Origin of the sequence: Mesorhizobium sp. M0571 (genome assembly GCF_040320985.1) — a bacterium.
Classification (GTDB): Bacteria; Pseudomonadota; Alphaproteobacteria; order Rhizobiales; family Rhizobiaceae; genus Mesorhizobium.
The window spans coordinates 168,015-283,357 of record NZ_JAMYQT010000004.1 but is presented as its reverse complement, the minus strand read 5'-3'; the positions used below and the strand labels follow the sequence as shown (position 1 = coordinate 283,357).

The following is a 115,343-nucleotide window of genomic DNA, read 5'->3' as shown; positions in this document are numbered from 1 at the left end:
GTCGTAGCGCTCTCTCAGCAGATCGGCATAGGTGCCGAGCGAGGCTGTGCGGCAAGTGTAGTGCAATTCGAAATTGCCGCCCTCCGCCGCCAGCTGCGCGGTTTGCGCCATGAACGGGGTGATGCCGATGCCGCCGGCCAGCATCAGGTGCTTTCTGGCGCGCAGATCGAGCGAGAACAGATTGACCGGGTAGCTGACCACCATTTCCATGCCCGGCCTGACATGCCTGTGCATGAACAGCGAGCCGCCGCGGCCGGCGTCGTCGCGGCGCACCGAGATGGTGTATTCGCGGGTGTCGAGCGGCGAGCCCATCAGCGAATAGGGATTGAGCCTTGTCCGCTCGCCGTCGCGCATCTCGACAACGACATGGGCGCCGCCGGAAAAGGTCGGCAAAAGCTGGCCGTCGCGCCGGCGGAAATGGAAGCGCGTCACTAGCTCGTTGACCGGAACGACATCGCTGACCACGACGTCGAGCTTGGTGGTGCCGGTGCTCATCGAAAGACCTCCTCGATCGGAGGAATTTCGCTGCGGTCCTCGGCATTGATGCAGACGCCCTGGAAAGCGGCAAGGCGCCGCGAATAGTGATCGCGCACCAGAAGCAAGAGGCCGCAGTGCGAACAGGTCGCCGGCTGCGTCGTCACGTTCTCGGTGATGCCCTTGCAATGGACGCACTGCATGCGGCGCGCCAGCGAGCCGCGATGCTCGGTCTGGATCGAGGTGTGGTCGATGCCGGCTTCGAGCGCCGCCTGCATGGCCTGGCCGATCAGCCCCTCGGTGCCGGCGAGATAGAGCCTGAGGCCCATATGCGCGTTGGCCAGCGTCTGCTTCAGCCGCGGCAGGGCGCTGGCAAAGGAATGGCCGACGTAGAACTGCGCCGGCTTCAATGCTTCGAGCGCATCGGCATATTTGCCATCGCGGCCGGGAATGAAGATGATGTGGGCGCCGCCGAAAAAATCCGCTTGTGCCTTGGCGGCCAGGTCGGCAATCGCCAGCGCGCCCTCAGCATCCGCTACGAAAAGATGATGCTTGCCGGGCTGCGGAGACAGGGTTCCATAGACCGGCCGGCTGATGATGCTTTTCGCTGCCATACGCCCAGTATGCCTCAGCCTTTCGCCGTGCGCTTGGTCTTCTTCGGATCGTCGAACGGAAGCGGCTCGGCGGTTGCGCTGATGGCGCCGCTCTTGTTGCGGATCTCGAGCCTGGTGCCCTGGACCGCGCAGTCGACGTCGAGCCGGGCGATGCCCATCGATTTTTTGACCAGCGGCGAATACATGGCGCAGGTCACCACGCCGACTTGTCTGCCGTCGCGATAGACCGGCGCGCCCTCGTCGGCCGGCTCCTTGCCTTCGAGCAGCACGCCGAAGATCTTGAAGCGCTCCTTGCCCTTGAGGCGATAATGCTCCTCGGCGCCGCGAAATCCTGTCTTGCCCGGGCTGACAGTGAAGTCGAGGCCGAGCTCCCACAGCGTGTCGCCGGGGCCCTCGTTTTCGAACGGGTATTTCTGTGAATTGTCGTAGGGGTAGAACAGGAGGTAGCTCTCGACGCGCAGCATGTCGAGCGTGGTGAAGCGGCACGGGATGATGCCGGCGCTCTTGCCCTCGTCGAGGATCCTGTCCCAGATCGTGCCGGCGTCCTGGCCGCGGCAGAAAATCTCGTAGCCGCGCTCGCCGGTATAGCCGGTGCGCGAGATCATCACCGGAAAGCCGAACAGCTGCGTCTGCATGTGGTGGAAATAGTTGAGGTCGCGAATGCCGGGCACATGCTTTGCCAGATAATCGACGGCGGTCGGGCCTTGCAGCGAAAGGTCGTGCAGATTGTCGTCGAAACGCAGCGAGACATCGCGGCCCTTGGCGGCGCGCTGCAGCTCTTCATGGCCGGTGCCCGAACCATGCACCACCATCCAGGAATTCGGGCCGGTGCGGTATAGGATGCAGTCGTCGGTGAACTTGCCCGCCTCATTCAGCATGCAGGCATAGGCCGACTTGCCGGGATAGATCTTTTCGACGTCGCGCGTCGTCGCCAGGTCGATCAGGTGCGAGGCGTGCGGCCCGGTGATGTGCACCTTCTTCAGGCCGGATACGTCCATCAGCCCGGCCTTGGTGCGGATGGCGATATACTCCTCGTCGGCGTCCTTGTCGTAGGTCCAGGCGGTGCCCATGCCGCTCCAGTCTTCGAGCTTCGAGCCGAGCGCGCGATGGCGGTCCGCAAGGGCCGAAAATCTCCAGGATGCCGTCATCCGCTGGTTCTCCGTTCGAAAAAAGTTTTTGCTTTCCCCTGCTCCCTGCACAGTGGCGGGAGCGTTGCCTGAATATTGATCGCAAACGCCGGGAGCCTGCAATACCCGTAAGCAAATAATTTCATTGTCAGGCAAAATCCGGCGGTCAAACAAACGGTTAACGTTGCGTAAAATCGTCTTGACAATTGCGGAATTCGGACGGAACTTATGAAAAAAATTTCACTCTCTTGAAAGAGAGCGATCGAGGGGAAAACGATGTCCGACATGCAGCAGCGCATTGAAGCACTGTACCGTTCCGACCTTCGTGGATCGGTGCTCCTGATCGTCTGCCTGTGGGCGACGATCCTCTTCGTCCTCTTCATGACATGGCCATACATCCCCGACGCTGGCATCAAGTTCGTCGTCGCGGTCGCCGCTGCCGCCGTGCTGATCTTCAACACGGCCGCGATCCTGGCGATGGTCAACCACTACAAGGAAGACAAGGAGTTCATCTACGGCCTCGACATCAAGCATGCCGACGCCTACCGCAACCGCAAGTCCTGAGGGGGAGACGCATGGCCCGCTACACACCGCCGGAACAGAGCAAAGCCGGCCAGGTTTTCGATATCGCCGTCGTCGTTGTCGCGATTTTCGTCGCGCTGTGGCTGCCGCTCAAGCTGGGCCTCGCAGGGGCGGCAAAATCCATCGACGCGCTCGATGCCAAGACGTGGGAAGCGCTTGGACAGAACCCGACCATGGCCTCGATCTGGGAAAAGCTCGGCTACATGCCGGAAACCGCGCATGACATCATCCAGAACCGCTTCCACTACATCATCGACTGGCCGACGCTGATCATCATGGCCGCGGTGCTGATCGGCTATTTCATCTTTCTGTTCCGCGCATCGGACCGTGAATACCGCGACGTCATCAACGAAAAATTCGACGACAAATAAATCGGGGAAGCATCGTCATGTGGGTGGCACTCTCTTACGCATGCTGGGGCATCTCGATCGTGCTCGCGCTGTGGATGCTCTACGACTGGTTCAAGATCGACACGACCTATTCCGAAGAGATGCTGACCTCGTCCAGGGAAGGCGAACTTGAAGCTGTGTCCGAAAAACACCGGATCTGAGTGGGGGATTGAACGATGACGGTCACGCTTGAACCGGCAGTGCATGGCGACAGGGTGTCGCTGCTCAGGGTGCTCGGCCCGGCCCATGTCTGGGCGCTCGGCGTCGGCATCGTTCTGGTCGGCGAATTCACCGGCTGGAACTTCTCCGCCGACAAGGGCGGCGCGCTCGCCGCACTGGTGGTCTGCTGGATCGTCGGCCTGCTCTACACCTCCGTCGCCATGATCGATTCCGAGGTCACCTCAACGGTCGCCGCCGCCGGCGGCCAATATGCGCAGGCCAAGCACATCGTCGGGCCGCTGATGGCCTTCAACGTCGCGCTGTTCCTGGTCTTTGCCTATACCATGCTCGAAGTCTCCGACGCGATATTGCTCGGCCAAACAATCGTCGCCAAGGCCGGCGTCGAAGGGATGAGCTACAACTCCTTCATCGCCGCCACCATCGTCGTGCTGGCATGGCTCAACTATCGCGGCGTTCTGATGACGCTCAACGTCAATTTCGTCATCACCGCCATTGCCTATGTCTCCATCGTCATCCTGTTCTTTTCGGTGAGCCCGTGGACGCAAGGCGCCGTGCTGAAGCTCAACGACCTAGTCACCCCCGGCAATGCGCTGCCCTATGGCTGGATCGGCGTCATCGCCGCCTTCCAGTTCGGCATCTGGTACTATCTCGGCATCGAGGGCACCACGCAGGCCGCCGAGGAAGTGCGCTCGCCGGCGCGCTCGCTGCCCTATGGCACGATGGCCGGCATGATCACGCTTTTGATCGCCGCCGCCATGACCTGGTATGTCTGCGCCTCGCTGATGCCATGGGAATATCTCGGCGTCACCCCGTACCCGCTCTGGGACGCGGGAAAGCTGACCGGCAGCCCGTTGCTGGAGAACCTGCTGTTCGTCGCGACGCTGCTTGCGGCACTTGCTTCCGCCAATGGCTGCATCAACGACGCCGCGCGCGCCTGGTTCTCGCTCGGCCGCGACCGCTATTTGCCGACCTGGTTCTCGGCGGTGCATCCGAAATACCGCACGCCCTATCGCTCGATCCTGTTCCTGCTGCCGATCGCGCTTGCCTTCGCCTTCATCGCCGACCTCAACCAGGCGATCACCTTCTCCATCCTGTCGGGCGTGCTGCAATACACTTTCATGAGCATCAACATCATCATGTTCAGGAAGAAGTGGCCGCTCGGCTCGATCCGCCGCGGCTACACCCATCCCTTCCATCCGCTGCCGGCCATCGTTTTGTTCTGCCTGTGCGTGGTCACCTTCTTTGCGATCTTCCTCGGCTTCGGCTCGCAGCTGATCGCCATGGTCGCCTTCTACTTCCTGATCTCGCTGTGGTTCCACTTCTACCGCTACAGATTCGTGCGTCGTGGTGCCCAGTTCACCATGCCGTGGCCGAAACCGCAGGGTTACTGACAGGAGGAGTCGCCCTGTCTGGGCGGGCATTTGCGTGACGAGGTGCGTTAGGTGATCTCAGTATTGCTCGCCGGGGCGGCTGCCCTGGCTCTCGGCCTGAACCTCGCCCGGCTTGCGCGCGTCAACCGCACCAAGGCTTCGACCGCGCTTGCCGCAGACGAAGCCGGCCTCCGTGCCGTCATTCCCGACGTGGCCAACGTCTCGGACGGCACCGTCGGCGTCGTTACTTTTGCCGGCTCGTGGAACGGCCGGCGGGTGCAGGTTCGGACCATCGTCGACACGCTGGCGACAAGGAAGCTTCCGGCACGCTGGCTGAGCGTTTCGATCACCGAAAGAGTGGTGGTGCCAGGCACTTGCGACATGATGATGCGGCCCGGCTCGCCGACGACCTTTTCCAACTTCGATCATCTCGACCATACGCTGCCGAAGGCGGCTGGATTTCCGGCCGAGGCGGTGCTGCGGACCGACCGCATGGGCATGCGCTTCCCCCAAGCCATCATCGCCGAACACCTCGATATCTTCGCCGAGGGGCGCGCCAAGGAACTGCTGATCACGCCGAACGGCGTGCGCATCGTCTGGCTGCTGGCCGAGGCCGAGCGGGCGCGCTATGGCGTGTTCCGGCAAGCCGAATTTGGCGACGTCAAGCTCGATCCGGCGCTGATCGAGAGGCTGCTGTCATCGGCGTCGGCGCTGCGCGATGCCATCAATCAAAGGGAAGGGCAGGCGGCATGACCAGCCAGAGCACCACCTCCCCCGCACCACCGAGCCCCTATCTGGTTCTCGGCGCCGCGATCGTTTTGCCGGCAAGCGGACATGTCGTGCTCGGCGTACCGGTGCGCGGCCTGCAGTTCCTGTTCTTCATGGTGATCCTGGCCTGGGTCACCGCCAAGATCGCGCCGCCCGATGCCAGCTTCATCGGCCGCCATGCCGGCGGCGTCCTGATCTATGCCCTGTCGATCCTGGACGCCTACAAAATCGCCCGCATCCGCCACGCCAAATGGGTTCACAATGGCGGTGAGCGCAGCGATAGTGCGGCCAGCGGCGCCTCAACCGATATATAACGACAGGAAAATTTTTTTCATACCAATTGAATTCCCGGGACTCATTCGATACATCTCCAAGGGAACAAATCTCGGGAGCCTGACATGTGCGGAATCGTCGGACTTTTTTTGAAGGACAAGTCGCTCGAGCCCCAGCTTGGCGCGATGCTGTCGGAGATGCTGATCTCGCTCAGCGATCGCGGTCCCGACAGCGCCGGCATCGCCATCTATGGCGCGCCATCGGGCATTGAAGCCAAGATCACCATCCAATCGGCCAGACCGGAGCGCGATTTCCGCGGCCTCGACGCCGAACTCGCCAAGGCGATCGGCGCGCCGGTGAGCTTGGCTGCGAAGTCGACGCATGCGGTGGTCAGGACGACGCCTGCCAAGATCGACGAAGCGCGCGAGGCGATCAAGGCGCTGCGCCCCGACATCCGCATCATGGGTGCCGGCGACGTCGTCGAAATCTACAAGGAAGTCGGCTTGCCGGAAGCCGTCGTCGATCGTTTCGGCGTCCGCGAGATGACCGGCACGCACGGCATCGGCCATACCCGAATGGCGACCGAATCGGCGGTGACGACGATGGGCGCGCATCCGTTCTCGACCGGCGCCGACCAGTGCCTGGTGCACAATGGCTCACTGTCCAACCACAACAATGTCCGCCGCGGGCTGATCCGCGAAGGCATGACATTCGAGACCGAGAACGACACCGAAGTTGCGGCCGCCTATCTCTCCTCGCAGATGGCGCATGGCAAAAACCTCAGCGAGGCGCTGGAAGGCACGCTGAGCGACCTCGACGGCTTCTTCACCTTCGTCGTCGGCACCAAGAACGGCTTCGGCGTGGTGCGCGATCCGATCGCCTGCAAGCCCGCCGTGATGGCCGAAACCGACCAGTATGTCGCCTTCGGCTCGGAATATCGTGCGCTCACCAAACTGCCCGGCATAGACAATGCGAGGGTTTGGGAACCCGAGCCCGCAACCGTCTATTTCTGGGAGCATTGAGCTTATGCCGGCAATCAACGCCTTCAATGCGGGCAACGTCTCCAAGGCCGCGCGCGAGCCGGGCCACAATCAGGCATCGAAGGTCTTCGACTTGGCCGAAATGTCGCTGCGCGAACTCAACCAGGCGCTGCACAATCTGACCACCGGTTCGAACGAGACCGCCTGGGAGGTACTTCACCCGCGAGGCAGCCATTCGGTCGCCGTCGGCGTCGACCAGCCGGTCGCCATCGATGTCCGCGGCAGCGTCGGCTATTATTGCGGCGGCATGAACGACGGCAGCACCATCACGGTGCATGGCTCGGCCGGGCCCGGCGTCGGCGAAAACATGATGTCCGGCCAGATCGTCGTCAAAGGCGATGCCAGCCAGTATGCCGGCGCCACCGGCCGGGGCGGGTTGCTGGTCATCGAAGGCAATGCATCGTCGCGCTGCGGCATCTCGATGAAAGGCATCGACATCGTCGTCCATGGCAATATCGGCCACATGTCGGCCTTCATGGCGCAATCCGGCAATTTGGTGGTGCTGGGCGATGCCGGCGATGCGCTCGGCGATTCCATCTACGAGGCGCGGCTCTTCGTGCGCGGCAAGGTCGAAAGCCTCGGCGCCGACTGCATCGCCAAGGAGATGCGGCCCGAACACCTGGAATTGCTGCAGCGCCTGCTCGACCGCGCCGGCGTGACCGGCGTCAAGGCGGCGGAGTTCAAGCGTTATGGCGCGGCGCGCACGCTTTACAATTTCAATATCGACAACGCCGACGCGTATTGAGGCTCAATGACCTATCGCAACCCGCCGACGACGCCGCGCAAGTCCGCGACCTTCGACGACTACACGCTTTCCGAGATCCGCCGCGCCGCGGCGACCGGCATCTATGACATCCGCGGTGCGGGCGCCAAGCGCAAGCTGCCGCATTTCGACGACCTTTTGTTCCTCGGCGCCTCGATCTCGCGCTATCCGCTCGAAGGCTATCGCGAGCGCTGCGACACCAGCGTCGTGCTCGGTTCGCGTCATGCGAAAAAGCCGATCGAGCTGAAAATCCCGATCACCATTGCCGGCATGAGCTTTGGCTCGCTGTCCGGGCCGGCCAAGGAAGCGCTCGGCCGCGGCGCGACGCTGTCGGGCACCTCGACCACCACCGGCGACGGCGGCATGACCGAGGAAGAGCGCGGCCATTCGAAAACACTAGTCTATCAGTATCTGCCGTCGCGCTACGGCATGAACCCGCGCGATCTGCGCCGGGCCGACGCGATCGAAGTGGTCGTCGGCCAAGGTGCGAAACCAGGCGGCGGCGGCATGCTGCTCGGCCAGAAGATCTCCGACCGGGTCGCCGAAATGCGCACGCTGCCGAAAGGCATCGACCAACGCTCCGCATCGCGCCACCCGGACTGGACCGGGCCTGACGATCTCGAGATCAAGATCCTGGAGCTACGTGAAATCACCGACTGGGAAAAGCCGATTTACGTCAAGGTCGGCGGCGCGCGGCCCTATTACGACACCGCCCTTGCGGTGAAGGCGGGCGCCGACGTCGTCGTCGTCGACGGCATGCAGGGCGGAACCGCGGCAACCCAGGAAGTATTCATCGAAAATGTCGGCCAGCCGACGCTTGCCTGCATCAGGCCGGCGGTGCAGGCGCTGCAGGATCTCGGCATGCACCGCAAGGTGCAGCTGATCGTTTCCGGCGGCATCCGCAACGGCGCCGACGTCGCCAAGGCGCTGGCGCTTGGTGTCGACGCGGTGTCGATCGGCACGGCAGCGCTTGTCGCGCTCGGCGACAACGATCCGCGCTGGGAAGCGGAATACAACGAGCTCGGCACCACGGCCGGCGCCTATGACGACTGGCATGAGGGACGCGATCCGGCCGGCATCACCACGCAAGATCCCGAACTAATGAAACGGGTCGATCCGATTGCGGCCGGCCGACGGCTGGCGAATTATCTTAAGGTGATGACACTGGAGGCGCAAACGATTGCCCGGGCCTGCGGCAAGAACAGCCTGCACAATCTCGAGCCCGAGGATCTCGTGGCCTTGACGATCGAAGCCGCCGCCATGGCCGGCGTGCCGCTGGCCGGCACCAACTGGATACCGGGCAAGAACGGCTTCTGATAACCACCTGACAGCACAATTAAGCGAGGAACTATAATGGGGAACGATCTCGCCGCCTTCGCCAAGGAGAAGGGCGTCAAATATTTCATGATATCCTACACCGACCTGTTCGGTGGGCAACGCGCCAAGCTGGTGCCGGCCCAGGCGATCGCCGACATGCAGCGGGACGGTGCCGGCTTTGCCGGTTTTGCCACCTGGCTCGACCTGACGCCGGCGCATCCCGACATGCTGGCGGTGCCGGATCCGGCCTCGGTGATCCAGTTGCCGTGGAAGCCCGAAGTCGCCTGGGTCGCCGCCAACTGCATCATGGACGACAAATCGGTCGAGCAGGCGCCGCGCAACACGCTGAAGCGGCTGATCGCCGAGGCCGCCGGCGACGGCATGCACATCAAGACCGGCGTCGAGGCGGAATTCTTCCTGATCTCGCCGGACGGCAAGACGATTTCCGACGAATACGACACCGCTTCGAAGCCCTGCTACGACCAGCAGGCGGTGATGCGCCGCTACGACGTCATCGCCGAGATCTGCGACCACATGCTGGCGCTCGGCTGGGGCGCCTACCAGAACGACCATGAGGACGCCAACGGCCAGTTCGAGATGAACTGGGCTTTCGACGATGCGCTGGCGACCGCCGACAAGCATTCCTTCTTCAAATTCATGGTGAAGTCCGTTGCCGAAAAGCACGGCCTGCGCGCAACCTTCATGCCGAAGCCGTTCCAGGGCCTGACCGGCAATGGCTGCCATGCCCACATCTCGGTGTGGGACAGAGACGGCAAGACCAATGTCTTTGCCGACAATGCGATGGAACTCGGCCTGTCGGCTAAGGGCAGGAATTTCCTCGGCGGCATCATGAAGCATGCCTCGGCGCTTGCCGCGATCACCAACCCGACGGTGAATTCCTACAAGCGCATCAACGCACCGCGCACCATATCGGGCGCGACCTGGGCGCCCAACTCGGTGACCTGGACCGGCAACAACCGCACCCATATGGTTCGCGTGCCCGGCCCCGGCCGTTTCGAGCTGCGCCTGCCCGACGGCGCGGCAAACCCGTATCTGCTGCAGGCCGTGATCATTGCTGCCGGCCTCGACGGCATCCGCTCGAAGGCCGATCCCGGCAGGCGCTACGACATCGACATGTATCAGTTCGGGCACACGGTCGAAGGCGCGCCGAAGCTGCCGCTCAACCTGCTCGATGCGTTGCGCGAGTTCGACAACGACAAATCGCTCAAGACGGCGCTGGGTGAGGAATTCTCGTCGGCTTATCTAAAGCTCAAGCACCAGGAATGGAATTCCTATGCTTCCCACTTCACCCAGTGGGAGCGCGACCACACGCTCGACATCTGATCCGGAATTGTTGCACGCCCGGCGCGAAACAGGTTCATGAAATACTCGATCTTCTCCCTCGCCCGGGCGGCATTTTCCGGCCACAAGAACTGGCAGCGCACCTGGCGCGACGCCAGCCCGAAGAGCCACTACGACGTGGTGATCATCGGCGGCGGCGGCCATGGCCTGGCGACGGCATGGTTCCTCGCCAGCGAATACGGCATCAGGAATGTCGCCGTGCTGGAAAAGGGCTGGATCGGCTCCGGCAATGCCGGCCGCAACACCACCATCATCCGCTCCAATTACGGGCTGCCCGGCAATACCGGCTTCTACGAGCTGTCGATGAAGCTGTGGGAGCGGATGGAGCAGGACCTCAACTACAACACCATGGTCAGCCAGCGCGGCGTCATCAACCTCTACCATTCGGACGCGCAGCGCGACGCCTATGCGCGGCGCGGCAACACGATGCGCATCAACGGCATCGACGCCGAGCTGCTCGACCTCGCCGCCGTCAGGAAGATGATGCCGTTCCTGAACTTCGACAATGCACGTTTTCCCGTACAGGGTGGCCTGCTGCAGCGGCGCGGCGGCACGGCGCGGCACGATGCTGTGGTCTGGGGCTATGCGCATGCGGCGAGTGCGCTCGGCGTCGACATCATCCAGAACTGCGAGGTGACCGGCTTTGTCCGCGACGCCAACGGCAAGGTGACCGGGGTCGAGACATCGCGCGGCAAGATCGGTGCCGCCAAGGTCGGCATGGCCGTCGCCGGCAGTTCTTCGCGCGTCGCGGCGATGGCCGGCATGCGGCTGCCGATTGAAAGTCATGTGCTGCAGGCTTTCGTCTCGGAGGCGATCAAGCCGCTGATCCCCAATGTCATGACCTTCGGCGCCGGGCATTTCTACGTCAGCCAGTCCGACAAGGGCGGGCTGGTGTTCGGCGGCGATATAGACGGCTACAATTCCTATGCCCAACGCGGCAATCTGCCTGTGATGGAGGACGTTTGCGAGGGCGGCATGGCGCTGATGCCGATGATCGGCCGCGTGCGGCTGTTGCGCCAGTGGGGCGGCATCATGGACATGTCGATGGATGGCTCGCCGATCATCGACAAGACGCCGGTGGACGGGCTCTATCTCAACGCCGGCTGGTGCTATGGCGGCTTCAAGGCGACGCCCGGCTCCGGCCTGGTCTTTGCCCATCTCCTGGCGCGCGACGAGCAGCACAAGGAGGCGGCACGCTTCCGCCTCGACCGCTTCCGGGTGGGCGCGATGATCGACGAAAAGGGCCAGGGCGCCCAACCGAACCTGCATTGAAGGCTGGCTGAACAGCATGCGTATAGTCTGTCCCTTCTGCGGCGAACGCGAACTCGGCGAGTTCACCTATCTCGGCGACGCCAAGCCGGTGCGCCCGGCGGCGGACGCCTCGGAGGGCGAGGTCTTCGACTATGTCTATCTGCGCGACAATGTCCCCGGCCCGATGAGCGAATACTGGTATCATGGCGGCGGCTGCCGGGCCTGGCTGAAGGTCGACCGCAACACGCTGACGCATGAGATTTCCTCGGTCGAGCCGGCTGCCGGAGTTGGTGCTGCCAAGGTTGGCGCCTGATGGTTGGCTCCGCGCAGACACACCGGCTGGAGAGCGGCGGTATCATCGATCGCGCCGCGCCGCTGAGCTTCCGCTTCGACGGCAAGAGCTTTGCCGGCTTCCAGGGCGACACGCTGGCCTCGGCGCTGATCGCCAATGGCGTCAAGCTGGTCGGTCGCTCGTTCAAATACCATCGGCCGCGCGGCATCCTGACCGCTGGTTCGGAGGAACCCAATGCGCTGGTCGAACTGCGCACGGGGGCGCGGCGCGAGCCCAACACCAAGGCGACCACGGCCGAGCTTTATGACGGGCTCGAAGCCGCCAGCCAGAACCGCTGGCCGTCGCTGCGCCACGATTTGATGGCGGTCAACCAGCTGTTTGCGCCGATCTTCGTCGCCGGCTTCTACTACAAGACCTTCATGTGGCCGGCGAAATTCTGGGAAGCGGTCTACGAGCCGGCGATCCGCCGAGCCGCCGGTCTCGGCCGCGCCGCCGGCGTCGCCGATCCCGACCATTACGACAAGGCGTGGGCGCATTGCGACGTGCTGATCGCCGGCTCCGGCCCGGCCGGGCTTGCGGCGGCATTGGCGGCCGGGCGCAGCGGCGCCCGTGTCATCCTGTGCGAGGAGGATTTTGTGGCCGGCGGCCGGCTGCTGTCGGATGGCGGCACCATCGACGGCATGCCGTCAGCCGAATGGATTTCCCGCACGCTGACCGAACTCGCAGCACTCCCCGATGTCCGCATCATGAACCGCACGACATTGTTCGGCGTCTATGATGGCGGCACCTATGGCGCGATCGAGCGGGTCAACGACCACCTGCCCTCGCCGCCCGAGCACCAGGTGCGCCAACGCCTGTGGCGGATCGTGGCCAGGCGCTGCGTCGTTGCCGCCGGCGCCATCGAGCGGCCGATCGTGTTTGCCGGCAACGACACGCCCGGCGTGATGATGGCTTCGGCGATGCGGACCTATGTCACGCGCTACGCGGCAACGCCGGCAAAGAGGATCGCGCTGTTCACCAACAATGCGGATGGCTGGCGCATGGTCGAGACCGCGCTTGGCGCCGGATTGCGGATCGCGGCCGTGGTCGATGCGCGCCCGGACGTCTCCGCCGCGCATCGCGCGCTCGCCGCCAAGGCTGGCTTTCCGGTGCTCAGCGGCTCGGTCAACGGGGTCGAAGGCGGCAAGGACGGCGTCCGGAAAATCGCGATCTCGCTGACCGGCGGCGCACGGGCGGAAGTCGAAGCCGACGGGCTTGCCGTCTCCGGCGGCTGGAATCCGGCGGTCGGGCTGACCTCCTACCATCGCGGCCGGCCGAAATGGCAGGACGACATCGCAGCCTTCGTCCCGGACGATGCGCCTCCGGGCATGATGGCCGCAGGCGCCGCCAACGGCGCCTTCGGGCTGGGCGACTGCCTGCGCCAGGGCTTTGCCGCAGGAGCGGCGGCAGCACAGAGTGCCGGGCGCAGCGGCAATGCCGGCACGCCGCCGGTCGCCGACGATGAGGTTTTTTCGCTGACGCCGCTCTGGCATGTCGCCGGCAAGGGCAAGGCCTTTGTCGACTACCAGCACGATGTCACGGCGTCCGACATCGAACTGGCGCAGCGCGAGGGTTTCGAATCGGTCGAGCATCTCAAGCGCTACACGACGCTCGGCATGGCCACCGACCAGGGCAAGACCTCGAACGTCGCCGGCCTCGCCATCATGGCGGCTGTGTCAGGCAAATCCATTCCCGAGACCGGCACGACGATCTACCGGCCGCCCTATGTGCCGGTCGCCATCGGCGCCTTCGCCGGCCATCATCGTGACGAGAACTTCCACGCGACAAGGCTGACGCCGTCGCACCACTGGGCAGCCGAACAGGGCGCGGTGTTCGTCGACACCGGGCTGTGGAAGCGCGCGCAATGGTATCCGCGCGCCGGCGAAAAGGACTGGCTGGAATCGGTCACCCGCGAGGTCAGGGCGGTGCGCTCCGGCGTCGGCTTCTGCGACGTCTCAACGCTCGGCAAGATCGACGTGCATGGCCCGGATGCCGGCGCTTTCCTCGACCGCGTCTACATCAACACCTTTTCCAATCTTGCCGTCGGCAAAGCCCGCTACGGGCTGATGTTGCGCGAGGACGGCATCGTCTATGACGACGGCACCACATCGCGACTGGCCGAGGACCATTATTTCCTGACCACCACCACCGCCAAGGCCGGGCTGGTGATGCAGCATCTCGAATGCTGCCGGCAGGTGCTGTTTCCTGAACTCGACGTGCAGCTGACATCCGTCTCCGACCAGTGGGCGCAATTCTCGATCGCTGGGCCAAGGACCCGGGACCTGCTTCGGGAAATCGTCGATCCGGCCGAGGACCTGTCGAACGAAGGCTTCCCGTTCATGGGGGCGCGGGAAGTCGCGCTGCGCGGCGGCGTCAGGGCGCGGCTGTTCCGCATCTCGTTCTCCGGCGAGATGGCGTTCGAGATTTCGGTTCCCGCCCGCTATGGCGAGGCGCTGGTGCGCAATCTGATGCTGGCCGGCAAACAATTCGGCGTGACGCCCTACGGCACCGAGGCGCTCGGTGTCATGCGCATCGAAAAGGGCCATGTCGCCGGGCCGGAACTGAACGGCACGACGACCGCCGCCGACCTTGGCCTCGGCAAGATGATGTCGACCAAGAAACATTTCATCGGCCGCGTCATGGCCGGACGCGAGGCGCTGGTCGCCCCGGACCGGCAGGTCGTCGTCGGCATCAAGCCGGTCGACAAGACGCACCGCCTGCGTTCCGGCGCGCATATCATTCCTAAAGGCGAGACGCCCGGTCCCGACAACGACCAGGGCTATGTCACCTCGGTCTGTTTTTCGCCGGCGCTCGATCAGTGGATCGGGCTCGCGCTTGTCGAGCGCGGCCGCGAGCGCATCGGCGAAATCGTCCATGCGCATGATCCGCTGCGCGGCGAAGACTACGACGTCGAGCTGTGCAGCCCGGTCTTCTATGATCCGGATGGAGGGCGCCAGCGTGGCTGAGTTCTCCTGGATTGCCCGCAGCCCGCTGGAGAAAGCGCTTGTCGTCGGCGCCTATGGCGCGCGCGGCACCGAGGCCGGCGTTTCGCTGACAGAAATCCGCAATTTCGACCTGATCCAAATGATGGCACGGCGCGGCAAAGCGGCCGACCTGGCAAAGGCTGCCCAGGCCCGGTTCGGCGTTGCCGCTCCGGATGCGCCCAAGACGATCAGCGCTTCGGACGTGACGCTCATCTGGTCGGGACCGGATCAGTTCCTCGCTCTGTCGAAGGGCGGCAAGCACGCGATGGAGCCGTTGAGCCAGGCGTTGTCGCAATTCGCCTCGCTGTCGGACCAGTCGCATGCGCGCGTCCTGATCACCATCTCGGGAGAAAAGGCGCACGCCATGCTGGCAAAATTGTCGTCGATCGACCTGCACCCGGCGGCGTTTCCGGTGGGCGCCGCAGCGGCGACATCGATCGACCACACCAGCGTCAATCTCTGGCGCGGCAATGACCAGCCGGATGGACAGGCGGTGTTCAATCTTCTGGTGTTCGCGACCTTTGCCGAAAGCCTGTGGCACACGATGCTCGATGCGGCTGCCGAATACGGCGTGGAGATCGCGCATTCGGAGGAATTGGCGTAGCGTTTGTTCGCGCCAGGGAGAGCCGTTCTGCACCTTCACCTTGCCAAAACACGCCGTCCCAGCCTATTCTTGGCGCTAAAATAATTTCACGTACAGGCAAACTTGTTTCTCGAAACCAGGTTGAGATGAGCCAGTCGCCCTACCCTGCCGTTGCAGCCGGACCGCCCCGGCCGAGCCTAATCCTGCGGCCCGGCCAGATCGCGCTGCCGGCCGGGATGGAGCGCTATTCCGTCCAAGGCAATGGCGCGGTGCTCATCGAGATCGAGGCCGGCGATACGATCAGCGTGCGCAATGTCGAGGGCGGCCAGGCTTGCGAGCTGCTGGCGTGGGACGGCACCGGGATCACCGATCCCGCTATTTTCGGTGAAAAGTCGAACAGCAATGCCGCCGGCATCAAAGCCTTGCTGGCCGAAGGTGACGACGGCCTCGCAGCACTGCGCCGGGGGCTCGAGCGGCGTCAGGTACAGCTAGATCAGGCAAAGGCGGTCCGCGTCTTCGGCGGCTCCACCCCTGCCGGCACCGAACAAAGCTTTGCCGTCGCCCGCGACGGGTCGATGCTCATTGCCGCCCCGGGTGGGCCGATGCTGGTCGATGGCCACGATACGGCGACGCCGCTCAGCGTCGTCGTCCGCCGCGCGACGATCCGGCCGGCGGCGAAGTCGCGGCTTGCCGACCCGCTGGCCGATCCGGTACTCGACCTCCGCGTCCATTCGGCGACGGCCGAAGCCTATTTCGTCAAAGCCGGCGACTATCTGCAGATCATCGATGTCGACGGGCGCCAATGCACCGACTTCCAGTGTTTTTCGGCACGCAAGCTCGACAACGGGCGCGATCATCCGCTCGACGTGACGACGACGCGCACGCTGATGGGCTCGAGTTACCCGATGCCCGGCCTGCACTCGAAATATTACGACCAGGACATGGAGCCGCTTGTCGAGGTGGTGCAGGACACTTGCGGCCGCCACGATGCCTTCGCGCTCGCCTGCGCGGCCAAATATTACGACGACATCGGTTATCCCGGCCATCCCAACTGCTCGGAAAATTTCAACCGCGCGCTGGCCGACAAGGGTGTCACCCCTCGCGCCGGCTGGATGGCGATCAACTTCTTCTTCAATACGGCGATAGACGCGCATGGCGTGATGGTCTCCGACGAGCCATGGTCGCGGCCGGGCGATTATGTTTTGCTGCGTGCCTTGACCGACATCGTCTGCGTCTCGTCCGCCTGTCCCGACGACACGACGCCGGCCAATGGCTGGAATCCGACCGACATTCATGTGCGGACCTATTCCGGCCAGCACAAATTCTCGCGAGCGATCGCCAGACGCATGACGCCCGATTCGGAACCGAAAATGACCCGCGAGACCGCCTTTCATTCGAGCTTTGCCAAGCACACCCGCAACTTCGTCGAGTACAGGGGCTATTGGCTGGCCAACTCCTTCGCCAAGGAGGGCCCGATCGACGAATACTGGGCCTGCCGGCAGGACGCCGTGATCATGGATCTGTCGCCGCTGCGCAAATTCGAGGTCACCGGCCCGGATTCCGAAGCGCTGCTGCAATACACGCTGACCCGCGACGTCAAGAAGCTCGGCGTCGGCCAGGTGGTCTATTCCGCCATGTGCTACGAGCATGGCGGGATGATCGACGACGGCACGCTGCTTCGGCTCGGCAAGGACAATTTCCGCTGGGTCGGCGGCGACGATCTGTCTGGCGAATGGTTGCGCGAGACAGCGACAAAACTTGGCCTCAACGTGCTGGTGCGCTCGTCGACCGACCAGATGCACAATGTCGCCGTGCAGGGACCGAAAAGCCGCGACATCCTGAGGGAGATTATCTGGACCTCGCCGCTGCAGCCGTCGATCGACGAGCTCGAATGGTTCCGCTTCGCCGTGGCGCGCATCGGCGGCGGCAACGGCATTCCGGTCGTGGTCTCGCGCACCGGCTATACCGGCGAGCTCGGCTACGAGATCTGGTGCCATCCGCGCGACGCCGAAAAGGTCTTCGACGCGATCTGGCAGGCCGGCCAGCCGCATGGCTTGAAGCCGATGGGGCTGCAGGCGCTCGACATGGTGCGCATCGAGGCCGGGCTGATCTTTGCCGGCTACGAGTTCTCGGACCAGACCGATCCGTTCGAGGCCGGCATCGGCTTCACCGTGCCGCTGAAGACCAAGAGCGACGATTTCATCGGCCGCGAGGCGATGATCCGGCGCAAGGAGAGCCCGCAGAAGAAACTGGTCGGCCTCGACATCGACGCCAATGTCGCCGTCGGCCACGGCGATTGCGTGCATGTCGGCCGCACCCAGATCGGCGTGGTCACCTCGGGCATGCGCTCGCCGGTGCTGAACAAGAATATCGCGCTGGCCAGGCTCGACGTCGTGCATTCGGCGATCGGCACCGAGGTCGAAATCGGCAAGCTCGACGGCCACAGCAAGCGGCTGCCGGCGCGCGTCGTCGCCTTCGCCCATTACGACCCGCAAAAGACCAGGCCACGCTCCTGATCGACAGCCCTTCGAGAGGTTGCGTCCGGCCGCGCCGGCAATGCCAGCCGGCGGCTGTTCGTCATGCTCTTCACAGCAATGTGCACAGCGTCACAAAACGCTTGACGTGAAAGCGTGCCGGATCAATCTTCACTGCTAAGAAAAAAATGCGACTGAGTGGAAACACCAACGGTCGTCTGTTGCATGCGTCGGTGCCGAAGTCTCGCCAAGTCGCGGCCATCGCCGATGGGGAACATCAAAAAAGGGGAAAGCCAAACACATGAGCACGATAGTCACTGCCCTGGTGCCGCCTGCCGAAGGGCAACTGCACCGGAATATCGATTGGCGCGGCGCCTTCTGGGTGGCAAGCGGCGTTCCGGCCCTTGTCCTGTTTTCGATCGGCGGCATCGCCGGCACCACCGGAACGCTGGCGTTCCTGATCTGGACCACCTCCATGATCATGGGCTTCCTGCAGTCCTTTACCTATGCGGAAATCGCCGGGCTGTTCCCGAACAAATCCGGCGGCGCCTCGATCTACGGCGCCACCGCATGGCTGCGCTATTCGAAATTCATCGCGCCGCTTTCGGTGTGGTGCAACTGGTTCGCCTGGTCGCCGGTGCTGTCGCTCGGCTGCTCGATCGCCGCCGCCTATATCCTCAACGCGCTGGCGCCGGTACCGCTGTTCACCGACACTTCGCCGGAGGTCGCCGCCTATATCGCGGCCCATGCCGGAACGAGCGCCGCCGACGCCATCACCGCGGTCACCGCGGCGGCCACGCCGGCGATCCGCAACTGGACGCTCTACGGTCACACGCTTGGCCCGGTTTCCTTCACCTTCAACGCCACCTTCTTCATCGGCGCGGTGCTGATGCTGATCATCTTCTCGATCCAGCATCGTGGCATTCTGGGCACCGCCAATGTGCAGAAATATATCGGCCTGCTGGTCATCATCCCGATGCTGATCGTCGGCGTGGTGCCGATCGTCACCGGCCAGATCAACTGGGCAAACTTTTCGCCGCTGGTGCCGCTCGCGGCAGCCTATGCGCCGGAGCCCGGCTCGTGGAACATCGCCGGCTGGACGCTGGTGCTCGGCGGCATGTTCATCGCGGCTTGGTCGACCTACGGCTTCGAGACCGCCGTATGCTACACCTCCGAGTTCAAGAACCCGGGCACCGACACGTTCAAGGCGATCTTCTACTCCGGCCTCTTGTGCATGCTGCTGTTCATCCTGGTGCCGTTCACCTTCCAGGGCGTGCTCGGCTTGAACGGCATGCTGGCGACGCCGATCGTCGACGGCTCCGGTGTTGCCGATGCACTGGCCGGCATGGTCGGCGGCGGACAGCTGATCCACAGCCTGCTGGTGATGCTGATGATCCTGGCGCTGGTGCTCTGCATCATGACGGCGATGGCCGGCTCCTCGCGCACGCTCTATCAGGGTTCGGTCGACGGCTGGCTGCCGCGCTATCTCAGCCACGTCAACGAGCATGGCGCGCCGACGCGGGCGATGTGGACGGACCTGATCTTCAACCTGATCGTGCTGGCCATCGCCTCGGCCGATGCGACGAGCTTCTTCTTCATCCTCGCCGTGTCGAATTGCGGCTATATCATCTTCAACTTCCTCAACCTCAACGCCGGCTGGATCCACCGCATCGACAACGGCCATATCGCGCGGCCATGGAAGGCGCCGAGCTGGCTGCTCGGCCTCGGCGCGATCTTTGCCTATGTCAATGCGATCTTCATGGGCGCAGGCGCCAAGGTCTGGAACCCGATGGCATTGTGGGCCGGGCTGATCACGGCTGCCCTGATCATCCCGGTGTTCTGCTTCCGGCATTACATCCAGGACAAGGGCAAATTCCCCGACCACATGCTGGCCGATCTCGGCATGAACTCGTCGGACCTCGCGGTGCGAAAGGCGGGCATGCTGCCCTATCTGACGCTGGTCGCCGGCGTCGCGGTGATGCTGCTCGCCAACTGGCTGTTCGTCATCTGACGTCCGCCTCCAGGGATCGGGCGCGCGAGGCGCGCTCGGTCCCTGCGTATTTTGTTCTTGCTTTGTGCCGGCAGCTATGCTAGTAATTTAGGTATGGTGCTGATTCGCGCCAAGACCCGCCGCCGAGACGGGTTTTTTCGTTTCTGAGCCTATTCGGCGCGAGGCTCAGTCGATCTTGATGAACACGCCCTTGGTGTTGAGATACTCGTCGAGGTGCTCGGCGCCGCCCTCGCGGCCGTAACCGCTCATCTTATAGCCGCCGAACGGCACGGCGGGATCGATGGCGTGGTAGGTGTTGATCCAGACCGAGCCGGCACGGATCTTTCGCGACAGCTGGTGTGCCTTGGCCAGGTTTTGGGTGAAGACCCCAGCGGCAAGGCCATAGAGCGTGTTGTTGGCCCGCTCGACCGCCTCGTCGAGCGTATCGAACGGCAGCGCGGAGATCACCGGCCCGAAGATTTCCTCTCGTGCGATTTTCATGTCGTCCGAGACACCGGCAAAAACAGTCGGCGCGACGAAATTGCCGGCGGCAAGCGCGCCTTCTACAAGCCGCGTGCCTCCGGTGACGAGTTTTGCCCCTTCCGCAGTACCGGCCTCGAGGTAGCCGGTGACCCGTTGCAGCTGCTTTTCGGAGACGAGCGGGCCGATCTCGGTCGCCGGGTCGATGCCGTCGCCGATCCTGAGACCTTTGGCATATGTCGCGAGCCGCTCGACAAACTCGTCATGGATGGGGCGTTCGACGAACAGGCGCGACCCGGCGATGCAGATCTGGCCGGAATTGGCGAAGACCGACATTGCAGCCACCGGCACCGCCTTGTCGAGATCGGCGTCGGCGCAGACGATGACCGGCGACTTGCCGCCAAGCTCCAGCGAGACGCGCTTCAGATTGCCGGCCGAGGCGCGCACGATCGACTGGCCGGTCGCCGTCGAGCCGGTGAAGACGATCTTGTCGACGCCCAAATGCTCGGCCAGTGCCGCGCCCGCCTCGGCGCCGGTTCCGGTAACGACGTTGACGACGCCTTCCGGCACACCGGCCTCGTTCATGATGTCGGCGATCAGCAGCGGCGTCAGCGGCGCCTCTTCCGACGGTTTCAGCACGATGGTGCAGCCGGTCGCCAGCGCCGGCCCGATCTTCCAGATCGACGCCGCGGTCGGCGCATTCCACGGGATGATGGCGCCGACGACCCCGACCGGCTCCTTGCGGGTGAAGGAGACGATTTCGCCGGGCAGCGAGTTTTCGATGGTCTCGCCATGCAGCGACGTCGCCATGCCGGCATAATAGCGCAGCATGCCGATGACGCGGTTGCGGTTGGCGCGGGTGCGCACGATCGGCATGCCCATGTCGGTGGTGTCGGAGCGGCTGATCTCTTCCCAATGCTTTTCGAAGAGATCGGCTATCCTCAGCAGCAGCACCTGCCGCTCATAGGGCTTGAACCGGCCCCACGGTCCCTCGAACGCCTTGCGCGCAGCAATCACCGCCAAGTCGATGTCCTGGCGGTCGCCGCGCGGCACCGTGGCAATGACCGCACCGGTGGCCGGATTGCGGCTCTCCATAGTCCGGCCCAAGAGGGCATCGACCCAGGCGCCGCCGATGAACATCTGCCGATGGCGCCCGTCGATCGGCAGCCGCAGTGCCGCCGCTGTCTGAGCTATGGTCATGACCGTCCTCCAACCACGCGCGGTAGTCTCTCAGTCTAGATTAGCGGTATCGTTGTATCGAGTCCGTGGGTGATCCGTAACGAACTTATCGCTACCATCAGGAGGCGTGGTCAGCGTCGCACCACGGGCAATCACTTGAGATTAATTATCGATCTCGAGGCCGCCCCTCATCGCCCTGCCGGGCACTTCTCCCCATATAGTGACGGGGAGAAGGACGCCTTCGCAAAGGATTTCGCCAATATCCAGCGCTGCAAAAAAGCGCGCCGAGGTGCGGCTAGTCCCTTCTCCCCGTCACTATACGGGGAGAAGATGCCGGCAGGCAGATGAGGGGCGGCGCCAACCTGCGCGATTGCCTCGACCGCTATTCGGCCGCCAGGGCCAGTTGCGGCCTTTCGCTTTCTTCTGCCGTCGTGGCCGCCTCCTCCGTTGCCCCGACCTTCTTTGGCTCCCTGCCGAAGAACAGCGCGTAGGCTGCCGGCAGGACAAGAATGGTCAGCACCGTGGCGACGAGGATGCCACCCATCATGGCATAGGCGAGCGGCCCCCAGAAGACGCCGCGCGAGATCGGGATCAGCGCCAGCACCGCGGTCAGCGCCGTCAGCACGATCGGCCGGAACCGGCGAACGGCCGAGCCGATGATGGCCTCGGAGCGCTCCACGCCGGCGGCGATGTCCTGGTCGATCTGATCGACCAGGATGATCGAGTTTCGCATGATGATGCCGAGCAGAGCGATGACACCGAGGATGGCGACGAAGCCGAACGGCGCGCCGCTGATCAAAAGTGCTGCCGCCGCCCCGATGATGCCGAGCGGACCGGTCGCCAGCACCAGCATCGCCTTGCCGAAATGCTGCAGCTGGATCATCAGCAGCACGACGATGACCGCAAGCATGATTGGCGCTTTCGCCGCAATCGAGGCCTGGCTTTCGGCCGCATCCTCGGCGCCGCCCTGGATCTCAATCTTGTAGCCGGGTGCGAGGCCGTCGCGCAGGCCCTGCATCTCGCTGTACATTTTCATGGCGACATCGTTCGGCTGCACGCCGTCCGGCAGCGTGGCGCGTACGCTGATGGTCGGCAAGCGGTCGCGCCGCCATTCGACGCCTTGCTCCAGCACCGGGACGATCTTGGCCACCTGCGACAGTGGCACGAAGCCGCCGAATTCGGTCGGGATATAGACGGAATCCACCGCGGACAGCAGATGCCGGTTTGCCTCCGGTTCACGGGCAACGATCGAAACCGTCTCCTCGCCGTCGCGGAAGTCATCCAGCGGCGCGCCGGCCATGGTCGCCTGCAGCATCTGGCGGATGCGCTGCGAGGTGACGCCGAGCGCACGGGCGCGATCCTGGTCGATCACCAGCTTCATCGCCGGCACCGGCTCCAGCCAGTCGTCGTGGATGGCGCCGAGCAGCGGATTTGCCTGGAACTTCGCCTTTACCTCGTCGGCGATGCGGCGCACCTCCTGGCGATCCGGACCCATGACGCGCATCTGCACCGGCCAGCCGGTCGGCGGACCGAGGAACAGGCGATCGACCTTGGCGCGGATCGACGGGAAATCCTCGGCCAGGATGGTGCGCAGCTTGACGATCAGCCGCTCGCGGGCCGGTTCGTCATTGGCCATCACCAGAAGCTGGGCGAAGTTCGGGTTGCGAAGCTGCTGGTCGAGCGGCAGGAAGAAACGCGGTGCGCCTTCGCCGATATAGGTGGCGATGAAGCGCTTGTCCTTGTCGTCCATCATCCTGGCTTCGAGCGCCTTGGCCTGCGTCTCGACTTCCTTGATGCTGGTGCCTTCAGGCAGCCAGAGGTCAACAAGGATTTCCGGGCGCGACGATTGTGGGAAGAAATTCTGCGGGATGAACTGGAACGCCCACAGGCTGGTGGCAAAGGTCATCAGCGTCATCACCAGCACGATGATGCGATGGCGCACCGCCCATGCCACGGTCGAGCGAAGCCGGCGGTAGAAGCCGGTGTCGAAGACATCGTGATGGTTGCCGGCGTGCTTGCGCTGCTTCAGGATCATGTGGCCGAGCCATGGCGTGAAATAGACCGCCGCGAACCAGGACACGACCAGCGCGATGCCGACGACGTAGAACAGGGTGCGCACATATTCGCCGGCCGTCGAGGCGGCGAAGCCGACGGGGATGAAGCCGGCTGTGGTGATCAGCGTGCCGGTCAGCATCGGGAAGGCGGTCGAGGAGTAGGCGAAGCTCGCCGCCTCGACCTTGACCAAGCCTTCCTCGAGCTTTCGCTCCATCATTTCGACGACGATCATCGCGTCGTCGACCAAGAGGCCAAGGGCGATGATCAGCGCGCCGAGCGAGATGCGCTGCAGGTCGATGCCGAGCTCGTACATGATGGCGAAGGTGGCGGCCAGGACCAGCGGAATGACGATCGCGATCACCAGACCCGAACGCCAGCCGATCGACAGGAACGAGACGACAAGCACGATCAGCAGCGCTTCACCGAGCGCTTCCATGAACTCGGCCACCGCATCCTTGACGACTTCCGGCTGGTCGGAAACCTGGTCCACCGAAACGCCATAGGGCAGCGCCTCCTCGAAGCGCTTGTAGGTCGCTTCGACGTCCTTGCCGATATCGGTGACGTTGAAGCCCTTGGCCATGACGACGCCGAGCTGGACGCTGTCGTGGCCGTTGAAGCGGTATTTGCGCTGGTACGGGTCCTCGAGGCCGGAGGTCACGGTGGCGATGTCGCCGAGGCGCGTCACCTGGTTGCCGGCGCGCAGGCGAAGCTCGCGGATGTCGGCCGCCTTGGCCACGTCGCCTTCGACCGAGATGCGCACCGAACGCTGGCCGGTGTCGACCGAACCTGCCGGATCGACATTGTTCTGGCCCCTGATCGCATTCTGCAGGTCGGTCAGCGTCAGGCCGCGTTCGGCAAGTACCTTGGACGAAACGTCGATGTAGAGCTTTTCCGGCTGGTCGCCGATGATCACGGCTTTCTCGACGCCGGGCGTCGTCAGCAGCATGTCGCGCGCCTGGATGGCGAATTTCTTCAGCTCGGGATAGCTGTAGCCGTCGCCGCTGATCGAATGCAGCGTGATGAATGTGTCGCCAAATTCGTCGTTGAAGTAGGGCCCGAGCAGCCCCTGCGGCAGCTCGTTCGAGATATCGCCGACCTTCTTGCGCACCTGATAGAACGCATCCGCAACCTGCGCCGGGTTGGTGTCGCCCTTGACCTGCAAGGTGATGATGGCGCTGCCGGCGCGGGTATAGGAGCGGACGAAATCGAGATGCGGCGTTTCCTGCAGCTTGCGCTCGATCTTATTGACGACCTGGTCCTCCATCTCCTTAATCGAGGAGCCTGGCCAGATCGCCTGGACGACCATGACGCGGAAGGTGAAATCGGGGTCTTCCTTCTGGCCCATGCGCATCAGGCCGAGCGCACCGGCGACGATGATAAGCCCGAACAGGAAGCGGGCAATGCTCGGATGGCCGATTGCCCAGCGCGAAAGATTGAAAGACCGCTTTTCATTGGTGTTGGTGGTCATCGGCGTCAGTCCGTTTCAATTTGATCAACAGAGCACGCGCTTTCGCATGCCCAAGGAACTTCCGATGTGAGCTTCCGGGCGGCGAGGCTTTCCGAGTTGAAAGATCTACATCGCGGTGGGACGCGAGGATCGACGTGGGGGTTACATCGACCTGAGATCTCGAAAATCGGGGGCGCCTGCCGCCCGGAAACCGTGAATTGCCTGGCCGTCAGCGCAAGCGCCTTGCGGCGTCGTCATCGGCCGATGCCGACTGCTGCGCTGCATCGCCGGTCAGCTTGACTTTCAGATTCTCGGTCATGAACTGCGTGCCGGCGGCCACCACGACGTCGCCCGGCTTCAGCCCATCGGCGACACTGACGCCGTCGGGCGTGAAGGCGGCGACCTTGACCGGATGCGCATGGACCGTTCCGCCATTGCGGTCGACGGTCCAGACGATCGATTGGCTGTCCTTTTGCGCCAACGCGCTCAGCGGGATCGACACCAGCTGCTGCCGGTTGCCCGCCGCAGCTTCGATGGAGGCGGTCATGCCAAGCAGCACGCGCGGATCGTTGGGCAGGCTGACGCGAACGGCAAAGGTGCGCGACTGCGGATCGGCGCTGCCGGCGACTTCGCGGACCTTGCCTTCGAGCGTCAGCGCCTCGTCGGACCAGAAGCCGGCCTTGACGGTCTTGCCCGGCTTGAATTCGGCGATATCGGTTTCCGGAACAGCGATCAGGACTTCCTTCTCGCCGTCGATGGCAACGGTCACCACCGGCGTGCCGGAGCCGACCACCTGGCCGACATCGGCGGCAACGGCAGTGACGATCCCGTTCTTGTCCGCCTTGAGATCGGTATAGCGGACCTGGTTCTGTGCCTGCGCAAGCTGCGAGCGGGCGGAGTCTCGCGTGGCGACCGCCTGATTGTAGCTGAGCGTCGCCTGCTCGAGCTGCGACTTCGGCGCGAAATTCTTCGCGTAGAGCTGTTCGGCGCGCTTGCGCGTAAGCTCGACTGTCTCGACCTGACGGTCGGCAGCATCGAGGCTGGCCTGAGCGCTTCTCACCGAAAGCTCATAGTCGGTGGGATCGATGCGGGCGAGAACGTCGCCCGGCTTGACGCGGTCACCGATGTCGACAAGGCGCTCGGTGATCTTGCCGTTGATGCGAAAGCCGAGATTCATCTCGGTGCGGGCGCGCACCGATCCGGAATAGGAAAGCTGACGGGTATCGCTCGCCTTGGCGATCTCGACCACCTTGACCGGGCGGATGATCTCCTTGACCTCGGCTTTCTCCTGCGAGCAGCCGACGAGGCCGAGAGCGGCAACGACAATCAATGCCAGGCCGGGGGCCGTTCGCCTGTTGGTGATGGACTTGGACAAAGACACTTTTTCGTACTCCCGAACTGTGGAGATGAATTGCCGACATCGCCGCCCCACGGGCGGCAACGGTCATTTCTTCAAGGCTCTGATTGCAAACTCGGTCAGCTCGTCCGGCGTCGCCCGGTTCTTCTTGGCGAGGCACTGAGCCATCATCTGTGGATGACAGAGGCTGATAATAGCAGCACCGAAACACCGGGAAGCGACTACCGGATCCTGATCGACGAACTCGCCGGCGGCGATGCCCTCGCGGATCACTTCCGCGACCAATTCGTGGATGCTGTCGATGTGCTTTTCGATGACATGCCAGTCGCGCTCGATGGCGACGATGACCATCTCGTGCACCTTCTCCTGGTCGATCATGGTCTCGAGCGTCCACTGATAATGCGTGTGCACGTAGCGGCGGAGCTTCTCGCTGGCGGTGCCGGAACCATGGCAGGCCTCGTAGGTCAGCCGGTAGCAGGTGGCGAGCATGCGGCCGCAAACCGCCTGGTGGATTTCGACCTTGGAGGCGAAGAAGCGATAGATGTTGGCGGTCGACATGCCGAGTTCGCGCGCTATGTCGGCGACGTTGGTCTTGCCGTAGCCGTAGTGGCGGAACAATCGCTCCGCGCAATCCAGGATGCGGGTCACATTTTCCTGGCGGGCGGAGTCGGCGGTGGTGTCTAGGGTTTCAAGCATCTCATTGGCCAAAATTTACGACTGACGAATTTAGAATTTCGTCACTCGTAAATTGAAAACCGTCACCTGTCAAGGCGCGATGTTGGCCGGCTGGCTCAATTGATGACAGATGCTGACATCGTCTTAGGTGAGTCCGCCTGTGAAGCGGGCTCTCGAGAGGTCCTCCAAGCCATGTGGTAAACCCGCCCGCGCGCGTCTACAGCCCCGCGTCTTATTGACGCAAAGGACGCGGTAGCAGTTTGATTTTGCGTATGATTTTCCGAAATCGGTTCCGACTTGGGGTCATGCACTAAGGCTGTTTCGCCATTTCTCGCAGCCGGAACTTCTGGATCTTGCCCGTCGAAGTCTTCGGGATCTCGGCAAAGATCACCGCTTTCGGCACCTTGAAGCGGGCGAGCAGCGCGCGGCAGTGCTCGATGACCTCGGCCTCGGTCGCCGCCTTGCCCGGCTTCAGCTCGACATAGGCAACCGGCACCTCGCCCCATTTGTCGTCGGATCTGGCGACAACGCCACAGGAGGCGACGGCAGGATGTTTGTAGAGCGCCTCCTCGACTTCGATCGAGGAGATGTTCTCGCCGCCGGAGATGATGATGTCCTTGGAGCGATCCTTGAGCTGGATGTAGCCGTCCGGATGCATGACGCCGAGGTCGCCCGAATGGAACCAGCCACCGGCAAAGGCCTCGTCGCTCGCTTTGCGGTTCTTCAAATAGCCCTTCATGACGATGTTGCCGCGGAACATCACCTCGCCAATCGTCTCGCCGTCGGCCGGCGTCTCTTGCATGGTCTGCGGGTCCATCACGGTCAGGCCTTCGAGCGCGGCATAGCGCACGCCTTGCCTGGCCTTCTTCGCTGCCCTCGGCCCCTTCGCCAGCCGGTCCCACTCGCCGTGCCATTCGTTGACGACGGCCGGGCCATAGGTTTCGGTCAGGCCGTAGAGATGGGTGACGGCAAAGCCCGCATCGGCCATGCCCGACAGCACCGCCTCAGGCGGCGGCGCCGCGGCGGTGTTGAAGGTGACGGTCTGCGGGAACTGCCGCTTGTCCTCGTCCCTGGCGTTGATCAGCACCGACATGACGATGGGTGCACCGCAGAGATGGGTGACGCCGTGATCGGCGATGGCATCGTAGATCGGCTTTGGCCGCACCCAGCGCAGGCAGACATGGGTGCCGGCCTGCACGGCAAGCGTCCAGGGAAAGCACCAGCCGTTGCAGTGGAACATCGGCAGCGTCCACAGATAGACCGGGTGCTTGCCCATGCCGGCATGGATGGTGTTGGCATAGGCCATGAGTGCCGCGCCGCGATGGTGGCAGACGACGCCCTTCGGATTGCCTGTCGTGCCGGAGGTGTAGTTGAGCGAGATGGCATCCCATTCGTCGTCCGGCATCGACCAGGCGAAATCCTCATCGCCGTCGGCGAGAAACGCCTCGTAGTCGAGCGTGCCGATCCGCTCGCCCTTGGGATAGGGCGCGTCGGCGGCGTAATCGGGATCGTCATAGTCGATCACCAGCGGCTTGACCTTGGCCAGCGCCAGCGCTTGCCGAACCACGCCGGTGAATTCGCGATCGACGAACAGCACCTTGGCTTCGGCATGGTCGAGCTGGAAGGCGATGACCGCGGCATCGAGGCGGGTGTTGAGCGAGTGCAGCACGGCCTTGGTCATCGGTACGCCGAAATGCGCTTCCAGCATCGGCGGTGTGTTGGACAGCATGACGGTGACGGTATCGCCCTTGCCGATGCCGCGCTTCGCCAGCGCCGAGGCAAGCCTCAGCGAGCGTTTCCAGAAATCGTGATAGGTTGTGCGCTGGCGGCCATGGATGATGGCGGTCTGGTCGGGAAAGGTTTTTGCCGCCCGCTCAAAATAGGTCAGCGGCGTCAGCGGCTGGTGGTTGGCCGGATTCCTGTCGAGATCCTGTTCGTAGGGATTGCCCATCCCGTCCTCCGCCAGTGTTCGTCCAGAACTTCTAACCGCGGCCTTCCGGCCCGTCACCACCAACGATGCCATCATAGACCGCGTTTGGCGCAGGATGGTCTAGATTCGGCGGGCGAAAGAGCATCGTATGCCTTCGCTCAATTTGACTTTTGTCGAGAGCCGTGAATAATGTCAGCGAGGAGATGGCATGGCGATCCGACCGGCAGAACAGCTTATCCACAAGGCCGCCTGGCTTTACTATGCACACGGCCTGCGCCAGGACCAAGTGGCCAGCCAGCTGAAGATTTCCCGTGCCTCGGTGGCGATGTATCTGCGCAAGGCGCGCGAGACCGGCATCGTCAACATCTCGACCTCGACCCAGCTTTTCACCGACGACGTCCTGGCGCGCAAGCTGGAAGACGCGCTGCAGCTCGACGCCGTCTGGATCGCGCCGGAAAACGGCTATGTCGCCGACCCGTCGACCGACATTGCTGTGCTGGCGGCAAGCGTCTTTCTCGAGCTGGTCAAGAAGGGCGACCGTATCGGCGTCGCCTGGGGACGGACCGTCTATACGATCGCCGACATCATGTCCTATGCCGACCTGCAGGACGTCACGGTGGTGCAGCTCTGCGGCAATCTGGGAGCCCCCTATTCGTACCGGCCCGACCAATGCACCATGGAAATCGCGCGCCGGCTCAATGCCAAGGGGCTGAATTTATACGCGCCGCTGGTGCTGACGACGGAAGAACTGGCACGCGGCCTGCGCGCCGAGCCGGTGATCCGCGAGCAATTGTCGGGCATCGGTGACTGCGGCCTGGCGCTGTACTCGGTCGGCTCGGTGGATACCGACAGCCATTTGGTCAAATGCGGCGCGCTGACGCCAAGCGAAATGGCTGCATTGCGCAAGGCGGGTGCGGCCGGCGTCATCGCCGGACAGATCATCGATGCCGAAGGCAAGGCGCTCGACTGCAGCTACAACCGCCGGGTGATTTCGGCAGAGCTGTCATCGCTGCGCAGGATCGAAAAGCGCCTTGTGGTGGTGCAGGAGGACAGCAAGTTCGAACCGCTCATCGCGGCGATCGCCGGCGGGTTCTGCACCCATCTCGTTGTCGGCGCGCGCATGGCACGGCGGCTGCTCGACTACGCTGGAGCAACAGCAGAAAAGGTCGCCTGATACCCAGTTCCAGCCGCCGGCGCTTTGTCATCAAGGCGTCGCGGCATTCCTGTTCACAACAAACGAGAAATCGGACGAAGTTGATATGAAGAACCTGTGGAATGACGGCGACGCGGAGAAACTGGTCGCCGACTATGCAAAGAAGGGTGTGTCCCGAGACCTGGCGCTGCGCGTCTACACGACCAGGCTTCTGGGCGGCGAGCCGCGGCTCGTCCTGCATGGGGGCGGCAACACCTCGTGCAAGACCAAGGCCACCGATCTTGTCGGCGACGAATGGGACGTGCTCTGCGTCAAGGGCAGCGGCTGGGACATGGGCGTCATCGAGCCGCAAGGCCTGCCGGCGGTCAAGCTCGGCGCGCTGTTGAAGGCGCGGTCGCTGCAAAAACTCCCCGACGAGGACATGGTCGCGCTGCAACGGGCGAACCTCATCGATCCATCCTCGCCCAATCCGTCCGTCGAGACGCTGCTGCACGCCTTCCTGCCGCACAAATTCGTCGACCACACGCATTCGACCGCAATCCTGGCCATCGTCGACCAGGACGACAGCGAGCCGCTGAGCCGGAAGGTGTTCGGCGAAAAGATGGGGTTCGTGCCCTACATCATGCCGGGTTTCGATCTGGCCAAGGCGGCTGCCGACATCTTCGACGCCGATCCGACGGTCGAAGGCCTGATCCTCGACAAGCACGGCATTTTCACCTTCGGCGACGATGCCAAGCAAGCGTACGACCGCATGATCCACTATGTGACCGTCGCCGAGGACTACATTGCCAGGAACGGCAAGCCGCCTGTCGACAAGTCGGCCTTGCCTGCCAGGCTGGCCAAGCCGGCGGAGATTGCGCCCGTGCTGCGCGGCGCGGTGGCGGTGGCGCGCGGCGAAGGCCGCTTCGACCGCATGATCAGCGATTTCCGCACCTCGGACGCGATCGTCGATTTCATCAATTCGGCGAGGATTGCCGACTTGGCCGGACGCGGCGTCTCGACACCCGACCTGTCGATCCGCATCAAGACCGGACCGATGGCACTGCCGGCGCCCGACGCGGACAAGATCGGCGACTACAAATCCGTCATCCGCCAGCATGTCGAGAAATTCGCCAAGGACTATCGCGCCTATTTCGAAACCAACGACGCGCTCGACGATGTGAAGCGCACCATGCTCGACCAGATGCCGCGGCTGACGCTGGTGCCGGGCCTCGGCATGTTCGGCCACGGCCGCACGCTCAAGGACGCGAAGATCGCCTCCGACGTCGGTGAAATGTGGATCGAGGCGGTGCGCGGCGCCGAAGCCATCGGCGATTTCCGGCCATTGTCGAAAAAGGAGCTGTTCCCGCTCGAATACTGGTCGCTGGAACAGGCCAAGCTCGCCTCCAACAAGCCGAAGCCGCTAACCGGCCAGATTATGCTGGTCACCGGCGGCGCCGGCGCGATCGGCGCCGCCACCGCAAAGCTGTTCGCCGACAACGGTGCCCATGCGGTGGTCGTCGATCTCGACGCGTCAAGAGCTGCCGAGGCGGCAAAAAAAGCCGGCAACAATTCGATCGGCATTGGCGCCGACATCACCGATCCGGCGCAGATGCGCGCTGCGTTCGACAACGCGGTCGCCGTCTTCGGCGGCCTCGACATTCTCGTCTCCAATGCCGGTGCTGCCTGGGAGGGCCGGATCGGCGAGCTCGACGACGCCACTTTGCGCAAGAGCTTCGAACTCAATTTCTTCGCCCACCAGTCGGCGGCGCAGAATGCCGTGCGCATCATGCTTGAACAGGGCACCGGCGGCGTGCTTTTGTTCAACACCTCGAAGCAGGCGGTCAATCCGGGGCCGAAGTTCGGCGCTTACGGCATTCCCAAAGCGGCGACGCTGTTCCTGTCCAGGCAATATGCACTCGACTACGGCGCGCATGGCATCCGCTCCAATGCCGTCAACGCCGACCGCATCCGTTCGGGGTTGCTGACCGACGCCATGATCGCCAGCCGCTCGGGCGCGCGCGGCGTATCGGAGAAGGAGTACATGTCGGGCAACCTGCTTGGGCAGGAAGTGACGGCCGAAGACGTCGCCCAGGCCTTCCTGCATCAGGCGCTGGCCGAGCGGACGACCGCAGACGTGACGACGGTGGATGGCGGGAATATTGCCGCGGCGTTGAGGTAAGCCAAATCTCACCAACAAAAAAGAGCGGCCCGCGAGCCGCTCTTTTCTTTGCCGATAGTGGAAGACTACTTGGCGTTCGGGTTCGGCATCCAGGCCGGCATCGCGACATCGGCATGGGCGAATTGCGGCAGCTTGGCCGAGAGGTCTTCCATGTTCTTGATGTCCTTGTCGAGGAGGTCCTTTTGGGTGATTAGCGTCGGCGGCACGATGACGTTGTGGCCGGGGTCTTCGCCGGCCAAAAGCTGCGCCAGCGCACGCACCGAGACCTGGCCGACAACGGCCGGATTGGTGGCGGCGGTTGCGGCCCAGGCGCTGTCGGGCTCGCGCATCGCGGCGATGTCCGAGGTCGAAATGTCGGCCGAATAGATCTTGACGTCCTTGTTCAGTCCGGCCTCGTCGACGGCGATCTTCACGCCCTTGGCGAATTCGTCATAAGGCGCGAACATCACCTTGATGTCGGGATGAGCCGACAACACCGAGCGAGCCTGGTTGGCGACCGAATTGGCGATCGGATTGTCGAGCGTGCCGAACATGGCGGCTTCGTTAATGCCGGCATACTTCTTTTTGAATTCAACCCAGGTCTCGTTGCGGCGGTCGAGCGGGGCGATGCCGGCGACATAAACATAGCCGGCCTTCCAGCTCTCGCCATTGTCCTTGACCGCCTGTTCGAGCGCCAGGCGCGCAAGATCGCGGTCGGACTGTTCGATCTGCGGGATTTTGGGGTTTTCGACATTGACATCGAAGGCGACGACCTTGATGCCGGCGTCGACGGCGCGCTGGGCGGCGTCCTTCATCGATTCCGTCAGTCCGTGCTGGATGATGATGCCCTGGACGCCGAGCGCGATGGCTTGGTCGACCATGTCAGCCTGAAGGGCTGCGTCCTGACGGCTGTCGAGCACGCGCAGGTCGACGCCGAGTGCCTTGGCCTGCGCCTCGACGCCGGACAGATAAGCCTGGAAGAAGTCGCCGGTCGAGAGATAGCGGACCAGTGCTATCTTGACGGCACCCGGCTTGTCGAACGGGGCCGGCCTGTCCTGCGCCATCGCCGGCAACTGCATCAGCAATGTTGCGCCGGCAAACCCGAGCGCTGCCTTCCCCAAAAGTCTTCTTGTGATGTTCACGTCGTTTCCTCCACTTGTTGAACCCAAAATGTGACCCGGTCGAAACCTATCTCCTGCCCCTGCCGGAAAGGGCGAAGGTGAAGACAAGGGCGACCACGAGAACCACGCCCTTGACGAAATCCTGCGTGTAGTAAGGCGCGTTCATCATCGTCAGGCCCTGCAGCAGCACACCGACAAACACCGCGCCGACGGCCGTGCCGAAGGCGTTCGGCTTGGCGGCGCCGAGAACCGCGTAACCGATGAGTGCCGCAGCCACTGCGTCGAGCAGCAGATTATTACCCGAGGCGATGTCGCCGCGTCCAAGCCGGGCGGCGAGCAAAATGCCGCCGATCGAGGCAAAAACTCCTGATATAACGTAGGCCCAGATTTTGTATGCCTTGACAGGCGCGCCAGCGAGTTCGGCAGCGCGTTCGTTGCTGCCGACCGCATACATCATGCGCCCGAAACGCGTGTATTCGAGAAAGAACCAGATCAGCACCGCCAGCACGAGCAGGACGACGACCGACACCGGAATGAGGTTCGGGATGAAAAAATCGAAGCGATGGCGGCCAAGCGCCAGAAAGGCGGCGCCGAAACTGCCGTTGGCGACCGAGCCATCGGGCATCGTCATGCCGGTGGCGATCGAACGGCCTTCGGTAGGAATGCGTTGCAGGCCGACAAGCAGGAACATCATGCCGAGCGTCGCCAGAAGGTCCGGCACCCGCATATAGACGATCAGCCAACCGTTGATGAGGCCGACGACGGCGCCGATCACAAGACAGACGACGACCGCGACGACGGCATTCTGCTCCAGCACCACCATGACATAGGCAGCCGCCATCATGGCGCTGGTGGCGACCGAGCCGATCGACAGGTCGAAGCCGCCGACGACCAGTGTGGCGGTGACGCCGAGCGCCAGCACGCCGGTGATGGCGACCGACTGAAAGATGAAGACGGCGCTTTGCGGCGAGACGAAGCCATCGGCGGCGACGGCGAAATAGGCGATCAACCCGAACAAAAGGATGATGAAGCCGTAGCGGATGGCACGGTCGCGCAGGATCATTCAGCGCTCCCGCACGCTGGCACCGTCTTCACCCAACCTGAACTCATGCCCTCTCCATTCCATTTGTCTCGTCTGCCGGCCCTCAGGCCGCGCTGTGCAATGGCCCGCCAGCCACTTCGGCCAGCAGGCGCTCGAGATCGATATCGGTGTTGCGATGCTCGCCGACGATCGTCTGCTCTGACATCACCAGGATGCGATCGGCCGTCTCCAGGGCTTCGTCGAGTTCGGTGACGAATAGCAGCGTGGCGCGGCCGTTGGCGCTGGCCCGCAGCTTGGCGGCGATATCGCGCCTGGCCGAAATGTCGACGCCCTGAAACGGCTCGTCGAGGATGAAAAGCCTTGCCGCCTGCGACATCCAGCGGGCGACCATCACCTTCTGCTGATTGCCGCCCGAAAGCGACGCCATCTCGTCCTTCTCCGAGCGGCAGACGATGCCGAGTTCCTGGATCTGCTGGCGGGCAGTGGCGCGTTCGATGCGGCGCTTGAGAACCCCGAGACGCGACATGCGCCTGTGGAACGGCAGACTGATATTTTCCTGGATATTGAAGTCGCCGACGATGCCGTTTTCGCCCCGGTCCTTGGCTACGAGAAACACGCCAGCGGCAATCGCTTCGCCGGTCGACCCCGGAGCATAGGGTTTCCCGTTCAGCACCATGGTCCCGGACAGCGGCTTGCGCAAACCGAATAGCGTCTCGGCAAGCGCGGTCTTGCCGACGCCGACGAGGCCGGTGATGGCAACGACCTCGCCACCGCCGAGCGTCAGCGAGATCGGCCTGGCGCCTTCAGCAATCCGCAGACCGTCGGCGGCAAAAATTGCCTTTGCCGAATTCCTGGCGACGATCCGCTCGAGCTGGATCTTGCGGCCGAGCATGGCGTTGACCGCACCTTCATAATCCAGCGGCTTCTTGTCGAAGATGCCTGAGATGACCCCATCGCGCATCGAAATGATGCGATCGGCAAGCCGCCTGATGTCAGACATACGGTGCGAAATGTAGAGAATGGCCACGCCTTGCTGGCGAAGCCTGTCGAGCAACGCGAACAGCCGGTCGGCTTCGGCACTGGACAGCGAGGAGGTCGGCTCGTCGAGGATCAGCACTTTCGGCTGGTGCGCCATGGCGCGGGCGATCGCCACCATCTGGCGGTCGGCCAGCGAGAGATCGCTGACCCGGGCTTTGAGGTCGATGACCAGCCCCATGCGGTCGGCAACCGCCTTTGCCTCACGGCGCACCCGGCCCGGATTGAACAGCGTCGGCACGCCGCCGCCGCTCAGCCTGTCGAGGGTGAGATTGGTGGCGACGTCGAGGTCGGCGACGACACCGTCATTGATGTTCTGGTGGACGGTGACGACACCAGCGCGGATCGCCTCCGCCGGCGTCTTCGGGGCGAAGTCCCGGGGCGCAAGGTCGTGATCGGCGAGGCGCATCGAACCGCCGCCATGGTCGTAGACGCCGCTGATGATCTTGACGAGGGTGGATTTGCCGGCGCCGTTGGCGCCCATCAGCACGGTCACTTCGCCGGCATGCAATTCGAGCGAGACGCCGCCAAGCACCTCGATATGGCCGAAGGATTTCCTCAGGCCGTCGACACGGAACACGGCATCATTGCCCATTCGTTCCTCCCTGACGGTGACGCTATGGGCTGTATCGGCAATTGTCAACACGATTGACAATTGCCAAAGGGCTTCCTAGCTTGGCCCGGCCGCGATGACTCCGCTATCATCGGAGCACACAAGCGGGAGGTGAGGATGACTGGGAAATCGCCGTTCGAAGCACTGTCGGTCTCGACCCTGGCGGCCCGTCTCGGCGCCAACGAAGCCCTGTGTTCGCAGATCGGCAAGGATACGAGCCAATGGAAGGTTCGTGAAGTCGGCGACGGCAATCTGAACCTGGTGTTCACTGTCGAGGGTGCCACGGGTGCGGCGGTCGTCAAGCAGGCCCTGCCCTATGTCCGGCTGGTCGGCGACAGCTGGCCGCTGCCGTTGAAGCGCTCCTTCTTCGAATATCACGCGCTGACGCGGCAACAGGCGCGGGCGCCGGGTTCGGTGCCTGATATCTATCACTTCGACGAAGGCCAGGCGCTGATCATCATGGAGTATCTGTCGCCGCACATCATCCTGCGGCGGGCGCTGATCGAGGGTCGGCAACTGCCGAATATCGCGAAAGACATCGGCCTGTTCATGGCCCGCACGCTGTTTCGCGGCTCCGACCTCAGCATGGCGGCCAAGGACCGCAAGGCCGATCTGGCGCTGTTTTCCGACAATGTCGAGCTCTGCGACATTACCGAGAACCTGGTTTTCTCGGATCCGTATTTCGATGCCAAAATGAACCGGCATACCAGCCCGCAGCTCGATGGCATCGTCGCCGAATTGCGCGCCGACCGTGATCTCAAGGTCGAGGCGCAGCGCATGAAGCACATCTTCGCGGCCAATGCCGAGACGCTGCTGCATGGCGACCTGCATTCCGGCTCGATCATGGTCACCGACTCGGAAACGCGGATGATCGACCCCGAATTCGCCTTCTACGGCCCGATCGCCTTCGATGTCGGCATGCTGCTCGCCAATTTCTGGATGGCGTTCTTCTCGCAGCGCGGCCATGAACAGGACGGAAGCCGCGATGCCATGCGCGCCTATCTGCTCGACGTCACGACAGAGACATGGTCGGTGTTCCGCAGCGAGTTCTCGCATCTGTGGCGAACCGAGCGCACCGGCATGCTCTACCAGAAGAGCCTGTTCGAGGATCAGGGCGACAGGCTCGGCGCCGAGCAGGCGCTCGACCACATGCTGCATGCTATCTGGACCGATCTGCTGGGCTTCGCCGGCGTCGAGGTGCACCGGCGCATCCTCGGGCTTGCCCACAATGCCGATTTCGAGACCATTGCCGATCAGGATCTGCGCGCCAGATGTGAGGCAAAGGCGCTGAAATTCGGCCGTCACATCGCCGTCAACCGGCGCCAGATCCACAGCATCGACGAGGTCAACCGGTTGGCCGCGCTGATCGAACGGGAGAGCAGAATTTGAACGTCGGCGAGCGCCACTACCGCACCATCTGGCCGAGTGACGACGGGCGTTCGGTGGAGATCATCGACCAGCGCTGGCTGCCGCATGATTTCCGTATTGAAAAGATCGATACCGTTGCCGGGATCGCCACGGCAATCCGCGACATGTGGGTGCGTGGGGCGCCGCTGATCGGCGTCACCGCCGCCTATGGGGTCGCCATGCAGATGGCCGACGACCCCTCGGATGCGGCGCTCGACGCCGTCTGGGCAACCCTGCACGAAACGCGCCCGACCGCGATCAATTTGCGCTGGGCGCTGAACGAAATGCAGCGCTTCCTGCTGGCGCTTCCCCTGGCAGAACGTGCCGCGGCCGCATATCGGCGTGCCGGCGAGATCGCCGACGAGGATGTCGGCCTCAACCGCGCCATCGGCGCCAATGGGCTCGAAATCATCAAGGCGATCGCGGCGCGCAAGCAGCCGGGCGAGCCGGTCAATATCCTGACCCACTGCAACGCCGGCTGGCTGGCCACCGTCGACTACGGCACCGCCACCGCGCCGATCTATCTGGCGACGGAAGCCGGCATACCAGTCCACGTCTATGTCGACGAAACGCGACCCCGCAACCAGGGTGCCCAATTGACCGCATGGGAGATGGCCGGCCACGGCGTGCCGCATACGCTGATCGTCGACAATGCCGGCGGCCATCTGATGCAGCGCGGTCAGGTCGACATGGTCATCGTCGGCACCGACAGGACCACCGCCGACGGCGATGTCTGCAACAAGATCGGCACCTATCTCAAGGCGCTTGCCGCCGCCGACAACGACGTGCCGTTCTACGTCGCGCTGCCGTCGCCGACGATCGACTGGACGGTGGGCGACGGCCTAGCGGAAATCCCGATCGAACAGCGCTCGCCCGACGAGGTCTCGCTGGTCTGGGGCAAGACCGCTTCCGGCGAGATCGCCCAGGTCCGCGTGTCGCCGGAAGCGACGCCGGCGGCCAACCCGGCCTTCGACGTGACGCCGGCGCGGCTGGTCACCGGCTTGATCACCGAACGCGGCGTCGCCACGGCCTCGCGCGAAGGCCTGAAGGCGATGTTTCCCGAGCGCGGATAGGCCGCTTTCGACGTGTCAGGAGGCGCGCTGGGTTTACCTGATCTCACGACTTCTTGAACACGGCGCGGTTAAAAACGCACGTTGCCTGTCCCACATGGAGAGCCGTATGCGTAGGGCGGGGCAGCGCACAACGCTCAAGCCGGGGCTGGCCACGGCTCCGCGAGTGAACCGGCGGGATACCGCGATGTCATTCAGACCGTTGCTTGGTGACGGACGGGTTCGGAGCCAGGAGGAGAAGTCGGAGCCCCAGCAAACCGCGTCATGGGTCGGCTCCTCGATCGTTTTCGACAATCGGCGGTGGGCGTGCCGGGAGGCGGAACTCCGCTGGACAGCCCCTCATCATCTGATCGTGCTGACCGAAGAAGGCGGAACGTCCCATACATCGATCCGGCACGAGGCAAGATCCCTGTACGACGGAATGGACCGTCCCGGAGCCCTCACCTTCGTCCCCGCAGGCGCGGAGCGGCAGGGCTTCTATCGCGATGTAAACCTCTCCTACTCAGCCTTGTGGATCGATCCCGATATCGGGCTTCCTGAATGCGAACGCCTGAGAGACCTGCCGATCCTGGTAAACAAGAAAGACGCAGTCGTCGCCACCCTCTTGAGTTCGCTTCGCGACGAGATGGCACTCGGTCACAAGCCGGACACCGCCTATGTCGAGCATCTGGTCGCCCTCGTCAGCCTCCGCGTGGCCACCCTGAACCGGGAGCAACGCCCGTCTCTACGTCACGGCTGTCTCAGCCGTCGGGTGCTTGGTCGAGTCCGGGAGTACATCGATGCACATATGAATTCCGACATTTCGCTAAGCGAGCTGGCAGCCGTCGCGGACATGGCCGTCGACAGTTTTGCGCGCCGCTTCAAAGCGACGACCGGCCTTGCACCCTATGCCTATGTGATCGAGGAACGCGTGCGGCGAGCGGAGATGCTGCTGCGCGAAACGGGTTTGTCGATCGGTACCATTGCCTTTCGCCTCGGCTTTTCAAGCCAGAGCCACTTTACCACGACCTTCCGGCGTCTCAGGGGCATGACGCCTCGGGCCTATCGGGTGAATTCTTCTCCGGAATTCTGACATTGCCGCCGGTTTCTTGAAAGAAAGCCGCCGCACACACACCCACCTCCAGTGTCGATGAGTGACAGAACCCGAGGGTTCGCTATCGGGTCAAGTTGCCGTTTTGCGTTCTTGTCATTGCGACTGGGAGATCACGCATGGCCAAAACAGACAACAGGAGCGGGCCGACGCGTCGAACGGTGTTGGAGGGCGGCGTGGCGACCGGCGTGCTCCTGGCTACCGGTATACGGGTTGACGCCGAGCCGGCCGACACCGTCACGGCAGCCGCATCGCCCACGCCGGTACCGACGATGCCGATGTCCCTGCGGATCAACGCGAAGGATCTTGCCGTCGAACTCGACCCGCGGACGACGCTGCTCGACGCCCTGCGCAACCATCTCGGCCTCACCGGCTCGAAGAAAGGCTGCGACCACGGTCAGTGCGGCGCATGCACGGTGCTCGTCGATGGGCGCCGGATCAATTCTTGCCTGACGCTTGCCGCAATGCATGAAGGCGACGAGATCACCACGGTCGAGGGCCTTGCGGAGGGTGATCGGCTGCATCCGGTCCAGGCCGCCTTCGTCGCCCGCGATGGTTTCCAGTGCGGCTATTGCACGCCGGGCCAGATCTGCTCCGCGGTCGGTATGCTGGGTGAGGCCAGGGCTGGCTGGCCGAGCCATGCGAGTGCCAACGTGGCAGCGGCTTCCGTCGCTCTCACCGACGCCGAGATCCGCGAGCGGATGAGCGGCAACATCTGCCGTTGTGCCGCTTATCCGAACATTGTCGCTGCAATCCGCGACGCGGCGGAGGAGGCGTGAGCAATGCAATCCTTCACTTATGAACGTGCGGCAAGTGCCGAGCAGGCAGCCGCCGCGGTTGCGGCCCGGCCGGACGCCAAGTTCATCAGCGGCGGCACCAACCTACTCGACCTGATGAAGCTCGAGATCGAGCGCCCAGCGCATCTCGTCGATATCAGCCGGCTGCCGCTTGATCGGATCGAGGAGACAGTGGAAGGCGGGCTTCGGGTCGGCGCCCAGGTCCGCAACAGCGATCTCGCCGCCGATCCGCGGGTGAGGTCACGCTACCCGATGCTCACGCAAGCGCTGCTGGCGGGAGCGTCCGGCCAGATACGCAACAAGGCCTCGACCAGCGGCAATCTCTTGCAGCGCACGCGCTGCCCCTACTTTTACGACCGCAATATGCCTTGCAACAAGCGCCAGCCGGGTTCGGGCTGCGCGGCGCTTCATGGCTTCAATCGCATGCATGCCGTACTCGGCGCGAGCGAAACCTGCATCGCTGTGCATCCCTCCGATATGGCGGTCGCCATGTCCGGGCTCGACGCCAGGATCGAGACCATCTCGCCCGGCGGCGAGACCCGCACGATCCCGATCGGCGATTTCCATCGATTGCCCGAGGCGATGCCACATGTCGAGACCGTGCTCGGCCACGGCGAGATGATCACCGCGGTGTCCCTGCCGCCCCCGCCACCCGGCCGGCAGGTTTACCGAAAAGTGCGCGACCGTGCTTCCTACGCCTTCGCGCTGGTGTCGGTGGCAGCAATCGTCGAGAAAAGCGGCGATCGTATCCGAAGCGCTCGGATCGCCATGGGCGGCGTGGCAGCGAAGCCATGGCGCGCGACGGAGGCGGAGCGCGCGCTCGCAGGAGCGGCGGCGTCCGACGGCGCCTTTACCGACGCCGCCGAAGCCGCGCTCGCCGGAGCCGTCGGGCATGGCGGCAATGATTTCAAGATCCCGCTGGCGAAACGGACGATGCGGCACACGCTCGCTGCTGCCGTCGAGAGTGCGTGAGGTGACACCATGACAGAGACGAAGACCAGCGAGAACCATCCTTCCGAAACGCGCAATGGCTTAATCGGGCGCCCAATCGACCGCATCGATGGTCCGCTCAAGGTGACCGGCGATGCTACCTACGCTTACGAGAATGCGCTGGAGGGTACAGCCTATGGCTATATTCTCGGCGCCGCCGTCGCCAAAGGGCGCATCGCAGAGATCGATACGGCCGAAGCCGAACGGGCGCCGGCAGTGCTGCTCGTCATGACGCACCGGAATGCGCCGGCCCAGCCGGATTTCGGCCCAGCGGTCACGCCCACGGTGCCTGAGGTCTTCACACGCGCCCGCCCCGCGCTCAACAGCGAGCGGGTGCGGTATTACGACGAGCCCGTCGCGCTGGTCGTTGCGGAGACGTTCGAGGCGGCACGCGCTGCGGCGGGCCTCATTAGAATACGCTACGACGAGGAGCCGGGCCTCTACGATTTGCCGGCGCATGTGGCCGACGCCTACGCACCAAAGCGGACCAATGCCGGCTTCGAGACCGACAGCGTGGTCGGCGACTTCGAGAGCGTCTTTGCGGCGGCTCCGGTCAAGATCGATGCCACTTACCGGACCCCCTTCGAACATCACAATCCGATGGAGCCGCATGCGACGCTCGCCGCCTGGTCAGGCAACGAACTGACGATCCGTACATCGGCGCAGACTCTCGCGAACTTCCGGGCGGGGGTCGCCAGCACGCTTCGCATCTCGCCCGAGCGCGTGCGCATCGTGAGCCCCTTCATCGGCGGAGGCTTCGGCTCCAAGCTGATTGCCCATGCCGATACGATCCTGGCCGCGCTTGCAGCGCAGATCCTGCAGCGGCCCGTGAAGATCGCGCTGACGCGGCAACAGATGTTCGCCAATGCCGGTCATCGCGCAGAGATGATCCAACAGGTACGTCTCGGCGCGGACACCGGCGGGCGGCTCACCGGGATCGCGCACGATGTCTGGTCCGCAACGTCCAGCTTCGAGGAGTACTGCGAGCAAACGGCAGTTTTTGCCCGCTCGCTCTATGCGGCGCCGAACCGTGTCACCCGTCATCGCCTGGTTCCGCTGGATATCAACCGCGGCGAATGGATGCGCTCGCCCGGCGAAGCGCCCGGCATGCTGGCGTTCGAATGCGCCATGGATGAGCTCGCAGAGCGGCTCGGCCTGGACCCGATCGAACTCAGGATCCGCAACGAACCGGCACAGGATCCCGAGCGCGGAGTGCCGTTCTCCACCCGCAATCTTGTCGCCTGCATGGAGGAAGGCGCCCGCCGTTTCGGTTGGGAGCGGAGAAACCCGACACCGGCCCGAACCCGAGAGGGCCGGAAGCTCATCGGCTACGGCATGGCGGCGGCGATCCGTCCGAACTATATCGGCGCGGCGACGGCGCGGGTTGCGATCGACCGGGGCGGTCGGGTGACGGCGCGGCTCGACATGACCGATATTGGGACCGGCACTTATACGATCCTGACCCAGATCGCCGCGGAGAGCCTCGGCGTGCCGATCTCGTCCGTCAAGGTGGAACTCGGCGACAGCCGTTTCCCGCGTACCGCCGGCTCCGGCGGTTCCTGGGGCGCGGCGAGCGCGGGTTCGGCACTGCATAACGCCTGCAACGCCCTTAAGGAACGGATCCTGGAGACGGCGCGGTCGAGCGAAGCCTCGCCGTTACGTGGCGTGAACGCCACCGAGGCAAGCTTTGCCGACAGCGAGGTCAGGGCCGGCCAGCGGTCGGCAAGCCTGGCCGATCTCATCCGAAGGATCGCTCCCGACGGGTTCGAGGCCGAAGGTTCCGTGGCTGCGGGCGCCACCACCGAGTCATACAAGACTTATTCGCAGCATTCCTACGGAGCGCATTTCGTCGAGGTCGCTGTCGATTGCGATACCGGTGAGATCCGCATGCGCCGGATGCTGCTGTGATGGGCGCGGGCCGTATCCTCAACGCCAAGACCGCGCGCTCGCAAATCATCGGCGGCATGACGTGGGGGATCGGGGCGGCGCTGATGGAGCAGACGGTGCTCGACCCGCGCTACGGCCATTTCGTCAATCACGATCTTGCCGAGTATCATGTACCGGTCAATGGCGACGTCCCCGACATGGAGGTCGTCTTCCTCGAGGAGCATGACGACAAGGCCAATCCACTTGGCGCGAAGGGTCTCGGCGAGCTCGGCGTCTGCGGTGCGGGGGCTGCTGTCGCCAACGCCATTTACAACGCGACCGGCGTGCGAGTGCGTGAATTTCCAATCACCTTGGACAAGGTGCTGCCTGCCTTGCCCGTGATCGCCATTTGACGCTGGAGTTGCCCGCTCCTTCCTTGCCCTCAAGGGTGATCAGGTCGGAACGGATCGCTATTCCTGTGCCATCCGGAACGACGTCGGTGGTTGACAGCGCTATCCGGCCCTTCCATACAAACGCGGTCAATGTTCTCAGGGCGGGGTGAAAGTCCCCACCGGCGGTAAGGGTCTCGGCCTAAGCCCGCGAGCGCTTTCCGGTTAGCCGGAGGGGTCAGCAGATCCGGTGCGATTCCGGAGCCGACGGTCACAGTCCGGATGGAAGAGAACGAACGGAAAACGGTCCGCTTTCGCGGTTCGGATTCTCGTATCGTGCGTCCTGATTCTGGTTCGAAACGGAAGGATGGACCCATGAATCAGCATTCCCAGAAAGACTATGAGACGATCCGCGTTGCCGTCATTCGCGCGCGCTGGCACGCCGATATCGTTGACCAATGCGTTGAAGCGTTCGGGGCGGAGCTGGCGGTTCTCGGGGAGAAACGCTTTGCCGTCGATGTCTTCGATGTGCCGGGCGCCTATGAGATTCCCCTGCATGCAAAGACGCTTGCCGAGACCGGTCGGTATGCAGCGATCCTCGGCGCGGCATTTGTCGTCAACGGCGGCATCTACCGGCATGAATTCGTGGCGAGCGCGGTCATCGACGGCATGATGAACGTGCAACTGTCCACCGGCGTACCGGTGCTTTCGGCGGTGCTCACGCCGCACAACTACCATGACGGCGCGGACCATCACCGCTTCTTCTTCGAGCACTTCAAGATCAAGGGCAAAGAGGCAGCCAGAGCCTGCGTACAACTGTTGGCGGCACGCGAACACATAGCGGCGTGAAATCTCCACCGCCGGATGGAAATCCCGGTAAGGCGCTGTAGTATCTCACGAAAACCAGGGAGGATGCCGGTGCAAACCAAGAAGATCATCAATGACGGCAACCGCACTGTCGACGAGATGCTGGAGGGCATTCTGGCCGCGCATCCCCGCCACCTCAAAAGCGCGGACGGAAGCCCCCGGTCCATCATCGCCCGCGACGGACCGCGCCCCGGCAAGGTGGGTCTCGTCATCGGCGGCGGCTCGGGACACGAGCCGACCTTCCTCGGCTTCGTCGGCAGGGGGCTGGCCGACGCCGCCGCGATCGGCAATGTCTTCGCCTCGCCGCCGCCGGATCCGATCCTCGAATGCGCCAAGGCGGCCAGCGGCGGTGCTGGCGTGCTGTTCATGTACGGCAACTATGCCGGCGACGTGATGAATTTCGACATGGCCGCCGAAATGGCGGCAATGGACGACATCGACGTGCGCACCGTGCTGACCACCGACGACGTCGCCTCGGCGCCACGCGACCAGAGGCAGAAGCGACGCGGCGTCGCCGGCAATTTCTTCATCTTCAAGGCCGCCGGTGCGGCCTGTGACCGGATGTTCTCCTTCGACGAGTGCGAACGCATCGCCCGAAAGACCAACGACCACACCTTCACCATGGGCGTGGCGCTGTCGCCCTGCTCGCTACCGCAGACCCGGCGGCCGAATTTCGAGATCGGCCCGGACGAGATGGAGATCGGCATGGGCATCCACGGCGAGCCCGGCACCGCGCGTGGAAAGTTGAAAACGGCCGACGAGATCACCGACGAAATGCTGGACAAGGTCCTCGACGAGATGGCGCCGGCGCGCGGCGATAAGGTCGCCGTTCTGGTCAATTCGCTCGGCTCAACGCCGCTGATGGAGCTCTACATCATGAACCGACGCGTCAAGCAGAGGCTGGATGACGTCGGTATTTCCGTCCATGCGACCTGGGTCGGCAATTATTGCACCTCGCTCGAAATGGCCGGCGCCTCGGTGACGCTGATGCATCTCGACGGTGAATTGCAGGCGATGCTCGACCATCCCTGTGACTGCGCCATGTTCCGCGCCGGCTGAGAGAGCATCATGACGTCCACCGATACGGCCAAATTGAAAAGAATGTTCGATGCGATCGCCGCGGCGATCGACGCCGACAAGGACAGGCTCTGCCGGCTCGACGGCGTCATCGGCGACGCCGATCACGGCATCGCCATGGCGCTCGGCTTCGGTGCTGTGCGCGATGCGCTGGCCTCGCTCGACCTCGCGACGACCGAGCCTACAACGTTGCTCAACACCGCGGCGAAGTCCTTCCTCAACGCCGTCGGCGCCTCGTCAGGCCCGCTCTATGCGACGGCCTTCATACGCGGTGCCGCTGCCGTCAAAGGTAGGGCAATTCTGGAGGAGGCTGACGTCATCGTCATGCTCCGGGCGATGGCACAAGGCATCCAGGATCGCGGCAAGGCCGAGCTCGGCGAAAAGACCATGGTCGACGCCTGGCTGCCGGCAGCGCAGGCAGCGGTTGTCGCGCAGGAAGCCGGCAAGAGCCTGTCCGAGAGCCTGGAAGCGGCACTTGCCGCGGCCGAACGGGGCGCCGAGGCGACCAAGGACATGATAGCCACCAAGGGCCGCTCTTCGCGCCTCGGCGAGCGGTCGCTCGGGCATATGGATCCCGGCGCTGCATCGGCCGTGACTGTGATCGGCGCTATGCGGAAAAGTCTGGTTTAGCTCAGCTTCGCCGCGTCGAGCCTGTCGATGGCCTGGACATTACCGGCCGACGGTCCCTTCTCATCGAATTCCGATGCGAGCCATGCATCGACGATCGACTTGGCCAGTTCCGGGCCGATGACGCGGGCGCCCATGGTGATGATCTGGGCGTTGTTGGATTTTGCAGCGCGCTCCGCCGAATAAGTGTCGTGGGTCAGTGCGGCGCGAATGCCGGGGACCTTGTTGGCGGATATGGATACGCCGATGCCGGTGCCGCAAAACAGGATGCCGCGATCGTTCTCGCCGTCGATTATGGTCTGGGCGAGCTTCTGCGACAGGTCGGCATAGTAGCCCGCCTGGCTGAGATCGCTGACCGTGAGGCCGGGCTTGGTGGCGAGGTGAGCGGCAATGACGTCGAGCAGCGGCTTGCCGGCGCTATCGGCTCCAATGGCTATTTTCATGTTCGGTTTCCTTTTCCTGTTCGATGGTTCAGATCGCCGCTGAGGCGCGTTTGAGGATGTCGATATAGCCTTCCGCCTGCCAGGCGGAACGGCCGATGAACAAGCCGTCGATATGAGACTGTCCGATCAGTTCGGCGGCATTTTGGGGATTGACGCTGCCGCCATAGAGCACCGGCGGCACGGCCGGCAGCAGGTCGCGGGCGATTTTCTTGATCAGCGCCTGCTGTCTGCCGGCATAGTCCGAGCTTGCCGGAACGCCCTGGTCCCCGATCGCCCAGACCGGCTCATAGGCAAACAGGATCGTCGCCGCCTTCGCCGCGCCTTCGAGAAATTGCAGCGCGCCGTGCACCTGCAAGGCCAGCGCCGCATCGGCCTGGCCGCTGTCGCGTTGCGCCAGGGTCTCGCCGACGCAGATCAGCGGCACCATGCCGTGCTTCACCGCCGCCGCGGTCTTCAGCCCGACAGCCCTGTCGGTCTCGCCGAAATGCTCGCGCCGTTCGCTGTGGCCGAGCTCGACCATGTCGAGGCCACAGTCCTTCAGCATTACCGGCGAGATCTCGCCGGTCCAGGCGCCGGCGTCGGCCCAGTGCATGTTCTGGGCGCCGACCTTGATGCGTGTCTGCGACAGCGCCTTCTTGACCTCGCGGACCGCCGTGAATGGCGGGACGACGAAGGGCTGGATGCGCTCGTCGAAACCGGGGACGAACTCCGCCAATGCCTTGGTGAAAGCCATCGCCTCGGCGAGCGTCTTGTTCATTTTCCAGCTGGTGCCGACCCAGTAAACCATGCCTACTCTCCTACTCTGCGACCACTGTCAGCGATACGCCGGCGCCATCCAGCGCCGCGCGCATCTGCGGCTGCGGCTCGCGGCCAGTAAAGACGGTGTCGAAGGCCTTGAGATCGGTCAGGAAATGCAAGGCGGTGCGGCCGAACTTGCCGTGATCGACCAGCAGATATTTGCGCGCCGCAGCGGCCATCATCAGCCGTTTGGTCTGGACCACTTCCTGATCCTGATGAAATGCGGAAGCGCCGTGAATGGCCGATGACGACAGGAAAGCGACATCGGCGCGCAATGATTTCAGCGTGTCTTCAGCGAGCAGGCCGAAGAAGCCGTGAAACTTCTTGCTGTATTGGCCGCCGAGTGCAATCAGGTTGATGCCGGCAACGCCCGCCAGCTCCTGGATGACGGCCAGATTGTTCGAGATCACCGTCAGCGGACGCAGATCGGCAAGGTGCCGCGCAACGCCGCCCGCGGTCGAGCCGTCGTCGATGATCACCGTCTGGCCCGGTTCGATCATCGTCACGGCGGCGGCGGCGATGCGCTGTTTCTCGTCGCCAGCCAGTCTCTGGCGGTAGCGGAAATCGCTCTCGAAAAGGCTGCTCGGCTGGATCGAGGCGCCGCCGCGTACCTTGCGCAGGAAACCGCTTTCCTCGAGCTCGTCGAGGTCACGGTGGACGGTCATCTTCGACACGCCGAAGCGCGATGCAAGATCGTCGACACTGGCGGTGCCGGTGTCCATCAGAAAATCCATGATGCCTTGCCGGCGGCCGTCGCTCTTCGTTTCCGCGGCTTCTCGTGCAACCCGAACGCACGTTCCAAGATATAACAGGAAACGTCGCATAGCCACCAAATTTTTTGTGATAATGTTATGTCTCTATGGGATATCATGACGCTTCTGGTCGCGTGCTGTAACAAGAATTGCTGCCGGCCGAGCGTCCAGCGGTTGCGGTGCAGCGGAAATCCGGCCAGAAGCATTAGCGGGCTCGACAACAGCCGAACAGCCCGCAAACACTGGCTCCAAACCGGATACGGGAGACTACTGAGTGGCTCGCATCACACTGAGACAATTGCTCGATCATGCCGCCGAATACGGTTATGGCGTGCCTGCCTTCAACATGAACAATATGGAACAGGGGCTCGCCATCATGGAGGCGGCCGAGGAGACCAAATCGCCGGTCATCCTGCAGGCGAGCCGCGGCGCGCGGACCTACGCCAACGACGTCGTGCTGGCCAAGCTGATCGACGCGCTGGTCGAAATCCATCCCGACATCCCGGTCTGCATGCATCTCGACCATGGCAACAACGAAGCCACCTGCGTCACCGCGATCCAGTACGGGTTCACCTCGGTGATGATGGACGGATCGCTGAAGGAAGACGGCAAGACGCCGGCCGACTACGCCTACAATTCCGGCATCACCCGCCGCGTCGTCGACATGGCGCATTGGGGCGGCGTGTCGGTGGAAGGCGAGATCGGCGTTCTTGGGTCGTTGGAGATGGGCGGCGGCGAACAAGAGGACGGTCATGGCGTCGAGGGCGTCATCAGCCACGACCAGCTGCTGACCGACCCGGTGCAGGCCGAACAGTTCGTGCGCGACACCCATGTCGATGCTCTGGCCGTCGCCATGGGCACCAGCCACGGCGCCTACAAGTTCAGCCGCAAGCCGGACGGCGCGGTGCTCGCCATGAACGTCATCGAGGAAATCCACCGCCGCCTGCCGAACATGCATCTCGTCATGCACGGCTCGTCCTCGGTGCCAGAAGAGCTGCAGGAGATCATCAACAAATATGGCGGCCAGATGAAGCCAACATGGGGGGTGCCGGTCGAGGAGATCCAGCGTGGCATCAAGCATGGCGTGCGCAAGATCAATATCGACACCGACAACCGTATGGCGCTGACCGGCGCGATCCGCAAGGTGCTGACCGAGAACCCCTCGGAATTCGACCCGCGCAAATATCTGACGCCGGCGATGGCCGCCATGAGGAAGCTCTGTAAGGAGCGTTTCGAGCAGTTCGGCACCGCCGGCAACGCGCCGAAGATCAAACCGCTGCCGCTGTCGGAAATGGCCAAGCGCTACAAGTCCGGCAGCCTCGACCCGAAATTCGGCTGACGTACTCGGGTTCCAAGCAGGAGCCGCATCGGCTCCTGCTCATCCATCATGCTCGCGGCAAAAGATCGGCCCTGCCGGTCTCGATGAACGGCGCCCAGTAGTCGACCGACTCGCGGATCATGGCGATGACCTGGTGGTCGACGGGCTCGCGCTCGCGGAACGACAATTCGAGGCAGATCTCATTGTCGACGCCGCCGCCGCGACGCACCGTCTCCAGGAGCTTTTCCGGCGTGATGCGGCCGTCCTTGTTGTAGGCGGCGGTGAACGGCCAATGACCGCCCTTGTTCATCGACGACTGCTTGACATGGATGATCGGCGATTTCTTTGGAAAGGCTTCGGCCCAGGCATAAGGATCGATGTCCCCTGGATTGCTTGAGGTAACATCGCCATGGTCGATGTCGACCATCATCTTGAGCGGGATCGCCATGCCGGCCGCGTCGATTTCGCCCTGCAGCGTCCGGCAGCTTTCGATCGTATGGCCGAACTCGCGGCTAACCGACATCGGCTCCCAGAACAGGTAGGTCAAGCCGGCGGCCCTAGCGTGTTCGGCGACCTCGCGCCAGCATTCCAGCGCAATCTCGAAAAGCCGCGCGCGACGCTCCGGATCGTCATAGTCACGATGGGTGAAGATCGCGAATTGCGTGCCCATGCCGCCGGCGCCGAGCTCGGCCGAAATTTCGGCAAAGGTCTTGAACCAGTCGACATAATAGCGCCGCACGTCGGGGTCGGGATGGCCGAAATGATTGAGCCGGCCGTAAGGGCCGGTCATCGCGGAGGTCACGCGCACGCCGGTGCGGTTGAGCGCGGTGCGGAATAGGCGGAGGAATTTCGAGATCGTCGCCGCCGGCCAGCCGGGATTGACGAATTCATGCGTGAGCTGCACGTCCCTGATGCCGATGTCGTAAGCGATCGCATCGATCAGATCGTCCGGTTCGGCGAAACGGTTGACCAGCGGATTGGTGTTGAGGGACAGGGTGAAAGCCATCAGCCTGCCTTCGCCAGCCGGCTCGAACACCAGTCTTCGAAGGCGGTTCTTTCCGCGGCGGACAGATGCAGTCCGTGCTTGGTGCGCCGTTCGAGAATATCGGCCGCGGTCTCGGCCCATTCATGCTCGAACAGGTAATTGGCTTCGCGTTCGAAAAAATCCTTGCCGAAGCGCCGCCCCAGTTCGGCGAGCGAGCCGGCCGCGCCGACCAGATCGCGCGTCCTTGTGCCGTAGAGCCGGCCATAATGCTTGACCAGCGAGGCCGGCATCCAGGGGAATTCATGGCCGAGGTCGCCGAGAAACTGCTCGAAATCGGCATTGGCGATATCGCCGCCGGGCAGATGCCCTTTCGAGGTCCATGGCCTGCCCATCTTCGGAAAGAACGGGGCGATGCGGTCGAGCGCGTGCTCGGCCAATTTGCGGAAGGTGGTGATCTTGCCGCCGAAGACGGAAAGCAGCGGCGCCTGTCCCTCCGCCGCGTCGAGCTCGAAAATATAGTCGCGGGTCACTGCGCTCGGATTGTCGGCATTGTCGTCATAGAGCGGCCTGACTCCGGAAAACGAGTAGACGACGTCGCTGCGCACAAGCTGGCGCTTGAAATAGCGGTTGACCACCTTAATCAGGTAATCGACCTCGCTGGCATCGGCGGTCACGTCCTCCGGCCGCCCTTCATAAGGAATGTCGGTGGTGCCGATCAGCGCGAGGTCGTTCTGGTAGGGATTGATGAAGATCACGCGCTTGTCACTGTTCTGGACGAGATAGGCCTGCCGCCCTTCCCAGAATTTCGGCACGATGATGTGGCTGCCCTTGACCAGGCGGACGTTGCGCCTGGAATTCTCGCCGGCCACGCGGTTGATGACGTCGTTGACCCAAGGACCGGCGGCGTTGACCAGCGCCCGCGCCTGGACCGTGGTCCTAACGCCGGTTCGACCGTCGCGCATCTCCACCGACCACAGGCCGCTTTCGCGACGGGCGGCGGTGCAGGCGGTGCGGGTGAAGACCCTGGCTCCGCGTTCGGCTGCATCGAGCGCGTTGATGACGACGAGGCGGGCATCGTCGACCCAGCAATCGGAATATTCAAAGCCGCGCTTGAAGCTGTCCTTGATCGGCGCGCCTTCGGGTGCGGTGCGCAGGTCGAGCGTGCGGGTGGCCGGCAGCCGCTTGCGGCCGCCAAGATGGTCGTAGAGGAACAGGCCGAGCCGGACCAGCCAGGCCGGCCGATCATCCGGGCTGTGCGGCAGCACGAAGCGCATCGGCCAGATGATGTGCGGCGCAGATTCCAGCAGCACCTCGCGCTCGATAAGCGCCTCCCGCACTAGGCGGAACTCGTAGTATTCGAGATAGCGCAAACCGCCATGGACGAGCTTTCCCGATCGCGAACTGGTGCCTTCGGCGAGATCGTCTTTTTCGCAGAGGATGACCGACAGCCCCCGGCCTGCTGCATCGCGCGCAATGCCGGCGCCATTGACGCCGCCGCCAATGACGAAGAGATCGACGATTTCGCTGTCACCGCTCATCTCGCCTTATGCCCTGTCGTCAGCATGGATTGACCGGCGGCAGGCCGGCGATGAAGCGGCGCACTTCCTCGGCCGCCTGCTCGGCAGCATAAGTCACCGTGCGTACCGACGCGCCGGCGATATGCGGCGTCAGCGTCACATTCGGCAGCTGCAGCAGCGGCCAGTCGGCCGGCACCGGCTCGACGGCGAACGTCTCCAGCATGGCACTGCCGATCTGCCCCGAGACGAGCCCCTCGTAGAGCGCATCGTAGTCGACCAGCGGTCCGCGCGCGGTATTGACGAAGATCACGCCGGGCTTCATCCGGGCAATGGCGTCCTTGCCGATCAGGCCGCGCGTCTCCTCGGTGACCCGGGAATGCAGCGTGACCACATCGGAGCGCGACAGGAGATCGTCCAGCGCAACCAGCTCGACGCCGGCATTGCGGTCCTCGACGCTCAATTGCACATAGGGATCGGAGACCAGGATGCGGCAGCCGAATGCGCGCAGCAGCCGAACCAGCCTGGTGCCGATATTGCCATAGCCGATGACGCCAACGGTCATTTCGTTGAGCTCGCGGCCGGTGCGGTCGGCGCGGTAGAGATCGCCGCGCCACTCGCCCTTGCGCAAGGCTTCGTGGCCGACGCGGATCAGCCGCGTCTCGGCGAGAATGGCGCCGATGGTGAACTCGGCCACCGCGCTGGCGTTGCGGCCGGGCACATTGACCACCGTGATGCCATAAGCCTTTGCAGCAGCCATGTCGATGTTGATCGGCCCGCCGCGCGATACCGCAACCAGCCTGAGCGTCGGCAAGCGCTGCATCATGGTTTCGGAGAGCGGCGCAAGCTGGGTGACGAAGATTTCGGCGTCGCCGATAAAATCGACCACCTCGTCCGGATCACCGAAATATTCCTTGAGCCTGTCGAGGCCGAGCGCCGCATTGCCGAATTCCATCGGCTCGTCGGGCCATGCGGTCTCAATGGTGCGGATGTCGAGATTATCGCCGCAGGCCGCTTCGATTTTCTCGCGAAACACTTCCGGAAGCATGAAGCGGTCGCCGATGATCGCAATTTTGTTGGGCATGCTCTTCTCAATTCACGTCAGTTTGTTTGGATGCGGCCAGCGAACGCCAGACCGGCCGCAGCGCCTCATGCGCCAATGTGTAGGACGGAACAATCGCCTCGTAGGCAGCGGCAAGTTTTCGGTCGTTAGGTTCGGCCGCACGGAGCAAAGGCGTGACCCATTCACTGACGCAATCGTCCATCGATGCGTACTGGCCGACGCAGACCGCAGCAATCATCGCAGCGCCCGCAGCACCGGCCTCCTCGCGCTCGCTGGTGCGAATGTCGGCGCCGACCGCAGCACCCAGGATCTTGCGCAGAGCCGGGCTCCTGGCCGCTCCGCCGGTCAGGCGGATTTCCTTGGGCAGCGGCCCCATGGCGGCGTAGCAATCGCGTGCCGCGAAAGCCAGCCCCTCGAAGACCGCACGAACCATATCAGCATAGCCGTGCCTGGACGAAATGCCGACGAAGCCGGCCCTGGCATTGGCATCGACGAACGGCCCGCGCTCGCCCGCCTCCGAGACATAGGGCTGGTAGAGCAGCGAGCCTGGCTCGGACGACGATATCCACTGGTCGACCAGCGCGATCATCTCGCCATTGGTCCGCGTGATACCTTGCGAGGCGAGAATGCCGGAGGCGAGGCCGAGAACCCAGTCGATGTTGAGCGTTGCCGCCATGTTCGACTGCATCTGCGCAAAGACGCCTGGCGCCGGCATCGTCATCGTGTAGCCGGTTGCAGCCTCGTTGAGCAGCACCTCGTCCGGCGTCTCGGCAAGCCGCATATGCATGCCCGTTGAGCCGATGATCGAGCAGCCGGACTTGCGCTCGCGATCGAACAGGCCGGCGCCGAGCGCGGTACAGGCGACATCGACATAGGCCAGAACGACCGGCGTGCCGGAGAGCAGTCCGGTCGCCTCTGCCGCTGCCGCCGACAGCCCTGTGCTTTGCCTGGTGCCATCGATGATGGGCGGCAGTAAATGCCTGAGATCGGTGACGCCGAGCACCTCAAGCACATCATCGCAATAGCCGCGCGTGCGGAAATCGCCGAAGGTGAAGGTGCCTTCGGACGGGTCGGTGGCGCGTTGGCCGGTCAACTTGAAATAGAGCCAGTCCTTGCAGTGGAACGCCGTCGCTGCATTGGCAAGCATCGCGGGCATGTGGCGCTTCATGAAGACGAACTGCGATCCCTGCTGGCAGGCAGCGAGCCCGCTGCCGGTCTTTTCGAAGCGCAGCCGGTCCTCGGGCCGCGCGCGGATCTCCTCGACGACCGCGGCAGCGCGCGCGTCGAGCCACAGCCAGCCCTTGGCCACCGGCGCACCATCCTTGTCGATCAGCCAGGTGCCGTCGCCTTGGCCGGTCACGGCAATGGCAATGGTCCGGCTGGCTAGGTCCGGCACCTTGTCGGCGAGTTGGCGCAAGGTCGTCGCGGTATCGGCCCAGGTGCGTGTCAGGTCCTGCTCGGCGCCGCCGCCCGGTAGTGTCTCGTATTTGTTGGGCAGCGCGGCGACCGCGATCTGCCTGCCCGCCGTGTCGAAGGCGACGGATTTGATGACAGACGTGCCGGCGTCGATGCCGATCAGCACATCCCGCATCAGGCAAGCTCCGTGCCGTGCGAAATGGCGTTGCCGCTCGCCTGATCGAAGACGTGCAGGTTTTTCGGATCGATGCTGACCTTGATCGGCGCACCGAGATCCAGGCGGGTCCGGTCATGCTCGACCAGAACCAGCGAACCGCCGGCGAAATCGGCGGCGATATGGGTCTGATCGCCAAGCCATTGATTGGCCGAAACGGTGGCCGGCACTCCGTCCTTCGAACGGCGGACTGCATAGGGCCTGACACCAATGACGACGCGCTGCCGGTTGAGCAATTCGTCGCGAACCGGGCCGCTGAACGCGTCCTTGTCGTAATCGAGCGAAAGACCGTCGGGCAGCTTGAGATTGATCTTGCCGTCAGCCGTGCCGACATAGGCCTCGAAGACATTCATCGGCGGCTCGCCGACGAAGGTGCCGGTGAACAGGTTTGCCGGCCGCTCCTTGAGCCTGTCGGGCGTGTCGAACTGCTGCAGCACGCCGCCTTCCATGACAGCGATGCGGTCTGCCAGCGCGTTGGCCTCGGTCTGGTCGTGGGTGACCAGGATCGCGGTCAGGCCGCGCTCCTTGATGAAGTGCTTGATGCGGCCGCGCAGCACGGCGCGGAGCTGCGGCTCGAGCTGGCCCATCGGCTCGTCGAGCAGATGCAGGTCGGCTTTGCGGATCAGCGCCCGGCCAAGGCTGGCGCGCTGCTGCTGGCCGCCGGAGATCGAACTCGGATAGCGCTCGAGAATGTCCTCGATCTCGAGCAGCTTGGCGATGCTGGCAACTTTTGCATCGACCTCGCTCTTCGGCAGCCTGGCCGCCTTGAGGGCGAAGGCCATGTTCTCGCGCACGGTCAGCGGCGGATAGAGCGAATAGCCCTCGAACGCCATCGCCACGTTGCGCTTGACCGGCGGCAGTGTGTGCACCTTGCGGCCGGCAACCGAGATCGTGCCACGCGAGACCTCTTCGAAACCTGCGATCATGCGCAATGTCGAGGTCTTGCCGCAGCCGGACGAGCCGAGCAGCGCCACGATCTCGCCCTTGGCGATTTCCATCGTCAGGTTCTTGACGGCGTGCACGCCGCGGTCGATCGGACCGTAGAACTTGTCGACGCCTGAGAGGGTGATTGCGCTCGGGCTCATGCCGCTTCTCCGCTGCGCAAATTGACGACGTTTTTCGAGCCGATACGCTCGCCACGTGCCCGATCGAACAGCAGGGCGCTTTTGCTGTCGACGGCGATATGGGCCCTGCCCTCGGATTGGCCCGGTGTTCCGGACGGACGCGAGACCAGGATTTCACGGCCACGCACGGTGCGCACCAGCGTGACGATCTTCTCGTTGAGCGGCGTCTCGGCCTCGACCGTCACCGGAATGGCGCCCTGAGTACCTTCGTCGACGAAGGCCAGCGCCTCCGGCCGCAAGCCGATGACGCAGTCACGGCCGACCGCCGCCTCATGCGCGCCGGCCAGATGGACCTGGACATTGGAGAGGCCGACATAGATGCCCTTGGCGTCCCGTGACGGCTTGACGTCGAGCAGGTTGATGGTCGGGTCGCCGAACAGCCGGGCGATCTCGACGTTGGCCGGCTCGCGATAGATCTGTTCGGGCGTGCCGAGCTGTTTGACGACGCCTTGCGACATCACCGCGATGCGGTCGCCGAGCGCCATCGCCTCCTTGTAGTCCTGGGTGACGTAGACAACGGTTGCGCCACGATCGGCGAGCAGCCTTGGCAGTTCGAGCCGCATTTCGAAACGCAATTTGGCATCGACGTTGCGCAAGGGATCATCGAGCAGCAGAAGCGGCGGCGAGCCGACCAGGGCGCGGGCAAGCGCGGTGCGCTGCTTCTGGCCGTTGGACAGCGCCCGCGGCTTGTGGCTGAGCACATGGCCGATCTTCAACAGCTTGGCGACGCTCTCGACGCCGGCCCTGATCGCGCCCTGCGACGAATGCTTCGCCTGCAGAGGCGTAGCAATGTTGTCGAACGCGGTCATATGCGGGAACAGCGCGAAATTCTGGAAGGCCATGCCGACGCCGCGGAACTCGGCGTCGACGTCGGTCATGTCCTCGCCGCCGATGAGGATCTTTCCCTCGTCGGGGTCGATGACGCCGGCGACCAGCCGCAGCAGCACCGTCTTGCCGGCGCCGGACGGCCCGAACAGGACCAGCGTTTCGCCGTCGGCGACGGTCAGCGACAGATTGTCGAGAACGGTCTGGCTCTTGTAGCGCTTGACGATGTTTCGCAGTTCGAGGCTTGCCATCGGACTATCCTTTCACCGCGCCAAGCGACAGGCCTTCGACGAGATAGCGTTGCGCATAAAGCGCGAGCGCCAGCGTCGGCGTGATCGACAGCACGATCGCGGCCGAGATCTGGCCGTACTGGATGCCGGAGGAGGTGATGAAGGCCAGCGCGCCGACCGTCACCGGCTGCTTGTCGGCCGAAGCGAGCACCAGCGCAAAGACGAAATTGTTCCAGGCGAAGATGAAGGCGAGCAGGCCGGCAGCGGCAATGCCCGGGCCGGCGAGCGGCAGCGCGATCTTGCGGAACGTGGCAAACCAGGAATGGCCGGCAATGCGGTAGGCATATTCGATATCGGCCGGAATATCCTCGAAATAGCCGCGCACGATCCACAGGATCAGCGGCAGGCAGATCAGCTGGTAGACCCAGATCAGCCCGATATAGGTATTGGCCAGCCCGAGCTTCTGGAAATAGAGGGTGAGCGGCAAAAGCACCAGCAGCGCCGGCGCGAACCGGAACGACAGCAGCGTGAAGGCGATGTCCTCCGAGCCGCGGAACTTGTGCCGTGCGAACGCATAGGCTGCCGGCACGCCGAGCAGCAACGCGACGGCAACCGAGGTGACCGACAGGAAGACGGAATTCCAGAGATTGCGCATGAAGGCGATGTCGAGCGTGCCGGCCGCAGTCATCAGCTTGCCGGTGATCAGCGCAGTGTAGTTGGCGAGCGTCGGCTCGAAGACAAGCTGCGGCGGGATCCGCAGGATTGTCTCGTTGGTCTGGAACGACATCATCAGGATCCAGACGATCGGGAACATGAAGAAGATCACGACCAGCGCCAGGGCTATGCCGCGCAGGATGCGTTCGAGAAGGGAGGTGTGTTCCATGCCAGCCTCCTATGCCTGGCCGCGGGCGCGTTCGCGCAGCCGCAGCCAGTTCTTGATGAAAATGTTCGAGAGGAAATAGGTGATCGCCCACAGGATGATCATCAGTGCCGCCGAGCGGCCGACATTGGTCGACTGGAAGAAGTTGAGATAGGCCTCGACCTGGAAGACGGTCAGCGTATCGCCCGGACCACCCTGCGTCATAGCGTAGATGATGTCGAACTGCTGGATGGAATCAAGCAGGCGGAACAGCGTCGCCGTCAGGATGTAGGGAGTCAGCATCGGCAAGGTGATGCGGAAGAACACGAAACTGCGTGGCACGCCGTCGAGCGCTGCCGCCTCGAAGGGCTGCGTCGGCAGGCTGCGCAGGCCGGCAAGCAGCAGGATCATGATGAAGGGCGTGTAGACCCAGACGTCGACAAGCACGACGGTGAGCAGTGCCGTGGAGGGAGACGAGGCCCAGCGGAAATCCTGCAGCCCGATCAGGCTGGCGAGATAGCTGAGCACGCCAAAGCCGGGATTGGTCATCAGCTTCCACATCAGCGCGGCGAGCGCCGGCGCCGTCATCAGCGGCATCAACAGCATGATCGAGATGAAGTTGTTCAGCGTCGAGCGCTTCTGCAGCAGCATGGCGATGCCGAGACCGAGAAGCAGCTCGAGCACGACGGTGATGCCGGCGTAGAGCAGCGACACCTGCAGCGTGTTCCAGAACTTCGGGTCAGTGAAGAACGAGATGTAGTTGTCGCCCCAGTTGAACTGCCGCGCCCAGGGCTGGCTCAACCGGTAGCGCTGGAAAGAATAGACCACGGATGTGAAGAACGGGATCAGAATGCCGATGCAGACCAAGAGGGCCGGCAAGCTGAGGAGGTAGGGCAGCACCCGCTTGCTGATCCTGAAGCCCGACGGCCTGTTTCTTTGTATTGTCGCCGCAGTCATCTGCTGCTCCGTCATCCTGTTGCTTCGCCGTCCCGGCCGCCCAAGGGAGCAAGGCGGCCGGTCGGGCGAGCAGGCGGTACCGCTCGGTACCGCGTCGCAAACGTATAACATCTCAAAGGCTGGCCCGTGGGACGGGCCAGCCCTGGCCGCGGCTTAGCCGAGCCCGGCTTCCTTGAGCTGGCCGTTGATGCTCTCGGCCAGCTTGTCGAGGCCCTCGTCGACCGGCACTTCCTTGGCCACCATCTTCTGCAGCGTCGCCGCCCATTCGGTGGTGAGATCGAAGAACAGCGGCTGCGGGGTGAACTTGATGCTGGCGCCCGGCGCCGAGACGTCGAACATCTCGACATAGCCCGGATAGCTCTTGTTCAGCTTCTCGCGGAACATCTCATCGTTCCAGACCGACTGACGCACCGGATTGACGAAGTCCATCTTGGTCGCACCGAACAATGCATGCTCGGGTCCGGATGCCCATTGCATGAAGTACCAGGTGGCGTCCTTGTCCTTCGAGAAGTTGGACATCGACAGCGACCAGATCCAGATGTTGGGCGTCGGTGCCTTGGCGGCGGGATTGGCCTTAAACGCCGAAAAGGCGAGCTTGCCGGCCATCTTGTTGTCGCCGCCATTCATGAAGTAGCCGAGGATATCGGCGTCGAAAATCATCGCCGAAGCGCCTGCACCGAGATCGGTGCCGACCTGATACCAGGTGTAGGTCGACCAGTCCTTGGGGCCGCTCTCCTGGATCATCTGGACCCACTGCTTGTGGAAAGCCTTGGATTCGGCGGTGCTCATCGCGGCCGACAGCTTGCCGTCAGCCGAGACGTTCAGATCCTTCTGGTCGAAATTGGCGTAAGCCGACAGGAAGCCCGGGTGGATCGTCGCCCAGGAGCGCGAGCCGCGCACGCCGATGCCGTAGACGCCGCCACCGACGTCCTTGGTGAGCTTCGCCGCCGTAGCGACCATTTCATCCATATTGCCGGGAACGCTGACCCCGACCTTGTCGAACATGCCCTTGTTGTAGGTGATGTTGTTCTGCTCGAAGCCCCACGGAATGCACCATTGCTTGGCGTCTGCCGAACCGAGCGCGCCGCCCGGCTGGCCGTTCCAGGCGCAGGAGTTCTTGACGCCGGGCAGGAAGTCGTCCCAGGCATATTTCGGGTTGGTCTTGGCCGGATCCTTGATCCATTCATTGAGGTCGGTGATCCAGCCGGCCGGACCGTAGGTCCAGGTCATGTAGGCGCCGGTCATGAAGGCATCGTATTCGGGCGAGCTGGCCGACAGCGCGGCGGTAACCTTGTCGAAATAGACGTCTTCGGGGAACACGTCATAGACGACTTCCATGCCGGTCAGCTTCTTGAAATTGTCGAGGTTGGCAATCATCGCATCGGCGTAAGGATGCTTGTTGAGCAACAGCTTGATGGTCTTGCCCTTATGCGCCTGCCAGTCGAAATCAGCCGCCAGGGCGCGGGTCTGCCCGAAATTGAGCAGTGTACCGGCTGTGCTGGCGGCAAGGCCCATTGCACCGAGGCCCTTGATCAGCCCACGGCGGTCGACTTGTCCACGCAGGAACGCGTCGATGAGGTCTTTCTCTTTCTCATGCATTTCTCTTCTCCTCCACAGGGTAGTTTCAACGAAATGGCTGCCGGCTACCCGACCGGCGTCTGTTCCACGAGCGATCGCGCCGTCCGCTCGTCGGTTATCAGGCCTTTGAGATAGCGGCCCTCCAGCACTGACTTGATGGCGCGAACCTTCACCTTGCCGCCGGCGACGGCGACAATCCTGCGGTTGCTGATGTCTTCGCGCGCCAGTGCCAGCGCCCGGTTAGAAAGCGTCGTCGCAACAGCCTTTCCGGCATCGTCGAAGAAATGGCCGAGCAGTTCGCCGACGCCGCCGTTGCGGCGGATCTCCTCCATCTCGCCCTTCTCGATCATGCCGGTGGCGACAAGCGAGGCCTCACGCTCGGCGGTGCCGATGCCGGCAATGAGCAAGTCGGCGGTCTTGGCGAGGTCGAAGACATCGCTGACGCCCTTCTGCCCGAGCAGCACCGTTCGATCCTCGACGGTGTTGGCGAACATCGGCACCGGCATCACATAGGCCTCCGCACCGGTCCGTTCGGCGACGCGGTGGATGACGTCATGCGGATTGGCCGAGAACTTGCGCGTCAGGCCGCCAAGCAGGGAAACGAAACGTATCCTGCCGGCCGATATGCGCGGCAGATATTCGACGCAGGCGGCAAGTGTGCGGCCATGGCCGACGCCGATCAGCGTCTCCTCGCCACGTTCGATCTCGCGCTTGAGAAACTGCGCGCCGGCAATGCCAAGCGCCTTGAGCGGCAGGTCTTCGGCATCGAAATCCGGAACCACCTCGCAATAGTCGAGGCCGTAACGGCCGGATAACTCGTCCTCGAGCTCCACGCATTCGGAGACTTCGCCGTCGATATAGACTTTGACCAGGCCTTCCTGATTGGCCTTGGTGATGAGGCGATGCGCCTTGAGGCTGGTCAGGCCGAGCCGCTTGGCGACCTCCGACTGGGTCAGGCCGCCGGCATAGTGAAGCCAGGCGGCACGGGCTGCCATCCCGGTCTCATCGTCGCGCAGCAGGCCGTTGCCAAAACCAACCATTTCCGCCCTTTGATATTTTTATCAGTTGCTGCAAAATTTTTCACAAGGCGTCGCCCGAGTCAAGCAACCGCAGCGTTTAAATCTTCGTTTGGGCTTGCCGGCAGAGCGTCGGTCTTGGCCAAACAGGGGTCGCGCGAATAAGCGGGGACTGCTCGGGCATGTTTTAAAACGTTTGCAATTTAGCCCGAACCCATTACAAACGTTTCAAACTCCGTTCGGAGGAACGATGCCGGCCCGCGTTACCACCCTCAAAGAACTTGCTGCGCAGCTCGGCCTGTCGATCACCACCGTTTCGCGCGCCCTTGCCGGCCACGAGCAGATCGCCTTGAAAACGCGCCAACGTGTCACCGAGGCCGCGCGCCAGGCCGGCTACGTGCCGAACACGGCAGCCCGCACGCTGGTCTCCGGCCGCAGCGGCTTTGTCGGCATGGTGCTGCCGATCCGCGGTCCCAATCTGGTCGATTCCTTCCTCGGCGAATTCGTCACCGGGTTGGGCGAAGGGCTGGTTTCGCACGGCTCCGACCTGATTCTGGCCGCAGCGGCGCAGGGCCAGTCGGAGCTTTCCGTGCTCCGCCATGTGGTGGAATCGGGGCGCGCCGACGGCGTCGTCGTCACCCGTATCGCCGAGGTCGACGAGCGGCTTTCGTATCTGCGCCAACGCAATTTCCCGTTCGTCGCGCATGGCCGGCTGCTCGACGGCGACTTTGCCTATCATTGGCTCGATACCGATGGCGCGTATGCTTTCGGCGAAGCCTTCGACATGCTGTACGATCTCGGACACCGCCATTTCGGGCTGGTGACGATTTCCGAGCCAATGACGTTTCGCCATCTCCGACAGGATGGGCTCGCTGCCGCGATCGCCCGCCGGGGCGACCCGTCGGTCAGGCTCGATGTGGCGACAGCGCCGCGTTTCGATCGCGGTGCCCGCATCCAGGCGATCAACCGGCTGCTGCATGTCGCGGAGCGGCCGACGGCGATTGTCGCGCTGTTCGACGAGCTGGCGCTGACGGTGATGGAAGAGGCAGCCCGCGCTGGCCTTGCCGTTCCTCGCGACCTTTCGGTGATCGGCTTCGACAACATAGCCGCCTCCGCCTACGCGCCGCCGGGGCTGACCACTTTCGACGCCTCGATCCGCCAGTGCGCGCGCGAGATCGGCGAGATGCTGCTGACCGTCATCGGCGACAGGCCGGCCGCGCCGCTGACGCGGCTGGTCCGGCCGACACTTGTCTCGCGGGCAAGCCATGGTCCGGCACCAACAGGACAGAACTGACGCCTTAGCGGCGCATAACCAGGGAGGAAGATGACGATGAATGCGTTGAGGACATTGGCAGGTGCCGTGCTGGCGCTGTCGCTCGCTGCCGGCGCAGCACAAGCCCAGCAGGTGTTGTTCTGGTCGACACAGGCGCGACCCGTGGAAGAGACCCAGAAAATGCGCGGCGAGGTGCTGAAGGGGTTTGACGGCCAGGTCGATTACCAAGTCGCCGAGGACGGGCCCTGGCTCACCCGCCTGCAAGCCGAGCTGCAGGCCGGCTCCGGCAGCATCGGCGTGCTTGGCGGCCTGCACGGGGACTTCTCCACGGTCGGCGCTAACCTTGTCGATCTGTCTGGCATCGATGTCGGCGGCGTCAAGGTCAACGATGCCTACAAGAAGCTCGGCACGCTCGGCACAGGCGAACAGAAATACCTGCCATGGATGCAGGCCACCTTCCTGATGGCGGCAAACAAGCAGGCGCTGCAATATCTGCCGGCCGGCACCGATCTCAACACCATCACCTACGACCAGCTGATCGAATGGGCAAAAACCATCGCAGAGAAGACCGGCTCGCCCAAATTCGGCTTTCCGGCCGGTCCGAAAGGGCTGAAGCACCGCTTCTTCGAGGGCTTCCTCTATCCGTCCTACACCGGTTCGATGGTGACCAAGTTCCGCTCGGCGGAGGCCGAGACGGCGTGGAACAAGTTCAAGGAATTGTGGCAGTATACCAACCCGAATTCGACCAATTATGCGTTCATGCAGGAGCCGCTGCTGACCGGCGAAGTGTGGGTGGCGTTCGATCACGTGGCGCGGCTCGCCGACGCCTTCAATCAGAAACCCGACGAGTTCGTCGCCTTCCCGGCGCCGGCCGGGCCGGCAGGCCGCGGCTACATGCCGGTGATCGCTGGCGTCGCCATCCCAAAAACCTCGCCCGACATGGACAAGGCCAAAGCGCTGGTCGCCTATATGCTGAAGCCGGAAACCCAGATCGCGACACTGAAGGCGACGAACTTCTTCCCGATCGTCGACGTCAAGCTGCCCGACGACATGCCGGCCTCGGTCAAGGCCTTCGGCCCGGCGATCGCCACGATGACCGGAGCTCCCGATGCGCTGCCGGCGCTACTGCCGATGGGACTCGGCGATCTCGGCGGCAAGTTCAACCAGATCTACACCGACAGTTTCGAGCGCATCGTGCTCGGCGGCGAGGACGTGCACGGCGTGCTCGACGAACAGGCGACGGCGCTGAAAGCGATCATCGACCAGGCGAAGGCGCCATGCTGGGCGCCTGACAAACCATCGCAGGGCGCCTGCCCGGTCGATTAAGAATCCTCCCCGGGCGTCCGGACTCTAGCGCGCCGGGCGCCCACCCCTTTTCAAACGCCGAACAGAGATCGCTCCATGCACGGCAAGGCCCTGCCCTATCTGCTGCTGATGCCGGCGACGCTGTTCCTTTGCGTCTTCTTTCTCTACCCGTTCGCGCTGGTCGCCTTCGAAGCGTTCACCCGCGACGGCGGCTTTACGCTCGACAATTTCCGCACCATGGCCGGCAGCTGGAAATTCCCGGTCACGGTCCGCAACACGCTGCTGCTGAGCGCCGTCGTCGTGCCGATCCAGCTGATCATGGCACTGCTGATGGCAACGGTGGTGTCGCGGCTCGAAACGGGGCGCAGCGCCGCGCTTTATATCTTCGCCATTCCGCTCGGCATCTCCGATCTCGCCGCCGGGCTGATTTGGCTCGCCATCTTCGACCAGTCCGGCTTCCTCAACACCTTGCTCTCCAACCTCGGCGTCATCGACAGGCCGGTCATGTTCCTCGGCTACCAGAGCAAGCTGATGATCTTCATCGCCGTGGCGCTGGCAGAGATCTGGCGTGCGACCGCCATCATGATGGTTATCCTGGTCGCCGGCATGGGGCTGATCCCGAAGGAATATTACGAGGCAGCCGAGGTCTTCGGCGCGAGCCCGTGGAAGCGCTTCGTCAAGATCACACTGCCTCTGCTGCGCCCCAGCCTGCAGACGGCGATCATTCTGCGCGTCATCCTTGCCTTCGAGGTCTTTGCAGTGGTTGCAGCACTCGGCGGCACCAATCTGCCGGTGCTGATGGGCGAAACCTACAACTGGCAGTTCACGCTGCAGGACCGAAATGTCGCCGCAGCCATGGCGCTGTTCATCCTCGCCATCTCGATCGGCTTCACGCTGTTCTTCCTACGGGTGCTGCGTGTGCCGAAGGAGGCGCGGATATGAGCACCGTCGCGGAGCTGTCGATCGCCGCGCCTGCGGCCCGCAAAGCCGGCAACTGGCTGCTGGTCGCCACCGTCATCCTGCTTTGCATCTGGGTGCTGTTGCCGATCTATCTGCTGATCGTCAACGCGCTGTCGTCGCCGGAAGAGGTGACCGCATTCCCCAAGCGCTTCTTCCCGTCATTCGATTTCGGCAGCCTTTCCTTCTTCATCAATTTCGCCGGCGTCGCCAAGGCGCTGTGGAATTCGGTCCTCGTCGCTGCCCTGACGATGATCCTCTCGATCGGCTTCGGCGCACCGGCTGGCTACGCGCTGTCGCGCTTCGATTTCCCAGGCAAGGAAACGTTCCGTTTCCTCGTGCTGATGACCCGCGCCTTCCCGCTGCCGCTGCTGGCGCTGCCGCTGGCGGTAATGTTCATCCGTACCGGCCTCGACGATACCGCGATCGGGCTGGCGCTGGTCCATACCACGCTGGCGCTGCCGTTTGCCGTGCTGATTACCTTCTCGCTCTTCTCCGGCATTCCGGTCGAGCTGGAGGAAGCGGCCTGGACGCTTGGCTGCACAAGATTGCAGGCATTTCGCAAGGTCATTCTGCCGCTGGCGCTGCCGGGCATCGCGGCATCGGCGGTATTTGCCTTCACCATCTCGTGGAACGAGGTGTTTGCCGCAGCCGTGCTCACGATCGAGAACCGGACGCTGACCGCCTTCCTGCTGCAGAGCCTCGGCGAATCGCCGCTCTACCTCAAATTCGCCGGCGGCGCGGCCTTGGTTATCCCGGCGCTGATCTTCATCTTCGCCGTCCGCAAATATTTGTTCGCCATGTGGGGGATCGCCAACCGATGACGCGCACAAACGAGAACGCCGATGGCTGAGATCGCCATCAAACAAGTCGCAAAGCACTTCGGCGGCTTCACCGCTTTGCATTCGATCGATCTGACCATCGCCGATCAGGAGTTCATGGTGCTGCTTGGCGCCTCGGGCTGCGGCAAGACCACGCTGCTGAGGATCGTCGCCGGCCTGGAGACGCCAAGCCAGGGCGAAGTCTGGATCGGCGGCCGCCGCGTCGACCATCTGCCGCCGCGCGAACGCGGCATCGCCATGGTGTTCCAGAATTACGCCGTCTTTCCGCACCTGACGGTGTTCGAGAACATCGCCTTCGGCCTGCGCATGAAGAAGCTGCCGCAGCAGGAGGTCGAGGGGCGCGTCAACCGCACCGCAGAGCTCATGCACATCGAGCAGCTTTTGAAGCGCTATTCGGGCCAGCTTTCCGGCGGCCAGCGCCAGCGTGTGGCTGTCGCTCGGGCGCTCGCCATGGAGCCCGACGTCATCCTGATGGACGAGCCGCTGTCCAACCTCGACGCGCTGCTGCGGCTCGAAATGCGCGCCGAGCTCAAGGGCGTGCTTGCCGCATCTAGAACCACCACCATCTACGTCACCCACGACCAGGTCGAGGCGATGAGCCTGGCCGACCGCATCGCCGTCATGCATCAGGGCCATATCGTCCAGGCCGCCTCGCCGGTAGAGGTCTACCGCAATCCGGCGGCCCGCTTCGTCGGTTCCTTTATCGGCAACCCGCCGATGAATTTCATCCCGGCGACGAAGGCTGCGAACGGCGGCTGGACTGTCGCCGAGCTGACGCTGCCGGGCCCGAAGTCGGACAAGCAGACGATAGAATTCGCCATTCGCCCCGAGGATGTCGACGCCAGCAACGAGGGGCTGCGCGCCACCGTGCGCGTCGTCGAGCCGCTCGGACCGCACACGCTGGTCACCTGCGATGTCGAGGGCGGCCTGTTCCGCGCCATTCTCGAATCGAATGCCACGATTGCCGTCGGCGATCACTTGCGGCTTTCGCCCAAACCCGACCGCATCCGCTGGTTCGATCCTGAAACCACCAACGCACTTTGATCCCCACGCCCTTCGATCCTGAAAGTACGAACGCCTCGATGATATCTCTTGCCATTGACGAAACCATCGCCCGCGCCGTCGAGGTGCTCAGGGAAAACGACCAAGGCACCTACACCATACCGACCAAGGGCCTCTACCCGTTCCAGTGGAACTGGGATTCTTGCCTGACCGCGCTCGGTCTTGCCCACTATGACGAGGCCCGAGCCTGGACCGAGATCGACACGCTGTTCGCCCACCAGTGGCCGGACGGCATGGTGCCGCACATCGTCTTCCATGTCTGGAGCGACGGCTATTTCCCTGGACCGGAGGTCTGGCGAACGAACCGCCCGACCGCCACCTCCGGCATCACCCAGCCGGCGGTCGCCGGCTTTGCCGTGCGCCGCCTGTTCGACCGGGCCAAGGACAAAACGCTGGCGGTCGAGCGCGCCCGCGCGCTGTTGCCGAAAATCGACGCCTGGCACCGCTGGTTCTACGAAAATCGCGACCCGAACGGCGAAGGACTGGTCGCCATAATCCACCCATGGGAGTCCGGCCGCGACAACTCGATCGACTGGGACGACGCGTTCGAGCGCGTGCCGACCGAAGGCGTCGAACCTTACACCCGCCGCGACATCCTGCACGCCGATCCGGCGCATCGTCCAACCAAGGCGCAGTATGACCGCTACATCTGGCTGCTGCAGCATTTCCGCGGGCTTGGCTGGGACAACGCCCGGCTGCACGACGCCTCGCCGTTCCAGGTCGTCGATCCTGGCTTCAATGCCATCCTGATCCGTTCCGCCGCCGATCTCGCCGATCTCGCCGAGACGCTCGGCGAGAAGGACATCGCCAACGCCAACCGAGCCCGCGCCGAGAAGGGCGTAGCGGCTATGGAGCGGCTGTGGAGCGACGCGCATGGCCAATACATTTGTTTTGACCGAGTGGCTGGAAAGCTTGTTGACAGCGCTTCGGTCGGCGGCTTTCTGCCGGTGTTCGCGGCCATTCCGGAAAGGCGGGCCGCAGCCATCGCTGCCACGATCGAGCGCATCGCCGGCAAGGCGCACTATATCGTCCCCTCGCACGATCCTGGCGATGCGCGCTTCGATGCCAAGCGTTACTGGCGCGGCCCGGTCTGGCTGGTGGTCAACTACATGATCGCCGACGGCCTTGCCGCCGCCGGCCACAGCCAAATGGCACAACGGATCACGCAGTCCAGTCTCGACCTGATCGCCGAGAGCGGCTTTGCCGAATATTACGACCCGCTCAGCGGTGAGCCGCTCGGCGGCAGCCGCTTCACCTGGACCGCGGCAATGGTGATCGAGTTTTTGAAGGGCAGAGGCTGAGCGCCGGCCGCGATTGGCTGCCCCGGCCGGCCACTCCGGCTTTCAAAGCCTGCTTGCAGCGAAAGAGTGATTGCACAGCTGAGCTGCCGTGCCGATCTTCATCATGCCGGAGCTATAATAGTTCTTCACAAACCGCTATCTATACTGCTTCGAAGGCGGGAGAAGCGCGGCTTGGAATTCGATCTGAAAACCATTGAGGCGCTCGCTCCCGATCAGGCGTCGCTGAGCGCCGCCTCCAAGCTCACCAAACGATCGAACTGGCCGCGGCTCGAAAAACATGAGCAGCAGGCGCTCATCTGGGGCGAATGCCAGGGCTCCGGCTCCAATCCTTATCGCGTTGTGGTCGACACGGGCGATCACGGCTACAAATGCACCTGCCCCTCGCGAAAATTCCCGTGCAAGCACACGCTGGCCCTGATGTGGATTGCCGCCACGGCGCCAGCCAGTTTTGCCGCTGCCGATACGACGCCGGAATGGGTGAATGATTGGCTCGGCCGGCGCCGGAAGACAACGCCACAGCCGACGCAACTGGCACTGGGCGCGGAAGCCAAGAGCATTGGCGAAGCCGCAAGGCCGGACGAGAGCGCAGCCGTTGAAGACGTTGCGGCGGTAGAGCGGCGCGAGGCAGCGCAGCGCAAGCGGGCGGAAGACACACGCCACGCAGTGTCGGCGGCGCTCGATGAGCTCGACCAATGGATTGCCGACCAGTTGCGGCTCGGTCTTTCCGGATTTGTCGACGCCAGCAGCGACCGCTGCCGCCGGATTGCCGCGCGGCTGGTCGACATGAAGGCAACCGCGCTCGCCGGCCGTATCGACGAGATCCCGTCGCGGTTGATGGCGCTGCGCAGCGAAGAAAGGCCCGATGCAGCAATCCGCGAGCTTGGCAAGCTTGTGCTGCTGGCCAAAGCCTGGCGATCAGCGCCTGACGATCCCGAGTTGAAGCGTCTTGTATCGACCTCTGACACCCGCGAGCAGGTACTCGCCAATCCGGACGCAAAACAGGTTGAAAGCCTATGGGAGGTTCTCGGCGAGAAGATCGAGAGCCGCCGCGATGGCCTGGTCAGCCATTCGACCTGGCTACTCGATTTGAAGAGCGCTGCGCCGCAATTTGCCGTGCTGCTCGATTTTTTCCCGGCTTCGGCCGGGCGCCGGTCCAATGCTTTTGCACCAGGCGACCGTTTCAATGCCCGGCTGGTGTTTTATCCATCACGCATGCCGCTCCGCGCCCTGGTGGCGGAGCGCATGGGGGAAGTTGCGCCCGGCGCGTGGCCCGATTTCGCTTTTGGCGCCGCGAAAGATCCGCTCGCGACGCATGCTTCCCATCAGGACGCCGCGCCTTGGATTGGCGATTGTCCCCTCATGTTGCCGCCCGGCGCGATCCTGCTAGACGATCGGGGCACGGCATGGTGGCAGGCAGAGGATGACCCGCAGGGGATCGCCTTGCCGATCGCCGGCGCGGTAGATCAAACCTTGCTCGGCCTCGACCTTGCGGCCACGGCAGCGCTCTGGAATGGCGCCCGGCTTGACCTGCTGGCGGCGCAAAGCGAGTTCGGGAGGCTTGATCTGGCGTGAACGAAGGCGAGCAAACAGGCCTGGCGGCAATGCGCGATTGCTGGATCACCGGCGGCGCCACTTTCGATCTGGCTCCGGCCGACTGGAAGGCAATCGCCGGCGGTACAAGTCCCGACGAACAGGAGCGCCGGCTCCTGGCAATCGCCGCACAAGCGCTCGACGTCGCGCTACGGCCTGCGGCGCCGATGACACTGAAGCGTCGTCCGCCGCTGCCCAGACTTGCCCTGCCCATGCTGCCGGGACGGTTTCGGCCGTTGTTGAGAGCCGCTCTGAAGCACGCCGCCGACACGAGGCGCAAGACGCGCGTGGCGACGCTTGTCGCCAGCCGCGGCTTTGTGCTCCATCCCATGGACTGGATGCCTGGCGCGTCGGATCAAAACAGCCCGGACGTCTACGCACCATGGATCGACTGGCAAGCAAGTGTGGATGGGGAAAGACATGCCCCACAAGAGAAACTGACGGCGGAAAACTGGGATGAGTTCTATCCCGCCGCGCGACGCATCGCCCTGGCCGATATGCGTCGCGTCGACCCGGCCTCGGCTCGAATGCTAATCGAGGCCAAGGCGCCAGGCGAACCCGCGGAAGTCAGGCTTGCGCTGGTTGAGCTTATGCGCTTCGGCTTGCATCCAGAGGACGCGCCTTTCCTGAAAAGCCTTTCGGCCGACAAGTCCGGCAAGGTGCGCGAATTGGCTGGCCGGCTGTTGGCAAGGCTGGGAGAGCACGGCCACCCCAGAGGCGGTGGAGCGGATGATCCCGTAGCCGAGCTCGCCGCCTTTATCACTGAAAGCAAATCGGGCTTCATCCGCCGCCGCACGATCTATACTCCGGCAAAACTGAAGTCCCCGGCGCAGGAGCAACGCCGCGCCGAACTGTTCGAGACTTGCAACCTAGTCGATGTTGCCGCGCGGTTCGGCGCTACGGAACCTGAATTCATAGGAGCCTGGCAATTCGGCGTGGACAACAATGCCGACATCCTGATCGCACGAATGGTCGCCGCTTCAGGGAGCGATGCCGCGGTGACGCATATGGCGGACACGCTTGTTGCAGACGGCGGCAAGGCGGCGCTGTTCCTCCTGCATGTGATGCCCCGCCTCGACAGTCGCAGAAAACGAGTCCTCATCCGTCTTATCCTCGAGCAGGCAAACTACCTTGGCGCGGTCAATCTAGCGGAAGGCATTGAAGCTGGCTGGCTGGAATGGGACGACCTGACCAATGGGCAAGTTCTGCCGGCCCTGCGTTCCGTGGTCGCTGGAAATGACGATGCCATGCGGCGGGGGGCCGACGATATACTGGAGACGATCGGCTTTCTTGCCACCGCGGCCGCGGCGGCAAGATTGATCGACGAGGTCGTCGCTGCCGGCATGCCGGCAGCGGCCGCATCGCTCGGTCTCCTGCGTCTCAATGCAGCGCTGGCCGAACATCCGTCTAGGACCGACACATGATCAATCCGGAGAAGTACACATGAATGCTGCCATCCGTCTCCCGGTCGAGCAGGCTTATGCCTCTGAATTGCAGGCGCTGGCGCGCGGCGACGACCGGCAAAAGCCTGCGGGCTGGACCCTCTCGCCAAAAGCTGTGCTGACCTACCTGCTCGGCGGAAAGGCCGGTGACGGCACCTTGATAACGCCGAAATATGTCGGGCGCCGCCGGTTGATGGAAACCGCAGTGGCGACGCTCGCCACCGACCGCGCGCTGCTGCTGCTCGGCGTTCCCGGAACGGCCAAATCCTGGGTGTCGGAACATCTCGCCGCCGCCATCATGGGCGACTCGACGCTGATCGTGCAGTGCACGGCCGGCACCGACGAGAACCAGATCCGCTATGGCTGGAACTATGCGCAGCTTCTGGCAAAGGGTCCGAGCCAGGAAGGTTGGTGCCGACGCCGCTCTACCGAGCCATGCAGAATGGCAAGCTCTGCCGGCTCGAGGAACTGACGCGCATGGGTTCTGACGTCCAGGACACGCTGATCACCGTGCTTTCCGAAAAGATGATGCCGATCCCGGAATTGAACACTTCGATCTACGCGCAGCGCGGCTTCAACATTATCGCCACGGCGAACAATCGGGACAAAGGTGTCAACGAGCTCTCCGCGGCGCTCAAACGTCGCTTCAATGTCGTGGTGCTGCCATTGCCGGAAGACATGGCCGAAGAGGTAGCGATCGTCTCCAAACGGGTCGACGAGATGGCTGGCGGACTCGACCTGCCGGTGCCGAAAAATGTCGGCGAGGAGATCTCACGTGTGCTGACCATCTTCCGCGAATTGCGCTCCGGCGCGACTGCCGACGGCAAGGTGACGCTGAAGACGCCTTCCGGCTCGCTGTCGACCGCGGAAGCGATCGCCACGATGGTTGGCGGGCTCAGCCAGGCGGCGTGGTTCGACAGTGGTAAGCTCGGCGCCGAAGGTCTCGCCGCCAGCCTTGTCGGCGCGATCGTGAAGGATCCGGTGCAGGACAAGGTGGTGCTGGAGGAATACCTGGAAACGGTGCTCAAGAAGCGGCCCGACTACGCGGGCTACTACGCGGCCTTGAACGCAGCGATCTGATACCATGAGGCACGGGGACATCGCCTATTTCGGTATACGCCATCACGGGCCGGGTTCCGCCGACAGCCTAGTGCAGGCACTGCAGGATCTGAAGCCGGTCGCCGTGCTGATCGAAGGGCCGATCGACGCCTCCCCGCTGCTGCCCATGCTGGCCCGGCCGGAAATGCAGCCGCCGGTGGCCCTTCTTTGCTATCCGGAGGAGGATCCCGCTTCGACGAGCTTCTGGCCCTTTGCCGAGTTCTCGCCCGAATACCAAGCGGCCCTCTGGGCCGTGGGCAACCAGGCGGCGCTGCAGTTCATCGACCTGCCGTCGTCGGCACGTTTCACCACTGCGGCAGTTGATGGCGCGGAGGACGTCGATGCGGCCGAAGCAAACCAAGCCCCCGAGAATGACGATGCGGCTCCGCTTGTGCGTGATCCGATAGCCATGCTGGCGCACGCCGCCGGTTATGAGGATGGCGAGAGCTGGTGGTCCGACGTTATCGAACAGAATCCGGAACCCGGACCGATTTTCGCCGCGATCTCCGACGCAATGGCGATGCTGCGGGACGGCGAAGGACCGATCGTGCAGTTCGAAGCCAAGCGCGAAGCGCATATGCGGCTCGAAATCGCCAGGGCGCGAAAGGAATTCGACGGACCGATCGCCGTCGTCTGCGGCGCCTGGCATGTGCCGGCGCTGCGAGCGACACACCTGCAGATAGACGATCAGGCCCTGCTCAAGGGAGTTGCCCGCCGCAAGAGCACGATGACGTGGGCGCCATGGACGGGGCCGCGTCTGGCGCTGGGCTACGGCTATGGCGCCGGCGTCGTCGCACCCGGCTGGTGCAAGCATCTCTGGCGCACGCGCGGCCGACCAGATGCCGCGACCCGGTGGCTTGCAATGATCGCGGCCGTGCTGCGGGTGAAGGGCCACCTGGTCTCGACTGCCTCGCTGATTGAAGCGGAGCGGCTCGCCCGCACGCTTGCCGCCATTCGCGAGCGGCCGAAACCCGGATTTGAGGAATTGCGCGACGCGGCGATCGCCGCCCTCTTCAACGGCGAGGCGCTGCTGTGGGGACTTGTTGAGGCCGAGCTGCTTTTGGGCGCGGACGTCGGCGAAATTCCACCCGACACACCGCTGGCGCCATTGATCGAAGATCTCCAGCGCAACCAGAAGGTTGCGCGGCTAAAACCTGAGGCGCTGGAGCGGGAACTATCCGTCGACCTGCGAAGCGAAAGCGGGCTGTTTCGCTCGACATTGCTGCATCGGCTAAACGTGCTTGGTGTGCAATGGGGCAGATTGACGGATGCCGGTCGCAGCCGTGGTACCTTCCGCGAGCGATGGATCCTGGCCTGGGAGCCTGAATATGCCGTTCGCCTGGTCGAGAACCTGATCTACGGTCCGACCATCGAAAAAGCCGCCAATGGGCGCCTGATCCAGATGATCAATGCTGCGACGACCCTCGACACGCTTGCAACGTTAGTCCAGAGCGCGATCACGGCAAGCCTGTCGGAGGCGTCGACGGCCGGCCTCGCCGCACTTGAGGCGCGCGCGGCGCGCAGCAGCGAATGCCTGGAGATGCTGGCGTCGGTGCCGCCGCTCGCCGACATCATCCGCTATGGCGAGGCCCGCAAAACGGAGACGGACCGGCTGTCCGGCCTTATGGAGCGGCTGATCATCGAAGCCGCGATCGCGCTTCCCTATGCAGCACGCGATCTGGATGAGCAGGCCGCCACGACGCTGGTCGGCGCGATGCGCAAGGCCGATGAAGCAATCAGGCTGGTCGAGGCCGGCGATGACGTCATAAGCGAATGGCGCAACGGGCTTGTCGCCGTGCTGGAGGGGGTACGGTCGACGGCACTGCTGGCGGGATGCGCCGCACACCTTCTCTACGAAGCAGGCTGTCTGTCGGCCGAAGCAGCAGCGACACTGCTCGGCCGACGCCTGTCGCCGGGGACGCCCATCACCGAGGCGGCAGCTTTCTTCGAAGGCTTCTTCAGCACTGCCGGTCAACGGCTGATCTATGACGAGGGGCTGCGCGGCGCCGTCAATGGCTGGCTCAAATCCCTCGACGAAGACACCTTCATCGCGCATCTGCCGCTGTTGCGCCGCGTCTTTTCCAATCTGGACAGCATGGAGCGCCGTCGGTTGGTCGAGGCCGTTCTCGGCCGCGCCGCGCGCTTGCCGGCTGGCCTGACACCGACGCCGGATGGCGGCGAGGCCTGGCGCCGTCACCTAGGGCTGCTTGGACCCTTCCTCATGGGAGAAAACTGCAATGGATGACCAGGCCGAAATGAACGAGCCCGGCCCACTCACTGCCGATGCCGGAAGAGAGCGCCGATGGCGCCTGGCGATCGGCGCCGACGAGGCCTCGGCGGCGCTTTCCAGCGACGACAAACGACTTTCGGCGGCGCTCGACGCACTCTATGGCGACGGCACCAACGCCGCGGCCAGCGATCCGCGCAAGCGGCGCGGCGGACTTGGCCGGTCGGCGCCGCGCGTTGCGCAATGGATGGGCGACATTCGCTCCTTTTTTCCGGCGCAGGTCGTCCAGATTGTCCAGAAGGACGCCTTCGAACGGCTGGACTTGAAGCAGATGCTGATGGAGCCGGAATTCCTCAAGGCCATCGAAGCGGACGTCAATCTCGTCGCCGACCTGATTTCGCTGCGTTCGGTCATGCCGGCCAAGACCAAGGACATCGCCCGCACCATCATTGCCGACATCGTCGCCAAGCTGATGCAGCGACTCGAGCAGAAAACCGCCGAGGCGATACGCGGCGCACTCGACCGGTCGAGACGCACCAACCGCCCGCGTGCGCGGGACATCGACTGGCAGCGCACTATCTCGGCGAACCTTCGCCACTATCAACCCGAGCATAAGACCATCGTGCCGGAGAAGCTGGTCGGCTACATGCGCAAGCAGCGGCGGCTTGTCGATCTGGATGAAGTCATTCTCTGTGTCGACCAGTCCGGCTCGATGGCAAGCTCGGTGATCTACGCCTCGATCTTCGCGGCGGTGATGGCCTCGCTGCCGGTTGTGCGCACCAAGCTTGTCTGCTTCGATACGGCCATTGTCGACCTGACCGAAGAGCTCAGCGATCCGGTCGAGGTGCTGTTCGGCGTGCAACTTGGCGGCGGCACCGACATCAATCAGGCGGTCGCCTATTGCGCCGACCGTATCGAACGGCCAACCAAGTCGCATCTGGTGCTGATCACCGACCTCTACGAAGGCGGCAATGGCCAGGAGTTGCTGAGGCGCATGGCGGAGCTGGTTCGATCCGGCGTCAATACAATCGTGCTTCTTGCGCTGACCGATCAGGGCCGGCCCGGCTATGATCCGACGATGGCAGGTTCGGTTGCAGCACTTGGCATTCCGGTCTTCGCCTGCACGCCAGATCTGTTCCCGGATATGATGGCGGCGGCATTGCGCCGCGAAGATATCGGAGCATGGGCGGCGGGCGCCGACATCAAGCTGGTTCGTGCCGGCGCAGAGGCGCCGAGCCACCCGGCACCAAGTGCCATATAGGTTTGACAAACAGCAGCCCGTGCCTATCGTCGGCGTACTACAGGAGCGGCGCATGACAATAGCAACCGGCTGCGGTTTTGGCGGGTTTTCCGCACGCTTTCTTTGCAGCGAAAATCATCTCAGGACGCGCTCACAATCCTCGCCCGTCACCGTTCGCGCGGCATCGATGTCTGCGCGCCGATCGCATCCGTGAGCGCTTGGCCCCCACGGCTCGGCGAGTTCCTGTCGCGGCTGGAAAGGCGGCTGGATCGGTCGGCGATCGTCGCGGCCGATGAGGCCGGGCCGCGTTACAGGGAAGACCCCGACGGCAAAACCGGTGCGCGGCCGGAGGTCGTGCTGCGACCGCGCACCGCCGGCGAGGTGTCGGACATACTGCGCCTGTGCAATGAGGCCGGGCAGAGGCTTGTCATCCAGGGTGGCCGGACGGGGCTCGCCGGCGCGGCTCGCATCCAGCAGGGCGAAGCGGTGCTGTCGCTGGAGCGCATGACGGCGATCGAGGCTCCCGACCGCGGGGCGGTGACCATCATCGCCGAGGCCGGCGCGCCTCTGCAAATGGTGCAGGAAGCGGCCGATGCGGCCGGCTTGTTGTTCGGCGTCGACATCGGAGCGCGCGGCACGGCGACCGTCGGCGGCAATGTCGCCACCAATGCCGGTGGCATCCGCGTGCTGCGCTACGGCATGTACCGGGCGCAGGTGCTCGGCCTGGAAGCGGTGCTTGCTGACGGCAGCATCCTGACGTCGCTCAAGGGTTTGGCGAAGGACAATTCCGGCTATGATCTCAGCCAATTGTTCATCGGCAGCGAAGGCACGCTCGGCGTCGTCACGCGCGCTTGCCTGCGGCTGCACCCGAAGCCGGCCACCGAGATCAACGCCTTCTGCGCGCTTGCTTCGCTCGACGCGGCCATCACGCTGCTTGCGCTGCTGAGGCAGAAGCTCGGACCGTTGCTCTCGGCTTATGAGGTGAATTTCGCACCGCTTTATGGCGCCATGATTGCCGGCATGGAGGCGCCGGCGCCGCTGCCCGCCGGCTCGCCCGTCTATGTGCTCGCCGAGATACAGGGCAGCGAGCCCGACCGCGACGGCGAACGCTTTGCCGCGGTGCTGATGCAGGCGGTCGAGGACGGCGTGATCGACGACGTGGTGGTCTCCCAGTCGCCGCGCGAATTCCGGGCGCTCTGGGCGGTGCGGGAAGAGGCCAACCGTTTCCTGTTTTCGATAACAGGCCTGATCGGCGTCGATATCAGCATCCCGCTGGCGAGAATGGCGACTTTCCTGCGCGAAACAGAAGCCGCCACCAAGGCCGTCGACCCCAGCGCCGACATCTACGTCTTCGGCCATCTCGGTGATGGCAATCTGCATTACCAGGTCCGCACCGTGGATCCGGCGGCCGCATACGACATCGTCTATCGGCGCGTGGCCGCCGCTGGCGGCGGCGTCTCGGCCGAACATGGCATCGGCCTCGACAAGAAGGAATGGCTGCGTCTGGTGCGCAGCGATGCCGAGATCACGGCCATGCGGCGCTTGAAAACAGCCTTCGACCCGAACAACATCCTTAATGCCGGGCGCATCTTCGACCTCACGCCGGGCTGAAATCGAAGGCCGGTAGCGCTGGCCGGGTGCTGACCCTATCTGGCCGCGCGCTTCAATTCCGCATGCGCCACCGCGATGCGGGCGGCAAGCGCGGCGTTGTTGCGGACCAGCGCGATGTTGGCCTTCAGGCTGCGGCCTTGCGAAAGCTCGTTGATGCGGGCGAGCAGGAACGGTGTCAGTTCCTTGCGACCGATGCCGCGTTTCTCGGCCTCGGCCACCGCCACCGCGATCGTGCCGTCGATGAAGGCCGGATCGAGCGCATCTGCCTCGGGTATCGGATTGGCGACGAGGATGCCGGTGCCCGAATCGATCTGCTCGTGCAGCAGCATGGCCCGCGCGATCTCGTCCGGGGTATCGAGACGATGGTCGGACTTCAGCCCACTCGATCGCGTATAGAAGGCCGGGAAATCGTCGCTCCGATAGGCGATCACCGGTACGCGCTGGGTTTCCAGATATTCCAGCGTTTTCGCAATATCGAGGATCGACTTCACGCCGGCGCAAACGACGGTGGTGCCGGTCTGGCCGAGTTCGGTCAGGTCGGCGGAGATGTCGAAAGTGGCTTCGGCGCCGCGATGCACGCCGCCGACGCCGCCGGTCGCAAAAATGCCGACGCCGGCCAAAGCGGCGATCCGCATCGTCGCCGAGACGGTGGTTCCAGCCGAGCCGCCACGCACCATGATGGCGGCGAGATCGCGCCCGGAAGCCTTGACCACGTCCTTTGCCGCTGCCAACTGCTCCAGTTCACTGTCGTCAAGTCCGACCTTGATCTTGCCGGCGACCACCGCGATCGTGGCAGGCACGGCGCCGTTCTCGCGCACCACGGTTTCGACGCTGCGGGCGGTCTCCAGATTGGCCGGATAGGGCATGCCGTGGGTGATGATCGTGGATTCCAGCGCCACCACCGCGCGGCCTTCATCAAGCGCAGCAGCGACTTCATCGTTCAGGTGGACAAGGGAAGGTTTCATGGTCGTCTCGCTTTCGGGGTCGTCTCGCTTTCAGGCGGGGATACGGTGCATGCCGGCGGTGAGCAAGCGCGGCGACAGATCGGGGTGGACGCTGGATTCGCTCTCGGTGGTCAGCGTGGCGAGCAGCGCGCCGGTGCGCACGGCATGAGCTACGGGATCACCCGAAAGAACCTTGTACAGGGTGCCGGCGATCATCGCGTCACCGGCACCGGTGATGTCGACGGCCTGCGCCGGGACGGAGCGCATCGTCGTCACGCCGCTCTCGGTCGCGATGGCAAATCCATGTGCGCCCATGGTCACGATCACCTCGCCGGCGCCGGCGGCGCGCAGCGCCGCAGCGGCTTCCTTCGGCGTCAGCCGCTTGTCAGCATCGGCGATGCCGAGTATTGTATTGGCCTCGTCGTGGTTGGCGAACAAAAGGTCGATGCCGGTCAGGTCCTTCGGCAGGCGGGCCGATTTCGGCGACGATACCGTATCGACGGCGAGCTTGAAGCGCGCGCCCTGCTTGCGCGAGATCAGCGCTGCGATGGTTGCGGCCGGCAGGTTGCAGTCGATGAACACCCATGTCGCCGAAGCCAGATGCGGCCAAAAACGGTCGAGATAGGACGGCGAAAACAGATCGAAGATCTCCATGTCGGCGATGCCGAGCACGAGATCGTTGTTGCGGTCGAGGATGGCCGCGTATTCGGCCGTCGGCCGCTCCGTAGTGGTGATGACCTGGCTGACATCGGCGCCGAGGTCACGCAAATGCCGCACCAGCGAGCGGCCGGTTTCATCCTCGCCGACGATCGAGACGAAGCTTATGTCGACGCCGAGGCGGGCAAGGTTTTCGGTGACGTTGCGGGCAACCCCGCCGAAGCTGCGATAGCCGTCGACCGGGTTCGATGTCTCGAAGATCAGATCCTTCCTGGCGTGGTATTTGCGGTCGAGCACCGCGCCACCGATGCAGACCATACGTTTGGACGCCGGCAAGAGATAGCCGCGGCCGAGAATGTAGCCCTTGTTGATGAGTTGCACGATGTGGGCGGCGACCGTCGAGCGGGCAATGCCGAGCGCGGTTGCAATATCCTGCTGGCCGGCGAACGGATTCGCCGCAATGAGGTCGAGAACCGCTTGTTCCTGTGCTCCAAGGTCGTCCATCGTCTCACCTGGCCCGCCAAATTCGAGGCTGAACTCGATGTAGGAAACAACAGATGATCTTGTCAACATTGGTTTGTCACGGCGGCGTTTGACCAATCGGCGCTCCCGCGGCTCTCTGCCAGCCGGAGAGCGTGTGAGCGCATTGAAGAAAGCTACTTCGGAGGACGAAACTTGCTCTTGTCGGCGTGCAGCACCAGGGAGGCACAGAGGCCTTAACGCCAGGTCCGAAGACTGCTAAGCCTTCAGCACCGAGACGGCCAGTTCGCTGTTGTGGACGTATTCGTTGGCGTCAGGCTGCTTCTGCACGAGCAGGATGAACAGCAGATCGGTCAGCGTCAGTTGCGCATCGCGCGCGGTTATCGACGAGGAGCGCGCACGCTCTTCATCGGCGATCGTGTGGAGGCGAATGTCGGCAATCCGGCTCAGCGGATTGTCGCGAAGTCCAGTGACCGCGATCACGGTCGCGCCACGTTTGCGGGCAAGTTCGCCTATCCGCAGGGTTTCGATGCTGGCCCCGGAATAGGAGAGCGCGAACAGCACGTCACCTCGCCCAAGCGTCGAGACATTGGCCATTTGCACATGGCTGTCGCTGTCGTGCAGCACGTTGCGGCCGAGCTTCATCAGCTTGTATGAGAAATCGCGCGCCACCAGCGAGGATGCGCCGACGCCGGCCAAATGAATGCGACGCGCAGCGTTCAACGCTTCGAGGGCCTTGCCGATTTCCTGCTCGGTGTTGGCCGCGACGGTCTGCTGCATCGACAAAAGCTTGCTGCCGATCAGCTTGCGCAGGATGACCAGATAGCTGTCGCCGACCTCGATCGAACCATGGATCATGCCGGCCGGCACTTGCCATTCCTGCGATTTGGCCTCGCTCACGGCGAGCTTGAGCTCCTGATAGCTGGCATAGCCGAGCTTCTGGCTGAACTTGACGACGCTTGACTGGCTGCGGCCGATCTCGGCGGCGAGCGCCGCTGTCGAGAGGCGCAGCATCTGGTCGGGATTATCGACGATGTACCGCCCAATCTCGCGATCGCCGGGCGCCATGATCTCGAGCTTGGCCTCGATCTTCTTCAGGACGGACATGCGTTCCCCTGTTGCCAGTTACCGGCGATACCAAGCCAAGGAATAAATTATTCCGTCGCTGATTGACAGCCAAGAATGATCCATCAAATCTGGACCGGCGCGGTTTCGGACGGCTTTCGGGCAGGCCGACGATTCGGATGGGCCCAGGAATTCGGACATGAAAGACCGCCCGTAAGCGCGTAGACTCGCCGACACCTCGGATTAGGTCAGAGCCATGGATAAATTGCGGATCGTCGGCGGGCACAGGCTTGAGGGTGCGGTGACGATCTCCGGCGCCAAGAACGCCGCTCTGCCGCAAATAGCGGCGGCGTTGCTCAGTCCCTATCCGCTGCAACTGACCAACCTGCCTGCGGTGACCGATGTCGAAAACATGCTTGGCGTCGTCAGCCTCCACGGCGCCGAGGTCACCAGATCTGCCCATACCGTGACGATCGACACCGGTGCTGCGGTTTCCAAGGAGACAACTTACGATACCGTCAGGCGCATGCGCGCGACGGTGCTGGTTCTCGGCCCGCTGCTTGCCCGCTTCGGCCATGCCCGGGTCTCGCTGCCCGGCGGCTGTGCGATCGGCGCACGGCCGGTCGACATGCATGTCGCCGCACTTGCCGCACTTGGCGCCGACATTGCGATCGAAAACGGGCTGATCGTCGCGTCAGCGCCGGGCGGACTGAAAGGCGCGCGCATCGTTTTGAGCTCACCATCGGTCGGCGCGACCGAAACGGCGATGATGGCCGCGACCGCCGCGAAGGGCGAGACCGAGATCCTCAATGCGGCGCGCGAGCCCGAGGTGGCCGACCTTGCCGCCTGCCTGAACGCCATGGGCGCGCGGATCGAGGGCGCTGGCACGCACCGCATCCTGGTCGCGGGCAGCACAAGCTGGCGCGCCGCCACGCACGACATCATCCCGGACCGGATAGAGGCCGGCACCTATGCCGTCGCAGCGGCCATTACCGGCGGCCAGCTTGAGCTGACCCATGCGCGGCTGGAGCATATGGCCTCGGTCGTCCAATTGCTCGAAGCCACCGGTGTGAAAATCTGGCCGGGCGATCGCGGGCTGATCGTATCGAGAGACGGGCCACTCAAGGCGGTCGACGTGACGACGGAGCCGTACCCGGGCTTTCCGACCGATCTCCAAGCGCAGTTCATGGCGTTGATGTGCTGTGCCGAGGGCGCTTCGCTGTTGCGCGAGACGATCTTCGAGAACCGCTTCATGCATGTGCCCGAACTGATGCGGCTCGGCGCCAATATCAAGCTGCAAGGCACCATGGCGCTGGTGCGCGGAGGCGAGAAGCTGAAAGGCGCGCAAGTGATGGCCACCGACCTGCGCGCATCGGTGTCGCTCGTGCTGGCGGCGCTGGTGTCCGAAGGCGAGACGACGATCAACCGGGTCTACCACCTTGACCGCGGCTACGAGCAGTTGGACCGCAAGCTCCGGCTTTGCGGCGCCCAGATCGAGCGGATAATTGGATGAGTGCCGGCGCGGCGTCTCCGCATTATTTCCTGGGCGTCGATGGCGGCGGAACCGGCTGTCGGGCGCGCATCGAAGACGAGGCGGGAACCGTGCTCGGGCAAGGCCTGTCGGGTCCGGCGACAACGCGGCTCGGCATAGAGGCGGCCTGGGCCTCCGTTGCGAAAGCCTTTGGTGCTGCGATCGAAGAGGCAGGATTCGTGGCGGCGGAAATCGCTAGGATCCGCGCCGGCGTCGGTCTTGCCGGCATCGGCCGCAAGGGCGCGCTTAAGGCGTTTCGGGCAATCGCCCATCCCTTTGCGAGCCTCGACTTCGTCAGCGACGGCGTCGCGGCTTGCCTGGGCGCGCATTCCGGCCAGGACGGCGCCATCGTCATCGCCGGAACCGGCTCGATCGGGCTCGGCTTTGTTGAAGGGCGCGACCTGCGCGTCGGCGGCTACGGATTTCCGATTTCCGACGAGGGCAGCGGCGCCGATCTCGGATTGAAGGCAGTGCAGCTCGCCTTGCGTGCCCATGACGGCCGACATGAGCGGACGGCGCTGCTGGCCGAAGTGATGCTGCGCTTCAAGGACGACCCGTTCGAGGCGGTGGCCTGGATGGACCGCGCCAGCGCGACCGACTATGCCGCCCTGGCACCTATGGTGATCCGCCATGCCGACCAGGGGGATCCGGCCGGACGGCGCATCGTGCAAGGTGCTGCCGAGCAGATCGACACATTCGTGCGGGTGCTGTTCGAAAAGGGCGCGCCGCGGGTTACGCTGCTCGGAGGTCTGTCCAGCCCGCTGGAGCCATGGCTCGCTCCCGACGTCCGCCGACGCCTGAAGCCGACCGATGGCGATGCGGTTTCGGGAGCCATAATCCTGGCCAGAAAGTCCCTTTGCGGCGAGTAACGCCCTGCTCGACAAGGAATAGTTTATTCCTGCAATCCGTTGACAGCGGGAATATCGAATTCTAAAAAGTTAACCAAGCAGAAACAAGACAGCCGGTTGCTGGCCGCGGGTACTGGACGTCGCCTGGCACGGCATCACATTCCTACTCACGGCAGATTGAAAGTAAGCAAGTGGTCGAACACGGGTTGATGTCGGAGTTGGAGCGGCTGGTTTCCGAGGACCGCAACCCGAGAACCATCGACATCGACCTGTTGCCGACCGTCGAGGTGCTGCGCAAGATCAATGACGAGGACAAAGGCGTTGCGGCCGCCGTCGAGAAGGTCATCCCGGAGATTGCTGCTGCCGTAGACCGGATCGTGCCGGCTTTCCAAAAGGGTGCACGCCTTGTCTATATGGGCGCCGGCACGAGCGGCCGGCTCGGGGTCCTCGACGCCTCGGAATGTCCGCCGACCTTCGGCGTGCCCGAAGAGATGGTGGTGGGCCTGATCGCCGGCGGCGCCGACGCGCTGGTGCGCTCTGCGGAAGGCGCTGAGGACGATCCGAAACAGGGTGTAAAGGCACTGCAGGACATCAAGCTGACCGCCAACGATGTGGTGGTCGGCATCGCTGTCAGCGGGCGCACGCCCTATGTCGTCGGCGGCCTGACCTATGCAAAGCAGGTGGGAGCGACCACCGTGGCGCTGTCCTGCAATCCGCGATCGACCATTGCCGGCATTGCCGACATTGCCATCTCTCCGGTGGTCGGCCCGGAGGTTCTCACCGGCTCGACCCGCCTGAAATCGGGAACCGCGCAAAAGCTGGTGCTTAACATGCTGTCGACCGCCAGCATGATCCGCATCGGCAAGAGTTATCAGAACCTGATGGTCGACCTCAATCCAAGCAACAAGAAGCTTGTCGCCAGGGCGGTCAGGATCGTCATGCAGACGACCGGCTGCGCGGCGCAGCAGGCACGACAGGCACTCGACCAGACCGGCAACGATGTAAAACTGGCAATCCTGGTGACGATCACCGGCATGGGCGTCGACGAAGCGCGTAAGGCGCTTGGCAATGCGGGAGGCTTCCTGCGCAAGGCAATAGGCGAAAAGACGGTGTAAGGCCGCATGGACACTGGGCCGATGTCCCGGGGCGCGTGTCCCTTCAAAGCGGTCCGGCGAACTGCAAGGCATCAGGTTTAACAATAATGGGAGACGACAATGGTACGGCACATTGGCAAGAAACTGCTTTCCGGCATGACGCTCGCGGCGATGCTCGGCATTGCGGCGGCACCGGTGCAGGCGAGTAGAGCGACGCTGCATATGGCCTGGTCACAGGACGCCACCGGTCTTGATCCGCACAAACAGACGGCATTCTCCTCACTGCGGTTGCTGGAGCTGATCTATGAACCGCTGGTACGGCTCGACGCCAATCTGCAGATCGTTCCGGCGATTGCCGATTCATGGCAGTTCTCGCCGGACGGCAAGGAGTTGAGTTTCAAGCTCAATCCGAAAGCAAAATTCCAGAACGGCGCCGCCGTGACCTCGGCCGACGTCAAGGCATCCTTCGAGCGCATACTCGACGAGAAGACCGGTGCGGCCGCGCGCGCCAACTTTCTTTCGATCGCCAGCATCGACACACCCGATCCAGCCACCGTCGTGTTCCACCTCTCGCAGCCGGATGTGCCGATCCTGACGGCGATGAGCGACGTCAATGCGGCGATCGTCCCGGCAAGCGAAATCACGGCCGGCTCGATCGGCACGACATCGATCGGCTCGGGTCCCTTCAAGCTGGAAAAGTGGGATCCGAATTCCAAGGAAGTGCTTGTCGCCAACAAGGATTGGGCGGGCGGCGCGACCGGCGTCGACAGCATCGAAATCAGCGTGCTGCCGGACGAGACGGCGATCCTGGCGGCGATGCGCACCAAGCAGATCGACTTTGCTTTGCTCAACGATCCGCTTGTCGCCACACTGGTGCCCAAGGAAGCCAGCCTGCAACTGAACCGCGTGCCGGTCCTTGCCTACCACGTGCTGCAACTCAATCCCTCCCGCAAGCCGATGACCGAGCTCAAGGTGCGTCAGGCGATCTCCTGCGCCATCGACCGGCAGGAAGTGCTGGACACCGCCTCGCTCGGCGAAGGCAAGGTCACCGGTCCGCTGACCATCCCGGCGCTGGCGACCGATCCGAGCCAGTTGTTCTGCTATAAGCGCGATGTTGAGAAGGCCAAGCAGTTGATGGCCGAAGCCGGTTATGCCGACGGCTTTTCGGCGACCGTGATCGGCGCCACCGGCGAGCCGCCGACGGCAGCGGCGGAAGCCCAGGTCATCCAGTCGCAGCTCGCCGAAATCGGCGTCAAGCTTGACATCAAGATGATGGAACTCAACGTCTATGTCGACGCCTGGCTGCAGGGCGATTTCGACATGGCCGTCGCGCTGAACGGCGGCAGGGCGGATCCCTACACCATGTATAATCGCTACTGGACCAAGACCGGCAATTTGCAGAAGGTGGCGAACTATATCGACGATACGCTGGACAGCCTGATGCAGAAGGGCCGCACCGAGACTGACCCGGCGGCGCGCAAGACGATCTTTGCTGATTTCGAAAAGCACATTACCGAGATGTCGCCCTGGATCTGGCTCTATACCTCCTACAGCTACACGGCCCAGCAGAAGAATATCGGGGGATTCGAACCGGTTCCGACAGGCTCGCTGTTCAGCCTCGCCAAAGTGACGATCCAATAGCGGCTTCGATGCCAGACGAGAGGGTATTCTTCGCGTGAACTATCTGATGCGGCGACTGGCGACCTTCCCTCTCGTCCTACTTGGTGTGTCCATCGTCGTGTTCCTGGCGATCCGGATGGTTCCGGGCGACTCGATCACGGCGATGCTGGGAACCGAAGCCGGCCTGCTGACGCCTCAGCAGCGCGATGCGCTTGCGGCCTATTTTGGCATCGACCAGCCCTGGTTCATCCAGTACTGGCGCTGGCTGCTTGGTCTCTTCCAAGGCAATCTCGGCATTTCGTCTACCTATGGCAGGCCGGTGCTCGGCGTTATCCTCGAGCGCTTCCCGCTGACGCTGGAGCTCGCTCTGCTGTCGATGATCATCGCTCTTCTCGTCGGCATGCCCGCCGGGATCTTTGCCGCCACCCATAATGAGAAGCTTTCCGACCTCGGCGTGCGCGTGGTCGCGATGATCGGCCAGTCGACGCCGAACTTCGTCCTTGCCTTGCTGATCATCTACACACTGTCGGCGGGGTTTGGCGTTTTGCCGGCGATGGGGGAATTCTCGCCCATCTGGCAGGATCCGCTGCGCAATATCGGCCAGCTGTTGCTGCCCGCCGTCACGCTCGGTTTTGCTTTCGCGGCTTCGGTGACCCGCATATCGCGTTCGGCGATGCTCGACGTGCTGAGCGACGACTACGTCAGGACGGCGCGCAGCAAGGGCGTCTCGGCGCGCGGCGTCATCTGGCGGCATGCCTTGCCCAACGCGCTCATCCCGGTGGTGACGTTGAGCGGCATCGAATTCGGCTACCTCTTGGGTGGCGCCGTGATCGTCGAGCAGATCTATGCGCTGCCCGGTCTCGGCCGCATGGTGCTGGACGCCATCCTGCAGCGCGATTACGCGCTGGTGCAGGGAAGCGTGCTGTTCATCGCCTTCAACTTCATGATCGTCAATCTCATCGTCGACCTCGCCTATGTCGCGCTCGATCCCCGCATCCGGCTGAGTGAGCATTGATGGCTACCTTGCGGGCTATCTTCGCGCATCCTAGCGGTCGCATCGGCGGTGCGATCGTTGCGCTTTATCTGCTGCTTGCGGCCCTTGGGATGCTGGGGCTGACGCCGCACAATCCGCTGATGCAGCACCGGGTCGAGCGGCTGCATGCGCCTGACAGCACCTACTGGATGGGCACGGACCTGTTCGGCCGCGATGTCGCAAGCCGGCTGATGACCGGGATCAGTCAGTCCTTCACCGTGGCCTTCTTCTCGGTCGCCTTCGCGACCGTGGCCGGCACCGTGTTCGGGCTGGCGGCAGCCTGGTTCGGACGCCGCTGGGACGGGCTTGTGATGCGCATCATGGACGTGCTGCTGGCGTTCCCGGCGATCCTGCTCGCGCTGCTGATCGTCGCGGTTGCGGGACCGGGAACCTGGACCAGCATCGTTGCCATCGCCATCGTCTACACACCGATCTTCACGCGCGTGGTGCGAGGCCCTGCTCTGTCGCTCAAGACGCGCGAGTTCGTCGACGCCGCCCGCACCTTCGGCAGCAGCTCGAGCTACATCGTGACACGGCATCTGCTGCTCAATCTGGTGGCGCCACTGACGGTTCAGGTGACGCTGGCGCTGGCCTGGGCACTGCTGACCGAAGCCGGCTTAAGCTTCCTCGGGCTCGGCACGCAGCCGCCCGCCGCGTCGCTCGGCCTGATGCTGAGTGATAGCCGCAACCTCATGGAGACGGCTCCCTGGCTGATGATCTTCCCGGGAGTGGCGATCATGATCAGCATCCTCGGCTTCAACCTGCTCGGCGATGCCCTGCGCGACGTCCTCGATCCCAAGATGCGGAGATCGATCGCATGATCCCGCTGCTGTCCGTCAGCGGCCTGCGCGTCGGCTTCGGCCGAGAGCCGTCAGCCAATGAGGTCGTGCGCGGCGTCAATTTCGATCTCGCCGACGGCGAGACGTTGGCAATCGTCGGCGAAAGCGGCTCGGGCAAGTCGGTCACGGCGCTGTCGATCAATCGCCTCGTCGATTATGGCGGCGGCCGCATCACTGGCGGGTCGATCAAGCTGAGGCGGGCCGACGGCAGCACCTTCGACCTGACAGCCGCAGCCGAGCCGCAATTGACGAAGATCCGCGGCGGCGAAATCGGCATGATCTTCCAGGAGCCGATGACCTCGCTCAATCCGGTGCTGACCATCGGCTGGCAGATCGAGGAATCGTTTCGCCTGCATCGCGGCCTGACCGGACGGCAAGCAACGGGGGCGGCCAAGGACGCGCTCGACCGCGTCCGCATTCCGGACGCAGCGCGGCGGTTGAAATACACGCCCAACCAGCTGTCGGGCGGCATGCTGCAGCGGGTGATGATCGCCATGGCGCTCGCCTGCAATCCGCGCCTGCTCATCGCCGACGAGCCGACGACGGCACTGGATGTTACGGTGCAGGCGCAGATCATGGCGCTGCTCGCCGAATTGAGGCAGGAAACCGGGATGTCGATGATCTTCATCACCCACGACATCGGCCTGGTTGCAGGCATCGCCGACAAGGTCATGGTGATGCAAAGCGGAGAAGCTGTCGAGCAAGGCGGGCTGAACCAGCTACTGGACGATCCGCAGCATCCATATACGCGGCACCTGTTGCACGCGGTGCCGCATTTCGCCAGCGGCCGCGCGACACGCAAGGACGCGCGACGCAAACAGGAAAAGGGTACCGAGCCGGCGCTGAAGGTCGACGGCCTCGTGGTGCGGTTTCCCGTCAAGGGCGGTTTTCTCAGCCGTGCCACCGGTGCCGTGCATGCGGTGGACGGTGTCGATTTCGACCTGATGCCGGGCGAGACATTGGCCGTCGTCGGCGAAAGCGGTTCCGGAAAATCCACAGCCGCCCGTGCGATTCTGGGGCTGGTGCGCTCGACGCGTGGCACAATCTCGGCCAGCACGCGCAAGGCGACCGCCGCCGGGCAGAGCGCCCTTCCCGTGCAGATGGTGTTCCAGAATCCCTATGGCTCACTTAATCCCAGGCTCACCATCGAAAGCATCCTTGCAGAGCCGGTGATCGCCACAGGCGGACAGGTGATTGCCGAAACACGGGCGAAAATGGCCGCGCTGCTGAAACGCGTCGGCCTGCCGGAAAACAGCCTGCAGCGCTATCCGCACGAATTCTCCGGCGGTCAGCGCCAGCGCCTGTGCATTGCCCGCGCGCTGATGCTCAATCCTTCGGTCGTCGTTCTTGATGAAGCGGTTTCGGCGCTCGATGTGTCGGTGCAGGCCAGGGTGCTGGAGCTTTTGATCGAACTGCAGCGTGAATTCGGACTGGCCTATCTATTCATCTCGCATGACATGGCGGTCGTCGAGCGGATCGCCCATCGCATCGCGGTCATCTATGCCGGCCAGATCGTCGAGATCGGCGACGCCACATCCGTGTTGTCGGAGCCGAAGCATTCCTACACAAAGCAGCTTATCGCGGCCGTTCCTGCCATCGACCGGCGCCACCAACATTTCAGGCTGGACACGCGCCAGGTCCCCTCGCTCGTGCGTCCGCTGGGATTTGAGCCGGGGCCGGCGAAATGGCGGCAGTTCGGGCCGGATCATAGAGCGCGGGTGGAGGCGTGATGATCGTTGCCCAAAGGGATGCAAGGCTGGAGGGGGTACGAAGGATCACTGCCTTTCAGACGGAGTCCGAACTTGATCGACCATGATCTTTTCGACCGCGCGTTTGCCCCACTCGAAGCGGCGGTGGCTGCGTCGCGCATTCCCGGCGGCGTGCTCGGCATGGTCGACCGGGACGGCCAACGCATCGTCCGGGCAATCGGCTCGGCCCAAACCGTGCCCAAGGTGCATCCGATGCATGTCGAGACATGGTTCGATCTGGCGTCGCTGACCAAGGTCATTTTTACGACGCCGCGCATCCTGGCACTGGCGGAGGAAGGCGTCATCGATCTCGACGCGCCGCTGATCTCGGCCCTACCCGATCTTCGCCAGTATGATGAAAAGGCCTGGGAGCGGAACGTGACGTTTCGCCAGTGCCTCGGCCATCAGACACCGTTTCCCGCCGTCGCGCCGATCTACACTTACGGGCGGGACCCCGAGCTGCTGCGCGCTTTCGTCCTGCAGCGCGAATGGCAGGCCGGGGAGCCGGTCTATTCCGACATCAACTTCATCCTGCTTGGATTCGTCCTGGAGCGCCTGTCGGGGAAGACCATCCGTGATATGGATCCTGGCCCAGGCTTTGCGTTCTCCGCCGAGCCGGATCAAACGGCGGCCACCGAAGATTGCACCTGGCGCCATCGCGTGCTCTGCGGCGAAGTCCACGACGACAATTGCTCGGCGCTGCAAGGTGCCGGTCACGCCGGCCTGTTCGGAACGGCGGCATCGATCCTCGATTTTGCACAAGGGTTGCTGGACGGGACCGGGGCGTCTGCGCGCTCGATAACGCTGATGCGCCAACCCCTGTCCGCGACCCGCACCCATGGCTGGGAGCAGCCCTATGAAGGCTGGTCCGGCGGCCGGCTGTGCAGTCCCGGCACGATAGGCCATACCGGCTTCACCGGCACCGGCCTGTGGATAGACTTCGACAAAAGCAAGGCATGGACCTTGCTCACCAACCGGATCCATCCGACACGTCATTTCAACAGCGGGATCGCAGCGCTTCGCCAATCGGTCGGCGATCTCGTCAACGGGGTCTGACAAATCATGATTGCGAAAAATGGCGAACCAATCTGGGCCGTCGGCCTGATGACCGGCACCGTTCTCGACGGCAACATCGACGTCGCGCTGATCAAGACTGACGGCAAACGCATCGCAGATTTCGGCACCTACACGCTGGCCCCCTACCCGCAGTCGATCCGGACCTTGCTGGAAGAGACGCTTAACCAGGCAAGGAGCTGGAACTTCACCGGGCCGGAGCCGGCGATCTTCCGCGAGGCCGAAGAGGCGCTGACGCGCGCGCAGTCTCAGGCGGTCAAGCAGCTGGTCGAAGGCCACGGCCTGATGATGGCCGATATCGGAGTGGTCGGCTTCCATGGCCAGACCGTGCTGCATCGTGCCCCGCAAGCCGGCCGGCTTGGCCAGACCCGCCAACTCGGCGATGGCGAGCTGATGCATGCGATCCTGGACACTAAAGTCGCCTATGACTTCCGCTCGGCCGACATGCGCGCCGGCGGCCAAGGTGCGCCGCTGTCGGCGGCCTATCACGCCGCGCTGCTGCGCGAGGCCGATGCCAGCGGCGACACGGCAGTGCTCAATCTCGGCGGTGTCGCCAACATCACCTGGTGGGACGGCAAGGATAATGTCGTCGCCTTCGACACCGGACCGGCTAACGCGCCATTGAATGACTTCATCAAATCGAAGGGTCTTGGCGAAATGGACCGCGACGGTGCCCTGGCCCGCGCCGGGACGGTCGACGAGGCACGGCTGGCCAAGCTCCTGCAGCACCCGTACTTGACCAAACCCTACCCGAAATCGCTGGACCGTTTCGATTTCGGCGCCTCGATGGCGGACGGGATGAATGCCGAGGATGGCGCAGCACTGCTGACGGCCTTCACCGCGGCCGCGGTCGGCAAGGCGCTCGATCTTCTGCCACACCGGCCGAAGCGGCTGGTGGTCAGCGGCGGCGGTCGACACAATCCAACGATCATGGCCATGCTTGCCAGCCGCGCCGGCGTCGAAGCGGTTCCGGCCGAGGCGCTTGGCTGGAAGGGCGATGCGGTGGAGGCGGAGTGCTTTGCCTTCCTGGCAGTGCGCGTGCTCAGGGGCTTGCCGATCAGCTTCCCCAGTACGACCGGCGTGCCACAGCCGATGTGCGGCGGACGCCTTGCCGGCTAGTCAGGCTTCAGCTTCTTCTGCAGGAAGATACGGCTGCGGCCGACGGGAAAATCGGGAAGCACGCCGAAGGGCTGATAGCCCTGGCGCTCATAGGCCTTGGCCGCCCTTGGGTTGAACGTGTCGATCCAGGCGCCGTGACAGCCGCGCGCGATCGCCTCCTGCTCGGCCGCCTCGAGCATCCTGCCGGCCATGCGCTGGCCGCGCAGTCTTTCATCGACCCAGAGCCATTGCACATAGAGCCAGCCCCAGGCGGTGTATCCCGCAATGCCGGCGACAATAGCGCCGTGCTCATCGCGCACGAACACGGCCAATGTCTTCCTGCCGGAGGCGCCGACATCGCTGTCGTTGAAAGCCGTAAGCCGCTCTCCAAGAAAAGCGAGCTCCTGCGGCAACGGATTGGCGGTTGTCTCAAGCGTTGTAGTCATCGCATGCCCAGATGGCTCATCCACCGAGCATCTATCGACGGACAGGACCGGGACGCAAGGCTTGCTACGCTACGGGGTCGGCGAACGCCACGCCGCTGCCGCAGCAGCGATCAGCATGAGCAAGGCTGCAACCACCGCCGATGCCGCAAAACCGAACGTGGAATAAAGCGGTCCGAACGCCGTGGTTCCGACGAACACCGCGAGATAGGTCACCGCGCTGTTCAAACCCATGATCGTGCCGCGTCGCGAAGGATCGAGCGCCGACAGACGCATTACCAGGACGTTCAGCCCGAAATGATTGGCAAGGCCCCAGACGGCTATCATCGCTATGGTCAGGCTGAAGCTGTCGCTTGTCGCGGCAAGCGCGACATAGACGACCGCGACGAGCAGGTAGGCAAACGGCATGACGCGCCGCGCGCCCAGGCGATCGATGACGCCGTCAAGAAGTGCCGCCGTGCCGAAGCCGGCGCCATAAGCGAGCGCGGCCAGCCCGTTGGCACTGACCGGCCGTCCCAGACCATTGTGAAGGTGATCGCCAAGATAACCATAGACACCGTAGAACGCGGTCATGAATGCGGCGCAGGCAACCAGAAGCGGCACTATGCCGGGGACGCTCAAGGCGCCCAGCGGCGTCGGCGCCGGGCCGCTCTTCCTGACATCGCTCAGCGACGTCAGCGTCAGGCTGGCCAATGCGAGTGCTGCCAGCACCGCGACCGCCGCGAAAACGGCGCGCCAATGCACCAGGTCGGCAAGCACGGCCGACAGCGAAACGCCGGCGACCATGCTGAGCGTCCAGCCGGTCAACACGACTCCTATGGTGCCGCTTTCGCGGCCGGGCGGCGCAATCGCGGCGGAGCTGGCATAGATTGCCGGCATCGCGACACCTGCGGCGACGCCGGCGAGAAGCTGGGCCGCGACCAGCGCCGTCACCGTCGGCGCGGCGGCGCTGGCGACGAGCGCTATCGCCAGCAGCAGCAACGCCCCTTGCAGTATGCGGCGGGCGCCGAGCCGGTCGATGTAGCGCGCCAGGAACAAGGCGCTTGCCGACGTACCTAGCCCGAACGCGGCGGACGCGATCATGACCGCCGGCACGCTTGTGCCGAACGACGCGGCCACCGCCGGTGCGATTGGACCGAGCACCAGCGAGTTGGAGCCGATCACGGCGATGCACCCGGTCAGGAGGTAGGCGAGTGCCGGGATTGGCGGCTTGGGGGCCGCCGCGAATGTGGCGACTTGATCACTGTTCGACATATGGCAATAATGGCCGTATTTAATTCTGTATCAATCGGGACTTTTAATATGGATGAAGAAACAGATGGCATTCCGCAGAACAGGCCTGCGGCCCGCGATATCGATGCAACCGACCGAAAAATATTAGGCGTTCTGGTCGACGACGCCACGATTAGCTATGCCGAGCTCGGCGACCGCGTCGGCCTGTCGCCGCCGGCAGTCCATGAACGCGTCAAGCGGCTTCGGCGCAGCGGCGCCATCCGCAACACCGCGGCCATCATCGATCCCAAGGCGGTGCGCAAACCGCTGCTCGCCTTCGTCCACATCGACACCAAGGGCTGGGGAAAGACGCCGGAGCTGATGGCGATCGCCGAACACCCCGAAGTCGAGGAGATTCATTCGGTGGCCGGCGATACATGCATGCTGATCAAGGTCCGCACCGAGGACACTCGAGCACTCGAAGGCCTGCTGTCGCGTCTCTATGAAACCCCTGGCGTCACCTCGACCCGAAGCTACGTGGTCCTGTCGACCTATCTCGAACGGCCGGTACAGCCGGGGATAACGACGGAGTGGCCGACGCCCCGGCACATGGCCAAGCCGCTCTATTAACTCAAACGATCCTCACGCGTATCCAAAGTCGAACTGGAAACGTCTTAGGCACTGCATCCTGTGGTCATCCATCGGGCCGGTTCGTTTTCGCCGGTTCCTTGGGGCCCGACGGGATGCCTGTTGCGCAACCGGAGACACGCGATGAGAAAATTGATCGTGGGCAGCTTCATTTCGCTGGACGGCGTCATCGAAGCACCAATGGAATGGGCCTCGCCCTTCTTCGACGAGGAGATGAAGGAGCACTCCTATGAAAAGGCCGGCGAGGCGGATTTTTTCCTGCTCGGCCGCGTCACCTATGAAATGTTTTCGGCGCGCTGGCCGCAGGTCAAAGGCAGCAAGTACATGGACCGCATGAACGGGCTGAAGAAGCTCGTCGCGTCTCGCAGCCTCAAGGAGGTGACCTGGAACGCGTCGCTGATCGAAGGCGATGTCGCTGCCGAAATCGCTGGGATCAAGCGGCAAACCGGCGGCAACATATTGAAGTATGGAGTGAGCAATCTCGACCAGACGCTGCTCGCCAACAGGCTTGTCGACGAGTATCAGCTCTCGATCGTGCCGACCCGCGTCGGCCAAGGCAAACGCGCTTTCCAGGATGTCGATCCGTCCCTGGTCAAGCTGGAGCTTATAGATACGCACCGTTTCAAGAACGGCGTCATCACGCTGACCTACGTCCCGCTATGATCTTGTATCATGAAGATGCAGCTAAGACTTGACCCGACCGGGCTTTTCGACGTCCGCTACGCCGGCTTCCTGGAGACAGTCGCGCATTTGCGTGGACGGCTGCACCGCTACTGCGCGCGCATGATCGGTTCGACGCTCGACGCCGAAGACGTCATGCAGGAAGCGCTGTTCGAGGCCTATCGGAAGATCGAGAAGCTGGACAATGCGAGCGCTCTTCGCCCCTGGCTGTTTCGCATTGCGCATAATCGCTGCATCGATTTCCTGCGAAGCCGGCAGGTGCGTCAGCATGCGGAGGCCAATTTCGTCGAAGACGAGATCATCCTGCCGGTCGAGCCGGTGGGCAAGGGCGCGGATCGCGCGATCGAACGGCTGGTGATCCACCTGCCGCCCAAAGAACGCGCCTGCGTTCTGCTCAAGGACGTCTTCGACTGTTCGCTGGAAGAGATCGCCGACCTCGTCGGCTCGACCGTGGGCGGCGTCAAGGCTGCGTTGAGCCGTGGCCGCTCGAAATTGGCCGCCTTGTCCGGCGAGCCAATCGTCCGTTCGGAGCCCCAGCGCGATCCGGAACTCCTGGAATTGCTCAGCCGCTATGTCGAACTGTTCAACCGCCGCGACTGGGACGGCGTGCGGGCGCTGACCAGCGCCGACGCACAATTGCGGGTCGCGGATTGCTTCAAGGGCCGGCTGTCGGAATCACCTTACTTCATTGAGTACGAAAGAGCCTCGACGACATGGAAAATGGTGATTGGCGAGATCGATGGCGAGGCGGTGCTGCTCGTGCTCCACCATGGCGAAGATGGTTGGAAGCCTGCCCATCCGGTTCGGATCGAAGCCGCCGGCGGGATCATAAATCGCATCACTGATTACTATGCCTGCCCCTGGATCATGCCGGCGGCTGGTGCGGTAGTCGTTTCCAGGCCGGCCTAACCGGCAGCAGGACATGCAAGTGTCCGGCATCAACCTCAATGGAATGGTATCGACGCCGGACGGAGCATAGGCGATTACTGAAGCTTCGCCTGCAGGGCGTTGACGTCATTCGTGGTCATTTCGCCGTCGGTCGTCACCTTGCCGTCGACGATCTTCCAAAGGCGGAACGGGCCGGTGATGTCGCCATACTTGTCGAAGGCTACAGGGCCGATGACGCCTTCGTAGCGGATCGGCTTGCCATCCTTGATCAGGCCGAGCGCCTTGGCGAACTCGTCCTTGCCGGCATAGATCGGCGTGCCGGCCGGATCGACCGCCTTGTACATCGCGTCCTTGATCTTGGCCGGATCCTCGGAGCCGGCAATCGCGATAGCCAAGCCGACGATGGCGCCGGCATCATAGGACCGGTCGGCCGCCGGGTTCGACGGCTCAATGCCCGAAAATTCCTTGTAGTTCTTGGTGAAATATTCGGTCGATGCGGTCGGGCTGGTGCCCGAGGAAGTGCCATAGGCATCCTTCAAATAGTCGGCGCCGACGGATTCGATGAAATCCGGGCTGTTCATGCCGTCATTGAGCAGGAATTTCTGGACACCGCCCTGAGAAATCCAGGTACGGGCGATGGTTGCGCCATCGACAGGCGTGCTGACGAGGTAAAGCCCGTCCGGTTCGCCGGCCATGGCCGCGGTTACCTCCGAGGCATAGCTCGACTGCTTTTCATTGTAGGGCGTGTCGGAGACGATGGTGCCACCGAGCGCCTTATAGGCACGCGAGAATTCCGCCACCATGTTGACGCCGAAGTCGTTGTTGACGTGGATGACCGACAGCTTCTTGAAGCCCTTGTCGATGGCATATTTGGCGGCGGCCACGCCTTGCAGAGCGTCCGAGGTGATGGTGCGGAAGAAGATGCCGTTGGTCTTGCCGTCGCGCCCGAGCGCCGTCAGCGTCGGCGACGACGAAGCCGGCGACACCTGGACGATCTTGGCCGGCGCGGTGACCGAGGTCAGGATCGGGATCGACACCGAGGAGATGATGCCGCCGATGATGACAGGCACCTTCTTGACCTGCACGAGCTGGGTTGCGGCGTCGACCGCAATGTTGCCCTGGCTCTGGCTGTCGCGGGTGTCGGTCGCGAGATCGCAGCCGCGCACCCCGCCGGCATCGTTGATGTCGCGGAATGCCATTTCGACCGACTTGGCGCCGGCCTGGCCATATTCGCCGGCCGGGCCGGTCAGTTCCATGACGAGGCCGACGGTGATCTTGCAGTCGGCGGCTTGCGCTGCGCCGGCCGCTGTCAGCAAGGCGAGCGCGGTGGTGATCTGAAGTATCGTCTTTGTCATTGTTGTTCCCCTTTCGTTACACGACTCTCATTCACGTCTTGAGCCTGTTCAGCCTTCCGGCACCTGCAGCCAGGTTTCATGCAGATGTCGCCATTCGACGCCGTTCGGCGCCGATGAACTGGTGGTGAAAACGGCACTCGAGCGACGGCGGCTGTGCTTGCCGGCGCGTTGCTGTGCCTCGACGTAGCAGACGACGATCGTGTCGCCGGCCTGCCAGCCGGCCCGGATATCCTCGATCGAAATAGTGAAGTCGCCGTCACAGCTGGCGCGGCTTGCCCTGACATGGTCAACCACTGCGCCACGATCGAGAACCTGACCGTCCGGCGCAACCATACAGAAGCCTTCTCCCATGACGCGTTCGAAGCGGCTGAAATCTGCCCTGTCGGCGCTTGCCGCATCGAACCACTCGACGAAGAAGCGGTGGAGATCGACAATCTCTGCGCTGGCGCGGGAAAGCAGAGATAGCTTCTCGTCCATGACCGCGCTCATATCCGGCCCGCATTCAAATTGTAGTGCATGATGGAGCCGTGGCGGCCGTGACGGTCGCGTTCCAATGTGTAGACGTCGCCTAGCGGGCCGCGGCTTTGCGCGATCACCGCAGCGATCCGCGTCCGGTCATCGGCGTCGAGCGCGACGTCCATGATCCCGGCATTGGCAAGGGCGTGCGCCTGGTTGCGGGCACCGACGATGACAGCCGCCACTTGCGGCTGCTCCAGCACCCAGGCGCTGGCGATGGTGGCGATGTCGACGCCATGGCGGTCGGCGACGGCCTTCAGTACTTCAAGCAACTCCTGGAAGAGATCCCAGCCACCGAAATCATCGATGATCAGCTTGTATTTGACCAGTGACCGGTTTTCGAGCGGCGTCTGCGGCTCGGCAACGCCAAGCCATTTTTCGCTGAGGAAACCGCCAGCCACCGAACCGTAGCAGAGGAAACTGACGCCGTGCTGGCTGGCGAGCACCGCAAGGCTGTTGGCCGGCCGTTGGTCGAGCACGGAATATTGCAGTTGCTGGCTGACCAGCGGCACGCCGGCGGCCAGGATCTCGGCCAGCCGAGGCGTGTCGAAGTTGGTGGTGCCGACGTTGCGCACCTTGCCCTCCAGGCGGAGGTCGTTGAGCCAGCCGATCGCATCGACGTAACCGGGCACCGAATAATCCCACCAATGGAACTGCACGAGGTCGAGCCGCTCGGTTTTCAGCCGCCGCAGCGACTGGTCGACGATGCTGCTGATGTAGTCGCGGCGGATGTCGGAAAGCCTTTCTAGATCGGGCACCAGCTTGGTGTGTACCTTCATCTTGGCGGCGGCGTCGAGGCCGCGCTCGTTGGCAAGCCGCAGGCGCGCCGCACCGATCAGTTCCTCGACGCCGGTATAGATATCGGCGCAATCATAGGTCCTGATGCCGGCATCGAACGTGGCGATCAGGTCGGTCACTGCCTGTTGGCGGTCGATCGCGCCGTGCCCGCCGGCAAGCTGCCAGCCGCCGCGAATGACGCGCGAGATCGTGTAGCCGGGGCTGAGTTCGAACGCCTTGGCGGTCATCTCTGGTCACTCTCCTTCGGCAGCGGCACCGCCGTGGTCTCGGCATGGCTGAACCGCCGCTTGCCCGTCCTGACGATCCTCAGCCGGCTGGCGCAATTGGGATCGGGACAGGCGATCTCGGCGTCCGATGTCATCCAGTCGTTCCTGTGGGTCGGACGCTGTTTGGCTGCGAGCAGCGGCAACACGGCCGATATCGAATAGATCGAAAAACCCTGCCCCGCCGGCATCGACAGCATCTCGCCCTTCAACTCGAAATAGTCGCCAGCCTTGGCACCGCAATAGATTGGCTTGCCCTCAGGGATGACCGCTTCGACACGAAGGTCGAAGAGTTCGAAACTGTCGTCTTGCTCGGCCATTCAGATCTCCACACGCGTGAAGGTAATGTCGCAGGCGCCGTTGCGGCGGATCACGCCACAGGCGGCGGCGAATTGATCGCGCTCCTCGGGATGCACCTGCGCCACGACGCTTCCGGCAAGCCAGCCGATCGGGAACAAGAGACGCGCACCCTGTCCATAGAACAAGCCTATATCGAAAATCGCATTCGGGTTGCCGCCCCACATGCGCGGCGGCACATAGGACAACACGATGTCGCCCGGCTGCGGCGTCAGCGTTGCATTTTCCGCCGGCAACGGCTTGGCGAAGGTTTGGCCCGCCAGGTCGGCGGCGGGAACCGGGCAGGAGATTTCCGGCCCCGTCCACATCGCATGGATGCTGGCAACGACGCGCGGCTGCCCGAGATAGGCCAGCAGGAAGCCAGCGTTTTCGGGCGCCTTTTCAGGCAACAGCAGCGCCGTCACGGAAAGTTCTGAGCGTGGCTCGGTGATCCTGATGGCAGGCGTCGTCATGCCCTCAAATCCTTCTTGGCCGCGGATTGGAGCTTGTCGCGCAGGAAGGCAAACGGCCGGCTGATGTCGGCCACCAACGCCTCGCGCGCAGCCTGCGCATCCTGCTTGGCAAGCGCTGCGACGATGCTGCGGTGATAGTGGGCGGTATCGACTTCGCCGGCATCGGAAAAGGCGTAGATGGCGACGCGGATGCACGGTCCTGATTGCAGCCAGAGGCTCTCGATCATCGGGATCAGCACGGCGGAGCCGCAGCAACGGTAGATCTCGAAATGGAAGCTCTGGTTGAGCGTGGCCTCGCGGTCGATATCCTTCTTGTGCTTCAGCGCCCGCATCTCGTCCCACTCGCCGAGCATGGCTTCGACCGCGGCTATCTGGCGCGAATTCATGCGCGTGGCGGCAAGTGCTATCGCTTCGCCCTCTATAAGGAAGCGGGCGCGCAAGAGATCGTCGATACGCTCCAGCGTGATAGGCGGCACGCGCACGGAGCGATTTGGGAGCGCCTCCAGCGCCTTCTCGGTGATCAGCCGTCCGAGCGCCTCGCGCACCGGCATGGTGCTGGTGACCAGCGCGTCAGCGAGGCCGCGGATGGTCAGCACCTGGCTCGGCTCGAAAAGGCCGCCGATCAAGGCGCGGCGCAGCTCCGAATAGACGCGATCCTGAACGGTCTCGCGGCCGACCGGCGTAAGCTGGGCTGCGATCGTTTCGTTATTCCGTTCGATGGCGGCCTTCTGCATGGGCAGTCCTGGTCTCTGGCCCGTTTTCGGCTTGCGGAAGAAATTAAAGCCGAATAGCGTGATCAAAGCAAGTGTGATCACAAATCAAATCATAGGCGGCGAAGATCGCTTTCGGCCAGGGATTGATGAGCGACACGACAGAACGGCAGGAGGAGATCCGCACGCCGGTTCTGACGGCCAGGAACGTCGTCAGACGCTTCGGCGGCCTTGTCGCGGTTAACAATGTCTCGTTCGACGTCCAGCAGGGTGAAATACTCGGCCTCATCGGCCCGAACGGCGCCGGCAAGACGACGATGTTCGACCTGTTGGCCGGCAGCATCCTGCCGACCAGCGGCGAAATCCTCCTCAACGGTGTACTCGTTTCGGGGGAAGCAGCCCATCGCCGCATCGGCCGCGGCCTTGGCCGCACATTCCAGATCCCCCGGCCCTTGCCCAATCTGACACTGATCGAAAACGTCATGCTAGCCGCGCAGGGGCAGGCCGGAGAAAAGCTGCTCGCCAACTTCCTGACGCCCTGGCGGGTGGCCGCCGAAGAGCGGGCGGCCGAGACGAGAGCCAGCGAATTGCTTGAGCTCGTGACGCTTTCCCGCCTTGCGCACGAACCGGCACGCGTGCTTTCCGGCGGCCAGCGCAAGCTGCTCGAACTGGCCCGCGTCATGATGGCAGACCCGGCGATCATCCTGCTCGATGAACCGGCGGCCGGCGTCAACGCGACATTGCTCGAAGTCATCATCGACCGCATTCGCGACATCAACAGAAGCGGCATTACCTTCCTGCTGATCGAGCACAATATCGACATGGTGACGCGGCTTTGCCACCGCGTGCTGGTCATGGCGAGCGGTCAGCTTCTGTGCGAAGGCACCCCGGACGAGGTCGCACGCGATCCCCGCGTCATCGAGGCCTATCTCGGGGGCGCGGCATGAGCCAAACGGTCCTCGATGTCTGCGATCTCGAAGCCGGTTACGAGCCCGGTGTGCCGATCGTGCGCGGCGCCTCGATCACCGTCGACAAGGGCGAGATTGTCGTCGTTCTCGGTCCCAACGGCGCCGGCAAGTCGAGCCTTATCAAGGCGATCGCCGGCCTTGTCCCGATCACCGGCGGCACCGTCCTGCTGGACGGCAAGGATATCACGGCGGCGCCCGCCCACACCATGGTCCGCCTTGGCCTAGCCTTCGTGCCGCAGACCGAAAACATTTTTCCGCTGATGTCGGTCGAGGACAATCTGAAAGTCGCCTGCGGCATCCTGCAGCCGCGCGAGACCCCTGCCCACATCGAGGAAATGTATGCGACCTTTCCCGATCTCGCCCGTCAGCGCAAGACGGCCGCCGGCAATCTTTCGGGCGGACAGCGGCAGATGCTGGCCGTTGCCCGGGCATTGATCGTCCATCCCAAGGTGCTGGTGCTCGACGAGCCGTCGGCCGGCCTGTCGCCGAAATTCGTGGCCATGGTGTTCGAGATGCTGGCCGGCATCCGCAGATCCGGCGTTACCATTCTGCTGGTCGAACAGAACGCCAAGGCAGCGCTTGCCATCGGCGATCGCGCCTATGTGCTGGTCGAGGGCAAGGACCGGCACCAGGGCATCGCCTCCGAGCTCTGGAACGATCCGGTCGTCGCCGAACTCTATCTTGGCCAGCGCCGCCTCGATCCTGAAAGAGACCGGCACTCCGGCAAAGGAAGTGCAGCATGAACCTGCAATTTGTCGTCGACGGACTGCTGGCAGGTTCGATGATCGGCCTCGGCGCCATCGGCGTGACGCTCACCTATTCGATCCTGCGCTTCTCGAACTTCGCCCATGGCGATTTCATGGCCTGGGGCGCTTATGCGACGCTCGCCGTCGTCGGCGCCATTGGCGCGATATTCGGCAAGATCGCGCCGATCGCTCCCCTCTCGTTCGGCTGGCCGCTGATCGCCGCGCTCATCATCGGCATGGTGGTCACCGGCCTGCTGGCGCTGCTGCTCGACCTGGTGCTGTTCGCGCGACTGCGGGCCAAAGGCCAGGCGATCATCGTGGTGATGGCGAGTTTCGGCGCCTCGATGGCGCTGAGAAGCCTGCTCGAATTCATCTTCACCTCGCGTCCGACCTATTTCAGCCGGGCGATCCAGATCGCCATGCCGGTCGGCTTCGGCATTCGCATCACCCCCGATCAGATCGCGTTGCTGCTGCTTACCGTCGTGCTCGTGCTCGGCGTGCATCTCCTGATGACGCGTACCCAGACCGGCCGCTCGATGCAGGCACTGAGCCAGAACGCAGCACTGGCCCGCATCGTCGGCATCGACGTCGCCAGGGTGGTGCGCGTTACCTGGATCATCGGCGGAGCGCTGGCCTGCGTCGCCGGCGTGATGATCGGCATCCTCATCCAGATCCGCCCATTCATGGGTTTCGACATGCTGCTGCCGATGTTCGCGGCCGCCATCCTCGGCGGCATCGGCAGCGTGCCCGGCGCCGTTCTCGGCGGCCTGATCATCGGTCTGACCGAAGCCGGCGCGGTGCAGTTGATCGGCGCCGAATGGCGGGCGGCCGTCTCCTTCATCATCCTGATGGCGGTGCTGTTCGTGCGGCCCATCGGCCTTTTCGGAGTGAGGGAACGCTGATGGATCTGCTCGGCTATGGCGCCTTCTTCCTGACCACCGCGCTGATCTTTTCGCTGGTCACGCTCGGGCTCAACCTGCAATGGGGGCTGACCGGGCTTTTCAATGTCGGGGTCGCCGGCTTCGTCGCCATCGGCGCCTACACCTCGGCGTTGCTGACCACGCCCGACGATGCCGCGCGCCTGGGCGGCTTCGACCTGCCCATCCTTGTCGGCTGGCTCGGCGCCATGCTGGTGGGCGGCGTCGCCGCCGCGATCACCGGCATTGCCACGCTGCGCCTGAGATCGGACTATCTGGCGATCACCACCTTCGGTGTCGCCGTCGTCGTGCAACTGGTCGCGCTCAACGCCCAGAAGCTGACCGGTGGCCCGTTCGGCATCGGCTTCATTCCGCGTCCTTTCGGCGGCCTCGCCGAAACGCCGTTGCTCTTCAACCTTTCGAACCTTGCCGTCGTCTCGGTGGTGACGCTAATCGCCTATCTCGCGCTGGAACATCTGTCGCGCAGCCCTTGGGGGCGCGTGTTGAAGGCGCTTCGTGAGGATGAGCGGGCCGCGATATCGCTGGGAAAAAGCGCGCGTTTCTACCGCGTCCAGGCCTTTGCCGTGGGCGGCGCCATCATGGCGCTTGCCGGTGCGCTGCAGGCGCATTTCACCGGCTTCATCGCGCCGGACAATTATTTGCCGGCGCTGACCTTCCAGGTCTGGGTGATGCTGATCGTCGGCGGCTCGGGCAGCAATACGGGAGCCGTCGTCGGCAGCATCCTGGTCTGGGCGATATGGGCCGGATCGGGAGCCTTGACCAGTATGTTATTCTCGCCGGAACAGCAGGCCCGCGCCGCCTCGCTGCAGATCGTCGCCATCGGCGTGATGCTGTGCGTTATCCTGCTGGTCAGGCCGAACGGCCTCTTCGGCGACCGGCCGAGGCGTGCAAGATTGGGCAAGGGCGCGAAAGTGGCACCGGACGAGAGCGCGGCAAGGTCATGAGCAACGTTGCCGTGCCACGCGGCCTTTCGCTATGGCACGCCGTCGGCCGCAACCGCCGTGAACGACCCGCCCTCGAAGGTGCACTCGATGTCGATCTGGCGATTGTCGGCGGCGGGTTCTCAGGCCTTTCTACCGCGCTGCACACCGCCGAAAAAGACATCTCGGTCGCCGTCCTCGAGGCGGAAATCATCGCCTGGGGCGCAACCGGCAGGAACGCCGGCTTCGTGGTGCCGAATTTCGCCAAACGGGACCCGGACGATATCATTGCCCAACTCGGGCCTGAACGCGGCGAACGCCTTGTCGATTTCGCCACCGGCAGCGCCGATCTCGTCTTCGACCTGATCAAGCGCCACGGCATCGAATGCGATGCGCTCCAGAGCGGATGGATACAACCAGCCCATTCGCAGGCCGCTTTGCAAAAGACCAGATCGCGTGCCGAGCAATGGGCAAGACGCGGAAAGCCGACTGTTGCGCTGGACAGGCAGGCGATTGAGGATCTGACCGGCGTTCGCGGTTATGTCGGCGGCTGGATGGACAGGTCGGGCGGTGTCCTCAATCCAGTCGAATATGCGCGCGGGCTGGCCGACGCAGCGGAAAAGGCCGGCGCGCGCATCTTCGAGCATACACGTGTCGCGTCGATCGATCGCTTAGGGGATGGCTGGGCTCTGAAGACGGCCTCGGGTTCGGTGCGTGCCGGAAAGGTGCTGGTCGCCACCAACGCCTATGGCGGGTCGCTGAACCGCACGCTTGAGCGAACCTATTTCCCGCTGAAGATCTTCCAGATCGCGACGGCGCCGCTGCCGCGCGAAATACGCACCCGTCTGCTTCCCGGCGGGCAAGGCGTCGGCGACACCAGGCGCAATCTTTTCACCTTCCGCTTCGACAACGAAAACAGGCTGATCACCGGCGGCATGCATGTTTTTGGCCCCGTTGCCGACACGCGGGTGCCCCGGGCGATCTGGCGGCGGCTTGCCAGATATCTCGATCTCCCGGAAATCCCGCCGCTTGAATACAGCTGGTCGGGGATGGCTGCCGTCGAGCCCGACTTCCTGCCGCACCTCGTCGATCTCGGCCCCGGCCTGATCGCGGGCTTTGCCTGCAACGGGCGCGGCATCGCCATGACCATGAGCATGGGCAAGGTGCTTGCGGATTGGGCGGGCGGAACAAAGCCTCGGGATTTGCCGCTGCCGTTCGCGCCGCCGTCGCCGATCCCGCTCCACGGCCTGATGCGGCATGCGCCGAACATGCTGCTTCCCCTAAGCATCCTGCGCGATCGGCTGGATGAGGCAGGCTAGCTGGCTGTCGCGCATGATCGAATGTCGGGGCGCCGCTTGCGCTCCCCATCCCGCTGCGCTGCGCAGAGTAGTAGTTTGGGCACCGACAGTGCTAGAAGAATGCACGCACGGGCCGCCGCCTCGTCCATCAGCCGTCCCGATATCGAACTGCTAGACTCGCCCACATCATGTTGTTAACGACAGCGGATGAAGCAGAACTATCTTTATCTCGTCATCGGCGCCTTGGTCGTCGCCGTCATTGCCTTGGGCATTTACGTTTATCGCGAGGAGACCAAGCCGAAAGGCGTGGAACTTCGTATCGACGATTCCGGCATTTCAGTTCAGGAAAAGTAGACCACGCATTCCTGCTGCCCGACTTTGCGCGCTAGAAGCCGACTTGCACCGTCTCAACCAAGCTCCAAGGTCGTTATCGCATAGACACCGGACTGCGTGAGCTGCGGCGCCCTTCCCTTGTACATTCGAGCCGTTTCGAAGCCCGGTTGCAGACCCGCGGATGACAGCAAATCTGCAAATTGCCCACTGGTCTCGGGCACGTCGAGATGGACGTTTCCAGGGCCGGAAATGTGCACGAGCGCGGCGAAGAGACGGCTTGCCGCGTCCAGATTGTCGGCAAAGAGCGGGCCGACCTTGCAGCCGTCGCGGCATCGGCGCGCGACGCCGTATCCCGCAATGGCACCGTCATTGACGACCGCAAGCGCCGTATGGGGCGGGCGCAGCCAGTGTTCCAGGAAAGACCGTCTCGGACCGGGAAAGAAGCGGCGGTCATAGTCCAGTATGTCCGGCACGAGTTCCGGCCCTATGGCGCGAATGTCGCTGCCGGCGGCTGCCGGGACATTCGGCGACCCCATGAACCGGATCGTCCGGTAGGCCGGTGCAAAACCCATGCTGCGGTAGTTGGCCTGCTGTTCGACAACGCCGTCGAGGCCGATCGTGCGGTTGCCGAGCCGCGCCATGCCGGCATCCCAGACCGCCTTGCCATGGCCTTGGCCACGCCTGTCCGGCCGGCAGATGTAGAGGCCGATGAAGCCGAAATCGTCGCCATAGGCCACAGCCGAAATGCCGGCCACCATCTCGCCATCGACAAAGGCACCGATGAAGCCCTGCGGGTCCGCTGCCTGGAACAGCGCGGCATCGTCGAGCCCGGGGTTCCAGCCTTCCGCCGCCGCCCAACCGACAAGGGTTTGCACGTCTTCAAGTGCGAGCGTTCGGATCGTTCTGGGCATTGCGATCACTCGGCGGCACCAGGCGCGAAGGATTTTAGGGCGCCATGATAGGGCTTCGCTAAAGGGCTTGCATAGGCGCCGCGCTTGGATGTCGTCAGGCCAAGCGCGATCAAGGCCTCGGCCTGCTTGACCGCGGCACCGACGCCGTCGATGACCGGAAGGCCGAATTCCCGCTGCAGCGCGGCTGCGAGATCGGCCATGCCGGCACAGCCGAGCACGATGGCCTCGGCGCGATCCTCCTCGATGGCGCGCGCAATCTCGTTGCGCAGCTTGAGGAGTGCATCGGATGCCGGATCTTCGAGGGCAAGAACCGGGATGTCGGCAGCGCGCACGCGTGCCCGCCCCGCCATACCGTAGCGTTGCACCAGCCCTTCGACCGGCACGCGCGAGCGCCCGGTCGTGGTGACGACGGTGAAGCGCTGGGCGATGAAGGAGGCGACGGCAAGCGAGGCCTCGCAAATGCCGATGACCGGAATTCTCGCCATGGCGCGTGCCGCATCGAGGCCGGTGTCGTCGAAACAGGCGACGACCGCGGCCTGCGCGCCCAAGCGCTCACCGGTGGCGATCTCGACCAGCAGGCCGGGAACGGCAAGCGCCTCATCATAATAGCCTTCGATCGAAACCGGGCCCATCGTCGAGGTGACGGGAACGATCTTCGTCGATGCGCCGGCGACCGATCGGGCGGCGACCGCGATAGTCTCGGTCATGCTGGCGGTGGTGTTTGGATTGACGACGAGGATCTGCACGGTCACGCACGCTCCCTGCGGCGGCCGACATAGACGATTGCGCCGAGCGTCAGCAGGATGACCAGGAAGGAAAACACGGTCGTCACGGTGCCCAGCGCATAGAGCACCGGTGTCGTCACATTGGTCGTCATGCCGTAGATTTCGAGCGGCAGCGTGTTGAAGGTGCCCGAGGTCATCAGCGTACGGGCGAACTCGTCATAGGACAGAGTGAAGCCAAACAGGCCGACGCCGATCAGGCTGGGTGCAATCATCGGCAGCACGACATGGGCGAAGGTTTGCCAGGACGATGCTCCGAGATCACGGGCGGCTTCCTCATAGGCCGGGGAAAACCGGTTGAAGACGGCGAACATGATCAGCACGCCGAAAGGCAAGGTCCATGTCAGATGTGCACCGAAAGCAGAGGTGTACCAGGCAGGCCGGAAGCCGACCTGCTGGAAGACAACGCCGATGCCGAGGCTGATGATGATCGACGGGACGACCAGGCTGGCGACGGCCAGATAAAACAGTGCGGTGGCGCCGCGAAATTTTTGGCGGAAGGCAAGGCCGGCAAGCAGCGACACGATGACCGTGACGAGCATCACCATCAAGCCAAGGACGAGCGAGCGTTTGAAGCTGCCGCCGAAATCGCCGACCGCCTGGCGCTCGAACAGATTGGCGAACCAGTGCAGCGAGACGCCGTTCAGCGGGAATGTCAGCCCGCCATTCTCGCCCTGGAAGGAGAGGATCAGGATCGCCGAAAGCGGGCCGTAGAGGAACAGCACGAAAATAGCGAAGAACACCGCCAGCACGTAGAATTCGAGGGTGCGCTTGTCGTGGCTCATCGCTTCACAGCTCCTTGCGAATGTCGACGATGCGCAGGATGCCGGCGACCATCAACAGCACCAGCACCAGCAGCACGACCGCGTTGGCGGCGGCCGCCGGATATTGCAGCAGCGACATCTGGTTCTTCATCATCAGCGCGACGGAGGCGCTCTGGCCTCCGGACATCACCTGCACCGTCGAAAAGTCGGCCATCACCAGCGTGACGACGAAAATGGTGCCGATCGCCATGCCGGGCTTGGCAAGCGGGATGACGACGTTCCACAGAACCTGCCAGCCGGAAGCGCCGGCGTCACGCGCGGCTTCGATCAACGACTTGTCGATGCGCATCAGCGTATTAAAGATCGGCGTCACCATGAACAGCGTGTAGAGATGCACCATGGCCAGCACGACGGCGAATTCGGAATAGAGCAGCCATTCGATGGGCTTCGGGATCAGTCCCAGTTGCACCAGCGTCGAGTTGACCAGGCCGTTGCGGCCAAGCACCGGAATCCACGAGATCATGCGGATGATGTTGGAGGTCAGGAACGGCACGGTGCAGACAAGGAACAGCACCATCTGCATGGCCGTGGTCCTGATATGGAAGGCGAGGAAATAGGCGACCCAGAAACCGATGAACAGCGTCAGCGCCCAAACGATGGCGGCGTATTTCAGCGTGTTCAGATAGGTTTTCCAGGTGACCCACGAGCCGAGCGTGTCGGCGTAGTTGGTGGTCAGGAAATCCGGGTACATCGCCGCAAAATCGTAATCCCAGAAGGAGACCACGGCGATCATCAGGATCGGCAGCAAAAGGAACGCGCCGAGGATCAGCGCCAGCGGTGTCGCCTGGAGATAGGGTGCGAGACCGGCCAGAGAGACGCGGCGTCGTCTGGCGGGCATTGCGGCGGCGGTGGCGGGGCGTTCGAGCGCGACAGTCATGAACATCTCGGTATAAGTCAGCGATGCGGCGAAGCCGCCTTTCCTTCTCCCCCTGTGGGAGAAGGTGGCCGAGCGAAGCTCGGTCGGATGAGGGGTGTTCCAGCTTGGCACCAACAGCGCTCCGGCCAGCACCCCTCAACCGTCTCGGCGCTGCGCGCCAATCCACCTTCTCCCACAAGGGGAGAAGGGGAAGACGTTGTACCTACGCAGCGATGAACTCGTTCCAGCGCTTCACCATGTAGCGGTCCTCGTCCATGACCGAGTTCCAGCAGGCGACCTTGCCCATGCGCTCTTCGAACGAGCCGCCGTCACGCACGGCGCCTGCCTTTTCCATGACTTTGCCGTCCGGCGACAGGATGTCACCCTTAGCCGGCTTGCCTTCGATCCAGTAGCCCCACTCGTCTTCGGACATGAACTTCTTAGCCGACACCATGTTGGCCGAGTAATACCCTTGGCGGTTGAGATAGCCGCCCACCCAACCGGACGTGTACCAGTTGATGTATTCATAGGCGGCATCGAGTTCGGCGCCGGAGAGATGGGCTGCCAGGCCAAGCCCGCCACCCCAGGACCGGTAGCCTTCCTTGAGCGGCTGGAAGCGGCACGCGATGCCCTTGGAGCGGACTGCGGCCACGGCCGGCGACCACATCGACTGGATCACCACTTCGCCTGAAGCCATCAGGTTGACGCTTTCGTCGAAGGATTTCCAGAAGGCGCGGAACTGGCCGGCTTGCTTGGCCTTGATCAGGAAGTCGATCGTCTTGTCGATCTCCTCCTTGGTCATGTTGCCCTTGTCTGCGTATTTGATGTTGCCCGTTGCCTCCATGATCATCGCCGCATCCATGATGCCGATCGACGGGATGTTGAGGATGGCGGTCTTGCCCTTGAAGGCCGGATCCATGATGTCGGCCCAGGTGGTGATGTCGCGGCCGACAAGGTCGGGGCGGATGCCGAGCGTATCGGCGTTGTAGATCGTCGGCACCATGGTGAACCAATTGGTCGGCGACTTGGCGAACACCTTGCTGTCCTGGGCCTCGACGTAACCGACGGTATGCGGCGCGGTGCCCTGGGCAATGACGCTGTCCGGCGTCAGCTTGCCGGTTTTGAACAGCGGCACCAGCTCGTCGTAATATTTCAGCTTGCTGACATCCATCGGCTGCAGGACGCCTGTCGGGAACACCTTCTTGCAGATCCAGTATTCGATGTCGGCGATATCGTAGCCGTCGGGCTGCGTTACCGCGCGCTGGGCGGCGGCATCGGAATCGGTTGCCGTCATCTCCAGCGTGATGCCGAGGTCCGCCTTGCACTTGTCGGCGATGGCATTGAGGTTGGACACGCCGGTGCCAAACTGGCGCAGCGTGATGTTCGATTGCGCCCAGATGGTCGGAAAGCCGGTGATGGCGCCGGAACCGGCGGCAAAACCGACGGCGGCGGCACCTGTCTTGAGCAGCGAACGGCGCGATATTCCTGTCTTCTTGTCGGTGGTGTTGGTCATGCTCAGTTCCCCTGTTTTGGTTGGTTATGCTGGGTTTCAGGAATCGAGACGGCCAAGGACGATCGCGTCCTCGGCGTCCCAGGCGATCGGCACCGCGCCGCCGACGGCAACCGGTTTGGCGAAGAAGCTGGTGTCGTTGACGATCACCGTGAAATCCTCGATGCCGGCGCCGTTGACCGAGAGTTTCACGGTCGAACCGCGGTATTCGACATTTGCGATGATGCCGGTGAACCCGAGCCCGGCGGCCGGCGGGTCGCCGATCCGCACATGGTCGGTGCGAATGGCGATATCGATCGGCTGGCCGATCTCCCTGCCCTGCCCGCTGGCCGCGAGCGTGACGCCGCCAGGCACGTCGAAAACGACCATGCCGTCGCGACGGCCGGTGACGCGGCCGGAGATGACATTGTGGTCGCCCATGAAACGGGCGACGAAGGCGGTGGCCGGCCGCTCGAACACCGTGCGCGGATGCGCCGCCTGCTCGATACGGCCGTCGTTCATCACCACGATCAGGTCGGCCAGCGCCATGGCTTCTTCCTGGCTGTGGGTGACGTGGACGAAAGTGATGCCGAGGGACGTCTGCAGCTTCTTCAGTTCGGCCCGCATGCGGATCTTCAGGAACGGATCGAGCGCCGAAAGCGGTTCATCGAGCAACAGCGCCTCGGGATCGGTGATGAGTGCGCGTGCAAGGGCGACGCGCTGCTGCTGCCCGCCCGAAAGCTGCGCCGGGCGGCGGCTGGCATAGGCCTCCATCTGCATTAGTTTCAGCATCTCGAGCGCCTTGGCGCGGCGCTCCTCCTTGCCGACGCCCTTCATCTTGAGGCTGAACGCAACGTTGTCGATCAGGTCGAGATGCGGAAACAGCGCGTAGGACTGGAACATCATGGCGGTGCCGCGCCTGGCTGGCGGCAAGTCGGTAACCACAATGTTGCCGAGACGCACGTCGCCGCTCGAAATGCTCTCGTGCCCGGCGATCATGCGTAGTGTCGAAGTCTTGCCGCAGCCGGATGGGCCGAGCAGGCAGCAATAGGTTCCGGCTGGGATTTTCAGGCTGATGTCTTCGACGGCAGTCGTTGCGCCATAGACTTTCGAAACGGACACTATGTCGATTTCGGTGGCTTTGGACATCCGGCTTCCCCTTTGATCGGATTAGCCAAAGCATCATGCGTGCCAGTTGCGCGCCGCCGCACCAACCGACTGAATCCGCGAAGATATCAGGGCCGCGTCTATATGACTGCCGATACGGCACCCTCGTGCAATGCATAAATTATAGGCGATTGCCACCGATCCTCGCAAAAATCGTATGCAATCTTTTCCATCTCTGTATTCACTTTGCCTCTCGTCCAAGCGATGTGATTCAGGGTAGAAGAACGCAGGACCACCGCCATGAACATTGCCGACCAGACTTTCCCTGCTATCGACAGTGCCAACGAGGATCGTGCGCAAGCGATCCGCGACCAGCTGCGCGACGCGATCGTCGATCGCCGGCTGGCGCCTGGAACCAAGCTTTCCGAAGGCGAGGTCGGGACGCTGTTCGATGTCAGCCGCACCGTGGCGCGCGCGGCACTGCAGATGCTCTCCTTCGAAGGATTGGTGCGCATCGAGCGCAATCGCGGCGCATTCGTCGCCAATCCGTCGCCGGAGGAAGCGCGGCAGGTCTTTGCTTCGCGCCGGCTCATCGAACCCGGCATCGCGATCGCCGCCGCCGGGCGGATGACGCCGGCGCATGTCGCTGCGTTCAAGGCCCAGCTCGACGAAGAAGGCCGTTTCATCGCCGAACGCGGACCGAACGCGAGGCGATCGGAGATCAAGGCGTCGGGAGATTTTCACCTGCTTTTGGCGTCGGTCGCGGGAAACGTCATCCTGCAGCGCTTCATGGAGGAATTGGTCGCACGTTCATCGCTGGTGATCGCGCTTTACGGCCGCTCGGGTATCTCAAGCTGCGGCCACAGCGAACATACGCAGATCCTCGAGGCGCTGGAAAACGGCAATGCCGAGCGCGCCAGCGCGCTGATGCTGCACCATATCGACCATATCGAGGCCGACCTCGATCTGCGGGTCAGGAGCGGCCCGGCACTCAGGCAGGCGCTCGAGTTCTGAGAGCGCTCAACGCACGATCCTGACGCACATCGGTGTGCCGATCTCGATGGATCGGCCGGTGTCGGTCAACCGGCCGGTTGCGGCATCACGGGCGAAAATCGAGATGCGGTCGGCGTTCTGGTTGGCCGAGAACAGATGGCCACCCGAAGGCGTCAATGCCAGATTGCGCGGCGTGGCGCCGCCGCAAGGCGTATAGTCGACAAGGGCAAGCTTGCCGGTTTGCTGGTCGACCGAAAACACCACGACACTGTCATGGCCGCGGTTGGAGCCGTAGAGAAAGCGGCCGTCGGGCGAGATCTGGATGTCGGCGCAGTGATTGCCGTCGCGCGCCTCGGCCGGCACGGCCGGCTTGCTGTCGATCATCGTAAGCTTGCCCAATGCTTCGTCCAGCGCAAGCGAGACGATCGTCGAATCCAGCTCGTTCATGACGAACACGAAGCGGCCGCCTGGATGCAGCGCCAAATGGCGCGGACCCGCACCCGGGGCAAGCGCCGACTCGGCCAGCTTCGTCAGGCTGCCGTCTGACCCGATGCGATAGGACACCAGCCGGTCGATGCCGAGATCGGCGACGATTGCCATGCCACCGGCAAGCGTCTCGGTTACGCTATGGGCATGGGGCCGCTCCTGGCGGGCCGGATCCGGTCCGGTCCCGCTATGGGCAACGCTCGACAACGGCGCTGTCAGGCCGCCGTCCTCGCGCAATCCGTAGACCACGACCGAGCGATCGGGGCCGCCCTCGCCCATGCCGTAATTGGCGACCAATAACTTCGTCCCGTCGCGCGTGATGGTGTTGTGCGCCGTGATGCTGCCTAGGGTCGGCTGCTTGTTGATGTAGGAAAGCGTGGCGGTCTGCCTGTCGAAGCGGTAGGCCGAGACCACGCCTTCGCGCCAGGTGAACACTTCGGAGTTGGCATAGATGTGGGAGCCGTCCGGCGTCGCCGACAGGAAGGTCGGATTGTCGACGTCATCCGTCTCAGTCAGTTTCCTCGTCTCCAGCGTCTCTTCGTCGAAACTGTAGACGCCCAGCCCGACACCGCGCGCGCCCTGAAAATACGGGGCCTCGCGATTGAGGCTGCCGACGAAAACCAGACAGGCATTCTGCATCATTTCCTCCTGTTCCGCCGGCATTGGCCGCCGCGAATCGCGGCAAAATTTCGCCGAGACTCGCTTGCAACACAACCCCATATGTGAAAATACTATTCACAAAAGAAGATTGACGGGAGGATCGATCATGCATTTCGCTGGTCTGCGGCGCGCCCTGATGGACGATTCCCGCTCCCAGAGGAAGTCGTCATGAGAGGTTTCGCCCCGACCGTGGGCGTGACGTCGACACACCCCACCAACATGCCGAAGGAACACGCCGACCTTCCCGTCTGGAACGCGGAGAACTGGTTCTATGAAGATTGGCCGGTCGGCCAGAAGATCCGTTCGCTGCGCCGGACCATTGCCGAGGGCGACAGCCATCTCTTCAACACGCTGGTGCTCGACATCCATCCTTACGTGCAGGACCAGATGTTTGCCGAAACGGAAGGCATCTTCGGCAAGCGGCTGGTCGCCGGCGCCTTCGTGTTTTCGGCCGGGCTCGGCTTGGTCGCCACCAACTGCATCAACGCCTTTTCGTATGGCTACGACAAATTGCGCTTCATCAAGCCGGTATTCGTCGGCGACACGATCTATTCGATCCGCTCCAACCTCGACAAGAAACCAAAATACGAGGAGATGGGGCTGATCCGCGCCAGCTATGAGGTCTTCAAGGGTGAAGGCGAGCTCGTGCTTTATTGCGAGCACCTGCAGACGGTGAAGTACCGCAATCCGGCCGATTTCGTCGGCAGGACGGAGAAATAGGCAATGGCCGCCATTTCCGAATTGCCGCTGACCGGGCTCGTCGTCGTCGACATGAGCCAGTTCCTGTCCGGGCCCTACTGCTCGCTGCGACTGCTCGACCTCGGCGCCCGCGTCATCAAGATCGAGCGGCCGGATGGCGGCGACCTGTCGCGACGGCTCTATCTCAGCGACACGGAGATCGGCGGCGATTCCACCATTTTCCATGCCATCAATCGCGCCAAGGAAAGCTTTGCCATCGATCTGAAGGACGAGGCCGACCTTGCGGCGCTACGCGGCCTGCTGGCCAAGGCCGACGTGCTGATCCAGAATTTCAGGCCCGGCGTCATTGAGCGCCTGGGCCTCGACTACCAGGCGGTACGCAAGATCAATCCGCGCCTGGTCTATGCCTCGATCAGCGGCTATGGCGAGGAAGGCCCCTGGGTCAAGCGGCCCGGGCAGGATCTGCTGGCCCAGGCCCGCTCCGGCGTGATGTGGCTGAACGGCGACGAGGACCAGGGGCCGGTGCCTTTCGGGCTGGCGATCGCCGACATGCTGGCGGGCTCCGCCGCCGCGCAAGGTATCCTTGCCGCGCTGGTGCGACGCGGCGTGACCGGCAGGGGCAGCCATGTCGAGACGAGCCTGCTCGAAGCGCTGGTCGACTTCCAGTTCGAGGTGTTGACCACGCATCTCAATGATGGACGCCGGCTGCCGCGGCGATCAGCCTTCCGCAGCGCCCACGCCTACCTATCGGCGCCCTACGGCGTCTATCCGGCCAAGGACGGCTATCTGGCGATCGCAATGACGCCGATCTCCAAGCTGGCCGACCTCCTGGGGCTTGAGGAGCTTGCGCCCTATCGCGATGAGCCGTCGACCTGGTTCACCGCCCGCGACGAGATCAAGGCGATCATCGCGCAAAAAATCGCGACGAAAACGGTCGACGAATGGCTTGCGATCCTCGAGCCCGCCGACATCTGGTGCGCCAAGGTTTTGACCTGGCCGGAGATGATGGCCAGCGAGGGCTTTCAGGTCCTCGACATGCTGCAGACGGTGACGCGCGAGGATGACGTTTCGATCCTCACCACGCGCTCGCCGCTCAGGGTCGACGGCATCCGCGCGAAGGTCGAGCGGGCTGCGCCACGTATCGGCGAGCACAGCGCGAAGATCCGCAAGGAGTTCGGGCTGTGAGCGAGGTGACGCTCAAAGGCATGACCTGGAGCCATCCGCGCGGCTACGACCCGATGGTCGCCTGTTCGGCACTGTGGAGGGAACGCACCGGCGTCGCCATCGAATGGGACAAGCGCTCGCTGCAGGATTTCGAATCCTTCCCGGTCGAGGAACTGGCCCGTGCCTATGATCTGATCGTCATCGATCATCCGCATGTCGGCCGGATCACCGCCGAGAATTGCCTGGCGCCGCTCGATGTCGCCGGCCGGGAAGCCGAACGTGCAGCACTTGCGGCGGGCAGCGTCGGCCAGTCCTATCCAAGCTACAACTGGCAAGGCAGGCAATGGGCGTTTCCGATAGACACAGCGAGCCAGGTGCAGGCGTGGCGGCCGGACATGCTTTCGGCTGCGCCGGCGAACTGGGCTGATGCGCTCGATCTCGCCCGGCAGGGCCGCGTGCTGTTGCCGCTCCGGCCGCCGCATTCGCTGATGGTGCT

Annotated in this window: 102 protein-coding genes, 2 pseudogenes and 1 riboswitch (2 of these 105 cut by a window edge); of the genes and pseudogenes, 62 read left to right on the top strand and 42 right to left on the bottom strand. The window is 63.6% G+C overall.

The annotated features are described in order from the left end of the window. The 3 genes in view from NKI85_RS07775 to NKI85_RS07765 are tightly spaced (at most 14 nt apart) and all read right to left on the bottom strand, a layout consistent with a single transcriptional unit that may run on beyond the window. Positions 1–495, bottom strand: partial view of a PDR/VanB family oxidoreductase gene (locus tag NKI85_RS07775; protein ID WP_352527762.1) — the 5' portion only. 471 nt of this gene lie to the left of the window's left edge; only the first 495 of its 966 coding nucleotides appear in the window; the start codon lies at positions 493–495; the stop codon falls past the left edge of the window. Continuing rightward, the gene (locus tag NKI85_RS07770) at positions 492–1,088 is read right to left on the bottom strand and encodes a dimethylamine monooxygenase subunit DmmA family protein (RefSeq protein WP_352527764.1); all 597 of its coding nucleotides are present in this window, start codon (positions 1,086–1,088) and stop codon (positions 492–494) included. The genes NKI85_RS07775 and NKI85_RS07770 overlap by 4 nt, the downstream gene beginning before the upstream one ends. 14 nt (positions 1,089–1,102) lie before the next feature. Further along, positions 1,103–2,236, bottom strand: coding sequence for an aminomethyl transferase family protein (locus NKI85_RS07765; RefSeq protein WP_352527766.1), 1,134 nt, complete (start codon positions 2,234–2,236; stop codon positions 1,103–1,105). A gap of 255 nt (positions 2,237–2,491) precedes the next feature. Between NKI85_RS07765 and NKI85_RS07760 the strand changes: the two genes are divergently transcribed. The 16 genes from NKI85_RS07760 to NKI85_RS07685 all read left to right on the top strand — a co-directional run bounded on the left by NKI85_RS07760 (position 2,492) and on the right by NKI85_RS07685 (position 19,893). Next, positions 2,492–2,779: a hypothetical protein gene (locus tag NKI85_RS07760; protein ID WP_352527768.1), complete on the top strand. Its 288-nt coding sequence runs from the start codon at positions 2,492–2,494 to the stop codon at positions 2,777–2,779. An 11-nt stretch (positions 2,780–2,790) separates the two neighbouring features. Continuing rightward, complete coding sequence (locus NKI85_RS07755) at positions 2,791–3,168, top strand: hypothetical protein (protein WP_352527770.1); 378 nt, start codon at positions 2,791–2,793, stop codon at positions 3,166–3,168. Positions 3,169–3,185: 17 nt separating this feature from the next. Further along, positions 3,186–3,347, top strand: a complete 162-nt coding sequence (locus tag NKI85_RS07750) for a hypothetical protein (protein WP_023673991.1) — start codon at positions 3,186–3,188, stop codon at positions 3,345–3,347. 15 nt (positions 3,348–3,362) lie between these two features. Then, positions 3,363–4,757 (top strand): APC family permease, encoded by a 1,395-nt coding sequence (locus NKI85_RS07745; RefSeq protein ID WP_352527772.1) that lies wholly within the window; start codon positions 3,363–3,365, stop codon positions 4,755–4,757. 51 nt (positions 4,758–4,808) lie between these two features. Beyond that, complete coding sequence (locus NKI85_RS07740) at positions 4,809–5,489, top strand: hypothetical protein (RefSeq protein ID WP_352527774.1); 681 nt, start codon at positions 4,809–4,811, stop codon at positions 5,487–5,489. Continuing rightward, complete coding sequence (locus NKI85_RS07735) at positions 5,486–5,818, top strand: hypothetical protein (RefSeq protein WP_352527776.1); 333 nt, start codon at positions 5,486–5,488, stop codon at positions 5,816–5,818. Before NKI85_RS07740 ends, NKI85_RS07735 begins: the two co-directional genes overlap by 4 nt. A gap of 84 nt (positions 5,819–5,902) precedes the next feature. Then, positions 5,903–6,799 (top strand): class II glutamine amidotransferase, encoded by an 897-nt coding sequence (locus NKI85_RS07730; RefSeq protein WP_352527778.1) that lies wholly within the window; start codon positions 5,903–5,905, stop codon positions 6,797–6,799. Between the two features lie 100 nt (positions 6,800–6,899). Next, entirely contained in the window at positions 6,900–7,562 is a 663-nt protein-coding gene (locus NKI85_RS07725; RefSeq protein ID WP_352527799.1) for a GltB/FmdC/FwdC-like GXGXG domain-containing protein, read from the top strand. A 6-nt stretch (positions 7,563–7,568) separates the two neighbouring features. Then, positions 7,569–8,897 carry an FMN-binding glutamate synthase family protein gene (locus NKI85_RS07720; protein ID WP_258603849.1) on the top strand — a complete coding sequence of 443 codons (1,329 nt, stop codon included), beginning with the start codon at positions 7,569–7,571 and terminating at the stop codon, positions 8,895–8,897. Positions 8,898–8,933: 36 nt separating this feature from the next. Further along, a complete protein-coding gene (gene glnT, locus NKI85_RS07715; RefSeq protein ID WP_352527780.1) occupies positions 8,934–10,241 on the top strand; it encodes a type III glutamate--ammonia ligase in 1,308 nt (435 codons plus the stop codon). Positions 10,242–10,277: 36 nt separating this feature from the next. Beyond that, positions 10,278–11,531: a sarcosine oxidase subunit beta family protein gene (locus NKI85_RS07710; protein WP_352527782.1), complete on the top strand. Its 1,254-nt coding sequence runs from the start codon at positions 10,278–10,280 to the stop codon at positions 11,529–11,531. A gap of 16 nt (positions 11,532–11,547) precedes the next feature. Next, entirely contained in the window at positions 11,548–11,823 is a 276-nt protein-coding gene (locus NKI85_RS07705) for a sarcosine oxidase subunit delta (protein WP_352527784.1), read from the top strand. Next, the gene (locus NKI85_RS07700; protein WP_352776491.1) at positions 11,823–14,807 is read left to right on the top strand and encodes a sarcosine oxidase subunit alpha; all 2,985 of its coding nucleotides are present in this window, start codon (positions 11,823–11,825) and stop codon (positions 14,805–14,807) included. The genes NKI85_RS07705 and NKI85_RS07700 overlap by 1 nt, the downstream gene beginning before the upstream one ends. Beyond that, positions 14,800–15,429: a sarcosine oxidase subunit gamma gene (locus tag NKI85_RS07695; protein ID WP_352776490.1), complete on the top strand. Its 630-nt coding sequence runs from the start codon at positions 14,800–14,802 to the stop codon at positions 15,427–15,429. The genes NKI85_RS07700 and NKI85_RS07695 overlap by 8 nt, the downstream gene beginning before the upstream one ends. Before the next feature lie 125 nt (positions 15,430–15,554). Next, entirely contained in the window at positions 15,555–17,924 is a 2,370-nt protein-coding gene (locus tag NKI85_RS07690; protein WP_352776489.1) for a trimethylamine N-oxide demethylase, read from the top strand. 259 nt (positions 17,925–18,183) lie between these two features. After that, positions 18,184–19,893: a trimethylamine N-oxide permease gene (locus tag NKI85_RS07685; RefSeq protein WP_352527792.1), complete on the top strand. Its 1,710-nt coding sequence runs from the start codon at positions 18,184–18,186 to the stop codon at positions 19,891–19,893. A gap of 165 nt (positions 19,894–20,058) precedes the next feature. Here the strand turns inward: NKI85_RS07685 and NKI85_RS07680 are convergent, their stop codons facing one another. The 5 genes from NKI85_RS07680 to NKI85_RS07660 all read right to left on the bottom strand — a co-directional run bounded on the left by NKI85_RS07680 (position 20,059) and on the right by NKI85_RS07660 (position 29,016). Beyond that, positions 20,059–21,552 (bottom strand): aldehyde dehydrogenase family protein, encoded by a 1,494-nt coding sequence (locus tag NKI85_RS07680; protein ID WP_352776488.1) that lies wholly within the window; start codon positions 21,550–21,552, stop codon positions 20,059–20,061. 361 nt (positions 21,553–21,913) lie between these two features. Beyond that, entirely contained in the window at positions 21,914–25,054 is a 3,141-nt protein-coding gene (locus NKI85_RS07675; protein WP_352776487.1) for an efflux RND transporter permease subunit, read from the bottom strand. Between the two features lie 208 nt (positions 25,055–25,262). Then, positions 25,263–26,414: an efflux RND transporter periplasmic adaptor subunit gene (locus NKI85_RS07670; protein ID WP_352529489.1), complete on the bottom strand. Its 1,152-nt coding sequence runs from the start codon at positions 26,412–26,414 to the stop codon at positions 25,263–25,265. A gap of 63 nt (positions 26,415–26,477) precedes the next feature. Continuing rightward, positions 26,478–27,086, bottom strand: coding sequence for a TetR/AcrR family transcriptional regulator (locus NKI85_RS07665; RefSeq protein ID WP_352529487.1), 609 nt, complete (start codon positions 27,084–27,086; stop codon positions 26,478–26,480). 289 nt (positions 27,087–27,375) lie between these two features. Continuing rightward, positions 27,376–29,016: an acyl-CoA synthetase gene (locus NKI85_RS07660; RefSeq protein WP_352776486.1), complete on the bottom strand. Its 1,641-nt coding sequence runs from the start codon at positions 29,014–29,016 to the stop codon at positions 27,376–27,378. A 187-nt stretch (positions 29,017–29,203) separates the two neighbouring features. Between NKI85_RS07660 and NKI85_RS07655 the strand changes: the two genes are divergently transcribed. Continuing rightward, positions 29,204–30,169 carry a sugar-binding transcriptional regulator gene (locus NKI85_RS07655; protein ID WP_352529483.1) on the top strand — a complete coding sequence of 322 codons (966 nt, stop codon included), beginning with the start codon at positions 29,204–29,206 and terminating at the stop codon, positions 30,167–30,169. A gap of 85 nt (positions 30,170–30,254) precedes the next feature. Then, entirely contained in the window at positions 30,255–32,309 is a 2,055-nt protein-coding gene (locus tag NKI85_RS07650; RefSeq protein WP_352529481.1) for a bifunctional aldolase/short-chain dehydrogenase, read from the top strand. Positions 32,310–32,374: 65 nt separating this feature from the next. Here the strand turns inward: NKI85_RS07650 and NKI85_RS07645 are convergent, their stop codons facing one another. The 3 genes from NKI85_RS07645 to NKI85_RS07635 form a co-directional block, all read right to left on the bottom strand. After that, complete coding sequence (locus NKI85_RS07645; RefSeq protein ID WP_352529479.1) at positions 32,375–33,430, bottom strand: substrate-binding domain-containing protein; 1,056 nt, start codon at positions 33,428–33,430, stop codon at positions 32,375–32,377. 46 nt (positions 33,431–33,476) lie between these two features. Further along, entirely contained in the window at positions 33,477–34,472 is a 996-nt protein-coding gene (locus NKI85_RS07640; protein WP_352529477.1) for an ABC transporter permease, read from the bottom strand. 82 nt (positions 34,473–34,554) lie between these two features. After that, positions 34,555–36,081, bottom strand: a complete 1,527-nt coding sequence (locus NKI85_RS07635; protein ID WP_352529475.1) for a sugar ABC transporter ATP-binding protein — start codon at positions 36,079–36,081, stop codon at positions 34,555–34,557. Between the two features lie 135 nt (positions 36,082–36,216). Between NKI85_RS07635 and mtnK the strand changes: the two genes are divergently transcribed. From mtnK to dhaL, 9 genes and pseudogenes are all read left to right on the top strand, one after another. Continuing rightward, positions 36,217–37,488, top strand: coding sequence for an S-methyl-5-thioribose kinase (gene mtnK / locus NKI85_RS07630; RefSeq protein ID WP_352529473.1), 1,272 nt, complete (start codon positions 36,217–36,219; stop codon positions 37,486–37,488). Next, entirely contained in the window at positions 37,485–38,579 is a 1,095-nt protein-coding gene (gene mtnA / locus NKI85_RS07625) for an S-methyl-5-thioribose-1-phosphate isomerase (RefSeq protein ID WP_352529471.1), read from the top strand. Before mtnK ends, mtnA begins: the two co-directional genes overlap by 4 nt. A 184-nt stretch (positions 38,580–38,763) precedes the next feature. After that, positions 38,764–39,648 (top strand): helix-turn-helix domain-containing protein, encoded by an 885-nt coding sequence (locus NKI85_RS07620; protein WP_352529497.1) that lies wholly within the window; start codon positions 38,764–38,766, stop codon positions 39,646–39,648. A 137-nt stretch (positions 39,649–39,785) separates the two neighbouring features. Continuing rightward, on the top strand, positions 39,786–40,445 hold the full coding sequence (locus NKI85_RS07615) for a 2Fe-2S iron-sulfur cluster-binding protein (protein ID WP_352529469.1): 660 nt from the start codon (positions 39,786–39,788) through the stop codon (positions 40,443–40,445). Positions 40,446–40,448: 3 nt separating this feature from the next. Next, on the top strand, positions 40,449–41,435 hold the full coding sequence (locus tag NKI85_RS07610) for an FAD binding domain-containing protein (RefSeq protein ID WP_352529467.1): 987 nt from the start codon (positions 40,449–40,451) through the stop codon (positions 41,433–41,435). A 9-nt stretch (positions 41,436–41,444) separates the two neighbouring features. Beyond that, positions 41,445–43,732 (top strand): annotated as a pseudogene (locus NKI85_RS07605) (molybdopterin cofactor-binding domain-containing protein). Positions 43,733–43,859: 127 nt separating this feature from the next. Further along, positions 43,860–44,006: riboswitch (FMN riboswitch) on the top strand. Positions 44,007–44,083: 77 nt separating this feature from the next. Beyond that, complete coding sequence (locus NKI85_RS07600) at positions 44,084–44,557, top strand: 6,7-dimethyl-8-ribityllumazine synthase (RefSeq protein WP_352529495.1); 474 nt, start codon at positions 44,084–44,086, stop codon at positions 44,555–44,557. Positions 44,558–44,626: 69 nt separating this feature from the next. Then, positions 44,627–45,634, top strand: a complete 1,008-nt coding sequence (locus tag NKI85_RS07595) for a dihydroxyacetone kinase subunit DhaK (protein WP_352776485.1) — start codon at positions 44,627–44,629, stop codon at positions 45,632–45,634. A gap of 9 nt (positions 45,635–45,643) precedes the next feature. After that, the gene (gene dhaL / locus NKI85_RS07590) at positions 45,644–46,282 is read left to right on the top strand and encodes a dihydroxyacetone kinase subunit DhaL (RefSeq protein ID WP_352529463.1); all 639 of its coding nucleotides are present in this window, start codon (positions 45,644–45,646) and stop codon (positions 46,280–46,282) included. On the opposite strand, the gene derI is transcribed toward dhaL, so the two are convergent. The 3 genes from derI to NKI85_RS07575 are packed head-to-tail and all read right to left on the bottom strand — an operon-like array spanning position 46,279 to position 48,344. Further along, positions 46,279–46,722, bottom strand: coding sequence for a D-erythrulose-4-phosphate isomerase (gene derI, locus NKI85_RS07585; protein ID WP_352529461.1), 444 nt, complete (start codon positions 46,720–46,722; stop codon positions 46,279–46,281). The two genes, dhaL and derI, sit on opposite strands and share 4 nt — an antisense overlap. 28 nt (positions 46,723–46,750) lie before the next feature. Continuing rightward, positions 46,751–47,509 (bottom strand): triose-phosphate isomerase, encoded by a 759-nt coding sequence (locus NKI85_RS07580; RefSeq protein WP_352529459.1) that lies wholly within the window; start codon positions 47,507–47,509, stop codon positions 46,751–46,753. 10 nt (positions 47,510–47,519) lie between these two features. Beyond that, the gene (locus NKI85_RS07575; protein ID WP_502900642.1) at positions 47,520–48,344 is read right to left on the bottom strand and encodes a DeoR/GlpR family DNA-binding transcription regulator; all 825 of its coding nucleotides are present in this window, start codon (positions 48,342–48,344) and stop codon (positions 47,520–47,522) included. Positions 48,345–48,546: 202 nt separating this feature from the next. Between NKI85_RS07575 and fba the strand changes: the two genes are divergently transcribed. Next, positions 48,547–49,611: a class II fructose-bisphosphate aldolase gene (gene fba, locus NKI85_RS07570; RefSeq protein WP_352776484.1), complete on the top strand. Its 1,065-nt coding sequence runs from the start codon at positions 48,547–48,549 to the stop codon at positions 49,609–49,611. A 46-nt stretch (positions 49,612–49,657) separates the two neighbouring features. Here fba and NKI85_RS07565 read toward each other — a convergent pair whose 3' ends face one another. The 10 genes from NKI85_RS07565 to NKI85_RS07520 all read right to left on the bottom strand — a co-directional run bounded on the left by NKI85_RS07565 (position 49,658) and on the right by NKI85_RS07520 (position 61,395). Continuing rightward, the gene (locus NKI85_RS07565) at positions 49,658–50,596 is read right to left on the bottom strand and encodes a sugar phosphate isomerase/epimerase family protein (protein ID WP_352776483.1); all 939 of its coding nucleotides are present in this window, start codon (positions 50,594–50,596) and stop codon (positions 49,658–49,660) included. Beyond that, positions 50,596–52,113, bottom strand: a complete 1,518-nt coding sequence (locus tag NKI85_RS07560; protein WP_352776482.1) for a glycerol-3-phosphate dehydrogenase — start codon at positions 52,111–52,113, stop codon at positions 50,596–50,598. Before NKI85_RS07560 ends, NKI85_RS07565 begins: the two co-directional genes overlap by 1 nt. Positions 52,114–52,132: 19 nt before the next feature. Next, positions 52,133–53,173, bottom strand: coding sequence for a 2-hydroxyacid dehydrogenase (locus NKI85_RS07555; protein ID WP_352776481.1), 1,041 nt, complete (start codon positions 53,171–53,173; stop codon positions 52,133–52,135). Between the two features lie 7 nt (positions 53,174–53,180). After that, entirely contained in the window at positions 53,181–54,743 is a 1,563-nt protein-coding gene (locus tag NKI85_RS07550; protein WP_352776480.1) for an FGGY-family carbohydrate kinase, read from the bottom strand. Continuing rightward, positions 54,743–55,867 (bottom strand): ABC transporter ATP-binding protein, encoded by a 1,125-nt coding sequence (locus tag NKI85_RS07545; RefSeq protein WP_352776479.1) that lies wholly within the window; start codon positions 55,865–55,867, stop codon positions 54,743–54,745. The genes NKI85_RS07550 and NKI85_RS07545 overlap by 1 nt, the downstream gene beginning before the upstream one ends. Beyond that, positions 55,864–56,982: an ABC transporter ATP-binding protein gene (locus NKI85_RS07540; protein WP_352776478.1), complete on the bottom strand. Its 1,119-nt coding sequence runs from the start codon at positions 56,980–56,982 to the stop codon at positions 55,864–55,866. The genes NKI85_RS07545 and NKI85_RS07540 overlap by 4 nt, the downstream gene beginning before the upstream one ends. Positions 56,983–56,986: 4 nt before the next feature. After that, positions 56,987–57,844: a carbohydrate ABC transporter permease gene (locus NKI85_RS07535; protein ID WP_023676025.1), complete on the bottom strand. Its 858-nt coding sequence runs from the start codon at positions 57,842–57,844 to the stop codon at positions 56,987–56,989. A gap of 9 nt (positions 57,845–57,853) precedes the next feature. Continuing rightward, a complete protein-coding gene (locus NKI85_RS07530) occupies positions 57,854–58,777 on the bottom strand; it encodes a carbohydrate ABC transporter permease (RefSeq protein WP_352529441.1) in 924 nt (307 codons plus the stop codon). A 153-nt stretch (positions 58,778–58,930) separates the two neighbouring features. Further along, the gene (locus NKI85_RS07525) at positions 58,931–60,376 is read right to left on the bottom strand and encodes an ABC transporter substrate-binding protein (protein ID WP_352529439.1); all 1,446 of its coding nucleotides are present in this window, start codon (positions 60,374–60,376) and stop codon (positions 58,931–58,933) included. A gap of 44 nt (positions 60,377–60,420) precedes the next feature. Next, entirely contained in the window at positions 60,421–61,395 is a 975-nt protein-coding gene (locus NKI85_RS07520) for a sugar-binding transcriptional regulator (protein ID WP_352529437.1), read from the bottom strand. A gap of 226 nt (positions 61,396–61,621) precedes the next feature. Between NKI85_RS07520 and NKI85_RS07515 the strand changes: the two genes are divergently transcribed. From NKI85_RS07515 to NKI85_RS07460, 12 genes and pseudogenes are all read left to right on the top strand, one after another. Beyond that, positions 61,622–62,665 (top strand): LacI family DNA-binding transcriptional regulator, encoded by a 1,044-nt coding sequence (locus NKI85_RS07515; protein WP_352529436.1) that lies wholly within the window; start codon positions 61,622–61,624, stop codon positions 62,663–62,665. A 36-nt stretch (positions 62,666–62,701) separates the two neighbouring features. Further along, complete coding sequence (locus NKI85_RS07510; RefSeq protein WP_352529434.1) at positions 62,702–63,970, top strand: ABC transporter substrate-binding protein; 1,269 nt, start codon at positions 62,702–62,704, stop codon at positions 63,968–63,970. 75 nt (positions 63,971–64,045) lie between these two features. Then, complete coding sequence (locus NKI85_RS07505; protein ID WP_352529432.1) at positions 64,046–64,891, top strand: carbohydrate ABC transporter permease; 846 nt, start codon at positions 64,046–64,048, stop codon at positions 64,889–64,891. Continuing rightward, the gene (locus NKI85_RS07500) at positions 64,888–65,730 is read left to right on the top strand and encodes a carbohydrate ABC transporter permease (RefSeq protein WP_352529430.1); all 843 of its coding nucleotides are present in this window, start codon (positions 64,888–64,890) and stop codon (positions 65,728–65,730) included. The genes NKI85_RS07505 and NKI85_RS07500 overlap by 4 nt, the downstream gene beginning before the upstream one ends. A gap of 21 nt (positions 65,731–65,751) precedes the next feature. Continuing rightward, positions 65,752–66,792 (top strand): ABC transporter ATP-binding protein, encoded by a 1,041-nt coding sequence (locus tag NKI85_RS07495; RefSeq protein WP_352529428.1) that lies wholly within the window; start codon positions 65,752–65,754, stop codon positions 66,790–66,792. 38 nt (positions 66,793–66,830) lie between these two features. Further along, complete coding sequence (locus NKI85_RS07490; RefSeq protein WP_352529426.1) at positions 66,831–68,111, top strand: amylo-alpha-1,6-glucosidase; 1,281 nt, start codon at positions 66,831–66,833, stop codon at positions 68,109–68,111. A 171-nt stretch (positions 68,112–68,282) separates the two neighbouring features. Beyond that, a complete protein-coding gene (locus NKI85_RS07485) occupies positions 68,283–69,683 on the top strand; it encodes an SWIM zinc finger family protein (RefSeq protein ID WP_352776477.1) in 1,401 nt (466 codons plus the stop codon). After that, positions 69,680–71,125 carry a DUF5691 domain-containing protein gene (locus tag NKI85_RS07480; RefSeq protein WP_352776476.1) on the top strand — a complete coding sequence of 482 codons (1,446 nt, stop codon included), beginning with the start codon at positions 69,680–69,682 and terminating at the stop codon, positions 71,123–71,125. The genes NKI85_RS07485 and NKI85_RS07480 overlap by 4 nt, the downstream gene beginning before the upstream one ends. A gap of 19 nt (positions 71,126–71,144) precedes the next feature. Beyond that, positions 71,145–72,223 (top strand): annotated as a pseudogene (locus NKI85_RS07475) (ATP-binding protein). A gap of 4 nt (positions 72,224–72,227) precedes the next feature. Further along, on the top strand, positions 72,228–74,486 hold the full coding sequence (locus NKI85_RS07470; protein WP_352776475.1) for a DUF5682 family protein: 2,259 nt from the start codon (positions 72,228–72,230) through the stop codon (positions 74,484–74,486). Continuing rightward, positions 74,479–75,729: a VWA domain-containing protein gene (locus tag NKI85_RS07465; RefSeq protein ID WP_352776474.1), complete on the top strand. Its 1,251-nt coding sequence runs from the start codon at positions 74,479–74,481 to the stop codon at positions 75,727–75,729. Before NKI85_RS07470 ends, NKI85_RS07465 begins: the two co-directional genes overlap by 8 nt. Positions 75,730–75,918: 189 nt before the next feature. Further along, positions 75,919–77,319, top strand: a complete 1,401-nt coding sequence (locus NKI85_RS07460) for an FAD-binding oxidoreductase (protein WP_502896058.1) — start codon at positions 75,919–75,921, stop codon at positions 77,317–77,319. A 35-nt stretch (positions 77,320–77,354) separates the two neighbouring features. On the opposite strand, the gene NKI85_RS07455 is transcribed toward NKI85_RS07460, so the two are convergent. The 3 genes from NKI85_RS07455 to NKI85_RS07445 all read right to left on the bottom strand — a co-directional run bounded on the left by NKI85_RS07455 (position 77,355) and on the right by NKI85_RS07445 (position 80,507). Beyond that, on the bottom strand, positions 77,355–78,284 hold the full coding sequence (locus tag NKI85_RS07455) for a pseudouridine-5'-phosphate glycosidase (protein WP_352527196.1): 930 nt from the start codon (positions 78,282–78,284) through the stop codon (positions 77,355–77,357). 30 nt (positions 78,285–78,314) lie between these two features. Further along, entirely contained in the window at positions 78,315–79,424 is a 1,110-nt protein-coding gene (locus NKI85_RS07450) for a carbohydrate kinase (RefSeq protein WP_352776473.1), read from the bottom strand. A gap of 234 nt (positions 79,425–79,658) precedes the next feature. Further along, on the bottom strand, positions 79,659–80,507 hold the full coding sequence (locus NKI85_RS07445; RefSeq protein ID WP_352527194.1) for a MurR/RpiR family transcriptional regulator: 849 nt from the start codon (positions 80,505–80,507) through the stop codon (positions 79,659–79,661). Positions 80,508–80,721: 214 nt separating this feature from the next. Here NKI85_RS07445 and murA point away from each other — a divergent pair, with 214 nt between their 5' ends. From murA to NKI85_RS07400, 9 genes are all read left to right on the top strand, one after another. Continuing rightward, positions 80,722–81,978, top strand: coding sequence for a UDP-N-acetylglucosamine 1-carboxyvinyltransferase (gene murA / locus NKI85_RS07440; protein ID WP_352527193.1), 1,257 nt, complete (start codon positions 80,722–80,724; stop codon positions 81,976–81,978). Next, entirely contained in the window at positions 81,975–82,865 is an 891-nt protein-coding gene (locus tag NKI85_RS07435) for a glucosamine kinase nucleotide-binding domain-containing protein (protein ID WP_352776472.1), read from the top strand. The genes murA and NKI85_RS07435 overlap by 4 nt, the downstream gene beginning before the upstream one ends. Before the next feature lie 188 nt (positions 82,866–83,053). Beyond that, positions 83,054–83,959 carry an N-acetylmuramic acid 6-phosphate etherase gene (murQ, locus tag NKI85_RS07430; RefSeq protein WP_502896057.1) on the top strand — a complete coding sequence of 302 codons (906 nt, stop codon included), beginning with the start codon at positions 83,054–83,056 and terminating at the stop codon, positions 83,957–83,959. Positions 83,960–84,058: 99 nt separating this feature from the next. Further along, positions 84,059–85,579 carry an ABC transporter substrate-binding protein gene (locus NKI85_RS07425; protein WP_352776471.1) on the top strand — a complete coding sequence of 507 codons (1,521 nt, stop codon included), beginning with the start codon at positions 84,059–84,061 and terminating at the stop codon, positions 85,577–85,579. 34 nt (positions 85,580–85,613) lie between these two features. Further along, positions 85,614–86,573: an ABC transporter permease gene (locus NKI85_RS07420; protein WP_352776470.1), complete on the top strand. Its 960-nt coding sequence runs from the start codon at positions 85,614–85,616 to the stop codon at positions 86,571–86,573. Then, a complete protein-coding gene (locus NKI85_RS07415; RefSeq protein ID WP_352776469.1) occupies positions 86,573–87,412 on the top strand; it encodes an ABC transporter permease in 840 nt (279 codons plus the stop codon). The genes NKI85_RS07420 and NKI85_RS07415 overlap by 1 nt, the downstream gene beginning before the upstream one ends. Further along, entirely contained in the window at positions 87,409–89,160 is a 1,752-nt protein-coding gene (locus NKI85_RS07410; protein WP_352776468.1) for an ABC transporter ATP-binding protein, read from the top strand. Before NKI85_RS07415 ends, NKI85_RS07410 begins: the two co-directional genes overlap by 4 nt. A gap of 72 nt (positions 89,161–89,232) precedes the next feature. Further along, complete coding sequence (locus NKI85_RS07405; protein ID WP_352527186.1) at positions 89,233–90,234, top strand: serine hydrolase domain-containing protein; 1,002 nt, start codon at positions 89,233–89,235, stop codon at positions 90,232–90,234. Between the two features lie 6 nt (positions 90,235–90,240). Next, on the top strand, positions 90,241–91,371 hold the full coding sequence (locus NKI85_RS07400) for an anhydro-N-acetylmuramic acid kinase (protein ID WP_352527185.1): 1,131 nt from the start codon (positions 90,241–90,243) through the stop codon (positions 91,369–91,371). Here the strand turns inward: NKI85_RS07400 and NKI85_RS07395 are convergent. Together NKI85_RS07395 and NKI85_RS07390 are read right to left on the bottom strand one after the other, a co-directional pair. Further along, complete coding sequence (locus NKI85_RS07395) at positions 91,368–91,796, bottom strand: GNAT family N-acetyltransferase (protein WP_352527184.1); 429 nt, start codon at positions 91,794–91,796, stop codon at positions 91,368–91,370. The genes NKI85_RS07400 and NKI85_RS07395 overlap by 4 nt on opposite strands. Before the next feature lie 69 nt (positions 91,797–91,865). Then, positions 91,866–93,047 (bottom strand): MFS transporter, encoded by a 1,182-nt coding sequence (locus tag NKI85_RS07390; protein WP_352527183.1) that lies wholly within the window; start codon positions 93,045–93,047, stop codon positions 91,866–91,868. A gap of 48 nt (positions 93,048–93,095) precedes the next feature. Between NKI85_RS07390 and NKI85_RS07385 the strand changes: the two genes are divergently transcribed. The 3 genes from NKI85_RS07385 (at position 93,096) to NKI85_RS07375 (ending at position 95,243) form a co-directional block, all read left to right on the top strand. Further along, positions 93,096–93,635: an Lrp/AsnC family transcriptional regulator gene (locus NKI85_RS07385; protein ID WP_352527182.1), complete on the top strand. Its 540-nt coding sequence runs from the start codon at positions 93,096–93,098 to the stop codon at positions 93,633–93,635. 141 nt (positions 93,636–93,776) lie between these two features. Then, on the top strand, positions 93,777–94,316 hold the full coding sequence (locus NKI85_RS07380; RefSeq protein WP_352776467.1) for a dihydrofolate reductase family protein: 540 nt from the start codon (positions 93,777–93,779) through the stop codon (positions 94,314–94,316). A gap of 9 nt (positions 94,317–94,325) precedes the next feature. After that, complete coding sequence (locus NKI85_RS07375; RefSeq protein WP_352527180.1) at positions 94,326–95,243, top strand: sigma-70 family RNA polymerase sigma factor; 918 nt, start codon at positions 94,326–94,328, stop codon at positions 95,241–95,243. 74 nt (positions 95,244–95,317) lie between these two features. Here the strand turns inward: NKI85_RS07375 and NKI85_RS07370 are convergent, their stop codons facing one another. Genes NKI85_RS07370 through NKI85_RS07345 form a run of 6 tightly spaced genes read right to left on the bottom strand, consistent with a single transcriptional unit; the run spans position 95,318 to position 99,697 of the window. After that, positions 95,318–96,577, bottom strand: coding sequence for an ABC transporter substrate-binding protein (locus NKI85_RS07370; protein WP_352776466.1), 1,260 nt, complete (start codon positions 96,575–96,577; stop codon positions 95,318–95,320). Positions 96,578–96,625: 48 nt separating this feature from the next. Further along, the gene (locus NKI85_RS07365; RefSeq protein WP_352527179.1) at positions 96,626–97,054 is read right to left on the bottom strand and encodes a DUF4440 domain-containing protein; all 429 of its coding nucleotides are present in this window, start codon (positions 97,052–97,054) and stop codon (positions 96,626–96,628) included. An 8-nt stretch (positions 97,055–97,062) separates the two neighbouring features. Continuing rightward, entirely contained in the window at positions 97,063–98,118 is a 1,056-nt protein-coding gene (locus NKI85_RS07360; RefSeq protein ID WP_352527178.1) for an aldo/keto reductase, read from the bottom strand. Continuing rightward, entirely contained in the window at positions 98,115–98,474 is a 360-nt protein-coding gene (locus NKI85_RS07355; RefSeq protein WP_352527177.1) for a TIGR04076 family protein, read from the bottom strand. Before NKI85_RS07355 ends, NKI85_RS07360 begins: the two co-directional genes overlap by 4 nt. Next, complete coding sequence (locus NKI85_RS07350) at positions 98,475–98,963, bottom strand: DUF3830 family protein (RefSeq protein WP_352527176.1); 489 nt, start codon at positions 98,961–98,963, stop codon at positions 98,475–98,477. Beyond that, a complete protein-coding gene (locus NKI85_RS07345; RefSeq protein WP_352776465.1) occupies positions 98,960–99,697 on the bottom strand; it encodes a GntR family transcriptional regulator in 738 nt (245 codons plus the stop codon). Before NKI85_RS07345 ends, NKI85_RS07350 begins: the two co-directional genes overlap by 4 nt. Before the next feature lie 125 nt (positions 99,698–99,822). On the opposite strand from NKI85_RS07345, the gene NKI85_RS07340 reads away from it, so the two are divergent. From NKI85_RS07340 to NKI85_RS07315, 6 genes are all read left to right on the top strand, one after another. Next, positions 99,823–100,620, top strand: a complete 798-nt coding sequence (locus tag NKI85_RS07340; protein WP_352527174.1) for an ABC transporter ATP-binding protein — start codon at positions 99,823–99,825, stop codon at positions 100,618–100,620. Then, positions 100,617–101,384 carry an ABC transporter ATP-binding protein gene (locus NKI85_RS07335; RefSeq protein ID WP_352527173.1) on the top strand — a complete coding sequence of 256 codons (768 nt, stop codon included), beginning with the start codon at positions 100,617–100,619 and terminating at the stop codon, positions 101,382–101,384. The genes NKI85_RS07340 and NKI85_RS07335 overlap by 4 nt, the downstream gene beginning before the upstream one ends. Then, positions 101,381–102,289, top strand: a complete 909-nt coding sequence (locus tag NKI85_RS07330; RefSeq protein WP_352527172.1) for a branched-chain amino acid ABC transporter permease — start codon at positions 101,381–101,383, stop codon at positions 102,287–102,289. Before NKI85_RS07335 ends, NKI85_RS07330 begins: the two co-directional genes overlap by 4 nt. Further along, a complete protein-coding gene (locus NKI85_RS07325) occupies positions 102,286–103,269 on the top strand; it encodes a branched-chain amino acid ABC transporter permease (RefSeq protein ID WP_352527209.1) in 984 nt (327 codons plus the stop codon). The genes NKI85_RS07330 and NKI85_RS07325 overlap by 4 nt, the downstream gene beginning before the upstream one ends. Continuing rightward, positions 103,266–104,564: an NAD(P)/FAD-dependent oxidoreductase gene (locus tag NKI85_RS07320; RefSeq protein ID WP_352527171.1), complete on the top strand. Its 1,299-nt coding sequence runs from the start codon at positions 103,266–103,268 to the stop codon at positions 104,562–104,564. Before NKI85_RS07325 ends, NKI85_RS07320 begins: the two co-directional genes overlap by 4 nt. 186 nt (positions 104,565–104,750) lie before the next feature. Then, entirely contained in the window at positions 104,751–104,897 is a 147-nt protein-coding gene (locus NKI85_RS07315) for a hypothetical protein (RefSeq protein WP_352527170.1), read from the top strand. 53 nt (positions 104,898–104,950) lie between these two features. Here NKI85_RS07315 and NKI85_RS07310 read toward each other — a convergent pair whose 3' ends face one another. The 6 genes from NKI85_RS07310 to NKI85_RS07285 all read right to left on the bottom strand — a co-directional run bounded on the left by NKI85_RS07310 (position 104,951) and on the right by NKI85_RS07285 (position 110,887). Continuing rightward, a complete protein-coding gene (locus tag NKI85_RS07310) occupies positions 104,951–105,787 on the bottom strand; it encodes a GNAT family N-acetyltransferase (RefSeq protein WP_352527169.1) in 837 nt (278 codons plus the stop codon). Between the two features lie 5 nt (positions 105,788–105,792). After that, the gene (locus NKI85_RS07305) at positions 105,793–106,533 is read right to left on the bottom strand and encodes an aspartate/glutamate racemase family protein (protein WP_352776525.1); all 741 of its coding nucleotides are present in this window, start codon (positions 106,531–106,533) and stop codon (positions 105,793–105,795) included. 2 nt (positions 106,534–106,535) lie between these two features. Then, positions 106,536–107,354, bottom strand: coding sequence for an ABC transporter permease (locus NKI85_RS07300; RefSeq protein WP_352527168.1), 819 nt, complete (start codon positions 107,352–107,354; stop codon positions 106,536–106,538). Between the two features lie 4 nt (positions 107,355–107,358). After that, a complete protein-coding gene (locus NKI85_RS07295; RefSeq protein ID WP_352527207.1) occupies positions 107,359–108,231 on the bottom strand; it encodes an ABC transporter permease in 873 nt (290 codons plus the stop codon). Positions 108,232–108,472: 241 nt separating this feature from the next. Next, positions 108,473–109,762, bottom strand: coding sequence for an ABC transporter substrate-binding protein (locus tag NKI85_RS07290; RefSeq protein ID WP_352776464.1), 1,290 nt, complete (start codon positions 109,760–109,762; stop codon positions 108,473–108,475). Between the two features lie 36 nt (positions 109,763–109,798). Continuing rightward, on the bottom strand, positions 109,799–110,887 hold the full coding sequence (locus NKI85_RS07285; protein WP_352527166.1) for an ABC transporter ATP-binding protein: 1,089 nt from the start codon (positions 110,885–110,887) through the stop codon (positions 109,799–109,801). Positions 110,888–111,145: 258 nt separating this feature from the next. Between NKI85_RS07285 and NKI85_RS07280 the strand changes: the two genes are divergently transcribed. Beyond that, the gene (locus NKI85_RS07280) at positions 111,146–111,859 is read left to right on the top strand and encodes a GntR family transcriptional regulator (RefSeq protein ID WP_352527165.1); all 714 of its coding nucleotides are present in this window, start codon (positions 111,146–111,148) and stop codon (positions 111,857–111,859) included. A 6-nt stretch (positions 111,860–111,865) separates the two neighbouring features. On the opposite strand, the gene NKI85_RS07275 is transcribed toward NKI85_RS07280, so the two are convergent. Next, entirely contained in the window at positions 111,866–112,963 is a 1,098-nt protein-coding gene (locus tag NKI85_RS07275; protein ID WP_352527206.1) for a lactonase family protein, read from the bottom strand. Positions 112,964–113,152: 189 nt separating this feature from the next. On the opposite strand from NKI85_RS07275, the gene NKI85_RS07270 reads away from it, so the two are divergent. The 3 genes in view from NKI85_RS07270 to NKI85_RS07260 are tightly spaced (at most 20 nt apart) and all read left to right on the top strand, a layout consistent with a single transcriptional unit that may run on beyond the window. Beyond that, positions 113,153–113,704 carry a MaoC family dehydratase gene (locus tag NKI85_RS07270; RefSeq protein WP_352527164.1) on the top strand — a complete coding sequence of 184 codons (552 nt, stop codon included), beginning with the start codon at positions 113,153–113,155 and terminating at the stop codon, positions 113,702–113,704. A 3-nt stretch (positions 113,705–113,707) separates the two neighbouring features. Further along, the gene (locus NKI85_RS07265; RefSeq protein WP_352776463.1) at positions 113,708–114,868 is read left to right on the top strand and encodes a CaiB/BaiF CoA transferase family protein; all 1,161 of its coding nucleotides are present in this window, start codon (positions 113,708–113,710) and stop codon (positions 114,866–114,868) included. Positions 114,869–114,888: 20 nt separating this feature from the next. Next, a protein-coding gene (locus NKI85_RS07260) for an extracellular solute-binding protein (RefSeq protein WP_352776524.1) crosses the window boundary here: on the top strand, positions 114,889–115,343 show its beginning. The gene runs 688 nt beyond the window's last position; the window shows 455 of its 1,143 coding nt (coding positions 1–455); it begins with the start codon at positions 114,889–114,891; the stop codon falls past the right edge of the window.

Coding starts and splice junctions, on each gene's coding strand:
- NKI85_RS07770 (WP_352527764.1), bottom strand. CDS start 1,088: ATGGCAGCGAAAAGCATCATCAGCCGGCCGGTCTATGGAACCCTGTCT.
- NKI85_RS07765 (WP_352527766.1), bottom strand. CDS start 2,236: ATGACGGCATCCTGGAGATTTTCGGCCCTTGCGGACCGCCATCGCGCG.
- NKI85_RS07760 (WP_352527768.1), top strand. CDS start 2,492: ATGTCCGACATGCAGCAGCGCATTGAAGCACTGTACCGTTCCGACCTT.
- NKI85_RS07755 (WP_352527770.1), top strand. CDS start 2,791: ATGGCCCGCTACACACCGCCGGAACAGAGCAAAGCCGGCCAGGTTTTC.
- NKI85_RS07750 (WP_023673991.1), top strand. CDS start 3,186: ATGTGGGTGGCACTCTCTTACGCATGCTGGGGCATCTCGATCGTGCTC.
- NKI85_RS07745 (WP_352527772.1), top strand. CDS start 3,363: ATGACGGTCACGCTTGAACCGGCAGTGCATGGCGACAGGGTGTCGCTG.
- NKI85_RS07735 (WP_352527776.1), top strand. CDS start 5,486: ATGACCAGCCAGAGCACCACCTCCCCCGCACCACCGAGCCCCTATCTG.
- NKI85_RS07730 (WP_352527778.1), top strand. CDS start 5,903: ATGTGCGGAATCGTCGGACTTTTTTTGAAGGACAAGTCGCTCGAGCCC.
- NKI85_RS07725 (WP_352527799.1), top strand. CDS start 6,900: ATGTCGCTGCGCGAACTCAACCAGGCGCTGCACAATCTGACCACCGGT.
- NKI85_RS07720 (WP_258603849.1), top strand. CDS start 7,569: ATGACCTATCGCAACCCGCCGACGACGCCGCGCAAGTCCGCGACCTTC.
- glnT (WP_352527780.1), top strand. CDS start 8,934: ATGGGGAACGATCTCGCCGCCTTCGCCAAGGAGAAGGGCGTCAAATAT.
- NKI85_RS07710 (WP_352527782.1), top strand. CDS start 10,278: ATGAAATACTCGATCTTCTCCCTCGCCCGGGCGGCATTTTCCGGCCAC.
- NKI85_RS07705 (WP_352527784.1), top strand. CDS start 11,548: ATGCGTATAGTCTGTCCCTTCTGCGGCGAACGCGAACTCGGCGAGTTC.
- NKI85_RS07700 (WP_352776491.1), top strand. CDS start 11,823: ATGGTTGGCTCCGCGCAGACACACCGGCTGGAGAGCGGCGGTATCATC.
- NKI85_RS07690 (WP_352776489.1), top strand. CDS start 15,555: ATGAGCCAGTCGCCCTACCCTGCCGTTGCAGCCGGACCGCCCCGGCCG.
- NKI85_RS07685 (WP_352527792.1), top strand. CDS start 18,184: ATGAGCACGATAGTCACTGCCCTGGTGCCGCCTGCCGAAGGGCAACTG.
- NKI85_RS07680 (WP_352776488.1), bottom strand. CDS start 21,552: ATGACCATAGCTCAGACAGCGGCGGCACTGCGGCTGCCGATCGACGGG.
- NKI85_RS07675 (WP_352776487.1), bottom strand. CDS start 25,054: ATGACCACCAACACCAATGAAAAGCGGTCTTTCAATCTTTCGCGCTGG.
- NKI85_RS07665 (WP_352529487.1), bottom strand. CDS start 27,086: ATGCTTGAAACCCTAGACACCACCGCCGACTCCGCCCGCCAGGAAAAT.
- NKI85_RS07660 (WP_352776486.1), bottom strand. CDS start 29,016: ATGGGCAATCCCTACGAACAGGATCTCGACAGGAATCCGGCCAACCAC.
- NKI85_RS07655 (WP_352529483.1), top strand. CDS start 29,204: ATGGCGATCCGACCGGCAGAACAGCTTATCCACAAGGCCGCCTGGCTT.
- NKI85_RS07650 (WP_352529481.1), top strand. CDS start 30,255: ATGAAGAACCTGTGGAATGACGGCGACGCGGAGAAACTGGTCGCCGAC.
- NKI85_RS07640 (WP_352529477.1), bottom strand. CDS start 34,472: ATGATCCTGCGCGACCGTGCCATCCGCTACGGCTTCATCATCCTTTTG.
- NKI85_RS07635 (WP_352529475.1), bottom strand. CDS start 36,081: ATGGGCAATGATGCCGTGTTCCGTGTCGACGGCCTGAGGAAATCCTTC.
- mtnK (WP_352529473.1), top strand. CDS start 36,217: ATGACTGGGAAATCGCCGTTCGAAGCACTGTCGGTCTCGACCCTGGCG.
- NKI85_RS07620 (WP_352529497.1), top strand. CDS start 38,764: ATGTCATTCAGACCGTTGCTTGGTGACGGACGGGTTCGGAGCCAGGAG.
- NKI85_RS07615 (WP_352529469.1), top strand. CDS start 39,786: ATGGCCAAAACAGACAACAGGAGCGGGCCGACGCGTCGAACGGTGTTG.
- NKI85_RS07610 (WP_352529467.1), top strand. CDS start 40,449: ATGCAATCCTTCACTTATGAACGTGCGGCAAGTGCCGAGCAGGCAGCC.
- NKI85_RS07600 (WP_352529495.1), top strand. CDS start 44,084: ATGAATCAGCATTCCCAGAAAGACTATGAGACGATCCGCGTTGCCGTC.
- dhaL (WP_352529463.1), top strand. CDS start 45,644: ATGACGTCCACCGATACGGCCAAATTGAAAAGAATGTTCGATGCGATC.
- derI (WP_352529461.1), bottom strand. CDS start 46,722: ATGAAAATAGCCATTGGAGCCGATAGCGCCGGCAAGCCGCTGCTCGAC.
- NKI85_RS07580 (WP_352529459.1), bottom strand. CDS start 47,509: ATGGTTTACTGGGTCGGCACCAGCTGGAAAATGAACAAGACGCTCGCC.
- NKI85_RS07575 (WP_502900642.1), bottom strand. CDS start 48,344: ATGCGACGTTTCCTGTTATATCTTGGAACGTGCGTTCGGGTTGCACGA.
- NKI85_RS07565 (WP_352776483.1), bottom strand. CDS start 50,596: ATGGCTTTCACCCTGTCCCTCAACACCAATCCGCTGGTCAACCGTTTC.
- NKI85_RS07560 (WP_352776482.1), bottom strand. CDS start 52,113: ATGAGCGGTGACAGCGAAATCGTCGATCTCTTCGTCATTGGCGGCGGC.
- NKI85_RS07555 (WP_352776481.1), bottom strand. CDS start 53,173: ATGCCCAACAAAATTGCGATCATCGGCGACCGCTTCATGCTTCCGGAA.
- NKI85_RS07550 (WP_352776480.1), bottom strand. CDS start 54,743: ATGCGGGATGTGCTGATCGGCATCGACGCCGGCACGTCTGTCATCAAA.
- NKI85_RS07545 (WP_352776479.1), bottom strand. CDS start 55,867: ATGAGCCCGAGCGCAATCACCCTCTCAGGCGTCGACAAGTTCTACGGT.
- NKI85_RS07540 (WP_352776478.1), bottom strand. CDS start 56,982: ATGGCAAGCCTCGAACTGCGAAACATCGTCAAGCGCTACAAGAGCCAG.
- NKI85_RS07535 (WP_023676025.1), bottom strand. CDS start 57,844: ATGGAACACACCTCCCTTCTCGAACGCATCCTGCGCGGCATAGCCCTG.
- NKI85_RS07530 (WP_352529441.1), bottom strand. CDS start 58,777: ATGACTGCGGCGACAATACAAAGAAACAGGCCGTCGGGCTTCAGGATC.
- NKI85_RS07525 (WP_352529439.1), bottom strand. CDS start 60,376: ATGCATGAGAAAGAGAAAGACCTCATCGACGCGTTCCTGCGTGGACAA.
- NKI85_RS07520 (WP_352529437.1), bottom strand. CDS start 61,395: ATGGTTGGTTTTGGCAACGGCCTGCTGCGCGACGATGAGACCGGGATG.
- NKI85_RS07515 (WP_352529436.1), top strand. CDS start 61,622: ATGCCGGCCCGCGTTACCACCCTCAAAGAACTTGCTGCGCAGCTCGGC.
- NKI85_RS07510 (WP_352529434.1), top strand. CDS start 62,702: ATGAATGCGTTGAGGACATTGGCAGGTGCCGTGCTGGCGCTGTCGCTC.
- NKI85_RS07505 (WP_352529432.1), top strand. CDS start 64,046: ATGCACGGCAAGGCCCTGCCCTATCTGCTGCTGATGCCGGCGACGCTG.
- NKI85_RS07500 (WP_352529430.1), top strand. CDS start 64,888: ATGAGCACCGTCGCGGAGCTGTCGATCGCCGCGCCTGCGGCCCGCAAA.
- NKI85_RS07495 (WP_352529428.1), top strand. CDS start 65,752: ATGGCTGAGATCGCCATCAAACAAGTCGCAAAGCACTTCGGCGGCTTC.
- NKI85_RS07490 (WP_352529426.1), top strand. CDS start 66,831: ATGATATCTCTTGCCATTGACGAAACCATCGCCCGCGCCGTCGAGGTG.
- NKI85_RS07470 (WP_352776475.1), top strand. CDS start 72,228: ATGAGGCACGGGGACATCGCCTATTTCGGTATACGCCATCACGGGCCG.
- NKI85_RS07465 (WP_352776474.1), top strand. CDS start 74,479: ATGGATGACCAGGCCGAAATGAACGAGCCCGGCCCACTCACTGCCGAT.
- NKI85_RS07455 (WP_352527196.1), bottom strand. CDS start 78,284: ATGAAACCTTCCCTTGTCCACCTGAACGATGAAGTCGCTGCTGCGCTT.
- NKI85_RS07450 (WP_352776473.1), bottom strand. CDS start 79,424: ATGGACGACCTTGGAGCACAGGAACAAGCGGTTCTCGACCTCATTGCG.
- NKI85_RS07445 (WP_352527194.1), bottom strand. CDS start 80,507: ATGTCCGTCCTGAAGAAGATCGAGGCCAAGCTCGAGATCATGGCGCCC.
- murA (WP_352527193.1), top strand. CDS start 80,722: ATGGATAAATTGCGGATCGTCGGCGGGCACAGGCTTGAGGGTGCGGTG.
- NKI85_RS07435 (WP_352776472.1), top strand. CDS start 81,975: ATGAGTGCCGGCGCGGCGTCTCCGCATTATTTCCTGGGCGTCGATGGC.
- murQ (WP_502896057.1), top strand. CDS start 83,054: ATGTCGGAGTTGGAGCGGCTGGTTTCCGAGGACCGCAACCCGAGAACC.
- NKI85_RS07425 (WP_352776471.1), top strand. CDS start 84,059: ATGGTACGGCACATTGGCAAGAAACTGCTTTCCGGCATGACGCTCGCG.
- NKI85_RS07415 (WP_352776469.1), top strand. CDS start 86,573: ATGGCTACCTTGCGGGCTATCTTCGCGCATCCTAGCGGTCGCATCGGC.
- NKI85_RS07410 (WP_352776468.1), top strand. CDS start 87,409: ATGATCCCGCTGCTGTCCGTCAGCGGCCTGCGCGTCGGCTTCGGCCGA.
- NKI85_RS07400 (WP_352527185.1), top strand. CDS start 90,241: ATGATTGCGAAAAATGGCGAACCAATCTGGGCCGTCGGCCTGATGACC.
- NKI85_RS07395 (WP_352527184.1), bottom strand. CDS start 91,796: ATGACTACAACGCTTGAGACAACCGCCAATCCGTTGCCGCAGGAGCTC.
- NKI85_RS07390 (WP_352527183.1), bottom strand. CDS start 93,047: ATGTCGAACAGTGATCAAGTCGCCACATTCGCGGCGGCCCCCAAGCCG.
- NKI85_RS07385 (WP_352527182.1), top strand. CDS start 93,096: ATGGATGAAGAAACAGATGGCATTCCGCAGAACAGGCCTGCGGCCCGC.
- NKI85_RS07380 (WP_352776467.1), top strand. CDS start 93,777: ATGAGAAAATTGATCGTGGGCAGCTTCATTTCGCTGGACGGCGTCATC.
- NKI85_RS07375 (WP_352527180.1), top strand. CDS start 94,326: ATGAAGATGCAGCTAAGACTTGACCCGACCGGGCTTTTCGACGTCCGC.
- NKI85_RS07370 (WP_352776466.1), bottom strand. CDS start 96,577: ATGACAAAGACGATACTTCAGATCACCACCGCGCTCGCCTTGCTGACA.
- NKI85_RS07365 (WP_352527179.1), bottom strand. CDS start 97,054: ATGGACGAGAAGCTATCTCTGCTTTCCCGCGCCAGCGCAGAGATTGTC.
- NKI85_RS07360 (WP_352527178.1), bottom strand. CDS start 98,118: ATGACCGCCAAGGCGTTCGAACTCAGCCCCGGCTACACGATCTCGCGC.
- NKI85_RS07355 (WP_352527177.1), bottom strand. CDS start 98,474: ATGGCCGAGCAAGACGACAGTTTCGAACTCTTCGACCTTCGTGTCGAA.
- NKI85_RS07350 (WP_352527176.1), bottom strand. CDS start 98,963: ATGACGACGCCTGCCATCAGGATCACCGAGCCACGCTCAGAACTTTCC.
- NKI85_RS07345 (WP_352776465.1), bottom strand. CDS start 99,697: ATGCAGAAGGCCGCCATCGAACGGAATAACGAAACGATCGCAGCCCAG.
- NKI85_RS07340 (WP_352527174.1), top strand. CDS start 99,823: ATGAGCGACACGACAGAACGGCAGGAGGAGATCCGCACGCCGGTTCTG.
- NKI85_RS07335 (WP_352527173.1), top strand. CDS start 100,617: ATGAGCCAAACGGTCCTCGATGTCTGCGATCTCGAAGCCGGTTACGAG.
- NKI85_RS07330 (WP_352527172.1), top strand. CDS start 101,381: ATGAACCTGCAATTTGTCGTCGACGGACTGCTGGCAGGTTCGATGATC.
- NKI85_RS07320 (WP_352527171.1), top strand. CDS start 103,266: ATGAGCAACGTTGCCGTGCCACGCGGCCTTTCGCTATGGCACGCCGTC.
- NKI85_RS07315 (WP_352527170.1), top strand. CDS start 104,751: ATGAAGCAGAACTATCTTTATCTCGTCATCGGCGCCTTGGTCGTCGCC.
- NKI85_RS07310 (WP_352527169.1), bottom strand. CDS start 105,787: ATGCCCAGAACGATCCGAACGCTCGCACTTGAAGACGTGCAAACCCTT.
- NKI85_RS07300 (WP_352527168.1), bottom strand. CDS start 107,354: ATGAGCCACGACAAGCGCACCCTCGAATTCTACGTGCTGGCGGTGTTC.
- NKI85_RS07295 (WP_352527207.1), bottom strand. CDS start 108,231: ATGCCCGCCAGACGACGCCGCGTCTCTCTGGCCGGTCTCGCACCCTAT.
- NKI85_RS07290 (WP_352776464.1), bottom strand. CDS start 109,762: ATGACCAACACCACCGACAAGAAGACAGGAATATCGCGCCGTTCGCTG.
- NKI85_RS07285 (WP_352527166.1), bottom strand. CDS start 110,887: ATGTCCAAAGCCACCGAAATCGACATAGTGTCCGTTTCGAAAGTCTAT.
- NKI85_RS07280 (WP_352527165.1), top strand. CDS start 111,146: ATGAACATTGCCGACCAGACTTTCCCTGCTATCGACAGTGCCAACGAG.
- NKI85_RS07275 (WP_352527206.1), bottom strand. CDS start 112,963: ATGCAGAATGCCTGTCTGGTTTTCGTCGGCAGCCTCAATCGCGAGGCC.
- NKI85_RS07270 (WP_352527164.1), top strand. CDS start 113,153: ATGAGAGGTTTCGCCCCGACCGTGGGCGTGACGTCGACACACCCCACC.
- NKI85_RS07265 (WP_352776463.1), top strand. CDS start 113,708: ATGGCCGCCATTTCCGAATTGCCGCTGACCGGGCTCGTCGTCGTCGAC.